Genomic DNA, 107,481 nt, shown 5'->3' with positions numbered 1-107,481 from the left:
CCCCCACTCGGGGGCACCGCCGCTTTCGCGTTCGCGGGATCGGCGGAGGGTGTGCGGCGGACGTGGCGCGTGCGCGCGATCAGGGTGCCGGGGGTCTTCGACGGGGGGCCGACAGCGGATCGGCCGCGGGTCGGCGGATCAGCTGACTCCGCCCGGCGCGTGCCGGCGGCGCTCGTGTTCGCGGACGATGGCGAGGGCGTGGCCGTGTCCGAGGTTGTGCTCGCCCTGGAGCCAGGAGACCCGGTCCTCGAACCGGGAGAAGGCCGGACCGGCCTCGATCTCCCGGAACCATTCGGGGAGTTCGCGGCCGGTGCAGGCGGGCACCCGGGCCACGAGGTTGCGGTGGGTCTCTTCGGAGAAGTGCAAGGACATAAGCGCCTCCGGTGAGCGTTCCGTTACCCGAGCGTGCATGACGGGCGAACGGTTGGCAAGCGGTCGAAGCCGGCCCACACGCGGTGCGCGCGCTGGGTACGCTCCGGTTATGTCGTCCCGCATCCCCATCCCGCCGGTCGGGAAACCGTCCGTTTCCCTCACGGTCGATCTGGGCCCGTTCGTCAAGGAGTCCGGCGCGGTCGCCGACCGGCTCCGCCACCTGTCCGAGGCCCGGCTCAAGGCCCCGCTGACCGCCCGTCAGGAGGGCGCGCCGAGCCGGGCGGGGGCGGCGCTCGCGCTGGCGCAGTGCCTGGCCGATCTGGCCGCCGCGGTGGAGGGCGAGCCCCGGCGCGAGGTGCCGGACCTGGGGGTGTTCGTGGTCGGTGACCAGATCGCGGTGACCTCGGGGGACCTGGCCGCGGCGCTGGAGCCGTTGACCGAGGAGCACCCGCTGGGCCTGGACGACGGCGAGCCGGCGACGGCGGGCGATGTGGTGCGCCGGGCCCGGGAGATGGTCCGGGAGTTGGCCGCGGCGATCTGAGGCCCGGCCGCGGCGCCGGCTATGCCGGTGGGCGGACGTACAGACGATCCGCGAGGGCGTAGGTGGTGTCCTCGTCCAGGCCGAAGGTCAACGTCCAGCCGCCGCCGATCTCCGAGGTGCCGAGCAGTCGGACCGGGCGGCCCAAGGACAGCGCGATCTCGATCAGCGTGGTGGCCTCCGGGTCGCCGGGCATCACCACCAGCGAGCTGCCGTCGGCGAAGTCGAGTACGTCCAGGCCGCCGGCGCCGGTGGGCGATCCGGTGCGCACGCGCGTGACCGGGGTGCCGCCGGCGACCAGGCCGGTGAGGTAGCCGGCGGTCAGGTGGGTGGGCAGCAGCGGGGTCAGGTTCTCCGAGGGGTGCGGGCGGCGGGCGCCGTCCTCGTCCGACTCGGGGCGGTCGTCCGGGAGATCGTCGCGTCCGTGCCCCGGCACGGTCAGCGGGGGTCGCTCCGGCTCGCGGCTGCGGAAGAGGTGGTCGACGAACGCCTGGTCCCATACCTCGGCGCCGGCCCGGGCCCGGTGGCGTCGGACCAACCGTCGCACGACGGTGGTCACCGCGACGGCGCACGCCGCGGTGAGCAGGACGGGGACGATGTAGACGTTCGGCATGATCCGCAACCCTCGGCCGACCCGGAGAACCCTTCCCCTCCAGGGTCGCGCCGTCGCCGCCTTGCCGCCAGGGCGCGCCGTCCCGACGGGATGGGACCTCGGACCCACGCGGGCGCGGCGTCCGGGTCACCCCGCGCGGCCCGCCCGGGGTGATCCGGACCGGCCGCGCGGCTCGTCGGTACGACCGACGTGGTGCGTCCGGGTCAGCTCATGCGCTCCAGCACCATGGCCATGCCCATGCCGCCGCCGACGCACATCGTCTCCAGGCCCCACTGCTTGTCGTGCCGGCGCAGCGAGTTGATCAGCGTGCTGGTGATCCGCGCGCCGGTCATGCCGAACGGGTGGCCGATCGCGATCGCGCCGCCGTTGACGTTCACCTTGTCCAGCTCGAAGCCCAGGTCCCGGTAGGAGGGGATGACCTGCGCGGCGAACGCCTCGTTGATCTCGACCAGATCGATGTCGGCGGAGGTCAGGCCGGCGCGGGCCATCGCGATCCGCGAGGCCTCGACCGGGCCGTAGCCCATGATCTCGGGCGACAGGCCGGACACGGCGGTGGAGACGATCCGGGCGAGCGGGGTCAGGCCCAGCTCGCGGGCCTTGGTGTCGGACATCACGATCACCGCGGCGGCGCCGTCGTTGAGCGGGCACGCGTTGCCGGCGGTGATCGTGCCGTCCGGGCGGAAGACCGGCTTGAGGCCGGAGACGCCTTCGAGCGTGGTGCCCGCGCGCGGGCCGTCGTCCTTGCTCACCACGGTGCCGTCGGCCAGGGTCACCGGAGTGATGTCCTCGGCCCAGAAGCCGTCGGCGATCGCCTTCTCGGTGAGGTTTTGCGAACGCACCGCGAACTCGTCCTGCTCGGCGCGCGAGATGCCCTTGTGCTGGGCCAGGTTCTCCGCGGTGAAGCCCATCCCGATGTAGACGTCGGGGAGCAGGCCGGCCTCGCGCGGGTCGGTCCAGGTCGAGCCCTCTTCGACGGCCGCGACGGTACGGGCCGCGGCGTCGGCGAAGAGCGGGTTCTTGGTGTCCGGGATCGAGTCGCTGCTGCCCTTGCCCCGCGTGCTGGTGACCATCTCGACGCCGGCGGAGATGTACGCGTCGCCCTCGCCCGCGCGGATCGCGTGCATCGCCATCCGGGTGGTCTGCAGCGAGGAGGAGCAGTAGCGGGTGATCGTGGTTCCGGGCAGGTGGTCGTAGCCGAGCAGGACCGCGACGTTGCGGCCCATGTTGAAGCCCTGCTCGCCGCCCGGCAGGCCGCAGCCCAGCATCAGGTCGTCGATGTCCTTCGGGTCGAGCGCCGGGACCTTGTCCAGGGCGGCGCGGACCATCAGGGCGGTCAGGTCGTCCGCCCGCAGGTCCTTCAGCGAACCCTTGAAGGCGCGGCCGATCGGGGAACGGGCGGTGGCGACGATGACTGCTTCGGGCATCGGGACTCCTATGTGGTCTTCGCGGCCGTCGGTACGAGGACCCCGCGAGGACTCTCGTCGGTACGGATGCGCAACTGACGCTTGAAGTTACTGCCTGGTAGCCGAAAGCGGGAGGGGTGGATCGTGCGACCTGCCCCACGCCCGAACTGACGGCCAGTCAGATTTCCTTCGCCACATTACCTCGGACGTCCTCGAATGGGTTCGATGGATTCGACCCGGGGTTCGATGGATTCGACCCACCGTCCGCCCGCGACCGCCCGCCGTCCGTCCCGGGCCCCTCGGCGGCCTCGGCGAGGCCCTCCGGGTCCACCGTGGCCGGCGTCGGGATCTGCTGCCGCCGACGGTGCCGAAGCAGCGCCCAGCGACCGCGCGGGCCACGTTCGCGACCGCCCACGTCGGTGCCGGCCACCTCGGTGCCGCCCTCGGCCGCCGCCTCGATCGCGGCCTGCGCGATGGGCAGCACACCCTCGCCGCGGAAGCTGTCCGGGCGCACCTCGTCCAGCGGCCACAGGTCGAGCGCGGCGCACAACGACGGCAGCGAGGCCATCGCGGCGGTGGCGTAGCCCTCGACCGAGGGATGGAAACGATCCGGGCCGAACATCGCCTTGGGGCGGGCCAGGAACTCCGGCCCGAGCAGCGCGCCGAGCGAGACGGTACGCCCACCCGCCTCGACCACCGCGATGGTCTGCGCGGCGGCCAGATTGCGGCTCCACTGCCGGGCCAGGTAGCGCAGCGGCTGCGCGATCGGCTCGATCGTGCCCAGGTCGGGGCAGGTGGCCACGACCACCTCGACGCCGGAGGCGATCAGCCGGCGGGCGGCCTGTTCGAGGTGGCGCACCGACTCGGCGGGGCGCATCCGGTGGGTGACGTCGTTGGCGCCGATCATGATCATCGCCACGTCGAGCTCGTGCCGCAGGGCGAGCGTGACCTGGCGCTCCAGGTCCGAGGACTGGGCGCCGGACAGCGCGACGTTGACCAGCCGCACCGGCTGTTCGGCGACCGCGGCCAGGCCGGAGGCGAGCAGCGCGCCGGGGGTCTGCATGGGGTCCTCGACGCCGAGGCCGGCGGCGGTGGAGTCGCCGATCATGGCGAACACGATCGGCTCGCCGGGCTGGTCGCCGTACTCGCCGTACACACCGTCCGCGGTCGGCGGTTCGCCGTCGGGCTCGCCCACCGTGCGGCGGGCCATCTTCGCCTCGGTGTACAACACCGCGAACATCGCCCCGGTCAGCACGCCCACACCGCCGCCGCCGAACGCGGCGGCGGCGGCGACCCGGCGGGCCATCCGGGTGCGCATCATCGCCGTGCTCCGCGGCCTGTCGTCGTGTCCAAGGCCTCGGTCTCCTCCCCGTCACGGACTCCACGCCGACCCTAACCGACCGTCAGGTTCGTCGGCGGGTACCGCGCGGCCGTGGGTCGCGGAACGGGAACGCGTGTTCGCGCGGGTCGGCCCGGCCATCCGCCCTGGAGATCGAAAGGGGCCACTAGGCTGGATGAAGTTCGCGCAATGTGAGGATTTCGGGCCATCCGGCCCCGGCTGATGCGCACTCATGGCGGAGGTTCCGTGCGGTACCACGAATCCATGCTCGACCTGATCGGGGACACCCCCCTCGTCAAGCTCAACTCCGTCACCGCGGGGTTGTCGGCAACGGTGCTGGCGAAGGTCGAATACTTCAACCCCGGCGGTTCGGTGAAGGACCGCATCGCCGTGCGGATGATCGACGCGGCCGAGCAGTCGGGCGCGCTGCGTCCCGGCGGCGTGATCGTCGAGCCCACCTCCGGCAACACCGGCGTCGGGCTCGCCATGGTCGCGCAGCAGCGCGGATACAAGTGTGTGTTCGTCTGCCCGGACAAGGTCAGCATGGACAAGATCAACGTGATGCGGGCGTACGGAGCCGAGGTGGTGGTCTGCCCGACCGCCGTCGACCCCGAGCACCCCGACTCGTACTACAACGTCTCGGACCGGCTGGTGCGCGAGACGCCCGGCGCGTGGAAGCCCGACCAGTACTCCAACCCGGAGAACCCGCAGTCGCACTACCTCTCCACCGGCCCCGAACTGTGGGAGCAGACCGACGGCCGGATCACCTGCTTCGTGGCGGGCGTCGGCACCGGCGGCACCATCTCCGGGACGGGGCGCTTCCTCAAGGAGGTCTCCAACGGCGGCGTGCGGGTGATCGGCGCCGACCCCGAGGGCTCGGTGTACTCCGGCGGCAGCGGCCGGCCGTACCTGGTCGAGGGTGTGGGCGAGGACTTCTGGCCGACCGCGTACGACAGCGCGGTGCCGGACGAGATCATCGCGGTGTCCGACCGGGACTCGTTCCTGATGACCCGTCGGCTCGCCCGCGAGGAGGGCCTGCTCGTCGGCGGCTCGTGCGGGATGGCCGTGGTCGCGGCGCTGCGCGCGGCCGAGCGGCTGGGTCCCGACGACGTGGTCGTGGTGCTGCTGCCGGACTCCGGGCGCGGCTACCTGAGCAAGATCTTCAACGACGAGTGGATGGCCGACTACGGCTTCCTGGACGCGGACCAGGGCGAGGCCACCGTGGCCGACATCCTCACCCGCAAGCAGGGCGACCTGCCGGCCCTTGTGCACGTGCACCCGGAGGAAACGGTCGGCGACTCGATCGCGGTCCTGCGCGAGTTCGGGGTCAGCCAGATGCCGGTGGTCAAGCCCGGCGCCGGGCACCCCGACGTGATGGCCGCCGAGGTGGTCGGCTCGATCGCCGAGCGCGACCTGCTGGACGCGCTGGTGGCCGGTCGGGCGTCGGCGGGCGACCCGTTGGAGAAGTTCATGTCGGCGCCGATGCCGGTGATCGGCTCCGGCGAGCCGATCGCGCGGCTCGCGCGGGTGCTCGAGCAGGCCGACGCGGCGCTGGTGCTGGTGCACGGCAAGCCGCAGGGTGTGGTCACCAGGCAGGACCTGCTCGGCCACCTGGCGGGCTGAGTCGCCCGCGTTTCGCCACCGGGGCACGACGTCATCGGATCGGTTCACCGAGGACACGTTCACGTAGTCGACGCGTAACACCGTCTCGACACCGTGGGGGTTCGACGGGACGGATCGTGAGGACCGCCCCGGTGGCGAGAGGCGGTGCGGTGATGGAGACGACGACCACGGCGATTCGGGGTCGGGCCAGGCTCACCATGGTGGGCGGGGGCGGCGTGGGCGAGTGGCCCGCGCGGGTACGGGTGCGCATGGCCCGGATCGAGGACGTCGCCGAGGTTCGCGCGATGCACGAGCGGTGCTCGCCGGAGGCCCGGCGATTGCGGTACTTCACCTCGACGCCGCGATTGCCGGACGGCGCCCTGGGCAAGCTGCTCGCGCCGGCCGACGGGCTGAGCCTGGTGGCGGTCGGCCCGGACGGGGCGATCGGCGCGCTGGCCACGCTGTTCCACCCCGAGGGGGAGCGGGTGGGAGAGGTGGCGCTCCTGGTCGAGGACGGGTGGCAGCGGCACGGTCTCGGCACGGCGCTGCTGCGCTCGCTGGCGGGGCACGCGGCGGCGCGCGGGGCGACCGGGCTGCGGGCGCACGTACTGCCGTGGAACCGGCGGATGCTCGCTCTGTTCGAGCGGGCCGGGCTGGTCGGCAGGTGCGGCTACGAGGACGGCGTGGTGCTGGTGGAGGCGGAGCTGCCGGCGGGAGCGCTCTCGACGGGGCGGTGCGCGTAGGCGGGGCGGCGTGCCGGGGGAGTGGCGCGCGAGGGGCGGTGGAGGGTGCCGGGGACCTGCTCATTTGCCTCTGAGGCAAGTTAATTGCCTCTCCGGTCCATGCCTGCCTAGTCTCGAAGCATGGTCGCTTCTCCAAGTTACGACATCGGCGATCCCGACCCGGAATCCGCCGGTGCGGAATCCGCCGAGGCGGTGCCGACCGGGCTCGGTGATCGACTGCGCGCGGCCCGGCTGGCGAACGGCTTCAAGCTCGACGAGGCCGCCCGGCTGACCAGGCTTTCCGTCGCCTACCTCTCCCGGCTCGAACACGAGCGCCGGCAACCCTCGTTGCCCGCGCTGCTCACCCTGGCCCGGGTGTACAACACCACCGTCTCCGAACTCCTCGGCGAGGACGCCGCGGCGACCGAGCCCGTGGTCCGCGCCCGTGCGGCCGAGCCGGTCGAGGCGCACGGCTGGACCTACTGGCGCGTGGGCAGCCCGCGACGCGGCATGCAGGCGCTGCGAGTGCGGGTGCCGGCGGGGCGGGCGGACGGGCCCGGCCGGGTGCATCCGGGCGAGGAGTGGCTGTACGTCCTGAGCGGGCAGTTGCGGCTGACCCTGGACGGGGCGACCCACCTGCTCGCGCCCGGCGACGTGGCGCACTTCGACTCGGGCCTCGCGCACCGCATGGAATCGGCCGACGCGTACCTGCCCGTCGAGTTCCTGATGGTTCACGCGGCGCCCGCGCTGGTCGCGTTCTCGCCGTGCCTTCCCGCCCACATATGAGGAGTTCGCCGTGATGGAGAGCGAGAAGAGCCGGGCGACCGGGATGTGGATCCGGATCGCGATCTACATCCTCGGATTCTCCGTGGTCTTCGGGGCGCTGATGGTCACCGCCGTGACGTACGGCCACCGCTGAGCGCACGGGGCGTCGTCGCGGCGCGGCGGCGCGGTGGTGCGCGGCGCGTCAGCACGCCGGGGGTCGCTCGTGGGCCCGTAGGCTCGCGCCCATGGAAAACCCGACTTCCTCCGAGTCCACGACCCGCTACATCCGGCTCAACCTCGAAATCGTGCTCGAGGTCACCGACGCGGACGCGCTGCGCGCCGCCGCGTTGGACAGTGTCAAGGCCGACGAAGAACTGTCGTCCGGCGACCGGGCCGACGCCATGGCCGCGATCGAGAGTGACCTGGCCGAGTCCGTCTCGTACCTGATCGACCCGTTCAGCCTGGTCGAGGAGATCGCCGGCACCGAACTGAGCGAGGCCGGCTGGCAGTCCGAGGGCGCCGAGTACCTGCCCGAGGACGACGACGAGGACGACGAGGACGCCTGACGCGTCCCGGGACGCCCTGTTCCGTCCCGGCCGCCTCGTCCCGGCCTCCGATTCCCACGCGCCCCGACCCGCGCACCGAGTCCTCCGTCCCCGCGCCCCGCAAAGCCCCGGCTTCGCGGGGCGCAGTCCGTTGCCGCTCGACCGTGTGGTGCGCCGATCCTCGCGCGTGCGCCCCTCGGGTCCGGTGGTGCGCCGGCGCCCGGCACCGGCGTACGGCGCAAGCGGCTGTCCCGTAGGGGTGAATCGGCGGCGAACCGGGCGGTGGGGCGTTGCCGATCGATGTGGGCTTCGTTGTCCCACGTGCCGCATCCGTTCGTGCGGCACTGTGACATGGAGGAAGAATGAACACGGTCAAGAAGGCGGCCTTCATCACCGTCGCCGCCGGTGGCATCCTCGCCGCGGGCATCGGTGGGGCCAGCGCCAGCTCCGAGGCGGACGGTGCCGCCGTCAACTCCCCGGGTGTCGCCTCGGGCAACAACATCCAGGTCCCGGTGCACATCCCGGTCAACCTGTGCGGCAACAGCATCAACGTCGTCGGCCTGGTGAACCCGGCGTTCGGCAACGTCTGCATCAACGCCGGCTGACGCTTCGCACCATCGCGGTGGGCGCTGTACGGGGCAAACCGGTCCCGGAACGGCGCCCTCTGTCGTTTTCGGGCCGGTCCCGGGTGCCGCGCGGGTCGCGTCGACCCGCGCGGCATCCGGGACCGAGGTCCCGCTCAGGCGTGGGTGCCGCCGTCGATGCGCAGCGACGTGCCGGTGACGAACTTGCCGTCGTCGGAGGCGAGCGCGGCGATCATGCCGGCGATCACGTCCGGGTGGGCCATGCCGTCGCCGATGATCGGCATCAGCTTGCCGAACAGCTCCCAGTCGGCGTCCTCCGGAACCTGGTTCGGGGTGTCGTCGACGATGCCGCTGGAGATGCTGCCGGGCGCGACGTTGACCGCGCGCAGCCCCTGACGGCTGTACTCCAGGGCGATCGCGTGGGTGAACGCGTCGATCGCGCCCTTGCTGGCCGCGTAGGCCGCCATGTAGGGGTGCGCGAAGCTCGCCGAGGTCGAGCTGAAGTTGATCACCACACCGTTGCCGGTCTCGAGGAGCGCGGGCAGCGCGGCGCGGGTCATCAGGAACGTGCCGGTCAGGTTGATCGTGATGATCTGGTTCCACTTGTCCAGCGGGAAGGTGTGGGTGTGTCCCGCCCGCAGGATGCCCGCGGCGTTGACCAGCACGTCCAGGCCGCCGAACCGCTCGACGGTCTCGGCCACGCCGGTGCCGACCGCGGCCTCGTCCGACACGTCCAGCACACCGGTGGTCAGCCGGGCGTCGAGGCCCTTCTCCGCCGCCATCGCGCGGGTCTTGTCCAGCCCGTCGGCGTTGACGTCGACCGCGTGTACGGAACCCGCCTCGCTCAGCAGCCGCAGCACCGTGGCCTGGCCGATGCCCGAGCCGCCGCCGGTGACGATGACGCGCCGATCCTGGAACCGCTCCACAGTGTTTCCTCCTTGGCCGGGATGCAGGGGTCCCATCACAGGCGGTTCCCGATGCGGGGGCAAGCCTCCTGAACGGTTGGCCGGGAGTGAAATGAAACATGTTCCTGTCGCTCGACAGGAACGGCGAACGGCCGATCGGATTAATTCGCCCGGATTGCGTGAGGAACCCACCGGGAAGGGGTCACACCTGTGTGAGGGGAGCCCCCACCTCTCACGAACGCGGCGAAAGACGAGGTTCCAGTCATGGCAGACGTACCCGCCCGCCCGGCGACCAAGAGCGGCACGAGCCCGGAGCGCGTCCAGCACCCGTCGACCGCGGCCTCCGGCGCCTCGCACATGACGGAGGTGACCGCGCTGGCGACCGATCGCGGCCGCACCTCGATCGCGGACGGCGTGGTGGCCAAGGTCGCCGGGCTCGCGGCGCGCGAGATCCCGGGTGTGTACGCGCTGGGCAGCGGGGTCTCCCGGGCCTTCGCCGCGATGCGCAAGGCGGTCCCGGGCGGTCGTCCCGACGTCGCGCGCGGGGTCAGCGTCGAGGTCGGCGAGAAGCAGTGCGCGGTCGACCTGAGCCTGGTCGTCGAATACGGCGCGCCGATCGCCGAGGTCGCCGCGGCGGTGCGCGACCACGTGATCGAGTCGATCGAGCGGATGACCGGTCTGGAGGTGGTCGAGGTGGACATCTCCGTGGACGACATCCACATCGAACAGGACGACGACGAGGGATCCACGCGCAACCTGGCCTGAGCCGGGAACGCCGCGAGGGCGGGCCGGGGATCGCCCCGGTCCCGCCCTCGCGGCATCGACGCGGCGCGGTCAGCGCCGCCGACCGCGCGTGCCCAGCCCGACGGCGCCGACCACGATCATCACGACCGAGGCCGCGAACACCGACCAGGACATCGTGTTCAGCGAGTCGGTGAACACGCCGTAGACGGCCTCGATGCCGTCCCGGTTCAGCGTGTTGCGGGCGGCCAGTTCGTCGGCGACCGGTCCGCTCGCGGCGTTGACCAGGATCAGCAGCAGGCCGCTGGTGACGAACAGCCCGACGCCGGTCATCACCAGCGCACGGAACCGGTTGACGGCGACCGCCAGGCCGATCACCAGGAGTACGAGGGTCAGGATCGGCAACCACCGACCCGCGTCGTCCACCGCCCGGAGCGCGTCCCGACCCTGCTTCGCGTCGGAGGCGTGCGGCAGTTGCGCGAGGTCGATCGCGATGGTGGTCGGCAGGCCCGCCTTGGAGACCGGGATCCCGGCCTTGCTCAACTGGCCCACGATCGCGTCCAGCGGGCTCTTGAGGTTGACCACGACGTCGTCGCCCTTGGTCTGGACGTTCTTGCTGTCACGGCCCAGGAGCGAGGACAACACCACGTCGTGCGCCGTGGAGACGCCGTCCTTCCAGACCGCCTTGAACGTCGGCTTGGCGATCTCCTCGGTCACCGCCGTCTGCACCACCTGGCGCGGCACCTGATTGCGGACTCCGGGCGGCAGTTGCCGCATCACCTCGTCGGTCATCAGCCGCGCGACCTCGCCGCGGATCGCCGACTCGTCGATCAGCTCGACCGCGTTGTCGGTGAACCCCTGGTCGGAGACCACCTCCCAGCGCAACCACAGCGCCGACAGGGCCGGGATCGACAACAGCACGGCCAGCACCAGGCTGATCCCGGCGACGGTGCCGCGCAGCGCGCCGAACGCGGGTCGGGCGGGTTGCGGTCGCGGCGGCGCGCCGTGACCGCCGCCGGGCGCGCCCGGGCCGCCGGGGCGGTACGCGCCACCCGGGTCGTACGGCGGTGGCGCCGGTGTGGCCGCGTAGGGCGGGGGCGGGGGCGGGTAGCCGCCACCCTGGCCCGGATACGAGCCCGGGGACGAGTGCATCGCGCTTCCTCCGTCGTAGTCGGCGGACCGCCGTGCGGTTCGGCCCGGTTCCGGAAGGGTCTCACCCGCTTCCCGCTGCCACTGCCGCATGTCCGCTCTTGTGCCTGTTCGGTGACACCGCGGGTACCGCCGGGTCGATACCGGTGATCCGCGGAGCCGGGCATAGCCTGCGGGGATGGACAGTGTGGACAACGCACCGCAAGCCGGCCGCCGGCGACCCCGGGTGGGCCATATCCAGTACCTGAACTGCCTGCCCATCTACTGGGGCCTGGCCCGCACGGGCACGCTGGTGGATCTGGAGCTCACCAAGGACACTCCGGACAAACTCAACGACGCCCTGGTGCGCGGCGACCTCGACATCGCGCCGATCAGCGTCGTCGAATACCTGCGGCACGCGGACGACCTCGTGGTGCTCCCGGACATCGCGGTGGCCGCCGACGGGCCCGTGATGTCGGTCATGCTGATCAGCCAGGTGCCGATCGAGGAACTGGACGGCTCCCGGGTCGCGCTGGGCTCGCAGAGCCGCACGGGGGTCCGGCTGGCCCGGCTGCTCCTCGAGGAGAGGTACGGCGTACGGCCGAAGTTCTTCACCTCGGCGCCCGACCTGGGCCTGATGATGCAGGAGGCGGACGCCGCCGTGGTGATCGGCGACGTCGCGTTGCGCGCGACGCTCTACGACGCGCCGCGCCTGGGCCTGAAGGTCTACGACCTGGCCGAGGAGTGGAAGCGGTGGACCGGGCTGCCGTTCGTATTCGCGGTGTGGGCCGCGCGCCGCGACTTCCTGGCCGCGCATCCCGCCGAGGTGCGCGAGGTGCACCGGGCCTTCCTGGAGTCGCGCGACCTGTGCATGCGCGAGGTGGACAAGGTCTGCGAGCACGTGGCCCGGTGGGAGGCGTTCGACGCGGCCACGCTGGAGCGCTACTACACCGAGGCGCTCGACTACTCGCTGGGCGCGCGCCACCTGGCCGGGCTCGCCGAGTTCGCCCGCCGTACCTCGCACGACACCGGGTATCCGGCGGACGTGCGGGTGCGGCTGCTCGACGCCCCGCAGGCTTCGTGAGCGCGCCGGATAGGCTCGTTCGCGAGTCGCAGTCGTTCCACTCGTATTCGTTCCATGCGGAGGCTTCCCCGTGATCAGCGATCTCCAGCCGGTCCTGGACCGGGCCGCCGACGGTGGGCGGATCACGCCCGAAGAGGCACTCGCGCTGTACGTCCACGCGCCGCTGCACGCGCTGGGGCGAGCCGCCGACGCCGCCCGCCGCAAGCGCTACGCGGACACCGTCGACATCGCGACGTACATCATCGAGCGCAACATCAACTACACGAACGTGTGCGTCACCGCGTGCAAGTTCTGTGCCTTCTACGCCCCGCCCAAGAGCGAGAAGGGCTGGGTCCGGGAGATCGACGACATCCTGCGCCGGTGCGCGGAGACGGTCGAACTCGGCGGCACCCAGATCATGTTCCAGGGCGGGCACCACCCCGACTTCGGCGTCGAGTACTACGAGCGCTCGTTCGCCGCGATCAAGGCCGAGTTCCCGCAGTTGGTGATCCACTCGCTCGGCGCGTCCGAGGTCGCGCACATGGCCAAGGTGTCCGGGGTGGGCATCGAGGAGGCCATCTCGCGGATCCACGCGGCGGGCCTGGACTCGTTCGCGGGCGCCGGCGCCGAACTGCTCCCGGAGCGCCCGCGCACCGCGATCGCCCCGCTCAAGGAGTCGGGCGAGCGCTGGCTGGAGATCATGGAGACCGCGCACGGCCTGGGTGTCGAGTCCACCTCGACGATGCTGATGGGCACCGGCGAGACCAACGCCGAGCGGATCGAGCACCTGCGGATGATCCGCGACGTGCAGGACCGCACCGGCGGCTTCCGGGCCTTCATCCCGTACACCTACCAGCCGGAGAACAACCACCTGAAGGGACGCACCCAGGCCACCCTGCTCGAATACCTGCGCCTGATCGCGGTCGCCCGGCTGTTCCTGCACAACGTCGCGCACATCCAGGGCTCGTGGCTGACCACGGGCAAGGAGGCCGGCCAGCTGACCCTGCACTACGGCGCGGACGACCTGGGCTCGGTCATGCTGGAGGAGAACGTGGTCTCCTCCGCCGGTGCCAAGCACCGCTCGAACCGGATGGAACTGCTGCACCTGATCCGCGCCGCCGGGCGCGTCCCCGCGCAGCGCGACACCACGTACAACCACCTGATCGTGCACGACGACCCGGCGAACGACCCGGTCGACGACAAGGTGATCTCCCACCTGTCCTCCATCGCCATCCCCGGCGGCACCGCCCGCCCCGAGCCGCCTCGCACACAGCTGAAGGTGGTCGACGCGCGCTGAACCCGGCTTGGCAGGATGGGCGCATGTCGTTGACGCTGCATGTTGCGCCCGTTGTCCTGTCGATGGTCGACGCGGAACCCATTCGCGACGGTGCCGTGCTCGTGGAGGACGAGCGCGTCGTCGCGGTGGGGCCGCGGGCCGAGTTGGTCGCGGAGGGGGCGCGGGAGCGGGTCTGGCGCGGAGTGCTCACGCCGGGGCTGGTGAACGCGCACGCGCACCTCCAGTACACCGACTTCGGCGATCTCGCGTTGTCCGGGCTGGCGTTCCCGGAGTGGATCCGGGTGCTGATCGAGCGGCGGGCCGACTTCTCCGAGGTGATGTGGCAGGAGAGCGCCCGCCGCGGGGTGCACCACATGTTGCGCTCGGGGACCACGGCGGCGGCGGACGTGGTCACCGACCCGTGCGTACTGGTGCCGGTGGGCCGGTCCGGCCTGCGCGGGATCAGCTACGTCGAGGTGATCGCGGACGACGCGATGTGGGCCGGCGGGCGCCGCGAGGCGTTCCTGGACACACTGCGCGGGGCGAGCGGCGGGCGCACGATGGGCGTGTCGCCGCACACCCCCTTCACGGTCGGGACGGCCGTGTTCGCGGAGTGCGTGAAGATCGCCCGCGAGCGCGGACTGCGGCTGCACCCGCACCTGGCGGAGACCTCGCACGAGGTGGAGTTCGTCCGGGACGGCACCGGCCGGTTCGCCGAGGCGAACCGCGCGACGGGGATGGCCCTGGAACTGCTCGACGGCGGCAGCGGCGGCAGCCCCGCGACCTACCTGGACGGCTTCGCCGGGCTCGGGCCGGACGTGCACGTCGCGCACGGCGTGCACCTGGGCGCGCAGGACCGGGCGCTGCTGCGCGGGCACGGTACGGCCGTGGCCCTGTGCGTGCGCTCCAACGCGATCCTGGCGGCGGGCGAGGCGCCCGTGGCGGACTACCTGACCGAGGGCTCGCCGCTGGCCCTGGGCACCGACTCGCTGGCCTCCTCGCCGTCCCTGGACATGTGGGAGGAGGCGGCGGCGGTCCGCGAGGTCGCGGTGCGCCAGGGATACCGCGCGGACGACCTGGACCGGCGCCTGGTCGAGGCGGTCACGGTCGGCGGCGCGGCGGCGATGGGCGGCCTGGATGGGGCGGGCACGCTGCGCCCGGGCGGCCTCGCCGACCTCGCGGTGTTCGACGTGCCGACCGAGGGCGACCCGTACGCGGCCCTGCTCGCCCACGGCACCGGCTCGTGCGTGGCCACCGTGCTCGGCGGCCGGCTCGTGCACCGCCGCTGACGGCGGCCCGAGGAGCGCCGGCGCGGATCGTTCGGGGCGCGATCAGGCATGGCCGGCCGAACCCGGGGCAGGCGCCCGGTCGACAAGACAGGGTTTCCCGACCACTTCCGACGCGGGCGCCGCCCGTGCGGAACGAGGAGGCACACCATGTCCGTTGGTACGCGAATCCGGTCCCTCGTCCATGCCGTGACCCCGCATCGCAGGCGCCGCCGTACCGGTCGTGGTCGCGGCGGCGGCGTCGGTGTCGGCGTGCGCATCGGCCGGCTCGGCGGCGGGGTCGGGGTCGGCCGGCGCCGCGCCGCAGGCCGTGCCGGGCGTCGCTGAGGGCCGGGCGCCGGGTACAAGGCCACCGGGCGGGTCGCACGCTCCACGCGACCCGCCCGGTGCGTTGCCCGCCCCCTGACCCGGGTACGGTCCCGGCCGCGAGATGATGGCCGGGTGACCCGAGCCTCCCTGGACAAACAACCGCGTGAAGTCGCGTCGATGTTCGACGCGGTCGCGGCGCGCTACGACCTGACCAACACCGTGCTGTCGATGGGCCAGGACCGGTCCTGGCGCAAAGCCGTCGCGCGGGCCGTGGACGCGCGCCCGGGTGAGCGCGTACTCGACCTGGCGGCCGGCACCGGCACCTCCTCGCTGCCCTTCCGGGACGCGGGCGCGGACGTGGTTCCGTGCGACTTCTCCGTGGGCATGCTGCGCGAGGGCAAGCGCCGGCACCCCGAACTCGCGTTCACCGCGGGCGACGCGACCCGGCTTCCGTTCCGGGACGCCACGTTCGACGCGGTGACCATCTCCTTCGGACTGCGCAACGTCAACGACACCGAGGGCGCGCTGCGCGAGATGTTGCGGGTGACCCGCCCGGGCGGACGCCTGGTGGTCTGCGAGTTCAGCCGGCCCACGTGGCCCGCGTTCGAGACGGTCTACGTGGAGTACCTGATGCGCGCGCTGCCGTCGGTGGCCACCGCCGTGAGCAGCAACCCGGACGCGTACGTCTATCTGGCGGAGTCCATCCGCGCCTGGCCCGACCAGGCCGGACTGGCCGCCATCGTGCGCCGGGCCGGCTGGGAGCGGGCGGCGTGGCGCAACCTCACCGGCGGCGTGGTCGCGCTGCACCGGGGCTTTCGACCCACCACCGGATGACCACGGGCCGGTCCCCGGCCCGCTGCTCATAGACTTGTCCGGCCGGAACCGTCCCGGTTTCGGCACTGCCGCAGAGACTTCCAGGGGAGTCGTCCGTGACCGACGCAGCGCCCGTCACAACCACCAAGCGCGCCGACTCGACGCATGAGGCCGACGTCATCGTGGTCGGGGCCGGTCCGGCCGGATCGACCACGGCGTATCACCTGGCCAAGTCCGGCGTGAGCGTGATCCTGCTGGAGAAGACCGCGTTCCCCCGCGAGAAGGTCTGCGGCGACGGGCTCACCCCGCGCGCGGTCAAGCAGTTGATCGCGATGGGCGTGGACACCTCTGTCGAGGCCGGATGGCTGCCCAACAAGGGGCTGCGCATCCTCGGCGGGGGCATGCGGCTCGAACTGGACTGGCCGGACCTGGCCAGCTTCCCGGCGCACGGACTGGTCCGCAAGCGGGCCGACTTCGACGAGATCCTGGCCCGCCAGGCGGCGGCCGCGGGCGCGAAGCTGTACGAGCGCGCCAACGTCACCGGCCCGATCCTGGACGAGCGCACCGGACGCATCGTCGGGGTCAACGCGCGGATGAACGGCTCGAAGGAGGAGACCGTCTTCCGTGCGCCGATCGTGGTCGCCGCCGACGGCAACTCGACCCGGCTCTCCCTCGCGATGGGCCTGCACCGGCGCGAGGACCGCCCGATGGGCGTCGCGGTCCGCACCTACTTCACCTCCCCGCGCAGCGACGACGACTACCTGGAGTCGTGGCTGGAGCTGTGGGACCGCCGCGACGGCCAGGAGAAGCTGCTGCCCGGCTACGGCTGGGTGTTCGGCATGGGCGACGGCACCTCGAACGTGGGCCTGGGCCTGCTCAACACCTCGGCGGCGTTCAAGGACATCGACTACCGCGACCTGCTCAAGGGCTGGGTCTCGGGCATGCCCGAGGACTGGGGCTACACCGACGAGAACCAGCAGGGCCCGATCCGCGGCGCGGCGCTGCCGATGGGCTTCAACCGCCAACCGCACTACACCAAGGGCCTGTTGCTGGTCGGCGACGCGGGCGGGATGGTCAACCCGTTCAACGGCGAGGGCATCGCGTACGCGATGGAGTCCGGCGAGATCGCGGCCCAGGTGATCACCCAAGCGGTGGCCCGCCTCACCCCCGAGGGCCGCGAGCGCGCGCTGCACGACTACCCGCGCATCCTCAAGCAGACCTACGGCGGCTACTACACGCTCGGCCGGGTCTTCGTGAAGCTGATCGGCGACCCGAGGGTGATGAACTTCGCCACCAAGCACGGTTTGCCGCACCCGATGCTGATGAAGTTCGTCCTGAAGATGCTGGCCAATCTGACCGACCCCAGGGGCGGCGACGCGATGGACCGCATCATCAACGGCATGGCCCGCATCGCCCCGGCCGCGTAGTCGTCGCCTTCGGTCGGCCGCAGCCGGAGCGGCCGACCGAAGGGCGACGGACGCGATCAGATGTTGCGGTAGACATCGCGGCGGTCCCCTACCTTGACGACCAGAATGACGAGCTCGCCGTCGAGGACCTGGTAGGCGATCCGATAGTTGCCCACCCGAAGTCGATAGAGCCCCGAGGGGCCGGTGAGCTTTTTGACGTCGGCGTCTTCGCGGTAGGGATCCTCGCCGAGCGCGGTCAGTGCGGTCAGGATCCGCATCGCTGCAAGGCGTTCGAGGGATCGCAACTGCCGCTGCGCCGCGGTGGTGAACCGGAAGGCGTATTTCACGCCGCGCCCTCACCGTGCTCGGTGAACAGGTCCGCCAGTAGCTCGGCCATTGTCACGGTCGGGCCGCCTTCGGCCAGGACCGCTTCTGCTTCGCGGGCCAGCAGGACGTCGGCAGCTTCCTCCAATGCCTCGAAGTCGGCAATCGGCACCACTGCGGCCACCGGCACACCATTGCGGGTGATCACTGTGGGTGTGCCGTGCTCGGCGCGACTGATGTGGTCCGCGAGATGAGCACGCGCTTCGCGTACGGTCACAGCGCTCTCGGTCATGAAGCCAGTGTACGCCTTGGTGTGTACACATGAGGGTCGAATGCCACACCTCACTCCCCACCGTGCGATTCGCTCCGGATGCGTAGGGTGAGGGCCTATCGCTCCGACCTCGGGCGGGCCGGGTTCACCGTTGCACTCAGACGCGCAACGAGGCGGTGAGCGCCGCCCACGAAGCCGCGCCGATCACGAGGTGGCCGACTGTGGGAGCCCTGCTGTCACGGACAGGGACGATGCCCGCGAAGTTGCCGCCTACCTCCACACATGCACCCCCATCGGAGTTGGTGTAGGTGGACTTGCGCCAGGCGGCGATCAGCCCTGACTTCGGCATTCCTCGCATCCCCTTCATCGTCGGATGGGTCGACCAGGCACTGCGTCGCCGTCAGGTGCGGAGCGCCGCCGTGAGGGCTGTCCACGAGGCCGCGCCGATTATCAGGTGACCAGCGCTCGGGTTCTTGGAGTCGCGTACGGGAACGATTCCCGGGAAATCGTCGACCACCTCGACACAGGCACCTTGAGCATCATTGGTGTAGCTCGACTTGCGCCAGGCAAAGGTGTCCAGATCGGGGGTCGTCATTCCTCGTACTCCTTGATCACCGCGCGAATCAGAATGGCCGACTCCCTGGGGGACAGGGCGTAGGCGCTCACCCGATCGTAGGCCCGGCGTCGCGCAAGTACGACGTCCGGATCCTCAAGGATTTGACCGCTGGCACTGCCTTCCACGTAGACGAGCGACGTACTGTCTCGAAGCTCGATGACGATCTGTGTCGCCTCGCTCAGGCTCTGTTCGCCGCGGTGGAAGGGCAACACCTGGAGGGTGCCGTGTTCGTGGTCCATCATCGGCAAGAGCGCGGTGAGTTGCGCCACCATGACCGTCGGTCCGCCGACCCATCGTCGTAGAACCGATTCGTCGAGGATGGCCGCGAAGTGGGGGTTCGGGGATTGGTCGAAGATTGTGCGTCTGCCGATCCGAGCATCCACTCGATCCTCGATTTCGTCCTCCGTCGCCCCTCGGTCGGCCTCACGGAAGACTGTTCGCGCGTAGTCCGGGGTTTGCAGGAGCCCAGGAATCCGGAAACCTGCCCATTCGCGCAACGCTTCGGCCTTGCGCTCCAGACTCATGTAGTCCAAGAACTGATCAGGGAACCGCACATTGCGCAACATCTCGAACAGCGCGGTGAACAGGCCATTCGTGCCGAACGCCGCGTCGAGCTTGGGGCACAACTCTTCAGGCACTCGGCTGTCGCCCGTCTCGAACCGCGACATCGACGACTTGCTGTAGCCCACGATGTCGGCCAGTTCGGTCACGGACAGCCCGGCGCGTGAGCGGTGCTCCCTGATTTGCGCCGCCATGCGCTGCCGTGGCGATCCCTCGGTCGGATTGCTTGGATGCTCCTGGAATCGCACGTACGTTCCCCCAATTTGTCCCAATTGAGTTCGCAACGGGAGGTCACTCCAAAGGTTAGGCACGCCGGCCGATGCTGTCAGGGAGTGGCCGAAAAACGACTGACGGCAACGAAAGGCAAGAGGCGTGCCCATGACCGTGACGAGACAACAACCGCTCACCGAAGCCGAGTTGCGGCTTCGGATGGCGGGCGGCGAGGTGCGCGTGCGGGATGCCCGGAGTCGGTATGTGGGGACGCTTTACCGCGTGGCCGGCGGCTACGTCGTGGCGCTCACCGCCAACTCCCAGGCGACCTACACCATTCCGCTCGCGCACCTCGAAGTGGTGGACGACGAGGCCGGCTCGCCCATGGCGACCAAGCCCGAACCGGCGAAGCCGGAGGCGGCCCGGCCCGGCCGAATCGTGGCGGCCCAACCCCTCGTGGACGAGCCGTGTCGAACCAAGGCGCAACACCTGTTCCGCGACGGGTCGATCACGTGGCGCATGCCGCCCGACGACGCGCGTCCCAGCCGACCGCCCACCCCCTGATCGGCCGCACCGCCCCCACTGGCCTGGTCGGCGGTGCGGCCCCGCCGCCCCGACGCCTCCCGAGGCGTCCGGGCGAAGCCGACCGGCGCGGAGCGCTCCCCGCGCCGGTCGGCCACGAAGCGACGCGTTCCCCATCCCCCCGCCCACGAAAGGCACACCCCGCCATGCCCGAACCCGCCGAGATCGGCCAAAAGGTCAAGCACCGGGACGCCCGTCTGCGACCGACCCACCCGCCCGGCGTGATCGAGCACATCGACACGGCCACCGCCCGGGTGCGCGTCCAGCCCTTCGACCCGGCCCGCCCCGCGTGGACCGCCGACATCGCCGCCGTGGAGCCGGACGACGCCATCTGGTACCCGACCGACGGGGCACCACCCGCCAAATCCGTCCCGTTCCCGATCCCTCCCGGCGCCCGAGCCCCACGCGTCTACGGCTGCTACCGCCGCTGACCCCGGGCCATGTGAGCCCCGATCCCCTCGTGTGTCGCGAGTCCAGGGCCGCCTCGGGTGATCGCCTCCACGCGGTCGTGCTCGCGCTCGGTGGCCTCGTCGATTTCCGGTCGCGTTCGGCGCGACCAGCGGTTCATGGTCAGGAGCTTGTCCCGCGCGGGCGTGTCCTCGACCACCCTGGTGAACTCGTCGCGCTGATCGGCCGGAAGGGCTTCGCGGATGCTCGCGATCGTGGCCGGCGTCTCGATCCGTTCGCCGTCGACCACGGTCCAAAAGGTGCGTCCGTCGGGCTCCGGCCCGTCTTCGGGTTGCTCGTCCATGGACTTCCTTCGGTGTGTCATGACTTGACTACTTACAGTGTGCGTCCGGTCGGGCCGTTCCGTGAAGAGGTGGGTGGAATCGGCCATGCGGGAGAGCGGCAGTCGGGTTCCGGCGACGCGGCCGGTCGGGTGCGGGGTCCGGCGCGCCCGGGGGCATACGGTTGGCGTTTGTCGGGCGAGTGGGTGTTCGAGTCGGAGGGTCGGTTCATGCGTGACATGCGGGACTTCATCGGCGGGCTGCCGAAGTGCGAGTTGCATCTGCACATCGAGGGGACGTTGGAGCCCGAGTTGAAGTTCGCGCTCGCCGAGCGCAACGGGATCGAATTGCCGTACGCCTCGGTCGAGGAGATGCGGGCGACGTACCGGTTCGACAGTCTCGCCTCCTTCCTGACCGTCTACTACGACGGCATGCGGGTCCTGCTGCACGAGCCGGACTTCTACGACCTGGCGATGGCCTACCTGCGCAAGGCCGCCTCGCAGAACGTGCGTTACGTCGAGATGTTCTTCGACCCCCAGGCGCACACCGGCCGGGGTGTGCCGTTCGACGTGGTGGTGCGCGGGCTCACCCGGGCGATCGGGGACGCGCGGCGCGAACTGGGCATTCGGGCCCAGCTGATCATGTGCTTCCTGCGCGACTTCCAGGCCGAGTACGCGATGGCCACGCTCGTGCAGTCGCTGGCGTACCGCGAGTGGATCGTGGGGATCGGGCTGGATTCGGACGAGCGCGGCAACCCGCCGGCCAAGTTCGCCGCCGTCTACGCGCGCGCACGGGCCGAGGGCTACCGGTTGACGATGCACTGCGACGTCGACCAGGAGAACAGCGTCGAGCACATCCGGCAGGCCATCGAGGACATCGGCGTGGACCGCATCGACCACGGGTCGAACGCGCTGGAGGACCCCAAGCTGGTCGCCGCGATCAAGGAGCGCAGCCTCGGACTGACGGTGTGTCCGGTGTCGAACTCCTTCGTGGTGGACGGGATCAAGGGCGCGGAGATCCGGCGGATGCTGGACGAGGGCATCCTGGTCACGATCAACTCCGACGACCCCGCCTACATGGACGCGTACGTCCAGGAGAACCTGGAGCGCACTCAGGCGGACCTCGGCCTGACCGAGGCGGAGGTGGCCCGGTTCGAATACAACGCGTTCGCCATCGCGTGGTTGCCGGAGGACGTCAAGGACGCGTACATCGCCGAGCTGGACGCCTGGGTGGCGGCAGCCGGCTGAAACCGGGCATACGCCGAACTCCCGTGGCAATCAAGGGAGTTCGGCGTAATGGCGGGTTGGTGGTCAGGACAGCGGGGCGACCCACGTGTCCGGCGCGGCGCAGGTGGTGAAACTCGCCGTCTCGAACATCTTCCGCAATACCGGATAGGGCACGAGGTTGTTGTCCTGGACGGTGATCAGCGTCTCGCATTCGTTCACCTTGGCGACGAGGATCGCGCCTCCCTTCGGCGGGCTCAGGCCCGCGCCCGGCTTGGTGAAGTACCAGGTGTCGTATCCCGCGAGCACCGTCGGCGGGCCGGTCTCGGAGACGATGTCCAGCCGGCCGCTGTCCGACGCCGAGAGTTGGACGCGCAGCGCGCCCACCTCGGTCAGGCCGAGCAGGTCGCTCCGCTTCAACACGGGATTCGCGGCGGCGCCGAAGACGAGGACGGAGTTGGACTCGCTCGGCGTGTAGGTCGACGAGCCGCCGTAGTCGAGCCGGAGCGTGTCCGGCACGTAGTTGAGGCGGTAGGGGGTGGTGACGCCGGTGGGCCGGAGCCGGACCGCGTCGGCCACCCGCAGCAGCTCGGTGCGTTTGTTCGTGCCGGAGACGATCACCCAGGACCCGGAGGCATCGCGCCACGCGACCACCGGCGCTCGCGTGTCCTTCGGCGGCAGGAACCCGATCTTCCCGTTCTCGTCGGGGCCGCCCGGTTTGGGCGCGGTGATGTTCTCCGGGCCCTGATGGTAGGAGGCCGGATCGATCAGGTAGTTCTCGACATAGCGGGCCGGGTGTCCCTGCACGGTGACCGCCTCGCCCGCCTCGATCGCCGCCGTGTCGACGTCCGCCGGTGCGTAGACGCCGACATCGCCGCCGGCGCCGGTGCGGGTGACGTTGTTCGTGCGGATGGTGGCCAGCGCGGTGGTCCCGGAGAAGCCCTGCTCCAGGGGGAAGAAGCCGTCGCTCCGGTCGACGTCGATGGTCACGGCCGGCGGCTTGACCACGGGGGCGACCGGCGGCCTGGTCGCCGCGGGGGCGGCCACCCGGCCCGGCCCGTCGTCGTCGAGGCGGTCGAGGATCCCGGGGCCGACCGCGCCGAGCGCGATCACCGTGACCACGGCCAGCCCGCTCGCGGTCAGCCGTCGTCGACGCACGCGTCGGGCGCCGAGGTATGCCCCCTCGATCAGGCCGTCGGGCGGTGGGGCCAGGTGTTCGTGCCGGGTCAGCGCCGCCTTGAGGTCTCGGATGTCGGTCATGCCGGTTCTCCCTGCGGAATCGACGGGATGCGGGTCGTTTCGACGGCCATCTCCACGCGCAGCGTGGCCAGGGCTCGGGACGCGTAGCCCCGGACGGTGCCGGCCCGGCAGTCCAGGGTCTCGGCGATCTCGTCGTCGGTGAGGCCCTCGTAGTAGCGCAGGACCAGGACGGCGCGCTGTCGACGGGGCAGTCGGCCCAGCCGGCGCCACAGGTCCTCGCCGGTGTCCACGTCGCCGGCGTGGTCGGGCACGCCGCTCGCCTCGAAGTGGTCGAGCGCGTCCTGGGTCAGCGCCACCGTGCGCACCGCCCGTCGTCGGCGCAGGGACAGGAACTCGTTGGTGACGATGGTGCGGACGTAGGCGTCGGGCCGATCCAGGCCGCCGATGCGTTTCCACCGCACGAACGCCTTGGTCAGCGCCTCCTGGACGAGGTCGCGGGCCAACTCCCGGTCCCCGCACAACAACGCGGCATAGCGCAGCAGGGCCGGCAGCCGCGCCGCCGCGAACTCCTCGAACCGCATCGTGCACGTCTCCTCGATCGGGTCCCGCCGAAGGCCTCTGCCTCTACAAACGCGAAGTCGAGCCGATCTGTTGTGCGGCGGGCGCGATCGGCCTCGGCCACTACTGTGCATTGCGTGGTACCGTGCAACGCATAAGAGCTGGAGGCGTCATGGATCCGAGTCAATTGCTCAAGGGAGTGCTGGACCTCGCGGTGCTCGCCGTGCTGCGCGAGGAGGACGGCTACGGCTACGACGTGCTGCGCCGGCTGCGCAAGGCCGGTCTCGACGACGTCGGCGACGCGTCGGTCTACGGCACGCTGCGGCGGCTGTACAACGCCGGACTTCTCACGTCCTACGTGGTGGCGAGCGACGAAGGCCCGAACCGCAAGTACTACGCCCTGAACGAGCCCGGCCGGCAGCGGTTCCGGGAGTCCACCGACACGTGGAACTCGTTCGCCCGGACGATGTCGGAACTGGTGGGGGAGACCCGATGAAGGACACCGCACTGCACCCCGTCGCGGCTGACTACCGCGTCGAGGTGGCCCGCATTCTGGCCGATCTGCCCGCCGTCGAGGCGGAGGAGATCCTGGACGACGTCGAGGTCAATCTGAGCGAGGTGGTCGCCGAACTCGACGGCGCGGTGACCTCCGACGCGCTCCGCGCCCGGCTCGGCACCCCGCACGAGTACGCCGCCGAACTGCGCGCGGCGGCCGGGTATCCGCCGCTGACGCCTGCCGGCGGCGACGGTCGGCTGCGCGGCGTCGGCAAGGTCGAACTCCTGATGCTGGGACTGCTTGTGGCGCTCGGCGCGGCGTTCGTGACCGGCGTCGCACTGGGCTCGCAGCAGGACTCGCGGGAGCGCTGGTGGATCTTTCCGTGCGTGCTCGCACTGGTTGTGGAGGCGGTGAACGCGCTGTGGCTGCGCGGGCGCGAGCGCGGCCTGCCGGAAGTCGCCGCACTGTCGGTCACGCGCCGCGCGAGGGCCCTCGGGGAGTCCTTGCGCACCGGGCGGTTCGCCGAGCCGGTGCGATTTCTGACGAGCCTACAGTCCGCCTGGTGGGTGGTGCGGGCGCTGGTCGCGTCCCTGCTCGCCTGGGTGATCGTGGGCGGGGTGTGGTGGCCGGTGGCGGTCGGACTCCTGGCTCTGGTCGCGTCGTTGTGGCTGGGATCGCGCTCGGGACACGACCGCCGACTGGTCTGGCTGGCGGTGCCGCTCAACGCGATGGTGGTCGGGCTCGGGATCGGCATGGTGAGCGGGGGACAGTTCGATTTCGGCGAGACCGTGCGGATGGAGTACACCGGGTCGAACCACCCCATGTACTACGGCAGTGCCGACGGCCAGCCGTTGGACAGCGGCACTCTGATGGGCACGTTGGACGGCAGGCCGCTGCAGAACATCTACCCGTTCGACGCACAGGGACGGCCGCTCAAGGACGTCCTGCTGTTCGACCAGAACGGCAGGCAACTCGGTTTGTACAGCGGCTTCCCGGACTACGGATGCACGGCCGACGGCCGGCCGATGGTGCCCAACCGGGAGAGCCTGCCCTTCCCGCAGCCTCGGGTCGAGCCGAACCGGGGCGCGCCGGGGTGCCGGATCGTGGAGGGCACGGCCCCGTTCACGATCGCGATCCCGGTCCGGCCGGGGCAGGCGCCGCAGTCGACCACGCCGCCGTCGGCGGGGGTGCCGGGCAACCCGCCCGCGACGGTGCCGAGTACGCCGCCGGGCACCGCACCGGGTGCGGCTCCCGGTGCGGCTCCCGGTACCACGCAGCAGCAACCCCCGCCCGCGTCCCCGGGCGCACCCTCGACGCGCCCCGAAGGTGAGCCACAGACCTCGGGCAACCCGCCTGGTGGGTCCGGGAGTTGATGAGCCGGGGCAGTCGGTCCAAGCCCGTTCGTCGGCCGCCGGGACCACCCGGCGGCCGACGAACGGCGGGGCGTCGGCGGCGGGGCGACATGCGCCCGGCATGCCGCCGGCATGTCGCCGACATGAGCCCGGAAAGCGTGTTCACCGGGCGTCGAGTCGGTGTTGATCCGGGTGTGGGACAACAGCCGGATGACTTCAGCCCCGGCCGCCGCTCGGCTGCTCGTGACGCATCAGTAAGGTCTCTTAACCATGCTGACGTTTCGTGTTCTGGGAGCGCTCGAAGCGTGGGACGGTGACCGGCGGGCCGACCTGCGGGGCCCACGCCATCGGGCCGTTCTCGCTCGGCTCGTCCTGGCGCGCGGGCACGTCGTACCGGTCGACCGGCTGATCGAGGACCTGTGGCACGGCGAGTCGCCGCACCGCGCGCTCGGGTCCGTGCAGACCTTCGTATCGCACCTGCGCCGTGCGCTCGAACCCGACCGCGCACCGCGCACCCCGTCGACGGTGCTGGTCACCGCGCCGCCGGGATACGCGTTCCGGGTCGGTACGGACGAGGTCGACGCGTGGCGGTTCGAGGCCCTGGTGCACCGCGCCGGCGGCCTCCTCGCGGCGGGGGCGGCGCAGGACGCGCTACGCGAGTTGTCCGCGGCGCTCGACCTGTGGCGCGGGCCCGCGTACGCGCAGTTCGCCGACGAGCCGTGGGCCCGGCCCGAGGCGGCCCGGCTGGAGGAGTTGCGCCTGGTCGCGGTGGAGCGTCGGGCCGAGGCCGGTCTCGCCATCGGGCAGGCGTCCGGGATCGTGCCCGGTCTGGAGGCACACGCGGCGGCGCACCCGCTGCGGGAGGAGAGTTGGCGGTTGTTGGCGCTGGCGCTGTACCGGTGTGCCCGCCAGGGCGACGCGCTCGCGGTGTTGCGCCGGGTACGGGCGGCGCTGCGCGCGGAGTTGGGGGTCGAGCCCGGGGCGCGGTTGCAGCGCCTGGAGGCGGACATCCTGGCCCACTCCGCCGAGTTGGACGCGCCGGCGGCGGTGCCGACGCCGGTCGCCATACCCGAGGCGCCCGCCGCGCATCGGGAAGTCGCGGAGCCGGTACGGGTTTTCGACGAGCCGGGGGAGGACGGGTTCGTGGCGCGCACGACCACGCTGATCGGTAGGGCCGACGAGACGACCGACCTGCTGAACGCGGCGAAGCGCGCCGACGGGCGGCTCGCGGTGGCGCTGGTCAGCGGTGATCCGGGCGAGGGCAAGACCGCGTTGACCGAGCATGTCCGCGAGTTGCTGGCCGCCGAGGGCTGGCGGGCGGCGTGGGGGCGCTGCCCCGAATCGGGCGGCGCGCCCGCCGGGTGGCCGTGGACCCAGATGTTGCGCACCCTGGCCGCGGTGAGCCCCCCGGACGAGGACACCGCGCGCGTGTTGGCGCCGCTGCTCGCCGACTCGTACAGCCCGGTGGGCGATCAGGCCGCTGCCAAGCTGATGTTGCACCAGGCGGTGGTGCGCTATCTGGCCCGGGCCACCGCGGAGACCCCGTGGCTGCTGGTCCTGGACGACGTGCACCGCGCCGACGAGGAGACGCTGGCGCTGCTGTGCCACCTGGCCACCGACCGGGACGCGACCGGTCGGGTGCTGCTCGTGGTCACCTATCGGCACAACGAGGTGGGCGACCTGCTCGCCGACGCGCTGGCCCGGCTGGCGCGCTGCGGTCCCGAACGGGTCGAACTCACCGGCCTGGCCCCGGAGGCGGTGGGCGACCTGGTCCGCGGCGCGGTCTCGGCGGCGATCGACGAGGACACCGTACGGGCCATCGTGGACCGCACCGCGGGCAACCCGTTCTACGTCCTGGAGACGGCCCGCGTGCTGGCCGCGGAGGGCGCGCACGCGGCGGTGTCCGAGGTGCCGGTCGGGGTGCGGGACGTGATCCGCCGGCATGTGGCCGGCTTGCCCAAGGCCGCGCAGGAGGTGCTCAAGCAGGCGTGTGTGCTCGGCCGGGACATCGACGTCGACATCCTGCTCGCGCAGAGCGGCACGGACGAGGACACGGTGCTCGACGCGGTCGAGTCGGCGCTGCTGACCGGACTGCTCGTGGAGCCCGACGCGGGTCAACTGCGGTTCACCCACGCGCTGGTGCGGGACACCCTCTACGAGGACCTGTCCCAGCTGCGCCGGGCCCGGATGCACGCGCGCACGGCCGAGGCGATCGAGGCGGTACGGCCCCGGGACGTCTCCGCGCTGGCGCACCACTACCTGGCCTCCGCCTCGCGCGCGACGGCGGCGAAGGCCGCCCACTACGCCCGCTTGGCCGCCCTGGACGCGGAGATCCACTTCGCCTACCGGGAGGCCGCCGAGTTGTGGCGCGGCGCGCTGGCGGCCTTCGACCGCTCCGGCGCCGCCGACGAGGCGGCCCGTACCGAGTTGGAGGCCGGCGTGACCCGCTCCCTCGCCCAGTCCGGCGACCACGGCCACGACTGACCGTCGGGAGCGGCCCCCGGCCCCCGGCGCCGGAGGGGCCTCGATCAGGTGCGCGGCCACGCGGGGTGTGCGCGTCCAGGTCGGCGGGGTGCGCCTTGGCCGGGCCCCCGTCGCGCTTGCGCACGGAGTTCGGATGGCGTCGACGAGGTACGCCTCGTTGCTCGTGGCAGCCGCCTTTCGACCATGTGAGTTGGGGATGGCAACCTTGTGGGCGTGGTCGTCAACGCTGATTCCTCCGGCTCCTCGGGCTCCTTCGGCTCCTCCGGCTCGTCGAACGCCTCGAACGCCTCCTCGGCCGATTCCGGTCGGGTGCCCGAGGGGGCTGCGGCGGGTGCTCCCGCGCCGTCCCGCGCCGGTCGGGCGCCGGTCGGCCGGCCCTGCTCGGTCGCTTCGGCGCTCGGCGTGGTCGGTGAGAAGTGGGCGCTGTTGGCCATCCGCGAAATGGGCTTCGGCAACCACCGCTTCGACGCGATCGTGCGCAACACGGGGGCACCCCGGGACATCCTGACCGCCAGGCTGCGTGCCCTGGAGGCGGCCGGGGTCCTGGAGCGGCGGCGCTACCAGGACCGGCCGCCGCGCTTCGAGTACCACCTGACCGCCCGGGGCCGCGACCTCGCGCCGGTGCTGCAGACCCTCGCGGCCTGGGGCGACCGGTGGCTGACCGACGAGCCGCCGGTGGACTTCCGGCACGGGGACCACCCGCTCGACCCCGCGCTGATGTGTCGCGGCTGCGGCGAGGAGGTGGCTCCGGGCAGCCTGCACATCCACGTGCGGGCACCGGGATGGGACCTGGCGGGGCCGGTGGAGTGAGGGCGCGGGCCGGTGGGGTGGGGCCGCGGGCCCGCCGGCTTGACCCTGACACCGTGTGAGGCCGTGCACTGGGAGGCGTCATGTTCACCATTGGAGACTTCGCCCGACACGGCAACGTGTCCGTCCGCATGTTGCGGCACTACGACGCCATCGGCCTGCTGCGCCCCGACCGGGTCGACCCGGTCAGCGGCTACCGCTTCTATCGCGCCGAGCAGCTCGCCCGGCTCAACCGGGTGATCGCGCTGAAGGACCTCGGCTTCACCCTCCAGCAGGTCCGGAGCATCCTGGACGAGCAGGTGAGCGCCGGCGAGCTGCGCGGCATGTTGCGGCTGCGCCGGGCCGAGCTCGCCGCGGCGGTGGCGGCGGACGGCCGGCGGCTGGCCCAGGTCGAGGCGAGGCTCCGCACCATCGAGGCGGAGGGCCGGATGGCCGACGACGACGTCGTGCTCAAGCGCATTCCCGGGGTCCGGGTGGCCGTACTGACCGCGACCACCCCGGTCGACGCCGACGGGCCGCGCGACATCGGGCCGATCATCGGGCCGTTGTACGACGAACTGTGCCGCCGGATGGCCGCCGCCGGGGTGGCGGCGACCGGGCCGGGCATCGCCTACTACGAGGTCTCGCCCGACCGGGACGACACGATCGTCATCAACGCCGGCATCACGGTCGCGGCCGACCCGCGCCCCGAACACGACTTCGCGATCGTGGACCTGCCGCCGATCGAGCAGGCCGCCACCTTCGTGCATCGGGGCTCGATGGACGACGTGATGACCGGCGTACAGGCCCTGGCCCGCTGGATCGACGCCAACGGCCACCGCTCCCTCGGCTACCCGCGCGAGGTCAACCTGGAGTGCCCACCGGACCCGAGGCAGTGGGTGACCGAACTCCAGGAGCCGATCGCGCGGGCCTGAGCGCGGGCCGCCGCTCACGTCACCGCCCGGACCGATACCGCCCCGGGCGCGGTCGGCCGCCGCGGACACCGCCGTCGTTCGCGCGTGCTGCCCGCTCGACCGCCCGCCACAGCGAGGCCCACTGACCCGCCGTCACGTCCTTGGGCAGCGCGAGGGGGGAGATCCGGGCCGCGACGAGCCGGTCGCGCACCTCGGCACCGGGCAACCGGCCCGTGCGATCCAGGATTTCGCGCAGCCCGCGCCCCGGCCCGGTGAACACGTGGCGGACGAACTCCTGGTACGGCTCCCGCGCCCCGACGACCAGCGGCGTACTCCGGCGCGTCATCGACAACAGCCCGCCGTCCACCGAGGGCATCGGCCGAAACGCCCGAGCCGGGACGCGCGCGTGCACCTCGAAGTCGAACCACGGCCACCAGGCCGCCGTCAGCATCGAGGCCCCGCCCACACCCGCCCGGCGCCGGGCCACCTCCCACTGCACCAGCAGCACCGCGGATCGCCAGTGTCCGGTGTCGAGCAGCCGCCGCAGCACCGCAGTCGTCAGGTGGAAGGGCAGGTTGCCCACCACGGTGAAGGGCCGATCGGGAAACCGGTACCGCAACACATCGCCCGCCACGATCCGGACGTGCCCGGGCACCCGGCGGGCCAGCCGCCGGGCGCGCCGCGGATCGAGCTCGACCGCGGTGAGCGGCCGACCGGTGCGGCTCAGCGGGAGGGTGAGGGCACCGTCACCGGGCCCGATCTCCACGACCGGTCCGGACGTACGCCCGACCAGGTCCGTGAAGAGGTCGATCACCGCGGGATCGACGAGGAAGTTCTGACCAAGCTCATGGCGTCCGCCATGAGTGGGGTAGGGCACGAGAAGGCTCCGCAAGGCAGTTCGGAGCCGGGCAGCCCGAAACGGCCGCACCGGCAGGGACCCGAAGTGCGGCGGAACCGGAAGAGAAAAAGCCTCGGCCCGCCGCTAGTGGCGGCGAGTCCTCGTGAATGCGGCGGCGAACATGTCGACCACCCTAGCCCGGGTGGGTCGACCGGCTCATCCCGATTTTCGGCGCGGTCGATCGCCGGCGGCGGCGGGCCGGGTCACCCGTGTCGCAGCGCGGCCAGGAACTCGGGCCAGGCGTGGTGGGGCAGGCGCAGCCGGGCCTGCGCCGGGCGCTTGCTGTCTCGGATCGTGAGGTGGGCGGTGCGCGGGGCCACTTCCACGCAGTCGCCCTGATGTCCCGAGTGGGTGGACTTGCGCCAGGCGACGGGGACGACGGGGGCTTTCGGGGTGTCGTTCACAGGGATCGCATCCTTGCCGAGATGAGGGTTCTGGACTCGTCGGTGGAGAGGGCGTTGGCGAACAGGTAGTCGAGGTGGCGGCGATAGCGGCGCAGGTCGCGATCCTCCTCCTTGATCAGCATGCCGCCGTGGTATTCGACGAACAGCACGCCGGGCGCGTGTGGGCCGGAGAAATCGAACATGGTCAGGCCGCCGTTGTAGGCGTTCGCGGTGGAACTCGTCGGTATCACGTGGATGTCGATGTTGGGCAATTCACCGAGTTCGAGGAGATGGGCGAGTTGGCGGGTGAGTACGCCGCGACCGCCGATCTCGCATTGCAGGGCCCCGTCGGCGAGCACGGAGCGGAACCTGGCCGGATTCTGCCCGGTGAGCACACGCTGACGCCGCATCCGGATCTCCACGAGCGCGTCGGCCCGTTCGGGGTCGGGGATCATCGGCCCGGAGCCGATCACCGCCGCCGCGTAGTCGCGGGTCTGGAGCAGGCCGAGGATCATCCCGGCGTTGGCGGCCCGGATCTCCGTGGCCTGGGACTCCAGCGCGATCAGTTCCTCGTAGGCGGCGTCGAGCACGTCCGAGTAGGCGACCCACCAGCGCGGCCCGCGCGTCTCGATCAGGAGTGCTTCGAGGCGTTCGACGTCGGTCGCACACACCCCGTATATGCCGCAGAGGCGACGCAGATCGTGCCGGGACACCGCGACCTTCGCGGTCTCGATGCGGCTGATCTTGGATTGATCCCAGCCACACGAATCGGCCACCTCCTCGCCGGACAGACCCGACGCCGTGCGGAGCAGCCGCAGTTCCGTACCCAATCGGCGTCTGGCATAGCTGCGCATCTGGGTCCTCCCGGGGTGGCTTCGTCCGGGATTGTGCTCCGGGTCTGAATGGAACGCGACCGGATTTGGTCGGCGTCACCCGAAAGAGTTATTTATGTCGAAGTACTTGGTTGCATTTATGCGGCGCGGCGATGCTCGGTGTGGGCCGCTTTCTTCTTTCTTCCCGGTGAGAACGGGTGTCCCAGCTGCGGTCCACATCGGATTGGGGAGAAGACATGCCTGCCACCCGGATTCACGCGCCGGCCGATCGGGCCGGTCATCACATGTTGGCCCCCGTCGCCGAACTCCGCTGTGTCGGTACGGCCGAACTGGTGCGACACGTGCGCAACTTCGTCCACGAGTGCGCGATCGGGGCGGGCGCCTCGGCCGACACGGCGCAGACCACGAAGCTGCTGGCGAGCGAGCTGGTGTCCAACGCGGTCCGGCACACGCCGGATGGCACCGTGGTCCGGGTCGAACTGCTGCACGACGTGCCCTGCGGGCAGTTGGTGGTCGGCGTCGAGGACGGCGGGGCGGCCATCCCGGCGGCCCCGCGCCGACACCGCCCGTCCTGGGACGCGGAGTCGGGGCGGGGCATCCCGCTGATGACGAGCCTGGCCAACGAATGCGGCGTGACGCCGCTCCCCGACGGCAAGCGGGTGTGGTTCGCGTTGGCGATGAGTTGACGCGGGGTGTGCGTCGGGTGAGCACGTCGCGGCTCGGGGAGTGGCCTGGATCGACCCCGAGGACGGCGATCGGCTCGCCGGGTGTCAGCGGCGGGTTTCGATCCTCAGGTCGCCGGTGGTCACGGTGCGGATGTGGTCGCCGGCGAGTATGTCGTGCGGGAAGCCGAGTGCGATCGTGCTCACCTCGTCGAGGCGGGCCAGATGGGCGGCGGTGAAGTCGACGTCCAGGGCGCCCAGGTTGTCCGCCAGTTGGGCGGCGGTGCGGGCGCCGATGATCGGTGCGGTCACGTGTGGGTGGCGCAGGGTCCAGGCCAGGGCGACCTGGGCGGGAGTGCGGTCCAGTTCCGCGGCGACCTCCTTCACGACGTCGGCGATGACGAGGTCGCGTTCGGTGAGCGTGCCCAGGGCGAGGTTCCGGCGGGTGCCGTCGCCGACCGCGGTTCGCGTCGCGGTCAGGTCGTCGCGACCGTACTTGCCGGTGAGCACTCCGCCGGCCAGTGGTGAATACGGGACCACCCCCAGCCCCAACTCGCGTGCCATGGGGATCAGGTCACGTTCCCCCGTGCGCTCGATCAGGTTGAACTCGATCTGCAACGCGACGAGCGGCGACCAGCCGCGCAGGTCGGCGATCGCCTGCATGCGCGACACCTGCCAGGCCGGGGTGTTGGAGATGCCCACATAGAGGACCTTGCCCTGGCGGACCAGATCGTCCAGGCCGCGCAGGATCTCGTCGACCGGCGTACGGAAATCCCATACGTGCAGGTAGAGCAGATCGATGTAGTCGGTGTTCAGCTGCCGCAGGCCGGCCTCCACCGACGCGAACAGGTTCTTCCGGTGCGCGCCGCCGGCGTTCGGGTCGCCGGGACGGCGCAGCGTCGAGTACTTCGTCGCCAGAACCAGGCTCTCCCGCCGGTCGCGGATGAACTCGCCCAGCAGGCGGTGGGAACTGCCGTCGGTGTAGGTGTCGGCGGTGTCGATGAAGTTGCCGCCGCGCTCGACGTAGGTGTCGAACAGCCGGCGTGCCTCGTCCCGCTCGGATCCCCAGCCCCAATCGGTGCCGAAGGTCGCCGCGCCCAGCGCCAGGGGTGAGACCCGCAGCCCGGAGCGGCCCATCAGCCGGTAGGTGTCGAGGGTGAGTGTCCTTGTCATCGTGTCCTCCTGTGGGCGTGATCCGATGCCGGGTACCAGCGTGTGACCGCCGCGAACAGGGAGTAAGGGAGAGGACATCCTGGGAACGCCGATCCCACCCTTGGCTGTTGGCACGGACATGACGACTGGCACGGACATGACGACCACCCACGCCGTGGACACGACACAGGAGTTGGCCGCGTTCCTGCGCGCCAGGCGGGAGCGGTTGGACCCGCACGACCTCGGCCTGCCGGTGCGTCGGCGGCCCCGACGCACTCCCGGGCTGCGCCGCGAGGAGGTCGCCGAACTGGCCGGGGTCAGCGTGGACTACGTCGTACGGCTGGAGCAGGGTCGCGGGACGCGGCCCTCGGCCGACGTGGTGGAGGCACTGGCCAGGGCATTGCGGCTGGCCCCGGCCGAACGGGCCTACCTCTTCGACCTGGCCCGCCGACGCCCCGACACGGCCGACGAGCCGGCGACGGGCGCCGCGCCGCTGTTGGCCGGATTGGTGGCCGACCTGTCGCCGCTGCCGGCCATGCTGATGAACCACCGCTACGACGTGCTGGCCTGGAATCGGGAGGCGACGAGGCTGCTGATCGACTTCGCCGCTCTCCCGCCGGCGCGGCGCAACGCGATGTGGTTGTGTCTGATGCACCCGGTTCTGCGCGAGCTATACGTCGATCGGGACCGTGTGGTGCGCGAGGGGGTCGCCCACCTGCGCGCGGCGTGGGCCGCACATCCGGAGGATCGCGCGCTGACCGCCCTCATCGCGGAACTGCACGCGGGGGAGCCGGAGTTCGCGCGGTTGTGGGCCGAGCGCGACATCGGGATCCACGGCCGCGGGCACAAGGTGCTGCGCCACCCGGAGGCGGGCACGCTCACGATGCACTTCGAGGTGCTGGTGCCGTTGCAGGACCCGAGCCGGCGCCTGCTGGTCTTCCGGGCTGCGGACGAGGAGAGCAGGACGGCGCTGGACGACTTGTGCGCGTGAGCCTGATCAACGTCGGGTCCGGTCTCGTCACGGTGCAGCCCGTCGACGGGGCGGCGAAATGGACCCGACCGCTACGAGGTTCGGCACACTCCCGACTCGCCGCCGTGGATTCCCGAACGCATCCGATGAACAGCGAAAGCGGCCGGGTGGCTCGATTCCAGGCAAGTACCCGGCCGCTGTCTCCATCGATCCACTGTGAGGCAGTGATGGAGATTCAAGAATATCCGGAAGACGCGGGGCGGTTGGCGCGTCGATCGTGTCGGGCGGGTGGTGAAGGCGGTGCCGTTGGCCGGGTCGGCGGTGCGGGAGTTCGGGCCGTGTGGTGGACCGACCTGGTCGACACCCCGATCGCCCGCCGGCGGCGTGGGCGACGTCATCGGGTGATGGGCGGGGCGCCGGTCGCGGCGATGGAGAGGTCCCAGAGGCGCGCGGCCTCGTCGGGGTCGATGGCGTACGCGCGCACGCCGCCGTCGTCCATCGGCTCGTCGGGGGCGGAGACGCGGGCGACGTCGCAGTCTTCGAGGTAGAGCCCGCCCCGTCCGTCGAGCAGCGCGGACGTCGCGGCCCACACTCCGGTGGCGGCGCCCTGGGAGGCGGTCTTGAAGCCGGCCCCGATCACATTGCCGTGTTCGTCCACCCAGCCGCGATCGATCTGCTCCTGCAACGCCATCTCGCGCTGCAGACCGGTGATGATCTTGCCCGGATGCAGCGCGAACGCCCGGACGCCGTCGCCGCGCCCGAGCGCGTCGAGGTGCACGGCGAACAGGGCGTTGGCGGTCTTGGACTGACCGTAGGCCAACCACTTGTCGTAGCCGGTGCGGAAGTGCGGATCGTGCCGGCGGATGCCGGTCAGGGTGTGTCCGGCGGAGCTGTTGACCACGACACGAGCGCCGTCGGCGGCGACCAGGAGGGGATACAGCTCGCACGCGAGGGCGAGGTGCCCGAGGTGGTTGGCCGCGAACTGCCTTTCCCAGCCGGGTCCGACGCGTCGTTCCGGGGTGGCCATGACTCCGGCGGTGGCCATCAGCAGGTCGAGCCGGTCGACGGATTCGCCGATCCACGCGGCGGCGGACCGCACGCTGTCCAGGTCGGTCAGGTCCATGGCGACGACCTCGCAGCCCGGTATCCCCTGAAGCGCGGCCCGGGCCACATCGGGACGACGGGCCGGAACGATGACCCTGGCCCGCGCTGTGGCCAGCGTCCGGGCGGTCTCCAGGCCGAGGCCGGAGTAGCCCCCGGTCACCACGGCGGTCATGCCGGACAGGTCGCGGTCGGCCACGACGTCCGAGGCGTGGGTGGCGGCGGAGAAGGGTGAGCCGAGGGGTTGCTGAGCGGTGATCGTCATGTCGCCGACGCTACGATCTAGAGCGAGGTCTAGATCAAGTCCGAGAGCGAGGCACGGTATGACCACCGAGCCGACCACGCGGTCGTTCGGCATCGGTGAGGTGGCCGAACGCACCGGCCTGAGCGTGCACGCCCTGCGCTTCTACGAGCGCGAGGGCCTGCTGGTCGGCCCGGTCCTGCGCACCCCGGGCGGCAGGCGGCGCTACACCTCGTTCGACATCGACTGGCTCCTGATCTGCGTCAAGCTCCGCGAATCCGGCATGCCACTGGCCGAGCTCGAACGCTTCGCCGAACTGGTCCGCCAGGGCCCGGGCAACGAAGCGGATCGCCTACACCTGCTCGACACCCACCGCCGGCGCGTGGACGCCCAGATTCGCGCGCTGGAGGAATGCCGCTCCGTGATCACCTGGAAGGTCGGCATCTACGCCGACCACTTGGCACGGGGCGAAGCGAGCGGGCTTTGGGACCCAAGGTCCTGAGGGCGGGGTGAGGGCTGGGCGGAGTGCGCTTTGCCGGTGCCGGTGCCGGTGCCGGTGCCGGTGCCGGTGGCGGTGGCGGACGGACGGGCGGTCGGCCGGCTCCGAGCCGGGGCGGGGTCGGCTCGGCCCGGTCGGCCCGGTTCGGGCCGCAGCGCCCACACACAGGTAGCGCGGTCATACCCGGCCGATGCGCCCGCGCTCCACCTTCGGTAGCTGACACGGCAGTTGCCACACCACCCTGGCACGTCGGCGACGACACCGGGGGATGGTCTGGTCGAGGTCCGGTTCGCCGGGTGGCTTTGCGAGATGGCCGGGAGTTCGCGGCGTGCGTTGCGCTTGGGGTTGCGGGGGGCCGGTGCGGGGTTGGTGCGGGTCGTGGGGTGGGCCGGCGGCGGTGTGGGCTTCGGGGTGTGGGCTTGCGTCGGGGCGGGGGGCCCGGGTCGGGGTGAAAAGCGACCTGCGGCGGGTGGCGGGGTGGGGGGTCGGGTTGGGTTCCGCCGGGCGTGCGTTCCCGAGTGGGTCGGGTTTGGTTCGGCGAGCCTCGGGCTTGGGGTTGCGGGGGCCGGTGCGGGGGCGGTGTGGGTCGTGGGGTTGGCCGGCGCCGGTGTGGGCTTCGGGTGTGGGCTTGCGTCGGGGCGGGGGGCCTGGGTCGGGGTGAAAAGCGACCTGCGGCGGGTGGCAGAGAGGGGGGTCGGGTTGAGTTCCGCCGGGCGCGCGTTCCCGAGTGGGTCGGGTTTGGTTCGGCAAGCCTCGGGCTTGGGGGCGCGGCCGGCGGGGTGGAGGCTCGGGTTGGGTTCGCCGGGCGTGCGTTTCCGAGTGGGTAGGGGTGATTCTGGGATGTTTGCGGTGAGGTTGGGGTTCGAAACCGGATTGCGATCGGTGGTTGCGGGCTTCGAGCTTCGGTGACCTGCGGTTTCGTGGTGGCGGGGAGGAGGGGCAGGCGTCGGGTGCCGGTTGCGTGCGCTCCGACCCCCTCGACGCCCCCGCAGAGACTGAAACCGCCCGATGGCAGTCGACTTCGGGTGCTGAGACCTCGCGGAGGCCGTCCGGGAGACCGAGAGTGCCCGGTGAGGGGTCGAACCGGATCCCGAGACACCTCGAACGCTCTTGCTTCGCACTGACCTGCGGTTTTCTCGCACACCGAGGCCACGACACCCCACGCCGTCCGGTTCCGTGAACTCCCGCCCCCCCACACACACCCACCGCACCTCGAAACGCCCTACCCGACCCACCCAGGAACGCACACCCGGCGGAACCCAACCCGAGCCTCCACCTCGCCGGCCGCGACCCCAAGCGCAACGCTCGCCGAACCAAACCCGACCCACTCGGGAACGCGCGCCCGGCGGAACCCAACCCAACCCCCCACCCCGCCACCCGCCGCAGGTCGCTTTTCACCCCGACCCGGGCCCCCGCCCCGACGCAAGCCCACACCCCGACGCCCACACCGCCGCCGGCCAACCCCACGACCCGCACCGCCCCCGCACCAGCCCCCGCAACCCCAAGCCCCAGGCCCGCCGAACCAAACCCGACCCACCCGGGAACGCTCGCCCGGCGGAACCCAACCCGGCCCCCCACCCCGCCACCCGCCGCAGGTCGCTTTTCACCCCGACCCAGGCCCCCCGCCCCGACGCAAGCCCACACCCCGAAACCCACACCGGCGCCGGCCCACCCCACGACCCGGACCAGCCCCGCACCGGCGCTCCGCAGCTGAAGCGCGAGGCTCGCCGAACCAAACCCGACCCACTCGGGGAGTTCCCCGGCGAACTCAACCCGACCGGACCGGACCCGACCCAGCCCACCCCCACCCGCCCGGACCTCCGCCCCCCGCCCCCGTCAAGACCCCCGTCCCGACCGCAGCGAGCCTGTGTCCGTTGGTTCACGAACCCGCCGTGACGGCGTTCGGTGTCGTTTCTGCGCCTCCTCCTCCGGTTGCGCTCGGTGACCGTGGGGCGCCAACTGGGCGGATCGATTATCACAACCGATCATCATCAGCCAAATTTGATGAGCTTGTGAACGGGTGGTATAGGCGATTCCCATGATCAACATCGTCCGTGAGTGGCGAACCGTTTAGGCTCCCCTATTTCTCACCCTGTGTGATTTTTGGCTGCACGCAACCGTTTCTGATCGATCATCAGGTGGTGAAGATCACACCATGATCATTCTCTACCCGTGTCGCAGATCACATCGCAAGGGGCCTAGGATGGGCGCCGTTCCGGCAGCTTGTGAACCCGGTCACATGCGTGGCTTCGGGGGACTGAGAAGGGAGATGGGAGCGCGGTGAACCTGTACGCGCCGATCCTCGTGCTCGGGGGCATTGCCCTGGCCTTCGGACTGGTCTCCCTCGTGATGGGGGCGCTCACCGGGCCCAAGCGCTACAACCGGGCCAAGCTCGAGGCCTACGAATGTGGCATCGAGCCGACCCCGCAGCCGATCGGCGGCGGGCGATTCCCGGTCAAGTACTACCTGACGGCGATGCTCTTCATCGTCTTCGACATCGAGATCGTCTTCCTCTACCCGTGGGCCGTCTACTTCGACTCGCTGGGGATCTTCGGTCTCGTCGAGATGGTCATGTTCGTGGCCGCGGTCTTCGTCGCCTACGCCTACCTCTGGCGTCGCGGCGGCCTGGAGTGGGACTGAGCGACGACATGGCACATGCACGTACACACACCGTGGGCCCGATCAGCCAAGCCCAGGCTTCCCCCAACGACTGACGGAGAGAGGGCATCCGCGTGGGTATCGAGGAGAAGCTGCCCAGCGGCTTCCTGTTGAGCACCGTGGAAGGGCTGGCCGGCTACTTCCGCAAGGGATCGTTCTGGCCGGCCACGTTCGGACTCGCGTGCTGCGCGATCGAGATGATGGCGACCGGCGCCGGCCGCTACGACCTGGCCCGCTTCGGCATGGAGGTCTTCCGGGCCTCGCCGCGCCAGGCCGACCTGATGATCGTCGCCGGACGGGTCAGCCAGAAGATGGCGCCGGTCCTGCGGCAGATCTACGACCAGATGCCCAACCCCAAGTGGGTGTTGTCGATGGGCGTCTGTGCCTCGTCGGGCGGCATGTTCAACAACTACGCGATCGTCCAGGGCGTCGACCACGTGGTGCCGGTGGACATCTACCTCCCCGGCTGTCCGCCCCGGCCCGAGATGCTGATGGACGCGATCATCAAGCTCCGCGAGGAGATCCAGGCGATGCCGCTGGGCGTCAACCGCGAGAAGGCCGCCCGCGCCGCCGAACAGGCCGCCATGAAGGCGCTGCCCACCATCGAGATGCTTCCCGCGAGCGCCCGCCGAGGCGCCCACGAACTCGATCCCGGCATCCCGGTCGGCCACGCGTCCGCGCAGCACGCGCACGCGGGCCACCCCCACACCGGCCACACCAACGACGGGGGCGCCCGATGACCGTCCCCGGCAGCACCCCCGAGGAAAAGGCCCAGCTCCCGGTTCCCGCCGACGCCGACGCCGAGCCCATCGCCGTGCGTCGTGGCATGTTCGGCGCGCGCGACTCCGGCGACACCTCCGGCTACGGCAAGCTCGTCCGTACCGTCGCCTTCCCCGGCCCCGCCTCCCGCCCCTACGGCGGCCCGCGCGGAACCGCGGACGGCGAGGGCGAGTTCGACCTCGTCGCCGACGAACTCTCCGGCGCCCTCGCGGAGGCCGGCATCGAGTTCGACCAGGCGATCGAGAAGGTCGTGGTCGACCGCGGCGAGATCACCTTCCACGTGCGCCGCGAGTCGCTGCCCCGGGTCGCGCTGACCCTGCGCAACGACCCGGCGCTGCGCTTCGAGCTGTGCACCGGCGTGTCCGGTACCCACTACCCCCAGGAGGCCGGCCGCGAGCTGCACGCGGTCTACCACCTGCGCTCGATCACCCACAATCGGGCGCTGCGGCTCGAGGTCTCGGCCCCCGACGCGGACCCGCACGTACCGTCCCTGGTGAGCGTGTATCCCGCGCTCGACTGGCACGAGCGCGAGACCTACGACTTCTTCGGCCTGATCTTCGACGGCCACCCCGCGCTCACGCGCATCCTCATGCCGGACGACTGGCCCGGCCACCCGCAGCGGAAGGACTACCCGCTCGGCGGCGTGCCCGTCGAGTACAAGGGCGCCCAGATCCCGCCGCCCGACCAGCGGAGGTCGTACAACTGATGTCCGATCAGACAACGACACCCCCATCCGCCGCGTACGCGCGGGAGACCACCGAGGGCCGGGTCTACACGGTCACCGGCTCCGACTGGGACGAAGTGGTCCAGGCCGCGGCGGACGCCGAAGAGCGCATCGTCGTCAACATGGGCCCGCAACACCCGTCCACACACGGCGTGTTGCGGCTGATCCTGGAGATCGACGGGGAAAGCGTCACCGAGGCCCGCTGCGGGATCGGCTACCTGCACACCGGGATCGAGAAGAACCTGGAGTTCCGCACCTGGACCCAGGGCGTCACCTTCGTGACGCGCATGGACTACCTGATGCCGCTGTACAACGAGACCGCCTACTGCCTCGCGGTGGAGAAGCTGCTCGGCATCACCGACCAGGTGCCCGAACGCGCGCAGGTGATCCGGGTCCTGCTGATGGAGCTCAACCGCATCTCCTCGCACATGGTCTGCCTGGCCACCGGCGGCATGGAGATCGGCGCGCTCACCGTGATGACCTTCGGGTTCCGCGACCGCGAACTGATCCTCGACGTCTTCGAGATGATCACCGGGCTCCGGATGAACCACGCCTACATCCGCCCCGGCGGCCTGGCCCAGGACCTGCCGCCCGGCGCCGTGGACAAGATCCGCGAACTGGTCAACATCCTCCCCGGCCGGATCCACGAGTACGAACTGCTGCTCAACGACAACGCCATCTTCAAGGGCCGCACCCAGGGCATCGGCTACCTCGACCTGGCCGGCTGCATGGCCCTCGGGTTGACCGGCCCGGTGCTGCGCTCCACCGGCCTGCCGCACGACCTGCGCAAGACGCAGCCGTACTGCGGCTACGAGAACTACGAGTTCGACGTCGCCACCGCCGACTCCTGCGACTCCTGGGGGCGGTACCTGATCCGCATCGAGGAGATGAAGCAGTCGCTGCGGATCGTCGAGCAGTGCCTGGACCGGCTGGCCCCGGGGCCCGTCATGGTGGCCGACAAGAAGATCGCCTGGCCCGCGCAACTGGCCCTGGGCACCGACGGGTTGGGCAACTCGCCGGCGCACATCAAGAACATCATGGGCACCTCGATGGAATCCCTCATCCACCACTTCAAGCTGGTGACCGAGGGCTTTCGGGTGCCGCCCGGCCAGGTCTACAGCGCGATCGAATCACCCCGGGGCGAACTGGGGGTCCACGCGGTCAGCGACGGCGGCACCCGCCCCTACCGCGTGCACTTCCGCGACCCCTCCTTCAACAACCTGCAGGCCATGGCCGCGATGTGCGAGGGCGGCCAGGTGGCGGACGTGATCGTGGCAGTGGCGGGGATCGACCCCGTCATGGGAGGTGTCGACCGATGAGTACGGACCTGGGCATGCCGATGCCCCCGGCGAAGCCGGCTCCGCCGTACCCGCCCGAGGTACGCGCGCGTCTGGAGGTGGACGCGAAGGAGGTGATCGGCCGTTACCCGCAGTCCCGTTCGGCGCTGCTGCCGCTGCTGCACCTGGTGCAGGCCGAAGAGGGCTACGTCACCGGCACCGGCATCGAGTTCTGCGCCGACATCCTCGGTCTGACCACCGCCGAGGTCTCCGCCGTCGCCACCTTCTACACGATGTACCGGCGGCGCCAGGGCGGCGACTTCCACGTCGGCGTGTGTACCAACACGCTGTGCGCGGTGATGGGCGGCGACGAGATCTTCGCGAGCCTGAAGGAGCACCTCGGCATCGGCAACAAGGAGACCACCGCCGACGGCGTGGTCACCCTGGAGCACATCGAGTGCAACGCGGCCTGCGACTACGCGCCCGTGGTGATGGTCAACTGGGAGTTCTTCGACGACGCGACCCCGCAGTCGGCCAGGGAACTCGTCGACGACCTGCGCGCCGGCAAGGACGCGGTACCCACCCGCGGCGCCCGACTGTGCACCTTCCGCGACACCTCGCGGATCCTGGCCGGCTTCCCCGACGAGCGCCCCGGCGCGGTGGACGAGGGCGGCGCCGGCGGCGCGGCCAGCCTGGTCGGCCTGCGGATCGCCAACGGCACGCACACCGACGACGCGCCCCGATCCACGACCGCGACCGTGCCCGGCTCCCGCAGCGCGACCCAGGGCGGCGCGAACGAGACACCGCCCGCCCCGAGTTCGCACGACGCCCCGGCGCGCACCGCCGAGTCCGACCCGGCCCACCCCGCGCCTCCCGCCGGGAACGCGCCCGACCAGGACGGGGACCAGGCGCCGTGACCGAGACCTCCCTCCTCACCCCCGTGCTCTCCGCCAACTGGGACGAGCACCGGCCGTGGACGCTGGACACCTACCGGCGCGACGGCGGCTACGAGGGCCTGCGCAAGGCGCTGGCCATGCACCCCGACGAGGTGATCCAGACCGTCAAGGACTCCGGTCTGCGCGGTCGCGGCGGCGCGGGCTTCCCCACCGGCATGAAGTGGGGCTTCATCCCGCAAAACGACGGCAAGCCGCACTACCTCGTGGTCAACGCGGACGAATCCGAGCCGGGAACCTGCAAGGACATCCCGCTCATGTACGCCAACCCGCACGTGCTGATCGAGGGCGTGATCATCGCGTCCTACGCGATCCGCTCCGGGCACGCCTTCATCTACGTCCGCGGCGAGGTCGTCCCGGTGCTTCGCCGGCTGCACGCCGCGGTCCGCGAGGCATACGCGGCCGGCTACCTCGGCAAGAACGTGCTCGGCTCGGGCTTCGACCTCGAACTCACCGTGCACGCGGGCGCCGGCGCGTACATCTGCGGCGAGGAGACCGCGCTGCTCGACTCGCTGGAGGGCCGCCGGGGCCAACCCCGACTGCGCCCGCCGTTCCCCGCCGTGGCCGGCCTGTACGCGTCGCCCACCTGCGTGAACAACGTCGAGTCGATCGCCTCGGTGCCGCCGATCCTGAACAAGGGCGTCGAGTGGTTCCGCTCGATGGGCTCGGAGAAGTCGCCCGGGTTCACCCTGTACTCGCTGTCCGGACACGTCACCCGGCCCGGCCAGTACGAGGCCCCGCTGGGTGTGACGCTGCGCCAACTCCTCGACCTTGCGGGCGGGGTACGAGCCGGGCACCGGATCAAGTTCTGGACGCCCGGCGGCTCGTCCACACCGATGTTCACCGACGAGCACCTGGACGTGCCGCTCGACTACGAGGGCGTCGGCGCGGCCGGCTCCATGCTCGGCACCAAGGCGCTGCAGATCTTCGACGAGACCGTGTGCGTGGTGCGCGCGGTGCTGCGCTGGACCGAGTTCTACGAGCACGAGTCCTGCGGCAAGTGCACCCCGTGCCGCGAAGGCACCTACTGGCTCACCCAGTTGCTCACCCGCCTGGAGCACGGCGAGGGCACCGAGGAGGACCTGGAGACGTTGCTCGACGTCGCCGACAACATTCTCGGCAAGTCCTTCTGCGCCCTCGGCGACGGCGCGGCGAGCCCGATCCAGTCCTCGCTCAAGTACTTCCGCGACGAATACCTCGCGCACTTCGAGCACGGCGGCTGTCCGTTCGACACCGCGGCATCCACCGCGTGGGCGACGACGGCCCCCGCTTCCACCGGGGCAGGAGCGCACAGCTGACATGACAGTCACGACCAACACCCCCGCGGGTGGGCCGCCGGCCCCCAAGCCGGAGGACCTCGTCACCATCTCGGTGGACGGGATCGACGTCTCGGTGCCCAAGGGCACCCTGGTGATCCGGGCCGCCGAGCTGATCGGCATCCAGATCCCCAGGTTCTGCGACCACCCGCTGCTCGACCCGGTCGGCGCCTGCCGGCAGTGCCTGGTCGACGTCGAGGGCCAGCGCAAGCCGCTCGCGTCCTGCACCACCACCGTCACCGACGGCATGGTCGTCCGCACCCAGCTCACCTCCCCGGTCGCGAAGAAGTCGCAGGACGGGGTGATGGAACTGCTGCTGATCAACCACCCCCTGGACTGCCCCGTCTGCGACAAGGGCGGCGAATGCCCGCTCCAGAACCAGGCGATGGGCGCCGGCCGGGCGACCTCCCGCTTCACCGAGGTCAAGCGCACCTTCCCCAAACCCCTGCGGATCTCCTCCGAGGTGCTGCTCGACCGCGAGCGCTGCGTGCTCTGCGCCCGCTGCACCCGCTTCTCCGAGCAGGTCGCGGGCGACCCGTTCATCGCGCTGATCGAACGCGGCGCGCTCCAGCAGGTCGGCATCTACGAGAAGCAGCCCTTCGAGTCCTACTTCTCCGGCAACACCATCCAGATCTGCCCGGTCGGCGCCCTCACCTCGGCCGCGTACCGCTTCCGCGCCCGGCCGTTCGACCTGGTGTCCTCCCCGACCACGTGCGAGCACTGCGCGTCCGGGTGCTCGCTGCGCGCCGATCACCGTCGGGGCAAGGTGCTGCGCCGACTCGCGGGCGACGAGCCCGAGGTCAACGAGGAATGGAACTGCGACAAGGGCCGCTTCGCGTTCCGCTACGCCACCCGTCAAGACCGGCTCACCTCCCCACTGATCCGGGACGAGGAGAGCGGCGAACTGGTTCCCGCGTCCTGGTCCGAGGCACTGGGCGTGGCCGCGCGCGGGCTGGCCGCCGCGCGGGGCAGCGCCGGGGTCCTGGTCGGAGGTCGGGCGACCCTCGAAGACGCCTACGCCTACGGCAAGTTCGCCCGGGTCGCGCTCGACGTCAACGACATCGACTTCCGCGCCCGTGAACACTCCGCCGAGGAGGCCGAGTTCCTGGCCCATCGGGTGGCCGGCACCGGTCTCGGGGTCACCTACGCCGACCTGGAGAAGGCCCCCGGCGTGCTCCTGGCCGGCTTCGAACCCGAGGACGAGTCGCCGATCGTCTTCCTGCGGCTGCGCAAGGCCTCCCGCAAGGGCCTGAAGGTGTACGGCGTCGCGCCGTTCGCCTCCTCCGGACTGACCCGGATGGGCGGCACGCTGCTGCGGGCCGCCCCCGGCACCGAGACCGAATGGCTCTCCGCTCTCGCCGACCCGGAGGTCGCCGGCGAACTCGCGCGCGGCGCGGCCGAAATGTTGCGCAAGCCGGGCGCGGTGGTGCTGCTCGGCGAACGCCTCGCCGGCGTGCCGGGCGCCCTCGCCGCGGCGAGCGCGCTGGCCGGGCGCACCGGCGCCCGGCTCGCCTGGGTGCCCCGGCGCGCGGGCGAGCGCGGCGCGGCGGACGCGGGCGCGCTGTACAACCTGCTGCCGGGCGGCCGGCCGGTCGACCACCCCGAGGCGCGCGCCGAGGTGGCCGCCGCCTGGGGGGTCGCCGCCCTGCCCGCCGGCTACGGCCTGGACACCACCGCGATCCTGACCGCCGTCCGCGAACAGCGCCTGGCCGCACTCGTGGTCGGAGGCGTCGAGGTGGACGACCTGCCCGACCCGACCGCCGCGCTGGCCGCCCTGGACGCGGCCCGCTTCGTGGTCAGCCTCGAACTGCGGCACAGCGCGGTCACCGAACGCGCCGACGTGGTCTTCCCCGTCGCCGCCGCCGCCGAGAAGCCCGGCACCTTCGTCGACTGGGAGGGCCGCGAACGCCCGTTCGCCACCGTCCTGAAGAAGGACCAGCTCGGCGGCGACCTGGCCGCGGTCATGTCCGACCTGCGGGTGCTGGACGCGATCGCCGAGGCGATGGCCGAACAGCACGAGGGCACCCCGATCGAGCTGCCCTCGCTCACCGCCGCCCGGCGCGAACTGCGCCGACTCGGCCGGTGGACCGGCGACCGCGGACCGGCCCCCGAGGGCCGCTCCCGCGAACTCCCGCGCCCCGGCGCGGGCGAGGCCGTACTCGCCTCCTGGCGCCTGCTCCTGGACGAGGGGCGCGGCCAGGACGGCGAACCCCATCTGGCGGGCACCCGGCGCGCGCCGGTGGTCCGGCTCTGCGCGTCCACGGCCGCCGAGATCGGCGCCGAGGACGGCGGCGGCGTCACCGTGACCTCGTCGCACGGGGAGGTCACGTTGCCGCTGCGCATCACCGACATGACCGAGCGCGTGGTGTTCCTGCCCGCGAACTCGCCCGGCTCCCCGGTGCGTCGCGCGCTGCGGGTCGCCCCCGGCGAGGTGGTCCGGATCCGCCCGGCGGTGCTCGACCTCGCGCACGCGCAGGGCCCGCCCGACAACACCGGCCTCAACGGTCGGACCGCACACGTTCATGAGGAGGAGCGGTGACGGACAGCGGCATGCAGCTCGCCGCGGTCGGGTTCGGTACCGACGTCTGGTGGCTGATCCTGCTCAAGGCGGTGCTCATCTTCGCGTTCTGCGTCGTCATGACGCTGTTCGCGATCTGGTGGGAACGCAAGGTCGTGGCCTGGATGCAGATGCGCATCGGGCCCAAGTACACCGGCCCGCAGGGCCTGCTCCAGTCCCTCGCGGACGGCGTGAAGCTCGCGCTCAAGGAGGACATCACCGTCAAGGGCGCCGACAAGGCCGTCTACATCATCGCGCCGATCGTGGCGATGGTCCCGGCGTTCATGGCGTTCGCGGTGATCCCCTTCGGCCCCGAGGTCTCCATCTTCGGGCACCGCACGCACCTGCAGCTGACCGACCTGCCGGTCGCGGTCCTCTACATCCTCGCGGTCGCGTCCGTGGGCATCTACGGCATCGTGCTCGCGGGCTGGTCCTCCGGCTCGACCTACCCGCTGCTCGGCGGGCTGCGCAGCTCGGCCCAGATGATCTCCTACGAGATCGCGATGGGCCTGTCCTTCGCGGCGGTGTTCCTCTACTCCGGCTCGATGTCCACCTCGGAGATCGTCGCCGCGCAGCAGGACACCTGGTACGCGGTCCTGCTGCCGGTCTCGTTCATCATCTACGTGGTCGCGATGATCGGCGAGACCAACCGGGCGCCGTTCGACCTGCCCGAGGCCGAGGGCGAGCTGGTCGGCGGCTTCCACACCGAATACTCGTCGCTGAAGTTCGCGCTGTTCTTCCTCGCCGAGTACGTGAACATGGTCGTGGTCAGCTCGCTGGCGACCACCCTGTTCCTCGGCGGCTACCTGGCCCCCTGGCCGATCACCGCGGTGTGGGACGGCGCCAACTCCGGCTGGTGGCCGTTCCTGTGGTACTTCCTCAAGGTCCAGGCGTTCATCTTCGTCTTCATCTGGCTGCGCGGCACGCTGCCCCGGTTCCGCTACGACCAGTTCATGAAGATCGGCTGGAAGGTGCTGATCCCGCTCTCGCTGGTGTGGCTGATGCTGGTCGCCACCGTGCGCGCGCTCAAGAACGAGGGCTACGAGCAGTCCCGGATTGTGTTGTGGGTCGCGGGCGGCGTGGTCGCGCTGCTCCTGCTGTCGATCCTGTGGGACGCGGTCACCCCGAACAAGGACGCGGAGGCCGAGGAGGCCGCCGCGAAGGCCGCCGGACCCGAAACGTTCGACCCGATGGCGGGCGGGTTCCCCGTACCGCCCATGCCGGGCCAGCAACTCCCGCCGGTGCCGCGCCGCAACGTGCGCAGACCGGAGCCGGTCGGCGCGCCGGCGGCGGAGCTCCCGGCCGACCGCACTGAAGGAGAGGCATAGACCCGTGCCCAAGTTCCTCGGACCGGTCGCGGGGTTCGGTGTCACCTTCGCGACGATGTTCAAGAAGGCGAACACCGAGTACTACCCGTACGAGAAGAAGGTCACCGCACCGCGATTCCACGGCCGGCACCAGCTCAACCGGTACGCCGACGGCCTGGAGAAGTGCATCGGCTGCGAACTGTGCGCGTGGGCGTGTCCCGCCGACGCGATCTTCGTGGAGGGTGCCGACAACACCGACGAGGAACGTTTCTCGCCCGGTGAGCGGTACGGCCGCAACTACCAGATCAACTACCTGCGCTGCATCTTCTGCGGTCTGTGCATCGAGGCCTGCCCGACCCGGGCGCTCACCATGACCAACGAGTTCGAGCTGGCCGACACCAGCCGGGCGAGCCTGATCTTCACCAAGGAACAGCTGCTCGCGCCGCTGTACGAGGGCATGGTTCCCGCGCCGCACGAGATGTACCCGGGCACCACCGACACCGACTACTACCTGGGCAAGATCACCGGAGCCGCACCCGGCACGGTGACCCAGGGGCGGTCCGGTGAGCCGGCCGAGGCGGGCGCGCAGGGGACGGAGGCGGGCCGATGAGCCCCGGAATGGACTTCGCGGCCGAGGTCACCAAGACCTCCACCGGCGAGGCGCTGCAGTTCTGGGTGCTCGCGGCCGTCGCGCTGATCGGCGCCCTGGCGACCGTCTTCATGAAGAAGGCGGTGCACAGCGCGCTCGCGCTGGTCACCACGATGATGTGCCTGGCGATCTTCTACCTGGCCCAGGGCGCGGTGTTCCTGGGCATCGTGCAGATCGTGGTCTACACCGGCGCGATCATGATGTTGTTCCTGTTCGTGCTGATGCTGGTCGGCGTCTCCTCGGTGGACTCGCTCAAGGAGACCCTCAAGGGTCAGCGGATCGCCGCCGCCGGGCTCGGCCTGGGCTTCGGCATCCTGCTGACGTCGGCCATCGCCAACGCCTCGATCACCCACTTCACCGCGCTGGCGACCAAGTCGGCGGGCAGCCGCCCCGTCTACCCGGCGGAGACCGACGACGAGGCGCTGCGCGCGGTCTCCCAGGGCAACGTGCAGGGCCTGGCGCACCAGATCTTCACCAAGTACATCTGGGCCTTCGAGATGACCAGCGCGCTGCTGATCACCGCGGCGGTCGGCGCGATGGTGCTCGCGCACCGCGAGCGCCTGGTGCCGCGCAAGACCCAGCGCGAGTTGTCCGAGGAGCGGGTGCGGGACAACAAGCAGGTCGCCCCGCTGCCCACGCCCGGGGTGTACGCCCGGCACAACGCGGTGGACGTACCCGCGCTGCTCCCCGACGGCAGCGTTTCGGAGTTGTCGATCAACGGCACGCTGCGAGCACGCGGTCAGATCCGCGACGTCAGCGCCGAGGCGGTGCACAGCGTGGCCGCGTTGGAGAGCGCGGGCGCCGACGACGACGACGAGGCGTGGCCGGACGAGTCGGACGCGCCCGCGTCCGTGCCCACCGCCCGCCACGAGCACGAGGACCCCGACCCGGGCTCGGGCGACGAGGTCGGCGCCGGCGCCGGTTCGAAGGAGGGGCGCTCGTGAACCCGGTGAACTACCTGTATCTGTCCGCGCTGTTGTTCACCATCGGTGCGGCCGGGGTGCTGCTCCGGCGCAACGCGATCGTCGTGTTCATGTGCGTCGAACTGATGCTGAACGCCTGCAACCTCGCGTTCGTGACGTTCGGCCGCATGCACGACAACCTCGACGGCCAGATCATCGCGTTCTTCACGATGGTCGTCGCCGCCTGCGAGGTCGTGGTCGGACTGTCCATCATCATCGCCATCTTCCGCAGCCGCCGTTCGGCCTCGGTCGACGACGCCAGCCTCATGAAGTGGTAGGTCGGAACCGGTGATCGAAACCTCCTCCCTGGCCTCCGGCGCCCTGCTCGCCAACGAGGGCGGCGGCGGGCTGCACTCCACGGCCGCCTCCGGTGCCTTCTCGGCGCTGTGGCTGGTCGTCGGACTGCCTTTGCTCGGCGCGGTGTTGCTGCTGGTCGGCGGCAAGCGGACCAACCCCTTCGGACACATCCTCGCCACCGCGCTCGCCCTCGGGTCGTTCGTGGTCGGCGTGCTGATGTTCGTGACCATGCTCGACAAGTCCGGCACCGGCCGCTCGGTGGACCAGCACCTGTGGACCTGGGCGCCGGTCAACGAGTTCCAGGCCGACATCGGTCTGCACCTGGACCAGTTGTCCATGGTGTTCGTGCTGCTGATCACCGGTGTGGGCTCGCTGATCCACATCTACTCGATCGGCTACATGGCGCACGACGAGAACCGTCGGCGCTTCTTCGCCTACCTGAACCTGTTCGTCGCGGCGATGCTGCTGCTGGTGCTGGCGAACAACTACCTTCTTCTCTACGTCGGTTGGGAGGGCGTCGGGCTTGCCTCCTACCTGCTGATCGGGTTCTGGCAGCACAAGCCGAGCGCCGCGACCGCCGCCAAGAAGGCGTTCATCATGAACCGCGTCGGCGACTTCGGTCTGGCCATCGCGATCTTCCTGATGTTCACCACGTTCGGCACCTTCTCCTTCGCGGGCGTACTCGGCGGCAGTGCGACCGCGAGCGACGGCACGATGACCGCGATCGGCCTGATGTTGCTGCTCGCCGCCTGCGGCAAGTCGGCGCAATTCCCGCTCCAGGCCTGGCTCGGCGACGCGATGGAGGGTCCCACCCCGGTCTCCGCGCTGATCCACGCGGCGACCATGGTCACCGCCGGCGTGTACCTGATCACCCGCTCGGCGGAGATCTTCAACGCCTCGCCCGACGCCCAGCTCGCGGTCACCATCGTCGGCGCGATCACCGTGCTGTTCGGGGCGATCGTGGGTTGCGCCAAGGACGACATCAAGAAGGCGCTGGCCGCCTCCACGATGAGCCAGATCGGCTACATGATCCTGGCCGCCGGCCTGGGTCCGATCGGCTACGCGTTCGCGATCATGCACCTGGTCACGCACGGCTTCTTCAAGGCCGGGCTGTTCCTCGGCGCGGGCTCGGTCATGCACGGCATGAACGACGAGGTGGACATGCGCCGCTACGGCGGCCTGCGCAAGTACATGCCGATCACCTTCGTCACCTTCGGCCTGGGCTATCTGGCGATCATCGGATTCCCGCTGCTGTCCGGGTTCTTCTCCAAGGACAAGATCATCGAGGCGGCGTTCGCCAAGGGCGGCACCTCCGGCTGGATCCTGGGCGCGGTCACCCTGCTCGCGGCCGGGCTCACCGCGTACTACATGACGCGCGTGATGCTGATGACCTTCTTCGGCAAGGAACGCTGGAAGGAGGCGCCCGCGGGCGCGCCGGCCGACTGGCACGAGCCGCACCCGCACGAGTCGCCGGTCTCGATGACCGGTCCGATGATCCTGCTCGCCTTCGGATCGGTGTTCGCCGGCGGCCTGTTCGTGCTGAACGACTCGTTCGTGAAGTGGCTGACCCCCGTCACCGGGTTCTCGCACGGCGACCTGCCGATGAGCGAGTGGGCGGTGACCGGCATGGCGATCGCGATGGTCGCCCTGGGCACGGTGGTCGCCTACTTCCAATACGCCCGCCGCGAGGTGCCTTCGGTGGCGCCGGCGGCGAGCCCGGTCACCGTGGCGGCCCGCCGCGACCTGTACCAGGACGCGATCAACGAGGGTCTGGTCATGCGGCCCGGGCAGTATCTGACCCGCCTGCTCGTGTGGTTCGACAACAAGGGCGTGGACGGATTCGTCGGCGGCCTCGCGGCCTTCGTCGGCGGCACCTCGGCGCGGGTGCGCCGGGTACAGACCGGGTTCGTCCGCACGTACGCGCTGTCCATGTTCGGCGGCACGCTGCTGGTCGTGGCCTGCACGCTGATGGCTCGGATGGCGTGATGACGACGATGCCGACCCGAATTCGGATCGCCCACACGGTAGGCGTCCAGGCGGAGGGACTTCGATGAACGGCCACTTTCCCTGGCTGACGACGCTCGCGGCGCTGCCGTTCGTCGGCGGCCTGTGCGTCGCCGCCGTACCGGCCGGCAAACGCAGGCTCGCCAAGAACGTGGCGCTGTTGTTCAGCCTGCTCACGCTGGCCGTCGCCGTGGTGGTGGCGACCAAGTTCGACAACGACGGCGGACGTTTCCAGATCACCGAGAGCTACAGCTGGATCTCCTCGTTCGGGGTGAGCTGGTCGCTGGGCGTGGACGGGATCGGCCTGGTGCTGATCCTGCTCACCGCGGTGCTGATGCCGCTGCTGATCCTGGCCTCGTGGCACGACGCGGACGAGGCGCCGGTGGGCGCCGACGGCTCGGCGGGCACGGGCCGGTCCGCGCCGCGCGGCACGCACGCGTTCTTCGCGTTGATGCTGCTGGTCGAGGCGATGGTCGTGGTGTCCTTCGCGGCCACCGACGTGTTCATGTTCTACGTCTTCTTCGAAGCCATGCTGATCCCGATGTACTTCCTGATCGGCGGCTTCGGCGGAGCGCAACGCTCCTACGCGGCGGTCAAGTTCCTGCTGTACAACCTGCTCGGCGGCCTGGTCATGCTGGCCGCGGTGGTGGGCCTGTACGTGGCCACCGCCAACCAGGGCATCGGCGTCGACGGGAACGGCACCTTCGACTTCGTGAAGATCTCGCAGGCGGTCGCCACCGGTCAGCTGGACATCGACCCGACCGCGGAGAAGGCGCTGTTCCTGGGCTTCATGTTCGCGTTCGCGATCAAGGCCCCGCTGTGGCCGTTCCACACCTGGCTGCCGGACACCATGACCGAGGCCACCCCCGGTGTCGCGGTCCTGGTCACCGCGATGGTGGACAAGGTCGGCACGTTCGCGATGCTCCGGTTCTGCCTGGAGATCTTCCCCGACGCGTCGAAGTACTTCGCCCCGGTGGTGATCACCCTCGCGGTGATCGGGATCATCTACGGCGCGCTGCTCGCGGTCGGCCAGACCGACATCAAGCGGCTGATCGCGTACACGTCCATCTCGCACTTCGGCTTCATCATCCTGGGCATCTTCGTGATGACCAGCCAGGGTCAGTCGGGCGCGACGCTGTACATGGTCAACCACGGCTTCTCCACCGCGGCCCTGCTGCTGATCGCGGGCTTCCTGATCTCGCGCCGCGGCAGCAAGACGATCGCCGACTTCGGCGGCGTGCAAAAGGTCGCCCCCATCCTCGCGGGTACGTTCCTGGTGGCCGGACTCGCGACCCTTTCCATGCCGGGACTCGCCCCGTTCGTCAGCGAGTTCCTGGTGTTGGTGGGCGCGTTCACGAAGTACAAGGTGGCCGCGATCTTCGCCACCACCGGCATCGTGCTCGCCGCCCTGTACGTGCTCGTCCTGTACCAACGCACGATGACCGGTCCGGTCCGGCCCGGGAACGAGAAGCTTCGCGACCTGGTGCCGCGCGAACTGGCGGTCGTGGTACCGCTGATCGCGTTCCTGCTCGTGCTCGGCGTCTACCCGAAGCCGGTGCTCGACGCGGTGAATCCGGCCGTGGACCACACGCTCAGCCGGGTGGAGCAGAAGGACCCGGCGCCCACCAAGCCCATCGAACAGGCCGCGGGCACCGAGGCGCACACCACTGGAGGCTCCAAGTGAGCATGAGCACCGCCGCAACGGCAACGCTCGCCGTGACGAAGGTGGACGCGCCCACCATCGAGTACGGCAAGCTCTCGCCGGTCCTGATCATCGCGGGCGTGGCCGTGGTCGGCGTGCTGATCGAGGCGTTCCTGCCCCGACCGGCCCGCTACCGCGCCCAGCTCACCGTGGCCCTGGTCGGCATGATCGCCGCGTTCGGCGCGATCGTGTGGCTGGCCCGGGACCTGCCCGACGACCACCGGGGCAGCATCACCGCGATGGGCGCGATCGCCGTCGACGGCCCCTCGCTGTTCCTCCAGGGCACGCTGCTCCTGATCGGCATCGCCTCGGTGTTGCTGATCGGCGAGCGCAAACTGGAACCGGCCGGCGGCGACGCGTTCGCCCCGCAGGCCGCGGCCGCGCCCGGCTCGCAGCAGGAGAAGGACGCCGCGGCGGCCGGGTGGACGCAGACCGAGGTCTACCCGCTGGCCATGTTCTCGCTGGTGGGCATGCTGCTCTTCCCGGCGGCGAACGACCTGCTGATGATGTTCGTCGCGCTGGAGATCCTGTCCCTGCCGCTCTACCTGCTGTGCGGGCTGGCCCGGCGCAACCGGCTGCTCTCCCAGGAGGCCGCGCTCAAGTACTTCCTGCTCGGCGCCTTCTCCTCGGCGTTCTTCCTGTTCGGCGTGGCCATGCTCTACGGCTACTCGGGCAGCGTCTCGCTGGACAAGATCGGGGTGGCCTCGGCCGGCGCGATGGACAACGACGCGCTGTTGCTGATCGGGCTCGCGATGGTGGCGGTGGGCCTGCTGTTCAAGGTCGGCGCGGTGCCGTTCCACTCCTGGACGCCGGATGTGTACCAGGGTGCGCCGACCCCGATCACCGGGTTCATGGCCGCGGCCACCAAGGTGGCCGCGTTCGGCGCGATGATGCGCTTCTTCTACGTCGCGCTGCCGGGCATGCGCTGGGACTGGCGGCCGGTGATGATCGGCGTCGCGATCGCGACCATGGTCGCGGGCGCGGTCATCGCGATCACCCAGACCGACGTGAAGCGGCTGCTCGCCTACTCGTCGATCGCCCACGCGGGTTTCATTCTGACCGGAATGATCGCGATGAACGACGCGGGCGTGTCGTCCACGATGTTCTACCTTGTGGCCTACGGATTCGTCACTCTGGGTGCGTTCGCGGTGGTCACTTTGGTACGGGACGCCCGCGGCGAGGCGACGCATCTGTCGCACTGGGCGGGTCTGGGCAGGCGTTCCCCGCTGGTCGCAGGAGTGTTCGCACTGTTCCTGCTCGCCTTTGCCGGCATCCCGCTGACCAGCGGTTTCGCCGGAAAGTTCGCGGTCTTCCAGGCGGCGGCGCGCGGCGGCGCGGGCAGCCTCGTGGTGGTCGGTGTGCTGTGCAGCGCGATCGCCGCGTTCTTCTACGTGCGGGTCATCGTGCTGATGTTCTTCTCGGAGCCCAAGGCGGACGGTCCGACGGTCGTCGTACCGAGCGTGATGACCACCGCTGCCATCGCGCTCGGGGTAGCCGTTACCGTGGTCCTTGGCATCCTCCCGCAGCCGGTACTGGACCTCGCGGACAAGGCAGCCTTGTTCGTCCATTGAGCACGACGCAGAGACTCTGCGTGATCGACAGGAGAGAACCGTCATGGCGATCGTGGGGCCCTTCGGGCTGAGCGTCACGGACGAAACTCTCGACGCCGACATCAGGGCGGGGATGGCCGCCGTGGAGCAGGAGCTCCTGGCGGCCACCAAGAGCGAGTTCCCCTACCTGACGCAGACCTCGCGACACCTCGTCGAGGCGGGCGGCAAGCGGTTCCGGCCCCTGCTGGTGCTGCTCGCCGCCCAATTCGGCGACTGGCAGGCCCCGGGCGTGGTGCCGGCGGCGGTGGTGTGCGAACTGACGCACCTGGCCACGCTGTACCACGACGACGTGATGGACGAGGCCCCGCTGCGGCGCGGGGCGCCCAGCGCGAACTCCCGGTGGGACAACTCGGTGGCGATCCTGACCGGCGACTTCCTGTTCGCCCGGGCCTCGGAGATCGTCGCCGACCTGGGCAACGAGGCGGTGCGGATCCAGGCCCGCGCGTTCGCCCGACTGGTGACCGGCCAGATCCGCGAGACGGTCGGCCCGGCGACGGGCGACGACCCGGTCGAGCACTACCTGTCGGTGATGGCGGACAAGACCGGCTCGCTGATCGCCGCCTCGGGGCAGTTCGGCGCGATGTTCGCGGGCGCCGACGAGCACGTGGTGGACATCCTGACCCGCTACGGCGAGCGGTTCGGCGTAGCCTTCCAACTGGCCGACGACGTGCTCGACATCGCCAGCGAGGCGACCGAGTCGGGCAAGACCCCGGGCACCGATCTGCGCGAAGGGGTGCCGACGCTGCCGGTGTTGCACCTGCGTGCGGGGGTGGCCGGCCCGTCCCCGGCGGCCGACCGGCACCTGCTCGAACTGCTCGACGGTCCGATCACGGACGACGACGACCACGCGGAGGCACTGGCGCTGCTGCGCGGGCACCCGGCGCTCGCGAAGGCCCGTGAGGACACTCGGCGTTATGCCGAGGCGGCTCGGGAGGTCTTGGCGCCACTGCCGGATTGCAGCGCGAAGCGGGCCTTGTCGTCGCTGTGCGAGCTTGTCGTGGAGCGCAGCGCCTAGTTCGGTCTCTCCGCCTGTCATGTTCGGTGTACGGCTGCGGATTACTCCCCGACTGCTCCCCCGGGAGTAGTGCGGGTTCTCGTGGGTCAGCTTGAAGTCCCAGGCTTTCGGGCGCGGGGCGCCCCGAGGGTGACGTTTTCCGGTGACGTACGGGCGACGCCGGGTGGGTGACTTCGATGGTCCTCTTGATGTGTCGCACTGGACACTCGCATCAGGGGGCACCTGTCATGACCAGCACCACCCGCCGATCCGTGCCGTGGCGCTTCGCCGTGCCGGCCGCGATCGCGGCCGCCGCCGTCGGCGCGGTCACCATCGGACCGGCCGCGTTCGCCGACGACGGGCGACCGGGACTGCCCGACGTCACGGCCGAACAACTCGTCGCCAAGGTCGCCGCGGCGCGGGCCGACGCGCTGACCGGCACCGTGCGCATCGACACCGACCTGGGCCTGCCGGCCCTCCCGGGCAAGGGCGGCGGCGGCCCGCAGGCGCTGCTCTCGGGCACCAACAAGCTCCAGGTGGCCCTGGACGGCCCGGACCGGCAGCGGATCGGCATCATGGCCGATCTGTCCGAGTACAACGTCGTGCACAACGGCCGCGACGTGTGGACCTACGACAGCCGCGCGCACGCCGTGACGCACGCCACGATCGACGCGACGCGCCCCGACGTGGCGTCGTTGGTGCCGACCACCCCGCAGGACGCGGCCCGCCAACTGCTCGACCTGGTCGGCCCGAGCACCGACGTCCGAGTCGACGGCACCGCCCGGGTCGCCGGGCACGACGTGTACAAGCTGCGCTTCGCACCCAAGGCGCAGGGCAGCCTGATCGCCGCCGCGACGGTGTTCGTGGACGCGAAGACCGGGGTGCCGCTGCGGGTCACCGTGGACACCGTCAAGGGCGGCAAGCCGGCCGTCGACATCGGCTTCGAGGAGATCTCCTACGGCAAGCCGGCCGCCGGCACGTTCGACTTCAAGCCGCCGGCCGGCGCCCGGGTCACCGAGGCCCCGACGCACGAGGCGGCGCCCGGGAAGCCCACCGCACCGCCGGCGCCGAACGGTGAGCGGCCCGCCCCGGGTCTGCTGGGCGAGGGGTGGACCACCGTGGTCGAACTGCCCGCCGGGACCAAGGGCAAGGACGGCAAGGACGGCAAGGACGGCAAGGACGGCAAGGAGGGCAAGGACGTCACCGGGCTGCTCGGCAAGCTGGGCAAGCCGGTGCCGGGTGGGACGCTGATCAACACCCGGTTGCTGAACGTGTTGACCACCGACTCGGGCCGGGTCTTCGCCGGCGCGGTCGACGCGGACACGCTCCAGCGGATCGCGGCACAGCGATGACCGCGTCCACGGCGGTCGGAACCGCGGCGATCCGTACCGAGGGGCTGTCCAAGCGCTACGGCCGGGACCGGCTCGCCGTGGACGGCCTCGACCTGACCGTTCCCGCCGGCTCCGTCTTCGGGTTCCTCGGGCCCAACGGATCCGGCAAGACCACCACCATCCGGATGTTGCTCGGGCTGATCCGGCCCACCGGCGGCACCGTCACCCTGCTCGACGGCCCCATGCCGGCGGCCGTCGGGCAGGTCCTGCCCCGGGTCGGCGCACTGATCGAGGGCCCGGCCCACTACGGCTTCCTGACCGGTCGGCAGAACCTGGACCGGCTGGACGCCGCCGACCCCACGTCCGACCCCCGGACCCGCGACGCGCGGGTGGACGCGGCGTTGGCGAAGGTCGGCCTGACCGCAGTGGCCGGCCGCAAGGCGCGGGCGTACTCGCTCGGCATGAAGCAGCGGCTCGGCATCGCCTCCGCGCTGCTGCGCCCGCGCGACCTGCTGGTCCTGGACGAGCCGACCAACGGCCTGGACCCGCAGGGCATGCGCGAGATCCGCGCGCTGATCCGCGGGCTGGCCGCGGACGGCACCACGGTGTTCCTGTCCTCGCACCTGCTGGACGAGATCGAGCAGGTGTGCACGGACGTCGCGGTGATGAGCCACGGGCGGCTGATCACCCAGGGCACCGTCGAATCGTTGCGCGCCGGCACCCGGGCCCGCCTGCTCGTCACGACTCCCGACGCGGAGGCGGCGGTCGTGGTGCTGCGAAGGCTCGGCGCGACCGACGTGGTCACCACCGACGACGGGGTGGACGCCGACCCGCCCGCGCTGGAGCCGGACGAGATCTGCGCGGCGCTGGTGCGCGCCGACATCCGGGTCCGATCGTTCACCCTCGCGCGGCCGTCCCTGGAGGACGCGTTCGTGGCCCTGACCGGGGAAGGCTTCGATGTCACCGACTGACGCACTGCCCAAGACGGGTGTCCTGTCGCCCGCGTTCGGCCACTCGACGGCGGATACCGGGTCGTTCGGCGCCGAACGGCTGCCGCGGCTGCGCGGACTGATGCGCAGCGAACTGCGGTTGGTGTTCCTGCGGCCGCGGACGGCCGCGATGCTGGGCTTCCTGGCGCTGGTGCCGGTGCTGCTCGGGGTCGCGCTGCGCTACTTCCACGACGGGGGTTCCTCGCGCGGCGGCGGCGACGGCGGGACGATGGACTTCGTGAACCAGGTCACCGGCAACGGGCTGTTCCTGGTCTTCGCGTCGCTGGCCGCCGCGTTGCCGTTCTTCCTGCCGATGACCGTCGGCGTGGTCGCGGGCGACTCGATCGCGGGGGAGGCGCACGGCGGGACGCTGCGCTACCTGCTGGTCGCGCCGGCCGGGCGGACCAGGCTGCTGCTTGTGAAGTTCGCCGGCGTGCTGACGTTCTGTCTGGCCGCGACACTCACCATCGCGCTGTCCGCGCTGGCGGTCGGCGCGGCGCTGTTCCCGATGGGCGATGTGCCGCTGCTGACCGGGGATTCGATCTCGATGGTCGAGGCGTCGTGGCGGGCGGTGTTGATCGCGCTGTGCGTGGCCGCCTCGCTGGTCGGCCTGGCCGCGATCGGGCTGTTCGTGTCCACGCTGACCACGGTTCCGGTGGCGGCGATGGCGGCCACCGTCGGCGTGGTGATCGTGACCGCGATCCTGACCGGGATCCCGCAGCTGTCGGGTCTGCACCCGTGGTTGTTCACCGACGCGTGGATGAGCTTCGGGGACCTGCTGCGCGATCCGATCCCGACCGGCGAGATCCTGCGCAACCTCGGGATGCAGGCGGCGTACGCGGCGGTCTTCGGCGCGGCGGCGTGGGCTCGACTGAACGAGCGCGACATCACCACGTGAGACGGGGTGCCGCGCCGGCGGGTGGGCAACTCGTCCGGGTGAATGCCGGGTTGGTTCGGGCGGTACCTGTGCATGTGGGCCGTCATGAGGATGCGTGTGGCGATCGCGATGGTGTCGGCGGCCGGCGTCGTGCTGCTCGGGACGCTGCCCACGCGGGCGGTGTCGGCGGCGCCGAGGAGGTCGGTCGAGGCGCCCGCGCGGACCTACTCCTACCTGGTGCTCACCCGTGAGCCGGGGCCGGCCGGGACGGTGCTCGTGGAGTCGGCGGTGCGGCGGGCGGGCGGCACGGTGGTGGGGGCGTACGGGCGGATCGGGGTGGTCGTGGCGCACGGCGGGCCGGGCTTCGCGGCGGCGGTGCGGGGGCGGCCGGGCGTGGCGCGGGTGGGGGCCACCCGGACGGCGCCGATCGCGGCGCACGATGGGCCGGCCGCGCGTGGTGGCGGCGCGGTCGAGGATCCGGCGGAGGCCGCGCAGTGGAACCTGGCCATGGTGCACGCGTACGAGGCGCGGCGGATCACCGAGGGCAGCCCCGAGGTGGCGGTCGCGGTGGTCGACTCCGGGGTGGACGACCGGCATCCCGACCTGGCGCCGAACTTCGACGCGGAGTTGTCGGTGGACTGTTCGACGGGCCGGCCGATCCGGGAGGGTGCGGCGTGGCGGGCGCCGCGCTCCGACCACGGGACGCACGTGGCGGGCACGATCGCGGCGGCGCGCAACGGCACCGGCGTGGTCGGGGTGGCGCCGAGGGTGCGGATCGCGGCGGTGCGGGTCGGCGACGCGGACACGATGTTCCACGCCGAGGCGAGCGTATGCGGGTTCGTGTGGCTGGCCGAGCACGCCGCGCGGGGGCTGCGGATCGCCAACCACAGCTACTACAACGACCCGTGGTGGCTGATGTGTCCGGACGACGAGGACCAGGCGGTGGCGTACGAGGGCATCCGTCGGGCGGCGGCGTACGCGGCCGAGCGCGGCGTGTTGTCGATCGCCGCGGCGGGCAACGACGACTACGACCTCGCGCACAAGACGGTGGACCCGTACAGCCCGAACGACGCGGCGAGCCGGCCGGTCCCGCCGCGCCCGGTGACCGACGCGTGTCGGATGGCGCCCGCCGAACTCCCGGGTGTGGTCACGGTCGCGGCGGTCGGCGCGGACGGTCGACGGGCCGGCTACTCGAACACCGGCCTGGGCGTGGTGGATCTGGCCGGGCCCGGCGGGAACGGCTCGGCCGGCGGCGAGGGCGTGTTGTCCACCGCGCGCGACGGCGGGTGGGCCCGGAAGGACGGCACCTCGATGGCGGCGCCCGCGGTGAGCGGGGTGGCCGCGCTGATCGTGTCCGAGCACCCGGAGTGGGGCCCGGACACGATCGCGGCCCGGCTGGCCGCCACCGCGACTCGGCTGCCGTGTGCGGGGTCGTGTAACGCGTCGGGGGAGGTCGACTCGTTCCACGGACACGGACTGGTCGACGCGCTGCGGGCGGTACGGCCGGGGTCCTGAGGCGGCTCGCCGCGGCCCCGATCAGGGGGTGCGCGGGTGGCGGGCGCGGGGTGCGGTGATGTGGGTGTCGCGGGAGACCGGGCCACCGAAGCGGAGGCGGTCGTAGGCGGTGAAGTCCGGCTCCAGGGCGTCCAGGTCGTCGATCGACCGGTGGAGTGCGGCGCGCCAGGCCGGATCGTCCGGCGCGGGAGCGGCCAGGGCGGCGTCGATCGCGGCCACCAGTTCGCTCTTGCGCCGGATCGTGGTGGGGGAGACGGAGCGCAGGCAGACGTACTGCCCGCTGAGGTAGCCGGCCCACTCCTGCTCGCCCTCGACCGGATCGGCCCAGTGCCCGACGAACCAGGCCCGGAGCCGGTCCGGGCCGCCGGCCGCGTCGGCGAGCGCGAACAGGTCGGCCGGCACCATCTCGGCCCCGTCCGAGCGCAGGTAGGAGGGCAGCGGCAGGCACCGGTCCAGGACGAGTCGGCGCACCCGTTCCGGATCCCGCCCGGTCGCCGCGCACAACGCGGTCAGCTCGACGAACCGCCGGTTCACGTACGCGTCGTCGGCCGGCGTCATCGGGTGCTCCCCGTTGACCTCCCGAAACCGCGCGGCCACGTCCCGCGCACCCTTCGGAGCCACGTGAACCCGCGTGCCGCCACCCATCCCACGCCACCTCCGCTTACGACCGGCGACCCTCGGCCCACGAACCGGACCGGGCCCGCCGGCGAACGACCCGAGACCCGGCACACTAGCCGCGCCACGCTTCGGCGCCGGCCGAAACACCCCCGTGGTAGACCGGCATTCGAGCCCCGAAGCCGGCCGCCGGCACCGGCTGACAGCCGCCGACAGAGGCGGTCAGCGGATTGTGCGAGGGCTGCCGGCGGTGCGGCGGATGCTCTTCGACATGGACACCACGAGCAGCACCGCCGCCCCCACCCGGACCCCCGGAGTGATCGCCTCCTTCGTCCGCTTCGTCGTCTTCGGCGGCGGGGTCGGCCTCGCGAGCAGCGCGACGCTGGTCCTGCTCTGCGGCCACATGCCGTTCGCCGCCGCCAACGCGCTGGTGACGGTGGGCTCCACCCTGATCGCCACCGAGTTGCACAGCCGCTTCACCTTCGGGCAGGACAAGCCGGGAAAGAGCGACCACGTCAAGGCGGCGCTGACCGTGCTCGTCTGCTACCTGTTCACCACCGCCGCGATGCTGGTGCTGCACACGATCCGGCCGCACGCCGGGGTGCCGGTCGAGCAGGCGGTGTACCTGTCCGCCTCCGGCCTGGCGGGCATCGGCCGATTCGCCTTCATGCGCCTGGTGATCTTCGCGCGCAGGGGCGGCCCGAAGCCGGACGAGCGGGTACTGGCCCGCGAGGCCGTGGTGACCGCCGCCTGAGCGGATCCGATCCCGATCCGCGACGGATCGGCTCACCCGGAGCGGCGACCGTGTCCCGCCGCCTCCCGGTCCGAGCCGATCCGTCGCCTGTCACGTGCGCCGCCCCACCTCAGTCGACGAAGCAGAACTCGTTGCCCTCGGGATCGCGCATGACCCGGAACGACCCCTGCTCGTCGGTGACCGTCTCGCCCACGGGTGTGGCCCCGAGCGAGACCGCGAGCGCCACGGCCGCGTCGATGTCGGCCACCGCCAGGTCCAGATGCAGCCGGTTCTTCCCGGCCCTGTCCTCCGGCACCGGCTGGAACGCCATCCGCGCCGAGCCGGCCGGCTCGACATGCGACCAGCCCCGCTCCCGATCGACCGGTTCCCCACCGAGCAACCCGGCCCAGAACCGGACCAAAACCCGCGGCTCCCGGGCGTCCACGACGATCTGACGCAGCTGTACACGCATACCGCGACCCTAGACGAGAGCACATCTGCCCGAACGGGTGAATGGCCCGAGAAGGTCTACTGTGCCCCCGACCCCGAAACTAGGCTGAAGGAGTTGCCTCGGGGAGAGGAGGGCTGGGTGTGATGACCGTTGGATCGGTGTATCCCCATCATGTGGAAACCGATGAGGAACCGACACCGCTTCTGGCCGAGTTCTTCGCGCTGTCCGAGCGGCTGAAGAACGATCGTGTGGAGTTCATCGACGGGAATATCAACGTGGCGCCACCACCGGACGGAGACCACGAGACGATCGTGGATCAGCTCCGCGTGCAGATGTTGCGGTCCGCCATCCGGTTGAACGCGTCGGGCAACAAGGGCTTGGCCCTGCCGAGCGGCGACTTCGTCGTTCCCGACGCGACCTACGTGCGGCACGGTGGGTTGCGGCACGCGCCGTCGTGGATGCCACCGGACGATGTGCTGCTCGTGGTGGAGGTGACCTCCTCCGATCCGAGTCGAGATCGCACGAAGAAGTATCGGGCCTACGCGCTCGCGGGCATCCCGTTCTACCTGCTCGTCGATCGGCAGAACGGCAAGATGATCCTGTTTTCCGACCCCGAGCGCGATGCGTACACCGGGCGCAACGAGGTCGCCTTCGGTAAGGAGTTGGTGCTGCCGGCGCCGTTCTCGTTGACCATCGACACCGCCGATCTGATCGACTGAGCACCCGGGGGGGTGACGCCGTGACCGACGATCCCGAGCGCACCGACGATGGACTCAGCCCGCTTGCCCGTCGGGTGCTCGCGTGCATGTTGGCCGTGCCGGAGGGGATCAAGTTCACCGGCAAGGACGTGGCCGACGTGATGCCCGAGGGGCCGTATCGGGTGCAGAAGGCGCTGCGTGAGTTGGGCGCCGCCGGACACCGCACCGTGCGGCGGCTGAAGAGGCCCAACGGGCAGTTCTATGTCGAAGTCGAGTACCACGCCGTTCCGGTCCGGTCCGACGATTCGCCGGTGGACTGAGGCGACATCCGGTGCCGGCCCTAGGATCTCGATCATGCGAACAACGGTCGAGACGATCCGGAGCCGTTTCGACGAGGCCGCCCGGGCGCGCGGATACATCCTCGATCCGGCGCAGCGGCAGGCCGCCGACCGCCTGGCCGAACTCGGCCTCGCGCTGGGCCGGGGCCGGGCGCACGGGCTGTTCCATCGCCGGACGCCGCCGGGGTTGTACCTGTGGGGGCCGGTCGGGCGGGGCAAGACCTGGCTGCTCGACACCTTCTTCGCCGCCGTCGCCGGCCCCGCCGACCGGCGGACCCGGGTGCACTTCCACGCCTTCTTCCGGCAGTTGCACGAGGCGGTCCGGCGGCACCGGGACAACCACGGCCACGAGCACAGCGCGGTGGACGCGGCGGTGTCCGAACTCGTGGGCGATGTCGACCTGGTCTGCTTCGACGAGTTCCACGTGCACGACCCGGGCGACGCGATGCTGGTCACCCGGTTGCTGCGGGAACTGCACACGCGGGGGGTGGTCCTGGTCTGCACCTCCAACTACCCGCCGTCCGGACTGCTGCCCAACCCGCTCTACCACCACCTGTTCGAGCCGACGATCCGGGAGATCGAGACCCGGATGAGCGTGGTCACCGTCGCCGGCCCGCAGGACTATCGGGCGCTGCCCCGGGCCGAGTCCGGCGCCGGCGCGTTCGCGCGGGGCGCGGTGTTGTGGCCGGGCGATCCCGGGCAACTGCGCGCACAGGGCCTGGTGCCGCCCACGCCGGCGGAGGCGGCGACGCTGACCGTGAACAACCGCGCGCTGCTGGTCGAGGCGGCGCGGCCGGACGAGTTGTGGGCCGGGTTCGGGGCGCTGTGCGAGGGGCGGACCTCGCCGCTCGACTACCTCGTGCTGGCCGAGACGTACCCCACGTGGGTGATCCGCGACCTGCCGCCGCTGAAGACCGCGAGTGCCGAGGCCCGGCAACGTTTCGTGAACCTGATCGACGTGTGCTGCGACGCCGACGTCCGGCTCTTCCTGGGCAGCGACCGCCCGCTGTCGGAACTGCTCGCCGGCGACGACCTGCCGACCGACATCGTGCGCACCGCGAGCCGGCTGGGCCTGCTGCGCCGGGTCGGCTGACCCGGTCGGCCGCGACGCCCGGAGCGGCCCGTGTCCCCCGGCTACTCCTCCTCGTCCTCCGGCAGCAGTTCGTACGTCGGATCGGACATCGCCAGATGGCCCTCCGCCTCGCCGACCACCCCGCGCACGCGCAGTCGGCGGCCCGGTTCCACGCCCGCGAGTCGGCGCCGGCCGTGGAAGAGCAGCCGGATGCCGCCCGTGTCGTCGTACAGCTGGACCTCCAGGGCCGGTCGCGCGGTCTCCGGCGAGGGCGACACCGCCCGGATCCGGCCGACCACGTCCGCGTGTTGTCGCCACTTCAGCGCGGCCACCGAGACCGTCGCGACCGGTCCGCCGGCCGGCTCCGGCTCCGCGTCCACGATCGGCAGCAACCGGGGAACACACTTCGCGGCGGCTTCGCGATCCGGCTCCGGCCGATGGGCCATCGCCGCGCCGACGTCGAACGGCACGATGGTGGCGACCGCGTGCGGTACCCGGGTCAGCGCGGACGCGATCGACTCGGTGGTCCGCCCGTGCAGCAGCCGACCGATCAGCGGCGGATACGTGCGACGGGGCAGCAGCAGCATGATTCCCGAAGCGCCGTCCGCCACCTCCCGCGCGGCCAGTTCGACGACCGCGCGGGCCAGCCGCCGGTCCGGGCACTCGATCAACTCCAGTGGGATGTCGGCCGCGCGACTGGCGTCCCAGCGGGTGCTCAGCTTGCGGGCATGCCGGTTGTCCAGCACGAAGTGCGCCGCGTGCAGGTCGTCGGCGCGCAACGAGCGGGCGTAGCGCAGCGCCTGGAGCACCGCGACGTCGAGCGAATCGACCAGTACCACCACCACCGACCGGTCGCGGAGTCCGAAGTCGGCGGTGGCCGGCGCCGCCTCCAGGGCCGCCGCCTCCTCGCGATAGCGCCGGTTGACCCCGATCAACGCCCACACGCCGAGCGGGAAGAGCACGACCACCAGCCACGCGCCCTCGGTGAACTTGGTGATCGCGAAGATCAGTACGACCGTGCCGGACACCACGGCCGCGAGCGCGTTCACCACACATCCGACCCGCCACTGGCCGGTGCGATGCGTCCAGTGGTGTTTGGTCAGCCCCGCGCCCGCCATCATGAACCCCGTGAACACGCCGATCGCGTACAGCGCGACCAGCGAGTCCACGCTCGCCCGGGTGGCCAGGAGCAGGGCCACGGCCGGCACCGCGAGCAGGATGATGCCGTTGGAGAAGGCCAACCGGTGTCCGCGCTTGCGCAACATCTTCGGCAGGAAGGCGTCCTCGGCGACGAAGTCGGCCAGGAACGGGAAGCCGTTGAACGGCGTGTTCGCACCGGTGTACAGGATCAGCGCGGTGGCGAGCTGTACGAAGACCAGCCCGGCCCGGCCGAGCACCCCGCCGCCGAGCACCAGGTGCGCCTCCTGCGCGATCACCGTGGGATCGCCGTCCACGTAGGGGATCGCGTGCGTGGCGTGCGCGAGCAGCGAGACGCCGAGCACGAGCGTGGCCAGCACCAGCGACATCGCCACCAGCGTCTTGCGCGCGTTGCGGCCCTGCGGTTCGCGGAAGGTGGAGACGCTGTTGGACAGCGCCTCCAGGCCGGTCAGCGAGGACCCGCCGTTGGCGAACGCCCGGAGCACCACGAACAGCGAGGCGCCGTAGAGCAGCCCGTTGCCCGAGGTGCCCAGCGGGACCGCGCCCGCGGCGTGTACGTCGGCCTGGGGCAGCGACCCTTGCGTCGTCCAGCGGATCAGCGCCACCGCGAAGACGATCGCCAGCGCGCCGATGAACAGGTACGCGGGCAGCGCGAACGCCCGCCCGGCCTCCCGGACTCCGCGCAGGTTGCCGTAGAACAGCACGCCGACCACCGCGACGCACACCTCCGGCTTCCACCGGCTGATGTCGGTGCCCCACATCAGGTGCAGCAGCGAGGCGATCGCGTCGGTGCCGGCCGCGGTCTGCACCGCGACGGTGACCACGTAGTCGATCAGCAGCGCGACCGAGGCGACCTGTGCGACACGCGGCCCGAAGTTGTCCCGGGCCACGATGTAGGACCCGCCGGCCTTCGTGTACAGGCTCACCACGTCCCAGTAGGACAGGGTGAGCAGGAGCAGCACCGCGAGGATCGCGTAGGTGACCGGCAGCAGCAGGGTGAAGGCGGCGACGCCGACATAGGGCACCAGGGCGCGCAACATCTGCTCGGTGCCGTACGCGGACGAGGAGATGCAGTCCGAGGCCAGCACGCCCAGCGCGGTCGGGTTGGACAATCTCTCGGCGCGCAGCCGCGAACTCACCAGGGGCGGGCCGAGCAGTCGTTTCTTGAGCCGATACCCGATCGTCTCGGGGATGTGGACGTCCACGCTGAGCGGGGCGGGCGGGCCGCCGACCGCCGGCACCCCGGCCCGGCCGCCCGGTCCCGGGGGCGACTGCATACCCGCACGGTTGCCCCGGCCCCGGGCCGTGCATGCGGGTGCTCGCCCGAACAGGGGGCTCGACCCGAACCCGAGCGGGCCCGGCACACGCTCGTGCCGGGCCCGCTCGGGTCTCGCGTCGTTCGCTAGGCGATCGTCCAGGTGTCGTTGCCGCGGATCAGCGAGGCCAGGTCGCCCGGGCCCTGCTTCGTCGCCGCCTCGGCCATCTGGGCCGACATCAGCCGGTCGTAGACCGGACGCGCGATGTCGCGGAACACCCCGATCGGGGTGTGCGTGTTGCTCGTCAGATCGCCGAGCCGGGTCAGCGCGAAGGCCAGCTCCGGATTGTCCGCGTGCGCGTCGTGCACGAGAACCGCGTCCTCGCCGACCTTGGCCACCTCGGCCACGTCCAGCGCACCGTGCGCGCCGCGGATGACGCCGTACTGGCCCTGCGCGCCGAACCGGATCGGCTGCCCGTGTTCGAGCCGGATGGTCACGTCGTCGCGCTGCGCGGGGTCCTTGAGCTGCTCGAACGCGCCGTCGTTGAAGATGTTGCAGTTCTGGTAGATCTCCACGAGGGCCGTGCCCTCGTGGGCCGCCGCCGCGCGCAGCACCGAGGTCAGGTGTTTGCGGTCGGAGTCGATCGACCGGGCCACGAACGACGCCTCGGCGCCGATGGCCACCGACAGCGGATTGAACGGGTGGTCGAGCGAGCCCATGGGGGTGGACTTGGTGATCTTGCCGGTCTCCGAGGTGGGCGAGTACTGACCCTTGGTCAGACCGTAGATCCGGTTGTTGAACAGCAGGATCTTCAGGTTGACGTTGCGGCGCAGCGCGTGGATCAGGTGGTTGCCACCGATGGACAGCGCGTCGCCGTCACCGGTGACCACCCACACCGACAGGTCCTCGCGCGAGGTGGCCAGACCCGTCGCGATGGCCGGCGCGCGCCCGTGGATCGAGTGCATGCCGTAGGTGTTGAGGTAGTACGGGAAACGGCTGGAGCAGCCGATGCCCGAGATCCACACCACGTTCTCCTTGCGGAGCCCGAGTTCGGGCAGGAAGCCCTGCACGGCGGCCAGGATGGCGTAGTCGCCGCAGCCCGGGCACCAGCGCACCTCCTGGTCCGACTTGAAGTCCTTCATGGACTGCTTGGCATCGGCCTTCGGGATCAGCGCCAGCGAGGGGAAACCGCCGGCGCCGTTCGCGGACTCAGACACTCTCGATCACTTCCCGGATCACGTGGGCCAGTTCCTCGGACTTGAACGGCAGCCCGCGAACCTGGTTGTACGACATGGCGTCCACGAGGAACCTGCCGCGCAGGAGCAGGGCGAGCTGACCCAGGTTCATTTCCGGGACGATCACCTTGTCGTACGACCGCAGCACCTCGGCCGTGTTGGCCGGGAACGGGTTGAGGTGGCGCAGGTGGGCCTGCGCGACCTTGCCGCCCGCGGCCCGCACCCGGCGCACCGCCGCGGCGATCGGGCCGTAGGTTGAGCCCCAGCCGATCACCAGGACCTCGGCGTCGCCGGTCGCGTCGTCGACCCACAGCGGGTCGATGTCCTTCGCGATGCCGTCCACCTTGGCCTGGCGGGTGCGCACCATCAGGTCGTGGTTGGCCGGGTCGTAGGAGATCGACCCGATGCCGTCGGCCTTCTCGATGCCGCCGATGCGGTGTTCCAGACCCGGGGTGCCGGGCACCGCCCACGGGCGGGCCAGCGTCTCGGGGTCGCGCTTGTACGGCCAGAACTCCTTGGTTCCGTCCGCGTTCTCCTGGTTCGGCTCGGTGGCGAACGCGACCCGCAGGTCCGGCAGTTCCGACGTCTCGGGCAGGCGCCACGGCTCGGAGCCGTTGGCCAGGTAGCCGTCGGAGAGCAGGAAGACCGGGGTGCGGTACTTCAGCGCGATCCGGGCCGCCTCGACGGCGGCGGCGAAGCAGTCGGACGGGGTCTGCGGGGCCACGATCGGCACCGGCGCCTCGCCGTTGCGGCCGAACATGGCCTGGAGCAGGTCGGACTGCTCGGTCTTGGTGGGCAGCCCGGTGGAGGGCCCGCCGCGCTGTACGTCGACGATCAGCAGCGGCAGCTCCAGCGAGACCGCGAGGCCGATCGTCTCGGACTTGAGCGCGACGCCGGGACCGGAGGTGGTGGTCACCCCGAGCGCGCCGCCGAACGACGCGCCGAGCGCGGCGCCGATGCCCGCGATCTCGTCCTCGGCCTGGAAGGTGCGCACGCCGAAGTTCTTGTGCTTGGCCAGCTCGTGCAGGATGTCCGAGGCCGGGGTGATCGGGTACGAACCCAGGTAGACCGGCAGCTCGGCCAGTTGTCCGGCGGCCACCAGGCCGTAGGACAGCGCGAGGTTGCCGGTGATGTTGCGATACGTGCCCGAGGGCAGCTTCGCCGGTGCCACCTCGTAGGAGACCGCGAAGTCGTCCGTGGTCTCGCCGAAGTTCCAACCCGCCTTGAACGCCGCCACGTTCGCCTCGGCGATCACCGGCAGCTTGGCGAACTTGCGCCGCAGGAAGTCGATGGTCGCCTCGGTCGGGCGGTGGTACAGCCAGGACAGCAGCCCGAGCGCGAACATGTTCTTCGCCCGCTCGGCGTCCTTCTTGGAGATCTCGAACTCGGCGAGCGCGCCGACCGTCAGCGTGGTCAGCGGGATCGCGTGCACGTTGTAGGCGTCGAGCGACCCGTCCTCCAGCGGACTGGTCGGGTAGCCGACCTTGGCCATCGCGCGCTTGGAGAACTCGTCGGTGTTGACGATGATCTCGGCCCCGCGCGGCAGGTCGCGGATGTTGGCCTTGAGCGCGGCCGGGTTCATCGCGACCAGGACGGTCGGCGCGTCGCCCGGGGTCAGGATGTCGTGGTCGGCGAAGTGGAGTTGGAAGCTCGACACGCCCGGCAGGGTGCCCGCGGGCGCCCGGATCTCGGCGGGGAAGTTGGGAAGGGTCGACAGATCGTTTCCGAACGTCGCCGTCTCGGACGTGAAACGGTCGCCCGTCAGCTGCATTCCGTCACCGGAATCGCCGGCGAACCGGATCACTACCCGGTCGAGCTGCTTGACCTGCTTGGTCACGGGGAAGGACCTCCTCGGCGCTGCGGCGGTTGGTCCGCGCACCGCGCGGATGTCGCAGTTTTCATCGTACGGCGGCACGGAGGGACACCGTGGTGCCCCCCGCGAACGGGCGGGGATCCGCCCTGGCGCGCGACGTGAGCGGCGTCACGCCCCGGACATGGCCCGCAAACGGTACAAATCCGGCTGAATCCGAGCAAACCACAGCTGGATCCAGGTGAAGCGCTGCGGTTTTCCGAGCAAAACGCTGGGGTTTCCGAGCAGAACAAAGGCTCGTCCCCGGCTGGGACGGCGCCTGCGATCGACCGGATGATTGCATGGGTCCAGTAATTCGATCCCTACGATGTCAGGATCCGAGATAGGCGAGTACCGCGAGCACGCGTCTGTGATCGGTGTCACTGGGCGCCAGGCCGAGCTTGCCGAAGATGTTGCTGACGTGCTTCTCCACCGCTCCGTCCGACACCACCAAAGCCTGCGCCACGGCCGCGTTGGTACGCCCCTCGGCCATCAGACCGAGTACTTCGCGCTCGCGCGGTGTGAGCTTTTCCACCACATCCCGTTTGCGCGAGCGGCCGAGCAGTTGCGAGACCACCTCGGGGTCGAGGGCGGTACCGCCGCCGGCCACCCGCTCCACCGCGGCGACGAACTCGCCGACGTCGGCGACCCGGTCCTTGAGCAGATAGCCGACGCCGCTGGTGTTGCCCGCGAGCAGTTCCGTCGCGTACTGCTCCTCGACGTACTGTGACAGGACAAGCACCCCGACCTCGGGCAGCGTCGCGCGCATCTCGACCGCCGCGCGGATGCCCTCGTCGGTGTGCGTCGGCGGCATGCGCACATCCACCACGCAGACATCCGGACGCAGCTCGGTCGCGACCGCGACCAGTTGTTCGGCGTCGCCGACCGCTCCCACGATCTCGTGGCCACGAGCGGTCAACAATCGGGACAAACCATCCCGAAGTAGTACGGAATCCTCAGCGATGACGACGCGCACTGCGTTCACATCCCCCAAATCCGGTAGGCCGCACCCGGACGGCGGGTGCGGCCTACAGTCTTCCGGATTCGAACGGATGCGGCGTACCCCGGCGGAAACCGCGCCCGGCGGTCCCGATCGGGAGGGCGGGGGTCACCTCCGACAAAACCTCACAGCGGCAACCACACGGTGACCCGGGTCGGCCCGCCCTCGGGGCTGTCCACGTGCAGCGTGCCGTCCACACCGCGTACCCGCTCGGTGAGGCCGGCCAGACCGGAACCCTTGCCGGTGGCGGCGCCACCCGCGCCGTCGTCGGCGACGATCAGGTACATCCGGCCGTCCTCGTGGCCCACCGTCACCCACGCGTGCGTGGCGCGGGCGTGCTTGGAGACGTTGGTCAGCAACTCCGACGCGCAGAAGTAGGCGACCGACTCGATCGGCGCGGGCGGGCGCTCCGGCAGATCCACCTCGACCCGGACCGGAACGGTGCAGCGGGCCGCGATCGAGGACAGCGCCGCGTCCAGACCGCGGTCGGTGAGCACCGCAGGGTGGATGCCCCGGGCGAGGTCGCGCAGTTCCTGGAGGGCGAGCTTGACCTCGTCGTGCGCGGAGGACACCATCCGCGCGGTCTCGGTGTCCTGACTCGCGTTCAGGTTCTCCTTCGCCATGCCCAGGTCCATCGCCAGCGCCACGAGCCGTGCCTGGGCGCCGTCGTGCAGGTCGCGCTCGATCCGCCGCAGGTCCGAGGCGGCGGTGTCGACCGCCGCGCCGCGCGAGACGGTCAGGTCGCGCACCTGCTCGGACAGGAACGCCGGGCCGAGCAGCCCGCGCACCATCACCCGGTCCACGTTGGCCATCCCGCGCACCAGCCACGGGGTGGCGAAGAACAGCACCACCCCGGCCACCACGGTCAGCGACACCGGGCCCGGTCCGGCGAGGTAGTGGTCCACGCCCGGCTCGTTCGGCCCGTCGCCGGAGATCATCGCGCCCGGCATGTCGGCCCGGCGGTACAGCGGCTGGGTGAGCGGATAGGTGATCGCGCTCAGCGAGGTCGCCCACAACACGGTGGTGGCCACGAAGGTGAAGACGCCCCAGGGCAGTTGCAGGAACAGGTAGAGACAGGCCCGCCACCCCGTTCGGTCGGTCAATCCTCCCTTGATCCAGCCCGTCCACCCCGGCGGGCGCCGCACCGGCGCCGGGGCGCGGACGTGCTCGTCGAGCAGCGCGCTCGCCCGGGCCCGCTCCATCCGCCCGAACGCGCGAGCGCCGAGCAGGGTCAGCGCGAGCAGCGGCAACCCGAGCAGGAACAGCGGGGTCAGCCCGATGCCGAGCGCGATGAACACCACCGCGTAGGTGAAGCCGACGATGCCGACGGGCAGATTCAGCACCAGGTGGATGGTGTCGGTCCACGTGCGCACGGTGAACGGCGCGCGCAGGATGCCCGGCCGGGTTCGAGCCGGGGCATCACCTGTGGACCCGTCGTAGGCAGTCACGGGTGAGGGCATGGACATGGAGTTGCCTCGCTGGGAGAGAAGCCGATCCGTTGGGTCAACTCTGCCTGGAGGCCCGGACGGGTCCCATGGCGCGGGTCGGTGTCTTGGGGGTGGGGTTGTCCCTACCACCTGGGGCCGGGGCGGATGTCACCGGTCCGGCGGGGTCCACCGGACCGGACACCGGGGACAGGTCCGGCGCAACCCCCCTAGACTCCCGTGCCACAAAGATACGCAACGTCCACGCAACGTCGAGGCAATGTCGATCGGGAGGCAGGCGCCGGGTGGAGGGCTACTACGGAACGTACGCGCTCGTGGGTCTGGTGCTGCTGGTCGCGTCCGCCTTCGTCGCGGTGGCGTTCGTCGGCGGGCGACTGCTGCGACCGAGCGTACCCACACACGAGAAGCTGACCACGTACGAGTGCGGTGTCGACCCCGTGGGGGTGGGCTGGGCGCAGGTGCACATCCGCTACTACCTCTACGCCTATCTCTACGTCATCTTCGCGGTCGACGCGATCTACCTGTTCCCCTGGGCGACGGTCTTCGACGCGCCCGGCTTCGGCGCCACGACCCTGGTGGAGATGTTCGTGTTCGTCGGCTTCCTGGCCACCGGACTGCTGTACGCGTGGCGGAAGGGCGTGCTCGCATGGACGTGACACCCGCTCCCGCGGATCGACCGCCGGTCGATCTGCCGACACCCCGGCTCGGGGTGCTCTCCCGGCTGGCGCCCGACCCGGTGCGGTTGGTGCTCAACTGGGGGCGGCGCTACTCGCTCTGGGTGTTCAACTTCGGCCTGGCCTGCTGCGCGATCGAGTTCATCGCGTCGTCGATGGCCAGGCACGACTTCATCCGCCTCGGCGTGATCCCGTTCGCGCCCGGACCGCGCCAGGCCGACCTGATGGTCGTGTCGGGCACGGTCAGCGACAAGATGGCGCCCGCGATCAAGCGGCTGTACGAGCAGATGCCCGAGCCCAAGTACGTCATCTCGTTCGGGTCGTGCGCCAACTGCGGCGGGCCGTATTGGGATTCGTACTGCGTCACCAAGGGCGTGGACCAGATCGTGCCGGTCGACGTGTACGTGCCGGGCTGCCCGCCGCGGCCGGAGGCGCTGCTCCAGGGCATCCTCAAGCTCCAGGAGCGGATCGCGGTGGAGAACCCGGCCGCGCGGTACGGGCGTAAGCTGCCCGCCGCCGCGCTGAGTCGGCCGCCGGTCGCGCCGCCCACGCCGCCCACGCCGCCGGCCGGGGGTGCCGGATGACCCCCGAGGAGATCCGCGCCGGGGTGGGCGAGGAGTTGGTGCTCGCCGTGTCGGACGCCTACGGGCTCGTCACGCTCGACGTCGCGCCCGAGCACTGGGTCGACGCGCTGACCGCGGCGCGCGATCGGCTCGGTTGCACGTTCTTCGACTGGCTCACCGGGGTGGACGAACTCGCGGACGGGTTCGGTGTGGTGGCGCACGTGTGCGCGATCCCGCGCGGGCCCCGGCTGCTGCTGCGTACCCGGGTGCCGCGCGAGGGCGCGGTGCTGGCGAGCGCGACCGGGGTGTACGCGGGGGCCCGGTGGCACGAGCGGGAGACGCACGAGATGTTCGGGATCGACTTCACCGGGCACCCCGGCCTGGATCCGCTGTTGTTGCCGGACGGGTTCGAGGGGCATCCGCTGCGCAAGGAGTTCGTCCTGGCCGCTCGGGTGGCCAAGCCCTGGCCGGGGGCCAAGGAGCCGGGCGAGTCCGACCACGGCGGCGGGCCCGGGCGCTCGCCGGGCCGGCGGCGCACGCTGCCGCCGGGTGTGCCGGACCCGGCTACGTGGGGTCCGCACAAGGAGGAGGCGGCGGCCGAGGCCGCGGCCGCCGCCGAGGAGCGCCCACGCCGCGCCCGCAGCGCGTCGGCGGGGTCGGCGAGCCAGGCCGGGACGGGGACGACGGAGGGCGCGGGCGCGCCGCCGCGCCGGACCCGCAGTGCCTCGGCGGGGTCGGCGAGCCAGGCGGCGGAGGGCGCGCCCCCGGCGCGGCGCACCCGCAGCGCGTCCCAGGGGTCGGCGAGCCAGACGCCGCCGGCCACGCGGCCGCCCGCCGCCGAGCCGACCGAGCCGACCAAGCCCGCCGAGCCGACCAAGCCCGCCGAGCCGACCAAGCCCGCCGAGCCGACCAAGCCCACCAAGCCGACCAAGCCCACCAAGCCGACCAAGCCCACCAAGCCGACCGAGTCGACCGAGCCCGCCGAAGGGGACACCCCGTGAGTCTCCTCGACGTGTGCCTCCGGCTCGTTCTCGTGCTCGGGGCCTTCCTCGTGCTGCCCCTGGTGATCGGTCAGACCGAGCACAAGGTGATGGCGCACATGCAGGCCCGGGTCGGCCCGATCTACGCCGGCGCCTTCCACGGCTGGGCACAACTGGTCGCCGACGGCGTCAAGTTCGCCCAGAAGGAGGACATCGTCCCGGCCGGCGCCGACCGCCGGGTCTTCAAACTCGCGCCGGCCGTCGCGCTGATCCCCTACTTCGTGGTGCTGATCGCCATCCCGATCGGCCCGAACGGGTTCGTCGGCCGCACCATCGACGCCGGCATCGTGTTCGTGCTCGCGGTGATGGGCGTCGGCGTGCTCGGCTCGCTGATGGGTGGCTGGGCCTCGGCCAACAAGTACTCGCTGCTCGGCGGCATCCGCGCGGCGGCCCAGCTGATGGCGTACGAGCTGCCCATGCTGCTCGCCGCCGCCTCGGTCGCGATGGCCGCCGGCACCGTGTCGCTGCCCGGGATCGTCGAGGGCTTCGAGTGGTGGTGGTTGCCCTGGCAGGCGATCGGCGGCGTGGTGTTCTTCACCGCCGGCCTCGCCGAGATCCAGCGCCCGCCGTTCGACATGCCGGTCGCCGACTCGGAGATCATCTTCGGCGCCTACACCGAGTACACCGGCCTGCGCTTCGCGTTCTTCCTGCTCTCCGAGTACGCCGGGATCCTGGTCGTCTGCGCGCTGACCACCGTGCTCTTCCTCGGCGGCTGGCACGGGCCGTGGTCGGACTCGGTCGGCTGGTTGTGGACCCTGCTCAAGATCGGCGTGCTCGCGTTCGTGGTGATCTGGCTGCGGGTCAGCTACCCGCGACTGCGCGAGGACCAGCTGCAGAAACTGGCCTGGACGACGCTCGTCCCGCTCGCGCTCGGCCAACTCGTCCTGACCGGGGTGGTAAAGGTGGCGACCTGATGAAGGGCCTGGCCAAGGGCCTCGCGGTGACCCTCAAGACGCTCACCCGGCGCAGCACGACCCAGTCCTATCCGGAGGTGCTCCCCGAACTGCCGCCCCGCTCGCGCGGGGTGATCGCGCTGTTCGAGGAGAACTGCACGGTCTGCATGTTGTGCGCGCGCGAATGCCCGGACTGGTGCATCTACATCGACTCGCACAAGGAGGTCGTGCCCGCCCGCGAACCCGGCGCGCGCGACCGCACCCGCAACGTGCTCGACCGCTTCGCGATCGACTTCGCGCTGTGCATGTACTGCGGGATCTGCGTCGAGGTGTGCCCGTTCGACGCGCTGTTCTGGTCGCCCGAGTTCGAGTACGCGACGGGCGACATCCACGAACTCACGCACGAGAAGGACCGGCTGCGCGAGTGGATGTGGACGGTCCCGCCGCCGCCCGCCCTCGACGAGCGCGCCGAGGACCCCAAGGAGCTGACCCAGGCCCGCAAGGCCGTGGAGAAGGCGGAGAAGGCCGCGGCGGCCCGCGCCGCCGCGTCGGACGCGGAGGAGACACCGTGAATCTCGCCGCCACCGAGCACGGGTTCCTCTCGCCCACCGGCGCGGAGATCGCGTTCGTGCTGATCGGCCTGGTGGTGCTCGGCTCCGCGCTGCTCGTGGTGACCACCCGTCAGGTCGTGCACGCCGCGCTGTGGCTGGTGGTCACCCTCGGCGGTCTGGCCGCCGAGTACCTGCTGCTCACCGCCGAGTTCATCGCCTGGGTTCAGGTGCTGATCTACGTCGGCGCGGTCGTGGTGCTGCTGCTGTTCGGGCTGATGCTCACCAAGGCGCCGATCGGCTACTCGGAACCGGTGGACCGCACCGCCCGGATCCCGGCCGCCGCGGTCGCGCTCGGCGCCGCCGCGACCCTGGTCGCCGTGATCGTGGACGCGTTCCGGACCGCCTACCTCCACCTGGGCGACGACACCGTGGGCACCACGAAGGTCACCGGGGAGAGCCTGTTCAAGGTGTGGGTACTGCCGTTCGAGGTGTTGTCCGTGCTGCTCCTGGCCGCGTTGATCGGCGCCGTCGTGCTCTCCCGCTCCCGGGCCCGCGCGCGCTCGGATCGGAAGGACTGACCCGATGCATCTGGTCTATCCGCTCGTCCTGGCCGTCCTGCTGTTCGGCATCGGGCTGTACGGGGTGCTCGCGCGCCGCAACGCGATCCTCGTGCTGATGTCGATCGAGCTGATGCTCAACGCGGTCAACGTCAACCTGGTCGCGTTCGACATGTACCTGCGCGACACGCTGCACGCCGGACAGGCGCTGACCCTGTTCGTGATCACCATCGCCGCCGCCGAGATCGGCCTGGGCCTGGCGATCGTGCTGATGGTGTTCCGCAACCGGGCCACCGCCGACATCCCCGACCTGCGCGAGCTGGCCGAGCACAAGGAGGGATCGGTATGACGGTCGCCGCCGCGACGGCCACCGCGCTGCCCGCGCTCGCGGCCCTGTTCGGGCTGCTGCTCGGGCGCCGGGTGCGCCCGGTCCTGATCGCCGTACCCGCCGGCCTGGCCGCGACCGTGCTCACGATCGTGGTAGCCGCCGGCATCGGCGACGACGTGCGCGAGTCGGCGGTGCGGTTGACCCCCACCGGCGCCCTCGACATCACCCTCGGGCTGCGCGTGGACGGCCTCGCCGCGCTGTCCGCGGTGCTCGTCACGGTGGTCGCGCTGCTCGTACAGGTCTACTCGGCGGCCTATCTGCGCGAGGACCCGCGCTACTCCTCCTACGCCGCGCTGGTCTCGCTGTTCACCGCGGCGATGTTGCTCGTGGTCTACACCGGCGACCTGATCGTGCTGCTCGTCGGCTGGGAGGTGATGGGCGTCTGCTCCTACTTCCTGATCGGCCACCACTGGGAGACCGAGGCGGCCCGCTCGGCCTCGATCAAGGCGTTCGTGGTCACCAAGCTGGGCGACGTGCCGTTCCTGATCGGCATCCTGGTCCTGGCCGCGGGCGCCGACTCGTTCCGGATCCGCGACGTGCTCGCGGCGGTGCCCGAGGGCGGCGCCGGCTGGGTCACCGCGGGCACCCTGCTGATGCTGGGCGGCGTCGCGGGCAAGTCGGCCCAGGTGCCGCTGCAGACCTGGCTGCCCGACGCGATGGCCGGCCCCACCCCGGTGTCCGCGCTGATCCACGCCGCCACCATGGTCGCCGCGGGCGCCTACCTGGTGGCCCGGCTCTACCCGGCGTTCCTGGCCGCGCACCCGACGCTGATCGTGCTCGCCGTCATGGCCGCGGTGACGATGGTCGGCTCGGCGCTCGCCGCGCTCGCCCAGGAGGACCTGAAGCGGGTGCTCGCGTGGTCCACGGTCGGCCAACTCGCCTACATGACCGGCGGCCTGGCGGTCGGCGGGCGCGACGCGGCGGTGTTCCACCTGCTCTCGCACGGCGCGTTCAAGGCGCTGCTCTTCCTCGGCGCCGGTGTGCTGATCCATGTGGCCGGGACCGGTGCGCTGGCCGGCATGGGCGGCCTGCGCCGGCGCGCGCCGATCACGTTCTGGACCATGACGGCGGGTCTGGCCGCACTCGCCGGCGTGCCGCCGTTCTCCGGCTTCTTCAGCAAGGAGGCGGTGCTCGGCGCGGCCGAGCACACCGCCGCCGGGCACGACTCGGTGCCCGCCGTCACCGGTTGGCTGGTGCTGGTGGCGGGGCTGTTGACGGCCGTGTTGACGGCGGCCTACGCGACCCGGGTCTGGCTGCGGGTGTTCTTCGGGCCGACGCGCGAGGCGGCGCCCGGTGCGGAGGTGCCGGCGCACGCGGACGCGGCGGACTACGGCGAACCCGGGCGGGGCCGGCACGGCGAGGCCCCGAGCGCGATGGTGTGGCCGCTGGTGGTCCTCGCCGTGCCCACCGTGCTGTTCGGCTTCCTGGCCTTCCCGGGGCTGCCCTCACTGGGCGGTGAACTCGGCTACGACGAGCTGACGCCGCATCCGCTGACCACGGGATTGGCGCTGCTCGCGCTGCTCCTGGGCGCGGGTACGGTCGCCGCGGCGTGGCGGCGCGATCCGGCCGCCGACCCGGCCCGGGTGCTCGGTCCGGTGCGCGGCCCGGCGCTGCGCGGGTTCGACGTGGACGGGCTGTACGCGGCGCTGGTGCTCACCCCCGTCCGAGCGGGCGCCAAGGCCGCCCGGTTCACCGACGGGGCCGTGATCGACACCTACGTCAAGGGCGCGGCGCAGAGCGCGTGGCTGCTCGGCGGCGGGATCCGCCGCGGCCAGAACGGCAACACCCGGCTGTATCTGACCGGCCTGTTCGCCGGTGTGGTCGTGCTCGCCCTCGCGGTGGCGGTGGGCTCGTGATCCGCCCCCGGTCGTTTCCCCCGACGCCCCTTCACGCCCAGGAGACCCCGCGGTGAGCGTCGTGCTGATCCTCGTCGTGGCCGCGCCGCTGCTCGGTGCCGCCCTGCTCCTGCTGCCCGGGGTCGGTGATCGGGCGGCCCGGCTGATCGGCGTCGGCGCCACCGCGGCCACCCTGGCCGGCGCCGTCGCACTGGCCTGCGCGTTCCGGCGCGGGCGGGGGATGCGGTTCGAGACGGACGTGTCCTGGGCGCCCTCGCTCGGGCTGCGGTTCCACCTCGGCATCGACGGCATCTCGCTGCCGCTGCTCGTGCTCACCGCGCTGTTGACCCTGCTCGTCGCCGTCCACAGCCTGTGGAACATTCCGCCGGGCGGCTCCTCGCGGGCCTTCGTCGCGCTGTTCCTGCTGCTCGAGACCGGCACGCTCGGTACCTTCGCGGCCCTCGACCTGATCCTGTTCTTCCTGTTCTTCGAGGTCGTACTGGTGCCGATGTACTTCCTGATCAACCGGTGGGGGAGTCCGGGCGAGCGCGGCCCCGCGTCGTACAAATTCATCCTGTACACGCTGCTCGGCTCGGCCGTGATGTTGCTCGGCTTCCTGCTGGTCCAGGCGAAGACCGGCACCTTCGACATGGTCGAACTCGCCGACCGGCACGGCGAGGGCATGTCGCACGGCGTGCAGGTGCTCGCGTTCCTGGCGATCGGCCTGGGCCTGGCGGTCAAGGTGCCGATGTGGCCGCTGCACACCTGGCTGCCCGACGCGCACACCGCCGCGCCGACGGCGGGCTCGGTGCTGCTGGCGGGCGTCCTGCTCAAGATGGGCACGTACGGCCTGATCCGGATCGCGGTGCCGGTGCTGCCGGAGGGCGCCGAGACGTTCGCGCCGTATCTGGCCGCGTTCGGCGTGGTCGGCATCGTGTACGGGTCGCTGGTGTGCCTGGCGCTGCTGCGCGACCCGGACGGGGACCTGAAGCGCATCATCGCCTACTCGTCGGTGGGCCACATGGGCTTCGCGCTGCTCGGCATCGCCACGCTCACCGCGCAGGGCGTCAACGGCGCGCTGTTCGTCAACATCGGCCACGGGCTGGTCACCGGCCTGCTGTTTTTTCTGGCGGGCGCGGTCAAGGACCGGCACGGCACGGCGCTGCTCGGCCGGCTGGGCGGCGGGATGTACGGGCGTACGCCCCGACTGGGCGCGCTGGTCGCGTTCGGCGCGGTGGCCGGGCTCGGGCTGCCGGGGCTGGCGGGCTTTTGGGGCGAGCTGTTGGCGATGTACGGCGCGTACGAGCCGGGTGCGGGGTTGTCCGTCGGCGGCTACCGGACCTTCCTGGTGATCGCCGGCCTGGGCACCGTACTGACCGCGGCCTATCTGCTCGGCCTGGTCCGGCGGCTCTGCATGGGCCCGGCGGGCGGCGAACCGGCCGCCGGGGTGGACGTGACCGGTCCGGAACTCGTGGTGTGGACCCCGCTCGTCGCGCTGACCCTGGTCGCCGGGCTGTGGCCGGCCACCCTGCTCGCGATCACCGACCCGGCCGTGCGTGCCCTCATGGGAGGCAGCTGACATGCCGTTCGACGTCCAGTCGATCGACTGGCTCGCGATCTCGCCGGTCCTCGCGGTCGCGGTCGCCGCGCTGGTGGTGCTGCTCGCGGACCTGTTCCTGGAGGGTGCGCGCAAGGCGGTGCTGCCCTGGCTGACGCTGGCCGGGCTCGGCGCGGGCCTGGTGCTGTTGTTGCCGCTGCGGGCGGACGGGGACGACGCGCGCGGCACGTTCTGCTCGCCGTCGGGCTGCTCGTACGTGGTCACCGATCTGACGCTGGTGCTACAGCTGGTCCTGCTCGGCTCGGCGGTCGTGGTGGTGCTGTTGTCGATGCCGATGGTGCGGGCGGACGGTGCCGAGGGGGCGGGCGACTCGTCGGAGGTGCCGGGCGGGGAGTACCACTTTCTGCTGCTGTCCTCGGTGACCGGGGCGGTGGCACTGGCCGGCGCCCGCGACCTGCTCACCCTGGTGGTCGCGCTGGAGACGTTGTCGCTGCCCGCGTTCGCGCTGGTCGGGTTGCGCCGGGACGGTCGGGGCGGCGAGGCGGCGCTGAAGTTCTTCCTGCTCTCGGCCGGCGCCACCGCGGTGCTGCTGTTCGGGGTGAGCCTGGTGTACGGGAGCACCGGCGGTGTGCATCTGGCCCGGATCGCGGGCGAGCTGGACCGGCTCGATCCGAAGCTGACCCACGTGGCCGCGACCGGCGCGGTGCTGACCATGATCGGGTTCGCCTTCAAGGTCGCGGCGGTGCCGTTCCACGCCTGGGCGCCCGACACCTATCGCGGTGCGCCGGTCCCGGTCGCCGCGTACCTGTCGGTGGTCTCGAAGACCGCGGGCTTCGCCGGACTGCTGCTCGTCGCCGGCATCGCGTTTCGCCCGTACGCGCACCTGTGGGGGCCCGCGCTCGCGGTGCTCGCCGCGGTGACGATGACCGCGGGCAACGTGGCCGCGCTGCGGCAGACCGACGCGGTACGGCTGCTCGCGTGGTCCTCGATCGCCCAGTCGGGCTATGTACTGGTGCCGTTCGGCACGGCCGCGGGGCACGGCGAGGACCTGGCCGACACGCTGCCCGCGGCGGTGGCGTACCTGGCGGTGTACGCGGTGATGAACCTGGGCGCGTTCGCCGTGGTGACGCTGGTCGCGCGCGAGCGGGGCGGGCTGGTCGCCGACCATCGCGGCCTGTTCCGCGCGCATCCGGTCGCGGCGCTCGCGATGGCGTTCTTCCTGCTGTGCCTGGCCGGTATCCCGCCGGGTCTGGCCGGGCTGTTCGCGAAGGTGACGGTGTTCCAGGCGGTGATCGGGGCCGGCACCGGATGGCTGGCGGTGGTGATGGCGGTCAACGTGGTGATCGGCCTGTACTACTACCTGGCCTGGACGGCGCAGCTGTTCGCGGTCGAGGCGCCGGGGATGCCGCCGGTCGCGGGTTCCGAGGGGGCGGCCGGGGTGCGTACCGGGACGGCCCCGATGCCGCTTCCGCTGGTCGCCGCGCTCGCGCTCACGGGGGTGCTCGGGGTGCTGCTCTCGGTCGCGCCGCAGCTGGTCCTGCGGGTGCTCACCATGCCGGGACTGCTCGGCTGACCTGCGATTCCGTCCCGAGGCGGGGGGGTTACACCGGCCTCGGAAGGGAACTCTGCGTGGCGTTGTCCCGTTGCGAAAGAAGAGACAACGGGCAGAGGGCGACAAGCCGGCGGATACCCCGCACGGGCCCGCATTGTCACCCCTGGACGCTGACGCTTCGAGAGGACTCTGCCGTGCACGGCCAGCACAACGGACTGAAGACCGCCGTACTGCTCGGTGGGATGTCGGCGCTCATCCTGGTCGTCGGCAGCTTCTTCGGCCGCACCGGGTTGATCATCGCCCTGTTCGTGGCGCTCGCGACGAACGGCTACGCCTACTTCAACAGCGACAAGATCGCGCTGCGCTCGATGCGGGCGCGTCCGGTCAGCGAGGCGGAGAACCCCGAGCTGTACCGGATCGTGCGCGAACTCTCCAACGACGCGCGCCAGCCGATGCCGCGCCTGTACATCTCGCCCACCGAGGCGCCGAACGCGTTCGCCACCGGCCGCAACCCGCGCAACGCGGCGGTGTGTTGCACGACCGGCATCCTGCGCATCCTGGACGCGCGGGAGCTGCGCGGGGTGATCGGGCACGAGCTGTCGCACGTGTACAACCGGGACATCCTGATCTCGTCCGTGGCCGGTGCGCTGGCCAGCGTGATCATGTTCCTGGTCAACTTCGCCTGGCTGATCCCGTTCGGCCGCAGCGACGACGACGAGGGTCCCGGCCTGTTCGGCATGCTGGCCATCATGATCCTGGGGCCGCTGGCGGCCAGTGTCATCCAGTTGGCCGTCAGTCGATCGCGTGAATACCAGGCGGACGCCTCCGGGGCCCGGCTCACCGGCGACCCGCTGGCGCTGGCGAGCGCGCTGCGCAAGCTGGACGCGGGCACCCAGGCGCTGCCGCTGCCGCCGGAGCCGAAGTTGCAGACCACCAGCTCGCTGATGATCGCCAACCCGTTCCGGCGGGGCGCGGGCGGGATGAGCAAGCTGTTCTCGACCCACCCGCCGATGGCGGACCGGATCGCGCGGCTGGAGCAGATGGCGGGGCGGTGAGGGGTTCGCGCGTGGTGCGCGGCCGCGTGATTCGCCGAGGTCAGTCCTATGGGTGACGGCATGTCGGCCCGGGCCGGGGTAGAACAACCCTCGTGAAAACTGTCCTGAACGTCATTTGGCTCGTCTTCGCCGGCTTCTGGCTCGCGATCGGCTACGCGGTCGCCGGCCTCGTCTGCTTCCTGCTCTTCTTCCTCGTGGTGACCATCCCGCTCGGCATCGCGGCCTGGCGGATCGCGGCGTACGCGCTGTGGCCGTTCGGGCGGCGGGTGGAGTGGCGTCGGGACGCCGGGGCCGGGTCGATGCTCGGCAACATCCTGTGGATCGTGCTGTTCGGCTGGTGGCTGGCGCTGGGGCACCTGGTCACCGGCGTGCTCCTGTGCATCACGATCATCGGCATTCCGCTGGGTCTGGCCAACTTCAAGCTGATCCCGGTCTCGCTCACCCCGCTGGGCCGCGAGATCGTCTCGACGAGCGACCCGATGCACGTCGGCGTCTGAGCCCGGACAGGCCAATCGGGAGGTCTCGTACGAGGGAGACGGGCACCCGATCGCTGTAGTCGCGCATCCGGTGTGTCGATATGGGTCGAGACACCGGTGTGGCGATATCCACCGGTAAGCCCTGTTGATCCCATCCGGGAAGCGCGGAGGTTGCCGTGGCGGCTACGGTCAGTGTCATCGTTCCCACCCGGGATCGCACGGCCCAACTGGCCGACGCCCTGCGCAGCGTGGCCCTCCAGGGCATCCGCGGCATCGAGGTGGTGGTGATCAACGACGGCGGCGCGGACGTGGCGGGCGTGCTGCCGCTCGGGGTGCGTGGGATGACCGTGCGGCTGTTGTCGTTCCCGCGCTCGCGGGGGCCGGCCGCGGCGCGCAACGCGGGTCTGGAGATCGCCACCGGCCGCTTCGTCGCCTTCCTCGACGACGACGACCTGTACCTGCCGGGCCACCTCGACCGGGCCCTGGCCGCGCTGGAGCACTCCGGGACGGACGCGGTGTACGCGGACTGCGTGCTCAGCGGGGCGCGGGCGGTGCCGGGCGAGATCCCGGCGGGCAGCCCGTACCGCTACGACTTCCCGTACGACCCGGACATGCTCTCGGTGGCCAACTTCGTCCCGACCACGGCCGTGGTCGCCCGCAACCCCGCGCACACCGCGCCCGCGTCGTGGTTCCGCTTCGATCCGGAGTTGCCGATCCTGGTCGACTGGTCGTTGTGGCTGCGCCTGGTGCACGACCGGGGCTGGTCGTTCACCCGGTTGTCCGAGCCGGGGGTGGTCTACCACCGGGAACGGGCCGACGCGAGCCTGGCGGGCGGTATGGCGGCCCGGGTCGCGTGGCTGAGCCAGTACGAGGACACGTACCGCACGGTGATCGCCCGCTGGCCGGTGCCGCCGACGGGCCGCGTCGCGAGGTTCCGCCGCCACGCGCTGACGATGTTCGCGATCGCCCAGGAACACCTGGCCACGGGCTCGGACCTGGCCCCCTTCGCATACGAGGAGGCCCTCAGAGTCCTCCACGCGGGCTTCACGGGCCGCCTCGAAGAAGACAGGGTCCCCACCCACCTGACCGAGGTCCTGACCACCCCGACCACGACCGAGCCCAAGGCGGCGGCACCCCGCTGACGGCGCGGGCGCACCGCCGCCGACACGCACGAAGGGCACGGCGAGAACCGCGGGCGGGGCCGCCGCCAGGCGACCCCTCCCCGGACCTTCGTCGTGCCCTTCGTCCCGGTCGACGCCGGGCCGTCGAGCCCACGTCGTCGCGCGGCGACGACCGCGACTAGCGGTAGTTCACGAACTGGAGCGCGAACTCCAAGTCCTTGCCCTTGAGCAGCGCGATGACCTCCTGGAGGTCGTCCCGGTTCTTCGAGGACACACGCAGCTCGTCGCCCTGGATCTGCGCCTTGACGCCCTTGGGGCCCTCGTCGCGGATGATCTTGGAGACCTTCTTCGCGTTCTCCTGGGAGATGCCCTCCTGGATCGACGCGAAGATCTTGTACTCCTTGCCGGACGCCTTCGGCTCACCGGCGTCGAGCGACTTGAGCGAGATGCTGCGCTTGATCAGCTTGCCCTGGAACACGTCGAGGATCGCGTTCACACGCTCCTCGGAGTTGGCGCGCATCTCGATCTGCTCGCCGGTCCAGCCGATGTGCGCGCCGACGTTCTTGAAGTCGAACCGCTGCGCGATCTCCTTCGAGGTCTGGTTCAGCGCGTTGTCGACCTCCTGACGGTCGACCTTGGACACGATGTCGAAAGAGGAGTCAGCCAAGGCTCGGAATCGCTTTCTGTGGGATCTGACAGGGAGGGAAGGCAACCCCTCCAGCCTAGAGCGTCCCCCACAACCCAGACCCCGACCGCACCCGCCCCCACCCGAACCGATACCGAGTGGCGAAGCACCCGGGGTGGTCCGCTATTGTTGTCCCCGTCGCGCCGAAAGACGCACAAGGCGGGTTGCCCGAGTGGCCAAAGGGAGCAGACTGTAAATCTGCCGGTGTACGCCTACGTTGGTTCGAACCCAACACCCGCCACACCACCAAGAAGGCCCCTGATCAGCGGAAACGCTGGCCAGGGGTCTTCTTCGTTCCTGCCGGGGGTCGGTGCCGGGGGGTATGGCACCGCCGTCCACGCCTCGGTGGTCACCGAGGAGGCGAATGGCTTCAGCGGCTCCGGGCGGCGGTACGGGGGTTTCGCGGCTGATCCCGTCGAGGGCGGCGTCGGTCCGGGGCGGGTCGCCGGTCGTGTAGGTGGTTCGGACGTACATGGGCTGCTGTATCTGTCGTGGGGCCCGGAAGGTTGCGATCCTTGCGCCCGACTGCCCGGTGCGGGCGAGGCTTCCGCGAGGATGGGCGGCGAGCATGGCGCCCGGTACGACGACGGATGTGACGGGGGAGCGGATGAGCGTGGATGGCATCGACGAGCCGGTATCCCGGGAGCTGATCGACTACTGCGCCGGCCTGCCGGGCGTGGTCGTGGGCGCCTCGATGGTGCTGCGCGATCGGCGCGGTCGGCTCGTGGTGGTCGACCCCGGGTACAAGCCCGGCCTGGACCTGCCCGGCGGAATGGCCGAGGCCGGGGAGTCCCCGCACGAGGCGGCCGGGCGCGAGGTGCGGGAGGAGTTGGGCCTCGACCTCGCGGTCGGGCGGTTGCTCGCGGTGTGCACCACGTCCGCCGCGACGTTCGGACGGGTCGTGCTCGACTTCGTCTTCGCCGGGCCGACGCTCACCGACGAGCAGGTCGCCGTACTCGCTCCGGCCGACCCCGAGTTGCGCGCGGTGTACGTGCTCACGCCCGACGAGGCGCTGCCGCGTTTTCCGGGACGCACCCGGCGGCGGGTCTCGGTCGCGTTGGAGGCGGAGGCGTCGGGGTCCTGTCTGTACGTGGTCGACGGGCGCGAGCATCGGCCGCCGAAGGAGCGGGTCTGGCACGAGGACGAGCCGATCCCGGCCGGTACGCCCGTGGGCCGCGCGGCGGGGTGGCTGTTCGATCCGGACGGGCGGGTGCTGCTGGTGGGCGACCCCGACGGCGGGTACGCCCTGCCCGGCGGCGGCGCCGAGCCGGAGGACGCGGACGCGCTCGCGACCCTGGCCCGCGAGGTGGCCGAGGAGGCCAACGCGGTGCTGGGCAAAGTCACCCACGTGGGCTACCTGTCCGACCCGGACGGCGGCGACGTGCGCTCCCGCAGCGCCGCCCGGCTCGCCGCGCTCGGCCCGCTCGCCCCCGACCCGGCCACGGGCTGGTCGTGGAGCCGGGTCCTGGTCACCCCGCGCCGCGCCGCCGCCCTCCTCGGCGACGGCTACGTCGCCCGACTGCCGCAGGCCCTCGCCGCCCAGCGCATCGCGCACGAGCGCCTGGGCGTCCCGATCCTGGACGACGACAGCCGCGTCGACGTCCCCCCAGAGGGCGTCACCTTCGCCTGACCGCCTGACCGCCTGACCGCCCGACCGCCCGACCGCCCGCGTCCCTACAGCGGGTGTTTCAGGTGTCGGCTCAGGTCGCCCACGTAGTCCGTGATCATGTGGCGGCGGGTGAAGCGCCACGCCCCGTCGAGGCGGGCGAAGGTGTCGTGGTAACGACCGGTGAAGACGGGCTGGAGGGGGAAGTCGGGCAGTGCCTGGAACACCGTGACGTAGCTGCGGCACGTGCCCGTCCCCGCGTCGTCGTCGACGTCCACGATCAGGTTCGTGGTGACGTGCCGCGTGTGGGGCGTGCCGTTGTCGGGATACCGGCGCGTCCACGCCTCGTACATCTCCCGCGCCCCGGCCGCGCCGCGCACCTCCAGGTCCTGGCCCTCGGAGGTGATCACGGCGTGCGCGAACAGCTCGCCCACGCCCGCGAAATCGCCCGCGTCGATGCGCTCGGCGTACAGCCCGATCAGGTTCGGGATCGCGTGGTATCCGGATGGCATGACGGCACCGACCGACCTCTCGTGGGGGAGGGGTGAGGAGGCCGAGACCACTCGGACCCCATCCGGGCGACCATAACTGACGCAGCGTCAGATGTCAGTGCCACCCGCGCGGCCCGGCCCGGCCCCGCCGCGGCGCCGCCTCACCCCACCGTCCCGCCCCTGATGTTCTCCGTCAGCTCCAGCAACTCCGCCTCCCGCTCCGCCCGCGACTTCGGGAACCCCGGCGCGTCCGGCCGGGTCTGCCACGGGTGCGGCCCGTCGAGCGGGCGGTACTCCACGCCCAACGCGTCCAGCCGCGCCAGGTGCGCCGACGTCAACCGCTCGGTGAATTCCGCGAAGTCGCCCGGCTCCGACCACACCGCCTCGGCGAACGCGCACATCCTCGGGAAGGCCATGTAGTCGATCCGCCGCACCGAATCCATGTGCTCGGTCCAGATCTGCGCCTGCCCGCCCAGGATCCGCGCGCCCTCCTCGGCGGTGAGCACCGACGGCACCGGCCGGAACGCGTACACGTCCGCCAACGTCAACAACGGCCCCACCGGAATCGGCTCGTCCGCCGCCTCGCCCTGGCGGTAGTCGAAGTACACCGACATGTCGGGGCACGCCACCACGTCGAACCCGGCCCGCGCCGCCACGATCGTCCCGTGCTCGGCGCGCCACCCCCCGATCAACGCGTCCGACGGCACCGCGTCGCCGCCCGCCAGCACCTCGTCCCAGCCGAACACCACCCGCCCGTGCGCGGCCAACATCTTCGCCAACTCGGCCACGAACCAGCCGCCCAGCGAGCCGGGGTCGGGGTGCCCCATCCGCTCCCACGGCCCGGTCGGCACCTCGTCGCCGCCGACGCACACATACCGCGAGGGGAAGATCGCGCACACCTCGGCCAACACGTCGCGGCAGAAGCCCAGCGCCTCCTCGGTCGGCGCCAGCACCCCGTCGGACAGCCCGCCCCAGCGGGTGCGCACCCCGTCCACCGGCACCGCGCCCAGCGACGGATAGGCCGCCACCGCCGCCTGGACATGCGCCGGCAGGTCGATCTCGGGCACCACGGTGATGTGCCGATCGGCCGCGTACGCGACGATCTCGCGCAGATCGTCGCCCGTGTAGAAACCGCCGTGCGGCTTCTCGTCGAAGCGCTCGTGCTGCCGGGCCCCGCGCATGCTCGCGGTGCGCCACGCGCCCACCGAGGTCAACCGGGGCCACCCCGGCACCTCGATCCGCCAGCCCTGGTCGTCGGTCAGATGCAGGTGCAGCACGTTCAGTCGATGCGCGGCCAGCAGGTCGACGAAGCGCAGCACGTCCTGCTTGGGCACGAAGTGCCGGGCCACGTCCAGCATCACCCCGCGCCACCCGAACGCCGGCGCGTCCTCGATCAGGCACGCCGGCATCGACCACGCGCCGTCCCGCACCCGTCCGCGCCGGAACACGTCCGCCGGCAACAACTGCCGCAGCGTCTGCAGGCCCGCGAACACCCCCGCCGGCGTACCGCCGCACAGGTCCACCCCGGCGGCGGTGACCTCCAGCCGGTATCCCTCCGCCGGCAGCGCCTCCGGGTCGAGCCGCAACTCGATCCCCGGCCCCGGCGGCAGCAGGCACCCGGTCGCCGGGCCGAGCGCGCCGCGCAACCACGCCGCCTCGCCCGCCAGTTCCGGCGGATGACTCAACCCGGTCGCGGGCGTCAACACGAACCCGCCCACACCGGGCGTCATGCGCGCCGGTCGGGGAACCACGAACGGCCCGGATGCCACAGGCGCCACGGACGAGGAAGACGAAGACGATGACACGGAATCAGCCCTTCACCAACGAGGAGGTCACCACGGATATCAACGACGAGTCGAACGCCGGCACACCCCGAACCCTCAGTCCTTCACCGCCCCGCCCAACCCCGACACCAGATGCCGCTGCACCAGCACGAAGAAGATCAGCACCGGAATGGTCATCAGCGTCGAAGCCGCCATGATCCCGCCCCAGTCGTTCTCGTCCGGCTTGAAGAACACCATCAGCGCCGCCGGCAACGTCTGGTGATCGGTGTCCAGGATGAACGTCTTCGCGAACACGAAGTCGTTCCACGCGGTGATGAACGAGAACACCGACGTCGCCGCGAGCCCGGGCGCCACCAGCGGGAACAGGATCCGCCACAGGATGGTGAACCGGTTCGCCCCGTCGATCCGCGCCGCCTCCTCCAGCGACTCCGGGATCGCCTTGACGAAACCGCGCAACATCCAGATGGCGAACGGCAGCGAGAAGGCCAGGTTCACCAGCATCAGCGAGCCGAGCGTGCTCAGCCCGAACTGCGGCGCCACCGAACCGATGTCGCGGACCAGGAAGAACAGCGGGATGGTCAGCGCCTCGACCGGCACCATCTGGGCGACCAGGAACATCACCAGGATCGTGGTGCGGAACTTGAAGTCGAACCGGGTCAGCGCCACCGCCGCCAGGAACGCCACGAGCCCGGACAGCACCACCACCACGCTCGCCACGATCAGGCTGTTCAGGAAGTAGCCGCCGAAGCCGCTGACCCCGAACGCGTCCCGGAAGTTGGACAACGTCGGATGCCACGTCCACGGGCGCGGGTCGACCGAGTTGATCTCGCCGTCCGGCTTGAACGCGGAGAGCACCATCCAGTACAGCGGGAAGACGGTGAGCAGCGCGACCACGATCGCCGTGGTGTTGGCGATCCTTCGGGACACCGTGCGACCGCCCTTCGAGCGACGGGGGCCGGCCGGCCGGACGGCGGCGGCGGAGGTACGGTTCACAGCTCCTCCCCGGAGCGACGCAGCGCGCGGATGTAGAAGATGGTGACCGCGAGCAGGATCAGCGTCATCAGCACGCCGATCGCCGCGCCCAGGCTGTAGTCCGAGGACGCGAAGGCCTTCTGGTACGCGTACACGTTGAGCACCAGGTTCTGGCCGGCGATGCCGCCACCTCCGGTCATCACGTAGATCTGGGTGAAGACCTTGAAGTCCCAGATGATCGACTGGATCACCACGATGGTCAGGATCGGCCGCAACATCGGCAGCATCACGTGTCGAAAGACGGTCCAGGTGGACGCGCCGTCCAGGCGGGCCGCCTCCAGCACCGAGACCGGGATCGACTCGATGCCCGCGTACAGCGAGATCATCACGAACGGGAACGAGTGCCACACCACCACGACGCCGACCAGCGCGAACGCGGACCACTTGTCGTAGAACCAGTTGTGGCCCTGCATCCCCAGGACCTCGTTGACCAGGCCCAGGTTGGTGTCGAACAGGAACATCCACACCGTCGAGCCGGTCATCGCCGGCGCCGCCCAGGCGCCGAGCGCGGCGAACAGCAGCAACAGCCGGGGCCACTTGCCGACCCGGGTCAGCAGCACCGCCAGCGCCGCGCCCACCGCCAGGGTCGCCACCACGCACGCCGCGGCGAACACCACGGTCTGGAACAGCACGTCCCAGAACTGATCGTCGCCCAGCAGGGTCGAGTAGTTGTCGAACCCGACGAACTCCGCGACCTCGCCCGCCGACGCCTGCGGCTGGCCGAACTTCAGGAAGGAGAGCAGGCCGAGCTGATAGAGCGGGTAGCCGAACAGCGGGATCAGGATGACCGCCGACGGCAGCAGCAGCCAGAGCGGCGTCCACGAGCGGCGCCGTCCGGTCTTCGTCTTGCCCGCGCCGCCGCGCGGGCGGACCGAGGCCGGGGTCGGCCGGTCCGCCCGCGCGGGCGTGGTGGTCGTGGTCACCGGCTTACTTCCCGGCGAACGCGTTGTCGATGACGGTCTTGGCCTCGCCGGTGGCGCCGGAGACGTCCGACTTGCCGGTGATCACCTTCTGGAACATGGTCGGCACCACGGACTGCGAGTCGATCTTGGCCCACGCGGCATCCTTGGGCACGAACTTGGTGCCCGCGTTCAGGGTGTCGATGAACGGCTTGAGCCACGGGTCCCTGGCCACCACGTCGCCGCGCGCCGAGGCGAGCGTGGGCAGGTTGCCCATCGCGTCGAACATCTGGAGCTGGTACTTCTTGCCGCCCAGGATCTTCATGAAGTCGACCGCGAGCGAGCGGTGCTGCGAGGACTTCATCACGCCGAGGTCGTTGCCGCCGGAGAAGGCCGGCGCGATCGAGCCCGGGGCGGTGCCCGGCAGCGGCACGACCGCGTACTTGCCCTTGGCCGTGCCCGCCTCGACCGCGCTGCGCGAGGAGTTGGGCAGGATCGCCATGCCGGCGGTGCCGGCCGCGAACGCCTCGACCGTCTTGCCGCCGGTCAGGTCGGCGCACTGCTGGGGCGGACAGATGTCCTTGGCGAACAGGTCGGTGTAGGCCTTGACGCCCGCCTGCGACTGCGGCGAGTCGATCGCGGCCGCGTACTTGCCGCCCTGCTGGGTGGCGATCTCGCCGCCGTTGGCCCACAGGAAGGGCAGGCCGCCGAAGGTGTACTTGCCGCCGACCGCGATGCCGAGCATGTCCGGCTTGGCCTGGCGCACCTTCTTCGCCGCCTCGACCAGCTCGGTGTACGAGGTGGGGGGCTTCAGGCCCAGCTCGGTGAACACGTCGGTGCGGTAGTACAGCGAGCGCAGGCCCAGCCACCACGGCAGGCCGTAGGTCTTGCCGTCGACCAGCGTGGTGTCCTTGAGGTCCTTGGGCAGGTCGCCCGCCTCCGACCAGTTGGCCAGGTCGCCGGAGATGTCCGCGAGGCCGCCGGCCTGGACGTAGCCGAACAGGTCGGTGTTGCCGAACTCGACCACGTCCGGCGCGCTGTTCGGGTCGTTGAACGCGCCCTTCATCTTCTCCGCGCGCGGGCCCGCGTCGGTGGGGATGTAGCCCACCTCGACGGTCACCTTGGGGTGCGCCGCCTTGAAGTCGGCGACGGCCGCGCCCACGACCTTCTCCTTGGGCGCCCGGTTGGCCTCGTCGTACAGCCACACCTTGAGTGTGCCGGTCTGTTCGTCGGCGGACTTCGTCTTGGACGCCGTGCCGGGCGCGCACGCCGCCAGCGCGATGCCGGCCACTGCGACGGCGGCCAAACTCCGGATCTTCACGACAATTCCTCCTGCGGCGAGGCAGGCCGAAGCGACCGCGGGGGGTGCCGCGACCCGAGGGTCGGCCTGTACGTCTGGACGTCGCGTCAATCGACACGAACGGGGCCGCAAGGGGGAAACAATCCGGTGCGGCGTGAGCGGGACGTTAGAAAGCGGCGCGTCGTTCCGACAAGGCGTCCCGCCGAACGTTGTGCACTGCAAAACTGTGTGCTGCGAAAGTGGTATCGGACGCTTACGGACACGTAACGTCCGTGCTCGGTCGACCCGTCGGTCATCCGCCGGACACCGTGCGTTCCGGAGCGCGGGCGGGCGGACACACGGGGTCACGCGAGGTGTGCGGACGAGGCAAGAGCACGCGGGAAGCGACGCCGCACGGCGCGCGGCGAGGAACGCGTGAAAGGGCAGGGAGGGCTCGCATGTACGACGTACCGCCGCGCGGCGGACGGGTGCCCGGCGGCGGCGATGTGCCGGTGGCGGGTGTCCCCGTACTCTCGTTCGAAGCCCCGACGGGCAACCCGCCCGCGCACCCGGTCAGGTCGTCCTGAGGACATGCGAGTGAGCACTCCCGAGCACGGCCCCGAACCGGTCGACGGCGGCGCGTCGACCCGCGTCGACCAGCCGACGCGCCCGGTCGAATCGACCCACGCGCTCGGACCGGCGCACGCGGGCGCGTCGACCCGCGCGGTCGGGGCGGCCCACCCGGCCGCCCCCGCTCCCGCTCCCGCGGTCGCGCCGACCCGCTCCGACGAGCCGGAGGCCGCCCGCGCCGGCCGCCCCCCGGCCCCGCCGCGCAACCAGTCCGCGTCCCTGCGCCGCGCCCTCGCCGTGCTGGAGCAGGTCCGCGACCACGCCGCCGCCGAGGGACTGAGCCTGACGGAGCTGGCCGACACGCTCGGCCTGTCCAAGAGCACGGTGCTGCGCCTGGCCCAGCCGCTCCTGGACACCGGCCTGCTCGCCCGCGATCGCCGGCACGGACACTTCCGGCTCGGCCCCGGCGCGCTCGCCCTCGGCCAGGCGTACCTGGCCGGCATCGACCTGCGCACCGCCGCCGCCGAGGAGGCGCACCGCCTGATGCGCGAGGCCGGCGGCACCGTGCACCTGTGCGTGCCCGACGCGCCGCACATCGTCTACATCGACAAGGTCGAGAACGAGACCGCGGTACGGATGGCCTCGCGCATCGGCAGCCGCGCGCCGATGTACTGCACGGCGGTCGGCAAGGCGATGCTCGCCTGGCTGCCCGAGGACGTGTTCGCCCAGGTGGTCGACGCGGGCCTGCCCACGGTCACCACCCGCACCCTGACCGACCCCGGCCTGCTGCGCACCGAACTGGCCCGGATCCGCAACCGCGGCTACTCGGTGGACGATCGCGAGAACGAGCCCGAGGTGCGCTGCGTGGCGGCGCCTATCTTCGATCACAACGACGTCGTGGTCGGGGCCCTGTCGGTCTCCGGTCTCACGTCGCGCGTCACCGCGGCGCGAGTTCGCGAACTGGGACCCGCGGTCGCGGCGGCGGCACTCCGTGTATCGCGCACCCTGGGAGCGACCCGATGACACTCGACTCGTACACCAAGGGCACCTGGCTGCCCTACGAGGAACTCACCGACGACGAGTTCGGCGCCGCCGGACACAGCCTTTTCGACGGGCCGCTCACGTGGCCGGTGATGGTCGCGCGCAAATCCGCGCTGCTCGCGAACGTGGCCACGATGGCCGCGTACACCGAGCGGCACGGCGTGTTGTTCGCCCCGCACGGCAAGACCACGATGTCGCCCGAGCTGTTCGCCGAGCAACTGGGCGCGGGCGCCTGGGGGATCACCGTCGCCACCGCGAACCAGGCGCTCGCCGCGCACCGGTTCGGCGTACCGCGGATCCTGGTCGCCAACGAGATCCTGGACGAGAAGGTGCTGCGCTGGGCCGCCACCCGGCCGGACCTGCTGTTCTACGTCGACTCCCGGGCGGGCGTCGAGATCGCGGCGGCGGCGCTCGCCGCGGTGCCCGGGGGGAGGTTGTCGGTGCTGGTCGAACTGGGCCGCGCCGGCGAGCGGACCGGGTGCCGGAGTGTCGCCGAGGCGGCCGAGCTGGCCCGGGTCGCGGCGGCGGTTCCGGGGCTGACCGTGGCGGGCGTGGCGGGCTACGAAGGCGGCCTGCCCGACGCCGCGGCGGTGTCCGCGTGGATGGGCGAACTCGCCTCCCTGGCCGACGAGATCGCCGACCTGGTGCCCGGTTCGCCGATCGTCTCGGCGGGCGGCAGTGCCTGGTTCGACGCGGTCGTGGACACGCTCGCACCGGACGGCAAGCCGCTCCCCGACCGGACGATCATCCTGCGCAGCGGCGCCTACGTCTCACACGACGACGGCTTCTACGCGGTCCGCACCCCGTTCGTCCGGCACCCCGAGGAGGGCTCGCTCGCGAGCGCCCTGGAGGTCTGGGCGCAGGTGCTCTCCGCGCCCGAGCCGGGCCTGGCCCTGCTCGGCGCGGGCCGCCGCGACGTGCCCTTCGACCAGGACCTGCCGGTGCCGCTGCGCATCCGTGCGCTGGACGGGACGCTGCGCGAGCCGGGCGCCGCGCGGGTGACCAGGCTCGACGACCAGCACGCCTACCTCGACCTGGGCGATACCGAGGTGGCCCCGGGCGAACTGGTCTGCCTGGGCATCTCGCACCCCTGTACGGCCTTCGACAAGTGGCGCGTGGTGCCGGTGGTGGACGACGACCACCGCGTCGTGGACGTGCTCAACACGCACTTCTGACCGGGGGAGCCGCGCCGGGCCCGGCCCCGAGCCGGTCCCGGCGCACCGGTACACCCCGCCCGAACCACCGGAACAACCGCAACCACCCAAAGCACCGGCCCCACCCGAACCACCGGCCCCACCCGAACCGATCCCGCATCCGATGCCGTCGACGACGCGACCCCCGCGAGAGGACATCATGACCGCCGAACCCCGGGAAACCCCGGACGTGGTCACGCTCGGCGAGACCATGGTGCTGCTCCGCGCGCCGCACATCGGCCCGCTGCGGCACGCCCGCACGCTCGACGTCGCCATCGGCGGCGCCGAGAGCAACCTGGCGATCGGGATCACCCGGCTCGGCGGAAGGGCCGCGTGGATCGGCCGGGTCGGCGACGACGAGTTCGGCCGACTGGTGCTGACCGTGCTCGGCGGCGAGGGACTGGACACACGCGCCGCGGTGGTCGACCCGGAGGCGCCCACCGGGCTGATGGTCAAGGCCCGACGTACCAGCGCGGCCACCGACGTGCGCTACTACCGCGCGGGCAGCGCCGGCTCGCGCCTGTGCCCGGACGACGTGGATCCCGCCCTGGTGCGCTCCGCCCGGATCCTGCACGTCACCGGCATCACCCCCGCGCTGTCCCCGACCGCGCGCGCCGCGGTGCGCGCGGCCGTCGCCGAGGCGAACGCGGCCGGCGTCCCGGTCTCGCTCGACCTGAACTACCGGCGGGCGTTGTGGTCGGCCGAGGACGCCGCCGGCGAACTGCGCGCCCTGGCCGGCCACGCCGACATCCTGTTCGCCACCGAGGACGAGGCCCGCCTGGTGCTCAAGGCGCCGGACCACACCCCGTTCGTGGACCTGGCCCGCGAGTTGACCGCGCTCGGCCCCGCCCAGGTACTGCTCAAGCGCGGCGCGCTGGGCGCGGTCGCGATCGTCGACGGCCGGCCGCACGAGGTGCCGCCGCACCGGGTGCACGCGGTCGACCCGGTCGGCGCGGGCGACGCGTTCGCCGCCGGCTACCTGGCCGAACTGGTCGGGGGCGGCCCGGTCGCGACCCGACTGGCCACCGCCGCCGCGGCCGGGGCGTTCGCGGTGACCGTGCCCGGCGACTGGGAGGGCCTGCCCCGCCGGGACGAGTTGCGGCTGCTCGCCCAGGACGACGCGGTCACCCGCTGAATCCCGGCCGCACATAGCATTCCCACGCATCCGCACACGCGATCGGGAAGGCGAACCACCATGGCCCACAAGGAAATCCGCACCGACGCCGCGCCGAAGCCCGGCGGCACCTACTCGCAGGGCATCGACACCGGCGACTTCGTCTACACCGCGGGCATGGGCCCGATCGACCCGGCCACCGGCGCGATCGTCGGCGACGACGTGGCGACCCAGACCCGCCAGGTGCTGGACAACCTCAAGGCCGTACTGGCCGAGGCCGGGCTCGACTTCGGCCACGTGGTGAAGGTGACCACGCACCTGGAGCACCTGCGGCGCGACTTCGCCGGCTACGACGAGGTCTACCGCGAGTACTTCACCGCGCCGTACCCGGTGCGCACCACCGTCGGCTCGGACCTGATGAACATCCTGGTCGAGATCGACGTGGTGGCCCGCCGCCCGTGACCGAAGGCGGCGCGGGCGGTCACAGCGGCTGGAGGAATTCGAGCCGGTTGCCCACCGCGTCGTGCGCGTGGCACCGGCGGTGGCCGGGGAACTCGCCGTCGGGCGTGACCTCGGTGCCGTGCGCCGCGAGCCGGGCCATCACATCGTCCAGGTCGTCGACCAGGATGCCGGGATGGGCCTTGCGCGCGGGCCGGAAGTCGGCCTCGACGCCGAGGTGTATCTCCAGCGTGCCGGCGCGCACCCACAGTCCGCCGCGTGCCGCGAGCACCGGCGGCTTGGCCACCTCGGTCATGCCGAGCACGCCGAGATAGAACGCACGACACGCGTCCTCGCTGCCGGCGGGAATCGCGAGCTGTACGTGGTGCAGGGCGAAGGACGTCATGCGCGCATTCCTACCCTCCCGGCGCCGCGGAGCGGAACCACGCCCCGCGCGAGCACACCCACCGTCCGGGTCCCTCGGCGGGCGCCGCGGCCCACGATCCCCCCGATCGCGGGCACACGGGAACGGCCCCGCCCGGCGCGTCGAAACGCGCGCCGGGCGGGGCCGAGGCGTCGGCTCAGCCGCCGTTGACGCAGACGTTGCCGAACGTCGGGTTGAGCGCCGCGATGACGTTGATGGTGTTGCCGCACACGTTGACCGGGATGTGCACCGGGATCTGGATGTTGTTGCCGGAGAGCACGCCGGGCGAACCGACCGCCGCGCCGTCGGCCTCGGAGCCTGCCATGGCGGGGCCGGCGGCGCCGGCGAGGGCGGCACCCACGGTGGCGGTCAGGACAGCGGCCTTGGCGATACGCGACATGGTGAGTCGGTCCTTTCGGTGCGTACAGGTCCCACCCTCGGCGGGTGGGTCCTGAACAACGCGTCAAGGCGCCGGGAGATACGGCGACACCTCCGAACGTGCGGCGCGGGCCCGTGGGATTAGGCCGTTCGGGCGGCGGCCCGCAGTCGACCGGCCAGTTCGTGGGCCACCTGGGCCAACTCCGCCGGGGCGCTCGCGGCCAGCGCGCACAACACGTCCGCCGACGCCTCGGCGACCGCGCGCGGTACCGGCACCGGCGCGAGTCCGTCCAGCATCGAGCGGGTCCTGGCCGCGATCGGCGGCGACCCGGGCGGGGGCCCGGCGGCCTCGGCGGGGCCGGTCGCGGGTCGCCCCGCGTCGTCCGGAATCCCCTCCGGGCCGGGGCCGGGAATCAGGCTGCGCAGTCCACGGGGCACGGCGGGCACGGTCATTCCCCGCAAGTTAGCCGACCCGCCCCCGCGAATTTCCCTGCGGGGCGTACTTTTCGGCCATCGAATGTCGATTCGCGCGATGTTTCATCCTGACGGGTGACGGCGCTGTCGGAATCGACGGCTAACGTTCCCGCCAACCTGATCACGGGCGCCGAGCGCCTTGTGCCGCTGGGCAGTTGACGGGTTGTCACCGACATTCGCACACATGCGTGGAGGGGAACGATCGTGGGATGGATCCGGGCGGGCGACTATGAGGTCGCCTTGGAAGACGGCAAGGTGGTGTGCCGCAACGCCAAGGGGCGGCAACTGAAGTCGGTGCCCGGAAAACTCGCCGACGATCCGGCCGTGGTGGGCCTGCGTCAGCTCGTCGAGTGGCTGGATCGGCACGATCGGGCCTGCCTGGACGCGGTGGAGCGCTGGATGATCGGCTCGCTCCCGGTCCCGATCGCGGTGTTGGCCCGGGTGTGGCCGGATCCCGCCTGGCAGCAGGTGCTGCGCGACCTGGTGGTCACCACCGACGAGGACGGCGCGGTGGCCGGATTCCTGCGCGGCGCGGACCCCGAACGCGGCGTGGGCATCGTCGACCCCGACGGCGACACCGTCTACCTCGACGTGCAAACCATCCGCATCCCGCACCCCGTGCTCCTCGACGACCTCGAGGACCTGCGCGAATTCGCCGTCGAACTCGGCGTCGAGCAGCGCGTCCAGCAGCTCTACCGCGAGGTGTGGCACCGCCCCGCCGACGTGGACGCCGCCCGCACCGGCGTCGAGGAGTTCGCCGGCGGACGCTACGACCAGCTGCGCTTCTTGATCGGCCGGGCCACCCAGCTGGGCTACCAGGTGCGCGGCGGCCAGGCCGTGTGCGCCGTGCTCGACGGCGGACGCGAGATCGAGGCGCGGATGTGGCTGGGCGACTACGACGGCTACGAGTCGACCGAGACCGGCTCGGTCGCCTGGACCGAGGACGGCGCCACGCTGACCCTCGACCGGGTGCCGCCGGTGGCCTGGTCGGAGGGCATGCGGATGGGCGCCGCGCTGTACGCGGGCCGCACGATCGAAACCACGGAGGACGCGGCATGAGCACCACCGGCACCACCCCCGACCCGTCGCGCGTCCTGCTGGACGCCGGCGCCGTCCTGCCCGTCGGCACCCTCGCCGGTGACGACATCGACACGCTCACCGTGCGCACCTACCTGCACCCCGTGTTCGGCGACCGCCCGATCGTCCGGCTGGTCCCGGGCACCCTGGGCGAGGCCGAGGACCTGGCGCTCGGCTTCCTGGGGCTGACCCGCGAGGCGGACGCCCCCGAGGTCGGCCAGGTCCGCCGCGAAGCGCTCGGCTTCCCCGCCTGGGCACTGGTCAACGACCCGGCGAACGGACACCACGCACTGGCCCTGGTCCGCGACATCGAACGCCTGGACCGGCAGGCCAAGACCAAGCCCGGCGCGGCCAAGGACGGCTTCGACCAGCTCGCGATCCGCCTCGGCCGGGCCGTACCGCACTTCCTGCCCACCTTCCACGAGCAGGCCGCGCGGATCTTCCTCAAGCACGACAACAAGACCTACGCGTCCGCGTTCTTCGGCAAGGCCCGCGAGGCCGAGCGGGTGCACAACCTGGCGATCGAGGAGGAGCGGCTGCGCGCGGTCTTCCTGGAGTTCGCCTTCGCCGGCGCGCTGACCGCCAAGGCGCTCAAGGAGCACGCCAAGTCGCTCGCCGCCCGCCTCGGACCCGCCGAGGCGTGGGTACAGTTCCGCCAACTGGCGGTCGAGCGCTGCACCGCGGGCATGCCGCCGTACGCCGGCCTGGCCGAGGACGCCCGCGCGCTGATCCGCGCGGCAGGCGGCGACCACACCGCCGAGGAGCGCGCGCTGCTGCGCGAACTGCTCGCCACCCCCGCGATCGCCCGCGCGCCGCTGTCCTTCTGGAAGGTCAACCGCGCCCCGATCGCGGCACTGGCCGGCGCCGAGCCCGAGTCGCGGGCCCGCCTCCTCGACATCCTGCCCACCCCCGGCGGTTCGACGTCCGACGCCGAGGTCGACGACTTCTGGCTCGACCTGCTCGACGACGCTGGCGTCCTGGACCTGCTCGTCGGCGGCGACCTCGAACCCGGCGCCCGGGCCCAGTGGGTCACCCGCTGGACCGCGCACCGTCAGCGCGGCTGGGGCTACACCGGACGCAGCGCGCGCACCGCCGCGCTGGTCGCCCGGATGGCCGACACGCTGCGCGCCGAGGCGGTACCGATCACCCTGTTCAGCGGCAGCCGCTACCGCACCGGCGTCGACCTGGACCTGCTGGACCTTGCCCTGGCCGAGCGCATACCCGTGACCGACCCCGACCCGCAGCACACCTTCCTCCTGGGCGAGTGGTGGGACGACGACGCCGAGGGCCGGCGCGAGCTGACCGCGGTCGCCGCCGACGAACGTTTCCTGGCCCTGCTCCTGACCGCCGTCGGCGGCCTGAACGCCAAGCACCAGCCGGCCACCGCCGCCCACCCCGTGCTGCGCCCCGTGCTCGCCCGCCGGCTCACCGAGCTGGGCGAACGGCTCACCTCCGCGGCCGGCCTGCCCGACGCCGAGCGCGAGCTCACGGTGCTCGACGGCTTCCGCGGCGTGGTCGAGGACGTGACCCCCGACCTGGTGGCCCGCGTCCGCGCGTTCGACGCCGTCGCGCTGCTCGCGACCACGCTGCGCGCCGGCGTCTACGACGAACTCGGCTGGCCCGCGCTCGACGAGGCCGTCGAACTGCTCGGCCGCAAGGGCGACATCCGGCTCGACGAGTCCTGGCCCGCGCTCGTGCTCTCCACCGAGAAGCGCGCGCTCGTGGTCGGCCCCGAAGGCATCCTGCTCGACCACGAACCGCGCGTGCCCAAGGACCGCACCAGCTGGCAGCGCACCCAGTACCGCTACGTCGACGGACAACTCCTGGTCGCCTGGTACAACACCGACTACGACTGGGAGGGCTACTGGTCCGCGCGCCCGACCGAGACGTTCCTGCTCGGCGGACCGCCGAACAACGGCTCCGACGGCACCATGCTCTCCCTCGCGCTGCCCGGCGGCGGGGTGACCACCGGCGGCCGGCCGCTGTACGCCGGCGACACCAAGCTGCCCACACGCCGGGGAGTGCTCACCGACGGCACCACACACTGGTCGCTCGACTACGAGCGCTCGGACCGCAAGTGGACCGAGTTCGACCCGGCCACCGGCACCCACGGCCGCGCCTCGCTGCCCGCCCCCTTCGCCGCCGCGGTCGCCGACGGCGGCTCGCTGGTGCCCGACGAGTGCGAGTTGTTGCCGCTGCTGCCCGGCCTGGAGCAGACGCCGTTCGGCACCGACGGCACGCTCGTGGGCCGCTGGGTCAGGATCGACGGCGACACCCTCACCACCGGCTCGGTCGACGGCCGCACCGTGACCGCGCCCGTGCGCGGCCGGCGGCACTGGGACCAGCGGCCGCTGGAGATTCCGATCGGCGCGCTGCGCCTGCCCGGCGGCGCGGCCCCGACCGCGGTCGCCCCGCACAACGGCGCCGCGACGCTGTGGCACGACGGCGTGCTGCTCGGCCACTGCGGGGCCGGCTCCGGACTGGCCGCCGGCACCCGGGTGGTGCCGGCGCCCGCGTTCTGGCACGCGCTGCGACCGCGCGACGAGGCCGGCTCGCTGGCGCTGCGCGCGATCACCCACGAGCAGGCCGTCGTACTGGTCGAGGAGGTGCGCGCGGACCGCGAGCGCGCCCGGGCCGAGTACGAGGCCGCCAAGGGGTCGGCGAACAAGCCCGCCAAGCCGGACTCGATCCGGACCGAACCGGTGCGCCGCCTGCTGTCCGCGATCACCCACGCCGGCCTGGTCCGCGGCGTCGCCTCGCTGGTCGGGGAGACCGCCCGACTCGCCGAGCGGCTGCGCGACTTCGGCAAGGTGAACCGCAAGGAGCACAAGCCCCGCGCGGTGCCCACCGGCCCCGAGCACGGCCGGGACAACGAGCTGTGCCCGGCGGTGGCCGGTATCGCGGGCGTCGGCTGCCGCTACTACGGCGATCAGGGCCGGGGCACCTGGACCACGTTCGAACACATCACCGCGGTGGCCGCGATGCTCGCGCGCACCGACGGCCCGGCCGAGTGGACCACCGAACCCGAGGGGCTCAAGGAACCCCACGTGGCCGCCTGGCACGACCTGCTCGACCACCGCGCCGCGATGGTCGCCCGGGCCCTGTCGCCGCTCACATCCGACACACAGCGCGCCTCGCTGCTGCTGCTCCTGGAGGCGCTTTCCGCCGGCCCGCTGGGCACCCCCGCCGGGACGCTGCGCCGGGTCGTGTTGTGCGAGCCCAGCGGCAAGAAGAAGGAGCGCAAGCGCAAGGGGCGGATCCTGCGCCGCGCCGACCGCACCGTGTTCATCCTGGACAGCCAGTACACCTACGGCAACGACACGCAGCACTGGCTCGCGCTCGACCACGACCCGTCGGGCCGGTTCGAGGCGGTCGACGGCTTCACCACGCACGAGGAACACCGCTACCGCGAGCCGATGTCCCCCGAGCGGGTCGCCGCCGTCGTCGAGGGCATTCGTGCCCACGGCCCGGTCCCGTGGCGACCGGAGGCGGTGTCGGCCCTGACCGAGGGCACCGGATTGGGCCGCGCCGAGGCGAGCGTGCTGCTCGCCGGGCTGGTCGCGGGCGACATGGACAAGGACCGACGGGCGGTGCTCGGCCTCAGGGCGGCCGAGGCGACCAGCGCCCGGGAGCAACTGGACCGGCTCGACCGCGTGGCGCGCGCCGGCGTCCAGGGCGCGCTGGTGCCCGAGCGGCCCGAGGACGTCGCCGCCCTGTGGACGAGCGGCTGGGACATCGCGGCCGGCAGCCGCGCCTGGGAGGCCGCCTTCGGGCGGGTGTTGCGGCTGCCCGAGGAGGTCGCGGCGGACGTCCGGGGCATCGCCGCCGCCGCGTTCGAGTACGTCCTCACCCCCGAATCCCAGCGGTGGATCACCGGCACCTCCACCCACAGCGTCGACAAGGACGGCAACCTCGTCGCCTCCGACCCCGCGGCCGTGCCCGCAGGCCACACGCTCGGCCAGACCGTGACCGCGCTCGCCTGGCTGGCCTACCGGCTGCCCTACGGCGATCCGCTGCGTCCGCACCTGCCGCGCGTGCTCGACCTGCTGCGCAAGCGGGTGGCCGACCCGGGCCTGGTGGTCGACCTGGACGTCGAGTACGCCGAACGCGGTTCCACCTCCACCCTGTTGCGCGAGGCGGCCGGACTGCCCGCCACCGGCGGCGCCGACCCCGACGGCGTGCTCCGGATCGAGGACCGCTTCTGGCTGCGTCCCTGGTACGGCGACAACGAGTTCACCCTGGTGCGCACCGCCGGGTTCACCGGGGCCGACGACCCGTGGTTCGACCGGCTGATCGCGCTGCGCGGCGAGGCGAGGTCCGCCGCCTTCGCCGCCTTCCGCCGCATCCTCGACCCCGCCTTCGAGACGCTCCTGCGCGCCGACGGCCCGCCCGGCGTCCCGCAGGATCCGAGCCGCTCGGTGCCCGAACTGGTCGCCGAGGTCGCCAAGACGCACGGCATCGGCGAGGACGCCGCCGTGCTGTACCTCCAGTTGCTCGCCCTGCCGGACCCGACGGATCGTCAGGTCGCCCGCTGGACCGGCTGGAAGCCCGCCCGGCTGAAGAAGGCCCGGACCGAACTCGCCGGCACCGACCTGGTCCTGGAGGCCAAGCGGGCCCGAGCCGGCCGCACCCTCTTCCTGCCCGGCGGCTGGAACGCGCTGAAGAGCCCCGCACTGCCCCTGGAGGTCTGGAAGGAAGGGCTCTACCCGAAGCCCGGGCAGGGCATGATCGTGCCCGACCTGCCCGTCCCCGAACTGTTCCACCGGGCCTGGCGGCGCGTGCAGGACGGCGATGCGCCAGGCTTCGAGGAACTCGTCACCCGCACCACCCGGAAGGGCCGCCGCTGATGGCAACCGCAACCGAACCCGCCGCCGGCGCACGCCAGATACACCCGCCGGAGGACCTGTACGCCCGGGAACTGGCGTTCCTGGCCGCCTACGACCGGGGCCCGCGCCCGCCGGCCTGGCGGCTGACCCCGCGCGCCGTGGTCACCTTCGTGATGGGCAGCGGCGACGAACTCAAGCTGCCCGAACCGGTCGAGGGCCTGCCCCGCGCCCTGACCATCGGCGCCAAGTTCGTCGGGGAACGTGCCCTCGTCGAGCGCTGCGTGGTCACCCTCGCCGGCGAACGCGGCCTGCTCCTGGTGGGCGAGCCCGGCACCGCCAAGTCGATGTTGTCCGAACTGCTCGCCGCCGCCGTCTGCGGCACCAGCGGGCTCACCGTGCAGGGCACCGCGGGCACCACCGAGGACCAGCTCAAGTACGGCTGGAACTACGCGCTGCTGCTCGCCCAGGGCCCCAGCCGCGGCGCCCTGGTGCCCTCGCCGGTGCTCACCGCGATGACCACGGGCGCGGTGGCCCGGATCGAGGAGGTCACCCGCTGCCTGCCCGAGGTGCAGGACGCGCTGGTGTCGCTGCTCTCGGAGCGGCGGATCGCGGTCCCCGAACTCGCGGGCGGCCCCGACGCACAGGTACACGCCGCGCCCGGCTTCACCCTGATCGCCACCGCGAACCTGCGCGACCGGGGCGTCTCGGAGATGTCCGCCGCGCTCAAGCGCCGGTTCAACTTCGAGACGGTCGGCCCGATCGGCGACCACGACGCGGAGACCGCGCTGGTGCGCCGCCAGGCCAAGGCCGCGGTGGAGCGGACCGGGACGGCGTACGCCGTCGACGACACGGTCCTGGAGGTGCTGGTCACCGCGTTCCGCGACCTGCGCACCGGCCGCTCCGCCGAGGGCTGGGAGATCGAACGCCCGTCCACCGTGCTGAGCACCGCCGAGGCGGTCTCGGTCGCCTCCTCGCTCGCGCTGGCCGCGGCCTACTTCCCGGGTGACCGGGACGTGCTGAGCCTGCTGCCGGGGCACCTGCTCGGCGTCGCGAAGAAGGACGACCCGGCCGACGCGGCCCGGCTGCTCTCCTACTGGGACGCGGCGGTGCGCCGACGGGCCGAACACGGCTCGGCCACCTGGCGCACCCTGTGGGACCTGCGCGGAGTCCTGGAGGGCTGACGAGGTGTCGACCATACGTACGGACGGGCCCAACGACGAGGCCCGTCCGGCCGCCGCGCGCCTTGCCGCGTCCCGGCGGCCCCACCTGATCGGCGTGCGCCACCACGCGCCCTCGCTCGCCGCCGCGGTGCCCGCGCTGCTCGACGAGGCCCGGCCCGACGTGCTGCTCGTCGAACTGCCGCACGAGGCCGCGCCCTGGTTGGAGTGGCTCGCGCACGAGGACACCCGGGCGCCGATCGCGCTGGCCGGGACCGGACCGCACGGGCTCGGCTTCTACCCCTTCGCCGACTTCTCGCCGGAACTGGCCGCGCTGCGCTGGGCCGCGCGCAACGGCGTGCCGGCGATCCCGTGCGACCTCCCGCTGGGCCACCCCGGGTGGGACCGGGCGGCCGGCCCGGGGGCGGACGCGGGGGACACCGGCGCGCGGGGCGGCGGCCTGCACGCGGCGCTGCGCGACCGGCTCACCGGCCGGGCCGGGGACGACCTGTGGGACCGGCTGGTCGAGGCCACCGCGCCCGGCTCGTCCGCCGAGGCGATCCGCCGCGCCGCGCTCACCGTCGGCTGGGCGCTGCGCCGCGACACGGGCGGCGTCGACCCGGTCGACCTGCGCCGCGAGGCGTGGATGCGGTCCACGCTGCGCGCGGCCGAGGAAGCCGGGGCGACGCGGATCACGGTGGTGCTCGGCGCGTTCCACGCACCGGCCCTGCTCGACGGCGACGCGGAACCGCCCGCCGGCGACATCGCCGATGTGACGATGTCGTTGATCCCGTACACCTACCCGCTCCTGGACTCCCGTTCCGGCTACCCCGCCGGCATCCGCGACCCCGAGTGGCAGCAGTCCGTCCTGGAATCGGCCGGCGACCCCGCGGCGCTGCACGAGGCGCTGATCGGCGCGGCGGTACGGATCTGCACCGATCTGCGCGGCCAGGGACACCCCAGTGGTCCGGTCGACGCGCGCGAGATCGTCCGGATCGCCGGCGACCTCGCGAACCTGCGCGGCCTGCCGGCGGCGGGGCGCGGCGAACTGCTCGAAGCCACGCAGACCGTGCTCACCCACGGCGAGCCGCTGGGCCGGGGCCGCTCGGTCGCCCGCGCTCTGGAACGGGTGCTGGTCGGCACGCGGGCCGGGCGCCCGTCACCGGCCGCGCCGCGCAGCGGCCTGGGGCCCGAGGTGGAGCGCCGGATCGCCGAACTGGGCCTGCCCGGACCGACCGACCCGGCGGAGCGCGACCTGCGCCTGGACCCGTTGCGCAGCGACCGCGACCGGCGCCGGGAACTGCTTTTGCAACAGCTGGCGACCTGCCGCATCCCCTACGCCGAGCCGACCGCGGTGGTCGGCACCGGCGGCGCGGACGCGGTCACCACCCGCTGGCGGGTGCGCTGGACGCCGTCGGTGGCGGCCCTGCTCGACGCGGCCGGCACCCGGGGCGTCACCCCGGAACAGGCCGCCGAGGGCACCCTCCGCGCCCAACACCACCAGGAACTTGCCGAAGGCGGCCCCACGGCCGCCCAGATCCTCACCGGCCTCGAACGCGCCGCGGCCTGCGGTCTGCCGGACCTCACCGCGACCCGCCTCGCCGAAACCGCCGAATCCCTCCCCACGATCGCCGGCCTCCCCGACCTCCTCGCGGCCCTGACCCTCACCGACCGCATCCACAAGGGCCATCTGGGCCTCCCCGCCCCCGATCCCACCGTGGCCGACGAGTACGCGGAGCCCGGCGACCCGAAGGCCCCCACGACCACGGTTTCGGGGTCGGGGTCGGGGTCGGGCGAGGAGATCACCCGCATCCTCCTCACCGCCGCCGTCCGCCACCTCGACGGCCTGACCGGATCCGACGACCCGGCCGACGCCCGCGCGCTGGCCGACCTCGCCGGACGCGCCGACGTGTTCGGCGGAGTCCGGCTGACCGCCGGGCTGGC

General features: G+C 71.6%; 104 protein-coding genes, 1 tRNA gene and 1 pseudogene (1 of these 106 only partly in view). 71 read left to right on the top strand and 35 right to left on the bottom strand.

Features of this window, described 5'->3' with window-relative positions; all coding sequences use genetic code 11:
- Nucleotides 1-138 precede the first annotated feature (138 nt).
- Nucleotides 139-372: a DUF4287 domain-containing protein gene (locus ACFRCG_RS16300; protein WP_078975854.1), complete on the bottom strand. Its 234-nt coding sequence runs from the start codon at nucleotides 370-372 to the stop codon at nucleotides 139-141.
- Nucleotides 373-481: 109 nt separating this feature from the next.
- On the opposite strand from ACFRCG_RS16300, the gene ACFRCG_RS16295 reads away from it, so the two are divergent.
- On the top strand, nucleotides 482-913 hold the full coding sequence (locus ACFRCG_RS16295) for a hypothetical protein (protein WP_380014160.1): 432 nt from the start codon (nucleotides 482-484) through the stop codon (nucleotides 911-913).
- Nucleotides 914-932: 19 nt separating this feature from the next.
- Here the strand turns inward: ACFRCG_RS16295 and ACFRCG_RS16290 are convergent, their stop codons facing one another.
- The 3 genes from ACFRCG_RS16290 to ACFRCG_RS16280 all read right to left on the bottom strand — a co-directional run bounded on the left by ACFRCG_RS16290 (nucleotide 933) and on the right by ACFRCG_RS16280 (nucleotide 4,247).
- Entirely contained in the window at nucleotides 933-1,523 is a 591-nt protein-coding gene (locus tag ACFRCG_RS16290; protein ID WP_380031982.1) for a hypothetical protein, read from the bottom strand.
- 203 nt (nucleotides 1,524-1,726) lie between these two features.
- Nucleotides 1,727-2,947 carry an acetyl-CoA C-acetyltransferase gene (locus ACFRCG_RS16285; protein WP_380031980.1) on the bottom strand — a complete coding sequence of 407 codons (1,221 nt, stop codon included), beginning with the start codon at nucleotides 2,945-2,947 and terminating at the stop codon, nucleotides 1,727-1,729.
- Between the two features lie 157 nt (nucleotides 2,948-3,104).
- Complete coding sequence (locus tag ACFRCG_RS16280; protein ID WP_380031978.1) at nucleotides 3,105-4,247, bottom strand: SGNH/GDSL hydrolase family protein; 1,143 nt, start codon at nucleotides 4,245-4,247, stop codon at nucleotides 3,105-3,107.
- Nucleotides 4,248-4,511: 264 nt separating this feature from the next.
- Between ACFRCG_RS16280 and ACFRCG_RS16275 the strand changes: the two genes are divergently transcribed.
- From ACFRCG_RS16275 to ACFRCG_RS16250, 6 genes are all read left to right on the top strand, one after another.
- A complete protein-coding gene (locus ACFRCG_RS16275) occupies nucleotides 4,512-5,888 on the top strand; it encodes a cystathionine beta-synthase (protein ID WP_380031976.1) in 1,377 nt (458 codons plus the stop codon).
- 131 nt (nucleotides 5,889-6,019) lie between these two features.
- Entirely contained in the window at nucleotides 6,020-6,610 is a 591-nt protein-coding gene (locus ACFRCG_RS16270; RefSeq protein ID WP_380031974.1) for a GNAT family N-acetyltransferase, read from the top strand.
- A gap of 120 nt (nucleotides 6,611-6,730) precedes the next feature.
- Nucleotides 6,731-7,375 carry a helix-turn-helix domain-containing protein gene (locus tag ACFRCG_RS16265; protein ID WP_380031972.1) on the top strand — a complete coding sequence of 215 codons (645 nt, stop codon included), beginning with the start codon at nucleotides 6,731-6,733 and terminating at the stop codon, nucleotides 7,373-7,375.
- 10 nt (nucleotides 7,376-7,385) lie between these two features.
- Nucleotides 7,386-7,508 (top strand): hypothetical protein, encoded by a 123-nt coding sequence (locus ACFRCG_RS16260; RefSeq protein WP_380014181.1) that lies wholly within the window; start codon nucleotides 7,386-7,388, stop codon nucleotides 7,506-7,508.
- Nucleotides 7,509-7,599: 91 nt separating this feature from the next.
- Entirely contained in the window at nucleotides 7,600-7,920 is a 321-nt protein-coding gene (locus tag ACFRCG_RS16255) for a hypothetical protein (protein ID WP_078975846.1), read from the top strand.
- Between the two features lie 341 nt (nucleotides 7,921-8,261).
- Nucleotides 8,262-8,504 (top strand): chaplin, encoded by a 243-nt coding sequence (locus ACFRCG_RS16250; protein ID WP_380031970.1) that lies wholly within the window; start codon nucleotides 8,262-8,264, stop codon nucleotides 8,502-8,504.
- Nucleotides 8,505-8,638: 134 nt separating this feature from the next.
- On the opposite strand, the gene ACFRCG_RS16245 is transcribed toward ACFRCG_RS16250, so the two are convergent.
- Nucleotides 8,639-9,409 (bottom strand): SDR family NAD(P)-dependent oxidoreductase, encoded by a 771-nt coding sequence (locus tag ACFRCG_RS16245; RefSeq protein WP_380031968.1) that lies wholly within the window; start codon nucleotides 9,407-9,409, stop codon nucleotides 8,639-8,641.
- A gap of 243 nt (nucleotides 9,410-9,652) precedes the next feature.
- Here ACFRCG_RS16245 and ACFRCG_RS16240 point away from each other — a divergent pair, with 243 nt between their 5' ends.
- The gene (locus ACFRCG_RS16240; RefSeq protein WP_380031966.1) at nucleotides 9,653-10,153 is read left to right on the top strand and encodes an Asp23/Gls24 family envelope stress response protein; all 501 of its coding nucleotides are present in this window, start codon (nucleotides 9,653-9,655) and stop codon (nucleotides 10,151-10,153) included.
- A gap of 69 nt (nucleotides 10,154-10,222) precedes the next feature.
- Here the strand turns inward: ACFRCG_RS16240 and ACFRCG_RS16235 are convergent, their stop codons facing one another.
- Nucleotides 10,223-11,281, bottom strand: a complete 1,059-nt coding sequence (locus ACFRCG_RS16235; RefSeq protein ID WP_380031964.1) for a hypothetical protein — start codon at nucleotides 11,279-11,281, stop codon at nucleotides 10,223-10,225.
- Between the two features lie 175 nt (nucleotides 11,282-11,456).
- On the opposite strand from ACFRCG_RS16235, the gene ACFRCG_RS16230 reads away from it, so the two are divergent.
- The 5 genes from ACFRCG_RS16230 to ACFRCG_RS16210 all read left to right on the top strand — a co-directional run bounded on the left by ACFRCG_RS16230 (nucleotide 11,457) and on the right by ACFRCG_RS16210 (nucleotide 17,431).
- Entirely contained in the window at nucleotides 11,457-12,341 is an 885-nt protein-coding gene (locus ACFRCG_RS16230; RefSeq protein ID WP_380031962.1) for a menaquinone biosynthetic enzyme MqnA/MqnD family protein, read from the top strand.
- A 70-nt stretch (nucleotides 12,342-12,411) separates the two neighbouring features.
- Complete coding sequence (gene mqnC, locus ACFRCG_RS16225; RefSeq protein ID WP_380031960.1) at nucleotides 12,412-13,617, top strand: cyclic dehypoxanthinyl futalosine synthase; 1,206 nt, start codon at nucleotides 12,412-12,414, stop codon at nucleotides 13,615-13,617.
- Nucleotides 13,618-13,640: 23 nt separating this feature from the next.
- Nucleotides 13,641-14,885 (top strand): amidohydrolase family protein, encoded by a 1,245-nt coding sequence (locus tag ACFRCG_RS16220; RefSeq protein WP_380031958.1) that lies wholly within the window; start codon nucleotides 13,641-13,643, stop codon nucleotides 14,883-14,885.
- A 438-nt stretch (nucleotides 14,886-15,323) separates the two neighbouring features.
- Entirely contained in the window at nucleotides 15,324-16,025 is a 702-nt protein-coding gene (locus ACFRCG_RS16215) for a demethylmenaquinone methyltransferase (protein ID WP_380031955.1), read from the top strand.
- Nucleotides 16,026-16,120: 95 nt separating this feature from the next.
- A complete protein-coding gene (locus ACFRCG_RS16210; RefSeq protein ID WP_380014205.1) occupies nucleotides 16,121-17,431 on the top strand; it encodes a geranylgeranyl reductase family protein in 1,311 nt (436 codons plus the stop codon).
- A gap of 56 nt (nucleotides 17,432-17,487) precedes the next feature.
- Here the strand turns inward: ACFRCG_RS16210 and ACFRCG_RS16205 are convergent, their stop codons facing one another.
- The 5 genes from ACFRCG_RS16205 to ACFRCG_RS16185 all read right to left on the bottom strand — a co-directional run bounded on the left by ACFRCG_RS16205 (nucleotide 17,488) and on the right by ACFRCG_RS16185 (nucleotide 19,430).
- Entirely contained in the window at nucleotides 17,488-17,757 is a 270-nt protein-coding gene (locus ACFRCG_RS16205) for a type II toxin-antitoxin system RelE/ParE family toxin (protein ID WP_380014208.1), read from the bottom strand.
- On the bottom strand, nucleotides 17,754-18,026 hold the full coding sequence (locus ACFRCG_RS16200; protein ID WP_380031953.1) for a type II toxin-antitoxin system Phd/YefM family antitoxin: 273 nt from the start codon (nucleotides 18,024-18,026) through the stop codon (nucleotides 17,754-17,756). Before ACFRCG_RS16200 ends, ACFRCG_RS16205 begins: the two co-directional genes overlap by 4 nt.
- Before the next feature lie 136 nt (nucleotides 18,027-18,162).
- The gene (locus ACFRCG_RS16195; protein ID WP_380031952.1) at nucleotides 18,163-18,354 is read right to left on the bottom strand and encodes a DUF397 domain-containing protein; all 192 of its coding nucleotides are present in this window, start codon (nucleotides 18,352-18,354) and stop codon (nucleotides 18,163-18,165) included.
- Nucleotides 18,355-18,405: 51 nt separating this feature from the next.
- A complete protein-coding gene (locus ACFRCG_RS16190) occupies nucleotides 18,406-18,600 on the bottom strand; it encodes a DUF397 domain-containing protein (protein ID WP_380031950.1) in 195 nt (64 codons plus the stop codon).
- Entirely contained in the window at nucleotides 18,597-19,430 is an 834-nt protein-coding gene (locus ACFRCG_RS16185) for a helix-turn-helix domain-containing protein (RefSeq protein ID WP_380031948.1), read from the bottom strand. Before ACFRCG_RS16185 ends, ACFRCG_RS16190 begins: the two co-directional genes overlap by 4 nt.
- A gap of 130 nt (nucleotides 19,431-19,560) precedes the next feature.
- Here ACFRCG_RS16185 and ACFRCG_RS16180 point away from each other — a divergent pair, with 130 nt between their 5' ends.
- Both ACFRCG_RS16180 and ACFRCG_RS16175 read left to right on the top strand, forming a co-directional pair.
- Entirely contained in the window at nucleotides 19,561-19,956 is a 396-nt protein-coding gene (locus ACFRCG_RS16180) for a hypothetical protein (protein ID WP_380031946.1), read from the top strand.
- Nucleotides 19,957-20,120: 164 nt separating this feature from the next.
- Nucleotides 20,121-20,405, top strand: a complete 285-nt coding sequence (locus ACFRCG_RS16175; protein WP_380031944.1) for a hypothetical protein — start codon at nucleotides 20,121-20,123, stop codon at nucleotides 20,403-20,405.
- Here ACFRCG_RS16175 and ACFRCG_RS16170 read toward each other — a convergent pair.
- Entirely contained in the window at nucleotides 20,393-20,725 is a 333-nt protein-coding gene (locus ACFRCG_RS16170) for a hypothetical protein (protein WP_380031941.1), read from the bottom strand. The two genes, ACFRCG_RS16175 and ACFRCG_RS16170, sit on opposite strands and share 13 nt — an antisense overlap.
- Before the next feature lie 207 nt (nucleotides 20,726-20,932).
- Between ACFRCG_RS16170 and add the strand changes: the two genes are divergently transcribed.
- Entirely contained in the window at nucleotides 20,933-21,949 is a 1,017-nt protein-coding gene (add, locus tag ACFRCG_RS16165) for an adenosine deaminase (RefSeq protein WP_380031939.1), read from the top strand.
- A 63-nt stretch (nucleotides 21,950-22,012) separates the two neighbouring features.
- Here add and ACFRCG_RS16160 read toward each other — a convergent pair whose 3' ends face one another.
- Together ACFRCG_RS16160 and ACFRCG_RS16155 are read right to left on the bottom strand one after the other, a co-directional pair.
- Entirely contained in the window at nucleotides 22,013-23,185 is a 1,173-nt protein-coding gene (locus ACFRCG_RS16160) for a hypothetical protein (RefSeq protein ID WP_380031937.1), read from the bottom strand.
- Nucleotides 23,182-23,706, bottom strand: coding sequence for a SigE family RNA polymerase sigma factor (locus ACFRCG_RS16155; protein ID WP_380031935.1), 525 nt, complete (start codon nucleotides 23,704-23,706; stop codon nucleotides 23,182-23,184). Before ACFRCG_RS16155 ends, ACFRCG_RS16160 begins: the two co-directional genes overlap by 4 nt.
- Nucleotides 23,707-23,855: 149 nt before the next feature.
- Here ACFRCG_RS16155 and ACFRCG_RS16150 point away from each other — a divergent pair, with 149 nt between their 5' ends.
- The 5 genes from ACFRCG_RS16150 (at nucleotide 23,856) to ACFRCG_RS16130 (ending at nucleotide 29,736) form a co-directional block, all read left to right on the top strand.
- Complete coding sequence (locus ACFRCG_RS16150) at nucleotides 23,856-24,179, top strand: PadR family transcriptional regulator (protein ID WP_078975830.1); 324 nt, start codon at nucleotides 23,856-23,858, stop codon at nucleotides 24,177-24,179.
- Nucleotides 24,176-25,552, top strand: a complete 1,377-nt coding sequence (locus tag ACFRCG_RS16145; protein ID WP_380031933.1) for an HAAS signaling domain-containing protein — start codon at nucleotides 24,176-24,178, stop codon at nucleotides 25,550-25,552. Before ACFRCG_RS16150 ends, ACFRCG_RS16145 begins: the two co-directional genes overlap by 4 nt.
- A 249-nt stretch (nucleotides 25,553-25,801) precedes the next feature.
- The gene (locus ACFRCG_RS16140) at nucleotides 25,802-28,015 is read left to right on the top strand and encodes a BTAD domain-containing putative transcriptional regulator (RefSeq protein ID WP_380031931.1); all 2,214 of its coding nucleotides are present in this window, start codon (nucleotides 25,802-25,804) and stop codon (nucleotides 28,013-28,015) included.
- A 213-nt stretch (nucleotides 28,016-28,228) separates the two neighbouring features.
- On the top strand, nucleotides 28,229-28,825 hold the full coding sequence (locus ACFRCG_RS16135) for a winged helix-turn-helix transcriptional regulator (protein WP_380031928.1): 597 nt from the start codon (nucleotides 28,229-28,231) through the stop codon (nucleotides 28,823-28,825).
- A gap of 80 nt (nucleotides 28,826-28,905) precedes the next feature.
- Complete coding sequence (locus ACFRCG_RS16130) at nucleotides 28,906-29,736, top strand: MerR family transcriptional regulator (protein WP_380031926.1); 831 nt, start codon at nucleotides 28,906-28,908, stop codon at nucleotides 29,734-29,736.
- A 19-nt stretch (nucleotides 29,737-29,755) separates the two neighbouring features.
- Here the strand turns inward: ACFRCG_RS16130 and erm are convergent, their stop codons facing one another.
- The 3 genes from erm to ACFRCG_RS16115 form a co-directional block, all read right to left on the bottom strand.
- Nucleotides 29,756-30,592: a 23S ribosomal RNA methyltransferase Erm gene (gene erm / locus ACFRCG_RS16125; protein WP_380031923.1), complete on the bottom strand. Its 837-nt coding sequence runs from the start codon at nucleotides 30,590-30,592 to the stop codon at nucleotides 29,756-29,758.
- Nucleotides 30,593-30,816: 224 nt separating this feature from the next.
- The gene (locus ACFRCG_RS16120; protein WP_380031921.1) at nucleotides 30,817-31,017 is read right to left on the bottom strand and encodes a DUF397 domain-containing protein; all 201 of its coding nucleotides are present in this window, start codon (nucleotides 31,015-31,017) and stop codon (nucleotides 30,817-30,819) included.
- Nucleotides 31,014-31,850 (bottom strand): helix-turn-helix domain-containing protein, encoded by an 837-nt coding sequence (locus ACFRCG_RS16115; protein ID WP_380031918.1) that lies wholly within the window; start codon nucleotides 31,848-31,850, stop codon nucleotides 31,014-31,016. The genes ACFRCG_RS16120 and ACFRCG_RS16115 overlap by 4 nt, the downstream gene beginning before the upstream one ends.
- Nucleotides 31,851-32,065: 215 nt before the next feature.
- Here ACFRCG_RS16115 and ACFRCG_RS16110 point away from each other — a divergent pair, with 215 nt between their 5' ends.
- Nucleotides 32,066-32,515, top strand: coding sequence for an ATP-binding protein (locus tag ACFRCG_RS16110; RefSeq protein ID WP_380031916.1), 450 nt, complete (start codon nucleotides 32,066-32,068; stop codon nucleotides 32,513-32,515).
- A gap of 84 nt (nucleotides 32,516-32,599) precedes the next feature.
- Here the strand turns inward: ACFRCG_RS16110 and ACFRCG_RS16105 are convergent, their stop codons facing one another.
- Nucleotides 32,600-33,664 (bottom strand): aldo/keto reductase, encoded by a 1,065-nt coding sequence (locus ACFRCG_RS16105; RefSeq protein ID WP_380031913.1) that lies wholly within the window; start codon nucleotides 33,662-33,664, stop codon nucleotides 32,600-32,602.
- A gap of 118 nt (nucleotides 33,665-33,782) precedes the next feature.
- On the opposite strand from ACFRCG_RS16105, the gene ACFRCG_RS16100 reads away from it, so the two are divergent.
- The gene (locus ACFRCG_RS16100; RefSeq protein ID WP_380031912.1) at nucleotides 33,783-34,634 is read left to right on the top strand and encodes a helix-turn-helix transcriptional regulator; all 852 of its coding nucleotides are present in this window, start codon (nucleotides 33,783-33,785) and stop codon (nucleotides 34,632-34,634) included.
- Between the two features lie 373 nt (nucleotides 34,635-35,007).
- On the opposite strand, the gene ACFRCG_RS16095 is transcribed toward ACFRCG_RS16100, so the two are convergent.
- Entirely contained in the window at nucleotides 35,008-35,979 is a 972-nt protein-coding gene (locus tag ACFRCG_RS16095) for an SDR family NAD(P)-dependent oxidoreductase (RefSeq protein ID WP_380031910.1), read from the bottom strand.
- Between the two features lie 58 nt (nucleotides 35,980-36,037).
- Here ACFRCG_RS16095 and ACFRCG_RS16090 point away from each other — a divergent pair, with 58 nt between their 5' ends.
- From ACFRCG_RS16090 to ACFRCG_RS15995, 20 genes are all read left to right on the top strand, one after another.
- Entirely contained in the window at nucleotides 36,038-36,457 is a 420-nt protein-coding gene (locus ACFRCG_RS16090) for a MerR family transcriptional regulator (protein WP_380031908.1), read from the top strand.
- A 2,277-nt stretch (nucleotides 36,458-38,734) separates the two neighbouring features.
- Nucleotides 38,735-39,094, top strand: coding sequence for an NADH-quinone oxidoreductase subunit A (locus ACFRCG_RS16085; protein ID WP_380031906.1), 360 nt, complete (start codon nucleotides 38,735-38,737; stop codon nucleotides 39,092-39,094).
- A 92-nt stretch (nucleotides 39,095-39,186) separates the two neighbouring features.
- Nucleotides 39,187-39,852, top strand: coding sequence for a NuoB/complex I 20 kDa subunit family protein (locus tag ACFRCG_RS16080; RefSeq protein ID WP_380031904.1), 666 nt, complete (start codon nucleotides 39,187-39,189; stop codon nucleotides 39,850-39,852).
- The gene (locus ACFRCG_RS16075) at nucleotides 39,849-40,598 is read left to right on the top strand and encodes an NADH-quinone oxidoreductase subunit C (protein ID WP_380031901.1); all 750 of its coding nucleotides are present in this window, start codon (nucleotides 39,849-39,851) and stop codon (nucleotides 40,596-40,598) included. The genes ACFRCG_RS16080 and ACFRCG_RS16075 overlap by 4 nt, the downstream gene beginning before the upstream one ends.
- The gene (locus ACFRCG_RS16070) at nucleotides 40,598-41,935 is read left to right on the top strand and encodes an NADH-quinone oxidoreductase subunit D (protein ID WP_380031899.1); all 1,338 of its coding nucleotides are present in this window, start codon (nucleotides 40,598-40,600) and stop codon (nucleotides 41,933-41,935) included. The genes ACFRCG_RS16075 and ACFRCG_RS16070 overlap by 1 nt, the downstream gene beginning before the upstream one ends.
- A complete protein-coding gene (gene nuoE / locus ACFRCG_RS16065) occupies nucleotides 41,932-42,810 on the top strand; it encodes an NADH-quinone oxidoreductase subunit NuoE (protein WP_380031897.1) in 879 nt (292 codons plus the stop codon). The genes ACFRCG_RS16070 and nuoE overlap by 4 nt, the downstream gene beginning before the upstream one ends.
- Nucleotides 42,807-44,144: an NADH-quinone oxidoreductase subunit NuoF gene (gene nuoF / locus ACFRCG_RS16060; protein ID WP_380031895.1), complete on the top strand. Its 1,338-nt coding sequence runs from the start codon at nucleotides 42,807-42,809 to the stop codon at nucleotides 44,142-44,144. Before nuoE ends, nuoF begins: the two co-directional genes overlap by 4 nt.
- Nucleotide 44,145: 1 nt before the next feature.
- Nucleotides 44,146-46,701, top strand: coding sequence for an NADH-quinone oxidoreductase subunit G (locus tag ACFRCG_RS16055; protein ID WP_380031893.1), 2,556 nt, complete (start codon nucleotides 44,146-44,148; stop codon nucleotides 46,699-46,701).
- 11 nt (nucleotides 46,702-46,712) lie between these two features.
- Complete coding sequence (gene nuoH / locus ACFRCG_RS16050) at nucleotides 46,713-48,047, top strand: NADH-quinone oxidoreductase subunit NuoH (protein ID WP_380031998.1); 1,335 nt, start codon at nucleotides 46,713-46,715, stop codon at nucleotides 48,045-48,047.
- Nucleotides 48,048-48,051: 4 nt separating this feature from the next.
- Nucleotides 48,052-48,636, top strand: a complete 585-nt coding sequence (gene nuoI / locus ACFRCG_RS16045) for an NADH-quinone oxidoreductase subunit NuoI (RefSeq protein ID WP_380031891.1) — start codon at nucleotides 48,052-48,054, stop codon at nucleotides 48,634-48,636.
- Complete coding sequence (locus ACFRCG_RS16040) at nucleotides 48,633-49,619, top strand: NADH-quinone oxidoreductase subunit J (protein ID WP_380031889.1); 987 nt, start codon at nucleotides 48,633-48,635, stop codon at nucleotides 49,617-49,619. Before nuoI ends, ACFRCG_RS16040 begins: the two co-directional genes overlap by 4 nt.
- Nucleotides 49,616-49,915, top strand: coding sequence for an NADH-quinone oxidoreductase subunit NuoK (gene nuoK, locus ACFRCG_RS16035; RefSeq protein WP_020549317.1), 300 nt, complete (start codon nucleotides 49,616-49,618; stop codon nucleotides 49,913-49,915). Before ACFRCG_RS16040 ends, nuoK (ACFRCG_RS16035) begins: the two co-directional genes overlap by 4 nt.
- A 106-nt stretch (nucleotides 49,916-50,021) precedes the next feature.
- Nucleotides 50,022-51,920: an NADH-quinone oxidoreductase subunit L gene (gene nuoL, locus ACFRCG_RS16030; protein ID WP_380031995.1), complete on the top strand. Its 1,899-nt coding sequence runs from the start codon at nucleotides 50,022-50,024 to the stop codon at nucleotides 51,918-51,920.
- Between the two features lie 64 nt (nucleotides 51,921-51,984).
- Complete coding sequence (locus ACFRCG_RS16025; protein WP_380031886.1) at nucleotides 51,985-53,622, top strand: NADH-quinone oxidoreductase subunit M; 1,638 nt, start codon at nucleotides 51,985-51,987, stop codon at nucleotides 53,620-53,622.
- A gap of 2 nt (nucleotides 53,623-53,624) precedes the next feature.
- The gene (nuoN, locus tag ACFRCG_RS16020; protein WP_078975801.1) at nucleotides 53,625-55,211 is read left to right on the top strand and encodes an NADH-quinone oxidoreductase subunit NuoN; all 1,587 of its coding nucleotides are present in this window, start codon (nucleotides 53,625-53,627) and stop codon (nucleotides 55,209-55,211) included.
- Nucleotides 55,212-55,254: 43 nt separating this feature from the next.
- Complete coding sequence (locus tag ACFRCG_RS16015) at nucleotides 55,255-56,265, top strand: polyprenyl synthetase family protein (RefSeq protein ID WP_380031885.1); 1,011 nt, start codon at nucleotides 55,255-55,257, stop codon at nucleotides 56,263-56,265.
- Nucleotides 56,266-56,492: 227 nt separating this feature from the next.
- Complete coding sequence (locus tag ACFRCG_RS16010) at nucleotides 56,493-57,596, top strand: outer membrane lipoprotein carrier protein LolA (RefSeq protein ID WP_380031883.1); 1,104 nt, start codon at nucleotides 56,493-56,495, stop codon at nucleotides 57,594-57,596.
- Complete coding sequence (locus ACFRCG_RS16005) at nucleotides 57,593-58,546, top strand: ATP-binding cassette domain-containing protein (RefSeq protein ID WP_380031881.1); 954 nt, start codon at nucleotides 57,593-57,595, stop codon at nucleotides 58,544-58,546. Before ACFRCG_RS16010 ends, ACFRCG_RS16005 begins: the two co-directional genes overlap by 4 nt.
- Nucleotides 58,533-59,462, top strand: a complete 930-nt coding sequence (locus tag ACFRCG_RS16000) for an ABC transporter permease (RefSeq protein WP_380031879.1) — start codon at nucleotides 58,533-58,535, stop codon at nucleotides 59,460-59,462. The genes ACFRCG_RS16005 and ACFRCG_RS16000 overlap by 14 nt, the downstream gene beginning before the upstream one ends.
- 84 nt (nucleotides 59,463-59,546) lie before the next feature.
- Nucleotides 59,547-60,956: a S8 family serine peptidase gene (locus ACFRCG_RS15995; RefSeq protein ID WP_380031877.1), complete on the top strand. Its 1,410-nt coding sequence runs from the start codon at nucleotides 59,547-59,549 to the stop codon at nucleotides 60,954-60,956.
- Nucleotides 60,957-60,977: 21 nt separating this feature from the next.
- Here the strand turns inward: ACFRCG_RS15995 and ACFRCG_RS15990 are convergent, their stop codons facing one another.
- Nucleotides 60,978-61,514, bottom strand: coding sequence for a DUF6058 family natural product biosynthesis protein (locus ACFRCG_RS15990; RefSeq protein WP_380031875.1), 537 nt, complete (start codon nucleotides 61,512-61,514; stop codon nucleotides 60,978-60,980).
- A 328-nt stretch (nucleotides 61,515-61,842) separates the two neighbouring features.
- On the opposite strand from ACFRCG_RS15990, the gene ACFRCG_RS15985 reads away from it, so the two are divergent.
- Complete coding sequence (locus ACFRCG_RS15985; protein ID WP_380031873.1) at nucleotides 61,843-62,325, top strand: GtrA family protein; 483 nt, start codon at nucleotides 61,843-61,845, stop codon at nucleotides 62,323-62,325.
- A gap of 109 nt (nucleotides 62,326-62,434) precedes the next feature.
- Here the strand turns inward: ACFRCG_RS15985 and ACFRCG_RS15980 are convergent, their stop codons facing one another.
- Nucleotides 62,435-62,776 carry a VOC family protein gene (locus ACFRCG_RS15980; protein WP_380031871.1) on the bottom strand — a complete coding sequence of 114 codons (342 nt, stop codon included), beginning with the start codon at nucleotides 62,774-62,776 and terminating at the stop codon, nucleotides 62,435-62,437.
- Nucleotides 62,777-62,928: 152 nt separating this feature from the next.
- Between ACFRCG_RS15980 and ACFRCG_RS15975 the strand changes: the two genes are divergently transcribed.
- Genes ACFRCG_RS15975 through zapE form a run of 3 tightly spaced genes read left to right on the top strand, consistent with a single transcriptional unit; the run spans nucleotide 62,929 to nucleotide 64,884 of the window.
- Nucleotides 62,929-63,474, top strand: coding sequence for a Uma2 family endonuclease (locus ACFRCG_RS15975; RefSeq protein ID WP_380031869.1), 546 nt, complete (start codon nucleotides 62,929-62,931; stop codon nucleotides 63,472-63,474).
- 20 nt (nucleotides 63,475-63,494) lie between these two features.
- The gene (locus ACFRCG_RS15970) at nucleotides 63,495-63,773 is read left to right on the top strand and encodes a hypothetical protein (RefSeq protein ID WP_380031867.1); all 279 of its coding nucleotides are present in this window, start codon (nucleotides 63,495-63,497) and stop codon (nucleotides 63,771-63,773) included.
- A 34-nt stretch (nucleotides 63,774-63,807) separates the two neighbouring features.
- The gene (gene zapE / locus ACFRCG_RS15965) at nucleotides 63,808-64,884 is read left to right on the top strand and encodes a cell division protein ZapE (protein ID WP_380031865.1); all 1,077 of its coding nucleotides are present in this window, start codon (nucleotides 63,808-63,810) and stop codon (nucleotides 64,882-64,884) included.
- 401 nt (nucleotides 64,885-65,285) lie between these two features.
- Here zapE and ACFRCG_RS15960 read toward each other — a convergent pair.
- The 5 genes and pseudogenes from ACFRCG_RS15960 to ACFRCG_RS15940 form a co-directional block, all read right to left on the bottom strand.
- Nucleotides 65,286-67,298, bottom strand: a pseudogene (locus ACFRCG_RS15960) (APC family permease); the annotation flags it as partial.
- A 125-nt stretch (nucleotides 67,299-67,423) separates the two neighbouring features.
- Nucleotides 67,424-68,419, bottom strand: a complete 996-nt coding sequence (locus ACFRCG_RS15955; RefSeq protein WP_380005598.1) for a 2-oxoacid:ferredoxin oxidoreductase subunit beta — start codon at nucleotides 68,417-68,419, stop codon at nucleotides 67,424-67,426.
- Nucleotides 68,420-68,486: 67 nt separating this feature from the next.
- Nucleotides 68,487-70,349, bottom strand: coding sequence for a 2-oxoacid:acceptor oxidoreductase subunit alpha (locus ACFRCG_RS15950; protein ID WP_380031863.1), 1,863 nt, complete (start codon nucleotides 70,347-70,349; stop codon nucleotides 68,487-68,489).
- Nucleotides 70,350-70,692: 343 nt separating this feature from the next.
- Complete coding sequence (locus tag ACFRCG_RS15945; RefSeq protein ID WP_380031861.1) at nucleotides 70,693-71,337, bottom strand: response regulator; 645 nt, start codon at nucleotides 71,335-71,337, stop codon at nucleotides 70,693-70,695.
- 149 nt (nucleotides 71,338-71,486) lie between these two features.
- Entirely contained in the window at nucleotides 71,487-72,821 is a 1,335-nt protein-coding gene (locus tag ACFRCG_RS15940; RefSeq protein WP_380031992.1) for a sensor histidine kinase, read from the bottom strand.
- 269 nt (nucleotides 72,822-73,090) lie between these two features.
- Here ACFRCG_RS15940 and ACFRCG_RS15935 point away from each other — a divergent pair, with 269 nt between their 5' ends.
- The 13 genes from ACFRCG_RS15935 (at nucleotide 73,091) to ACFRCG_RS15875 (ending at nucleotide 85,090) form a co-directional block, all read left to right on the top strand.
- Nucleotides 73,091-73,462 carry an NADH-quinone oxidoreductase subunit A gene (locus ACFRCG_RS15935; protein WP_078975789.1) on the top strand — a complete coding sequence of 124 codons (372 nt, stop codon included), beginning with the start codon at nucleotides 73,091-73,093 and terminating at the stop codon, nucleotides 73,460-73,462.
- On the top strand, nucleotides 73,453-74,064 hold the full coding sequence (locus ACFRCG_RS15930) for an NADH-quinone oxidoreductase subunit B (protein ID WP_380031859.1): 612 nt from the start codon (nucleotides 73,453-73,455) through the stop codon (nucleotides 74,062-74,064). Before ACFRCG_RS15935 ends, ACFRCG_RS15930 begins: the two co-directional genes overlap by 10 nt.
- The gene (locus ACFRCG_RS15925) at nucleotides 74,061-75,044 is read left to right on the top strand and encodes an NADH-quinone oxidoreductase subunit C (protein ID WP_380031857.1); all 984 of its coding nucleotides are present in this window, start codon (nucleotides 74,061-74,063) and stop codon (nucleotides 75,042-75,044) included. The genes ACFRCG_RS15930 and ACFRCG_RS15925 overlap by 4 nt, the downstream gene beginning before the upstream one ends.
- A complete protein-coding gene (locus ACFRCG_RS15920) occupies nucleotides 75,041-75,997 on the top strand; it encodes an NADH-quinone oxidoreductase subunit H (protein WP_380005527.1) in 957 nt (318 codons plus the stop codon). The genes ACFRCG_RS15925 and ACFRCG_RS15920 overlap by 4 nt, the downstream gene beginning before the upstream one ends.
- Nucleotides 75,997-76,548, top strand: a complete 552-nt coding sequence (locus ACFRCG_RS15915; protein WP_380031855.1) for a NuoI/complex I 23 kDa subunit family protein — start codon at nucleotides 75,997-75,999, stop codon at nucleotides 76,546-76,548. Before ACFRCG_RS15920 ends, ACFRCG_RS15915 begins: the two co-directional genes overlap by 1 nt.
- Nucleotides 76,545-77,105 carry an NADH-quinone oxidoreductase subunit J gene (locus ACFRCG_RS15910; RefSeq protein WP_380031853.1) on the top strand — a complete coding sequence of 187 codons (561 nt, stop codon included), beginning with the start codon at nucleotides 76,545-76,547 and terminating at the stop codon, nucleotides 77,103-77,105. Before ACFRCG_RS15915 ends, ACFRCG_RS15910 begins: the two co-directional genes overlap by 4 nt.
- 4 nt (nucleotides 77,106-77,109) lie before the next feature.
- Nucleotides 77,110-77,433, top strand: coding sequence for an NADH-quinone oxidoreductase subunit NuoK (gene nuoK / locus ACFRCG_RS15905; RefSeq protein ID WP_078975783.1), 324 nt, complete (start codon nucleotides 77,110-77,112; stop codon nucleotides 77,431-77,433).
- Complete coding sequence (locus ACFRCG_RS15900) at nucleotides 77,430-79,328, top strand: NADH-quinone oxidoreductase subunit L (protein WP_380031851.1); 1,899 nt, start codon at nucleotides 77,430-77,432, stop codon at nucleotides 79,326-79,328. The genes nuoK (ACFRCG_RS15905) and ACFRCG_RS15900 overlap by 4 nt, the downstream gene beginning before the upstream one ends.
- Nucleotides 79,329-79,380: 52 nt before the next feature.
- Nucleotides 79,381-80,886, top strand: coding sequence for a NuoM family protein (locus ACFRCG_RS15895; protein WP_380031849.1), 1,506 nt, complete (start codon nucleotides 79,381-79,383; stop codon nucleotides 80,884-80,886).
- Nucleotide 80,887: 1 nt separating this feature from the next.
- A complete protein-coding gene (locus ACFRCG_RS15890) occupies nucleotides 80,888-82,438 on the top strand; it encodes an NADH-quinone oxidoreductase subunit N (protein ID WP_380031848.1) in 1,551 nt (516 codons plus the stop codon).
- 173 nt (nucleotides 82,439-82,611) lie between these two features.
- Complete coding sequence (htpX, locus tag ACFRCG_RS15885; protein WP_380031846.1) at nucleotides 82,612-83,472, top strand: zinc metalloprotease HtpX; 861 nt, start codon at nucleotides 82,612-82,614, stop codon at nucleotides 83,470-83,472.
- Nucleotides 83,473-83,564: 92 nt separating this feature from the next.
- Nucleotides 83,565-83,969, top strand: a complete 405-nt coding sequence (locus ACFRCG_RS15880; protein WP_380005515.1) for a YccF domain-containing protein — start codon at nucleotides 83,565-83,567, stop codon at nucleotides 83,967-83,969.
- Between the two features lie 155 nt (nucleotides 83,970-84,124).
- Nucleotides 84,125-85,090: a glycosyltransferase family 2 protein gene (locus ACFRCG_RS15875; RefSeq protein ID WP_380031844.1), complete on the top strand. Its 966-nt coding sequence runs from the start codon at nucleotides 84,125-84,127 to the stop codon at nucleotides 85,088-85,090.
- A 157-nt stretch (nucleotides 85,091-85,247) separates the two neighbouring features.
- Here ACFRCG_RS15875 and ACFRCG_RS15870 read toward each other — a convergent pair whose 3' ends face one another.
- Complete coding sequence (locus ACFRCG_RS15870) at nucleotides 85,248-85,736, bottom strand: YajQ family cyclic di-GMP-binding protein (RefSeq protein ID WP_078975776.1); 489 nt, start codon at nucleotides 85,734-85,736, stop codon at nucleotides 85,248-85,250.
- A 176-nt stretch (nucleotides 85,737-85,912) separates the two neighbouring features.
- Here ACFRCG_RS15870 and ACFRCG_RS15865 point away from each other — a divergent pair.
- Nucleotides 85,913-85,995 (top strand) — tRNA-Tyr (locus tag ACFRCG_RS15865).
- Nucleotides 85,996-86,322: 327 nt separating this feature from the next.
- On the top strand, nucleotides 86,323-87,384 hold the full coding sequence (locus ACFRCG_RS15860) for an NUDIX domain-containing protein (RefSeq protein WP_380031842.1): 1,062 nt from the start codon (nucleotides 86,323-86,325) through the stop codon (nucleotides 87,382-87,384).
- Nucleotides 87,385-87,428: 44 nt separating this feature from the next.
- Here ACFRCG_RS15860 and ACFRCG_RS15855 read toward each other — a convergent pair whose 3' ends face one another.
- From ACFRCG_RS15855 to ACFRCG_RS15835, 5 genes are all read right to left on the bottom strand, one after another.
- A complete protein-coding gene (locus tag ACFRCG_RS15855) occupies nucleotides 87,429-87,872 on the bottom strand; it encodes a nuclear transport factor 2 family protein (protein WP_380031840.1) in 444 nt (147 codons plus the stop codon).
- Nucleotides 87,873-88,012: 140 nt separating this feature from the next.
- Nucleotides 88,013-89,602, bottom strand: coding sequence for a beta-N-acetylhexosaminidase (locus tag ACFRCG_RS15850; protein ID WP_380031989.1), 1,590 nt, complete (start codon nucleotides 89,600-89,602; stop codon nucleotides 88,013-88,015).
- A 129-nt stretch (nucleotides 89,603-89,731) separates the two neighbouring features.
- Nucleotides 89,732-90,562, bottom strand: coding sequence for a carbohydrate ABC transporter permease (locus ACFRCG_RS15845; RefSeq protein ID WP_380031987.1), 831 nt, complete (start codon nucleotides 90,560-90,562; stop codon nucleotides 89,732-89,734).
- Nucleotides 90,563-90,624: 62 nt separating this feature from the next.
- Nucleotides 90,625-91,590 (bottom strand): carbohydrate ABC transporter permease, encoded by a 966-nt coding sequence (locus tag ACFRCG_RS15840; RefSeq protein WP_380031839.1) that lies wholly within the window; start codon nucleotides 91,588-91,590, stop codon nucleotides 90,625-90,627.
- 4 nt (nucleotides 91,591-91,594) lie between these two features.
- Nucleotides 91,595-92,887 (bottom strand): extracellular solute-binding protein, encoded by a 1,293-nt coding sequence (locus ACFRCG_RS15835; protein ID WP_380031837.1) that lies wholly within the window; start codon nucleotides 92,885-92,887, stop codon nucleotides 91,595-91,597.
- Nucleotides 92,888-93,303: 416 nt separating this feature from the next.
- Between ACFRCG_RS15835 and ACFRCG_RS15830 the strand changes: the two genes are divergently transcribed.
- The 5 genes from ACFRCG_RS15830 to ACFRCG_RS15810 all read left to right on the top strand — a co-directional run bounded on the left by ACFRCG_RS15830 (nucleotide 93,304) and on the right by ACFRCG_RS15810 (nucleotide 97,225).
- Complete coding sequence (locus ACFRCG_RS15830; RefSeq protein ID WP_380031835.1) at nucleotides 93,304-93,432, top strand: hypothetical protein; 129 nt, start codon at nucleotides 93,304-93,306, stop codon at nucleotides 93,430-93,432.
- A gap of 10 nt (nucleotides 93,433-93,442) precedes the next feature.
- Complete coding sequence (locus ACFRCG_RS15825; RefSeq protein WP_380031833.1) at nucleotides 93,443-94,438, top strand: IclR family transcriptional regulator; 996 nt, start codon at nucleotides 93,443-93,445, stop codon at nucleotides 94,436-94,438.
- Nucleotides 94,435-95,631 (top strand): alanine racemase, encoded by a 1,197-nt coding sequence (locus ACFRCG_RS15820; RefSeq protein ID WP_380031831.1) that lies wholly within the window; start codon nucleotides 94,435-94,437, stop codon nucleotides 95,629-95,631. Before ACFRCG_RS15825 ends, ACFRCG_RS15820 begins: the two co-directional genes overlap by 4 nt.
- A gap of 178 nt (nucleotides 95,632-95,809) precedes the next feature.
- Complete coding sequence (locus ACFRCG_RS15815) at nucleotides 95,810-96,784, top strand: sugar kinase (RefSeq protein WP_380031829.1); 975 nt, start codon at nucleotides 95,810-95,812, stop codon at nucleotides 96,782-96,784.
- A 60-nt stretch (nucleotides 96,785-96,844) separates the two neighbouring features.
- Nucleotides 96,845-97,225 (top strand): RidA family protein, encoded by a 381-nt coding sequence (locus tag ACFRCG_RS15810; protein ID WP_380031827.1) that lies wholly within the window; start codon nucleotides 96,845-96,847, stop codon nucleotides 97,223-97,225.
- A 19-nt stretch (nucleotides 97,226-97,244) separates the two neighbouring features.
- On the opposite strand, the gene ACFRCG_RS15805 is transcribed toward ACFRCG_RS15810, so the two are convergent.
- The 3 genes from ACFRCG_RS15805 to ACFRCG_RS15795 form a co-directional block, all read right to left on the bottom strand.
- Nucleotides 97,245-97,607: a VOC family protein gene (locus ACFRCG_RS15805; protein WP_380031825.1), complete on the bottom strand. Its 363-nt coding sequence runs from the start codon at nucleotides 97,605-97,607 to the stop codon at nucleotides 97,245-97,247.
- Nucleotides 97,608-97,782: 175 nt separating this feature from the next.
- Nucleotides 97,783-98,025: a chaplin gene (locus ACFRCG_RS15800; protein ID WP_380031823.1), complete on the bottom strand. Its 243-nt coding sequence runs from the start codon at nucleotides 98,023-98,025 to the stop codon at nucleotides 97,783-97,785.
- Nucleotides 98,026-98,144: 119 nt separating this feature from the next.
- The gene (locus tag ACFRCG_RS15795) at nucleotides 98,145-98,456 is read right to left on the bottom strand and encodes a hypothetical protein (RefSeq protein WP_380031821.1); all 312 of its coding nucleotides are present in this window, start codon (nucleotides 98,454-98,456) and stop codon (nucleotides 98,145-98,147) included.
- A gap of 225 nt (nucleotides 98,457-98,681) precedes the next feature.
- Here ACFRCG_RS15795 and ACFRCG_RS15790 point away from each other — a divergent pair, with 225 nt between their 5' ends.
- The 4 genes in view from ACFRCG_RS15790 to ACFRCG_RS15775 are tightly spaced (at most 4 nt apart) and all read left to right on the top strand, a layout consistent with a single transcriptional unit that may run on beyond the window.
- Entirely contained in the window at nucleotides 98,682-99,536 is an 855-nt protein-coding gene (locus tag ACFRCG_RS15790) for a DUF4132 domain-containing protein (RefSeq protein ID WP_380031819.1), read from the top strand.
- A complete protein-coding gene (locus ACFRCG_RS15785) occupies nucleotides 99,533-104,401 on the top strand; it encodes a hypothetical protein (protein WP_380031817.1) in 4,869 nt (1,622 codons plus the stop codon). Before ACFRCG_RS15790 ends, ACFRCG_RS15785 begins: the two co-directional genes overlap by 4 nt.
- The gene (locus ACFRCG_RS15780) at nucleotides 104,401-105,561 is read left to right on the top strand and encodes an AAA family ATPase (RefSeq protein ID WP_380005446.1); all 1,161 of its coding nucleotides are present in this window, start codon (nucleotides 104,401-104,403) and stop codon (nucleotides 105,559-105,561) included. The genes ACFRCG_RS15785 and ACFRCG_RS15780 overlap by 1 nt, the downstream gene beginning before the upstream one ends.
- A gap of 4 nt (nucleotides 105,562-105,565) precedes the next feature.
- A protein-coding gene (locus tag ACFRCG_RS15775) for a DUF5682 family protein (protein WP_380031815.1) crosses the window boundary here: on the top strand, nucleotides 105,566-107,481 show its start. Its footprint extends 2,404 nt past the window's final position; only the first 1,916 of its 4,320 coding nucleotides appear in the window; it begins with the start codon at nucleotides 105,566-105,568; the stop codon falls past the right edge of the window.

Origin of the sequence: Embleya sp. NPDC056575 (assembly GCF_042793325.1) — a bacterium.
Classification (GTDB): domain Bacteria; phylum Actinomycetota; class Actinomycetes; order Streptomycetales; family Streptomycetaceae; genus Embleya.
This window is presented reverse-complemented; position numbering and strand designations above follow the sequence as displayed.

Bases quoted from the DNA above. Each gene is read 5' to 3' on its own strand.
- ACFRCG_RS16300 (WP_078975854.1), bottom strand. From the start codon at position 372: ATGTCCTTGCACTTCTCCGAAGAGACCCACCGCAACCTCGTGGCCCGG.
- ACFRCG_RS16295 (WP_380014160.1), top strand. From the start codon at position 482: ATGTCGTCCCGCATCCCCATCCCGCCGGTCGGGAAACCGTCCGTTTCC.
- ACFRCG_RS16290 (WP_380031982.1), bottom strand. From the start codon at position 1,523: ATGCCGAACGTCTACATCGTCCCCGTCCTGCTCACCGCGGCGTGCGCC.
- ACFRCG_RS16285 (WP_380031980.1), bottom strand. From the start codon at position 2,947: ATGCCCGAAGCAGTCATCGTCGCCACCGCCCGTTCCCCGATCGGCCGC.
- ACFRCG_RS16280 (WP_380031978.1), bottom strand. From the start codon at position 4,247: ATGATGCGCACCCGGATGGCCCGCCGGGTCGCCGCCGCCGCCGCGTTC.
- ACFRCG_RS16265 (WP_380031972.1), top strand. From the start codon at position 6,731: ATGGTCGCTTCTCCAAGTTACGACATCGGCGATCCCGACCCGGAATCC.
- ACFRCG_RS16255 (WP_078975846.1), top strand. From the start codon at position 7,600: ATGGAAAACCCGACTTCCTCCGAGTCCACGACCCGCTACATCCGGCTC.
- ACFRCG_RS16250 (WP_380031970.1), top strand. From the start codon at position 8,262: ATGAACACGGTCAAGAAGGCGGCCTTCATCACCGTCGCCGCCGGTGGC.
- ACFRCG_RS16240 (WP_380031966.1), top strand. From the start codon at position 9,653: ATGGCAGACGTACCCGCCCGCCCGGCGACCAAGAGCGGCACGAGCCCG.
- ACFRCG_RS16235 (WP_380031964.1), bottom strand. From the start codon at position 11,281: ATGCACTCGTCCCCGGGCTCGTATCCGGGCCAGGGTGGCGGCTACCCG.
- ACFRCG_RS16230 (WP_380031962.1), top strand. From the start codon at position 11,457: ATGGACAGTGTGGACAACGCACCGCAAGCCGGCCGCCGGCGACCCCGG.
- ACFRCG_RS16220 (WP_380031958.1), top strand. From the start codon at position 13,641: ATGTCGTTGACGCTGCATGTTGCGCCCGTTGTCCTGTCGATGGTCGAC.
- ACFRCG_RS16200 (WP_380031953.1), bottom strand. From the start codon at position 18,026: ATGACCGAGAGCGCTGTGACCGTACGCGAAGCGCGTGCTCATCTCGCG.
- ACFRCG_RS16195 (WP_380031952.1), bottom strand. From the start codon at position 18,354: ATGCCGAAGTCAGGGCTGATCGCCGCCTGGCGCAAGTCCACCTACACC.
- ACFRCG_RS16190 (WP_380031950.1), bottom strand. From the start codon at position 18,600: ATGACGACCCCCGATCTGGACACCTTTGCCTGGCGCAAGTCGAGCTAC.
- ACFRCG_RS16180 (WP_380031946.1), top strand. From the start codon at position 19,561: ATGACCGTGACGAGACAACAACCGCTCACCGAAGCCGAGTTGCGGCTT.
- ACFRCG_RS16175 (WP_380031944.1), top strand. From the start codon at position 20,121: ATGCCCGAACCCGCCGAGATCGGCCAAAAGGTCAAGCACCGGGACGCC.
- ACFRCG_RS16170 (WP_380031941.1), bottom strand. From the start codon at position 20,725: ATGGACGAGCAACCCGAAGACGGGCCGGAGCCCGACGGACGCACCTTT.
- add (WP_380031939.1), top strand. From the start codon at position 20,933: ATGCGTGACATGCGGGACTTCATCGGCGGGCTGCCGAAGTGCGAGTTG.
- ACFRCG_RS16160 (WP_380031937.1), bottom strand. From the start codon at position 23,185: ATGACCGACATCCGAGACCTCAAGGCGGCGCTGACCCGGCACGAACAC.
- ACFRCG_RS16155 (WP_380031935.1), bottom strand. From the start codon at position 23,706: ATGCGGTTCGAGGAGTTCGCGGCGGCGCGGCTGCCGGCCCTGCTGCGC.
- ACFRCG_RS16150 (WP_078975830.1), top strand. From the start codon at position 23,856: ATGGATCCGAGTCAATTGCTCAAGGGAGTGCTGGACCTCGCGGTGCTC.
- ACFRCG_RS16145 (WP_380031933.1), top strand. From the start codon at position 24,176: ATGAAGGACACCGCACTGCACCCCGTCGCGGCTGACTACCGCGTCGAG.
- ACFRCG_RS16140 (WP_380031931.1), top strand. From the start codon at position 25,802: ATGCTGACGTTTCGTGTTCTGGGAGCGCTCGAAGCGTGGGACGGTGAC.
- ACFRCG_RS16130 (WP_380031926.1), top strand. From the start codon at position 28,906: ATGTTCACCATTGGAGACTTCGCCCGACACGGCAACGTGTCCGTCCGC.
- ACFRCG_RS16115 (WP_380031918.1), bottom strand. From the start codon at position 31,850: ATGCGCAGCTATGCCAGACGCCGATTGGGTACGGAACTGCGGCTGCTC.
- ACFRCG_RS16110 (WP_380031916.1), top strand. From the start codon at position 32,066: ATGCCTGCCACCCGGATTCACGCGCCGGCCGATCGGGCCGGTCATCAC.
- ACFRCG_RS16105 (WP_380031913.1), bottom strand. From the start codon at position 33,664: ATGACAAGGACACTCACCCTCGACACCTACCGGCTGATGGGCCGCTCC.
- ACFRCG_RS16100 (WP_380031912.1), top strand. From the start codon at position 33,783: ATGACGACTGGCACGGACATGACGACCACCCACGCCGTGGACACGACA.
- ACFRCG_RS16095 (WP_380031910.1), bottom strand. From the start codon at position 35,979: ATGACGATCACCGCTCAGCAACCCCTCGGCTCACCCTTCTCCGCCGCC.
- ACFRCG_RS16090 (WP_380031908.1), top strand. From the start codon at position 36,038: ATGACCACCGAGCCGACCACGCGGTCGTTCGGCATCGGTGAGGTGGCC.
- ACFRCG_RS16075 (WP_380031901.1), top strand. From the start codon at position 39,849: ATGACCGTCCCCGGCAGCACCCCCGAGGAAAAGGCCCAGCTCCCGGTT.
- ACFRCG_RS16070 (WP_380031899.1), top strand. From the start codon at position 40,598: ATGTCCGATCAGACAACGACACCCCCATCCGCCGCGTACGCGCGGGAG.
- nuoE (WP_380031897.1), top strand. From the start codon at position 41,932: ATGAGTACGGACCTGGGCATGCCGATGCCCCCGGCGAAGCCGGCTCCG.
- ACFRCG_RS16055 (WP_380031893.1), top strand. From the start codon at position 44,146: ATGACAGTCACGACCAACACCCCCGCGGGTGGGCCGCCGGCCCCCAAG.
- nuoH (WP_380031998.1), top strand. From the start codon at position 46,713: ATGCAGCTCGCCGCGGTCGGGTTCGGTACCGACGTCTGGTGGCTGATC.
- ACFRCG_RS16040 (WP_380031889.1), top strand. From the start codon at position 48,633: ATGAGCCCCGGAATGGACTTCGCGGCCGAGGTCACCAAGACCTCCACC.
- ACFRCG_RS16025 (WP_380031886.1), top strand. From the start codon at position 51,985: ATGAACGGCCACTTTCCCTGGCTGACGACGCTCGCGGCGCTGCCGTTC.
- nuoN (WP_078975801.1), top strand. From the start codon at position 53,625: ATGAGCACCGCCGCAACGGCAACGCTCGCCGTGACGAAGGTGGACGCG.
- ACFRCG_RS16015 (WP_380031885.1), top strand. From the start codon at position 55,255: ATGGCGATCGTGGGGCCCTTCGGGCTGAGCGTCACGGACGAAACTCTC.
- ACFRCG_RS16010 (WP_380031883.1), top strand. From the start codon at position 56,493: ATGACCAGCACCACCCGCCGATCCGTGCCGTGGCGCTTCGCCGTGCCG.
- ACFRCG_RS16005 (WP_380031881.1), top strand. From the start codon at position 57,593: ATGACCGCGTCCACGGCGGTCGGAACCGCGGCGATCCGTACCGAGGGG.
- ACFRCG_RS16000 (WP_380031879.1), top strand. From the start codon at position 58,533: ATGTCACCGACTGACGCACTGCCCAAGACGGGTGTCCTGTCGCCCGCG.
- ACFRCG_RS15995 (WP_380031877.1), top strand. From the start codon at position 59,547: ATGAGGATGCGTGTGGCGATCGCGATGGTGTCGGCGGCCGGCGTCGTG.
- ACFRCG_RS15990 (WP_380031875.1), bottom strand. From the start codon at position 61,514: ATGACGCCGGCCGACGACGCGTACGTGAACCGGCGGTTCGTCGAGCTG.
- ACFRCG_RS15985 (WP_380031873.1), top strand. From the start codon at position 61,843: ATGGACACCACGAGCAGCACCGCCGCCCCCACCCGGACCCCCGGAGTG.
- ACFRCG_RS15980 (WP_380031871.1), bottom strand. From the start codon at position 62,776: ATGCGTGTACAGCTGCGTCAGATCGTCGTGGACGCCCGGGAGCCGCGG.
- zapE (WP_380031865.1), top strand. From the start codon at position 63,808: ATGCGAACAACGGTCGAGACGATCCGGAGCCGTTTCGACGAGGCCGCC.
- ACFRCG_RS15955 (WP_380005598.1), bottom strand. From the start codon at position 68,419: ATGAAGGACTTCAAGTCGGACCAGGAGGTGCGCTGGTGCCCGGGCTGC.
- ACFRCG_RS15940 (WP_380031992.1), bottom strand. From the start codon at position 72,821: ATGCCCTCACCCGTGACTGCCTACGACGGGTCCACAGGTGATGCCCCG.
- ACFRCG_RS15930 (WP_380031859.1), top strand. From the start codon at position 73,453: ATGGACGTGACACCCGCTCCCGCGGATCGACCGCCGGTCGATCTGCCG.
- ACFRCG_RS15925 (WP_380031857.1), top strand. From the start codon at position 74,061: ATGACCCCCGAGGAGATCCGCGCCGGGGTGGGCGAGGAGTTGGTGCTC.
- ACFRCG_RS15915 (WP_380031855.1), top strand. From the start codon at position 75,997: ATGAAGGGCCTGGCCAAGGGCCTCGCGGTGACCCTCAAGACGCTCACC.
- nuoK (WP_078975783.1), top strand. From the start codon at position 77,110: ATGCATCTGGTCTATCCGCTCGTCCTGGCCGTCCTGCTGTTCGGCATC.
- ACFRCG_RS15900 (WP_380031851.1), top strand. From the start codon at position 77,430: ATGACGGTCGCCGCCGCGACGGCCACCGCGCTGCCCGCGCTCGCGGCC.
- ACFRCG_RS15890 (WP_380031848.1), top strand. From the start codon at position 80,888: ATGCCGTTCGACGTCCAGTCGATCGACTGGCTCGCGATCTCGCCGGTC.
- ACFRCG_RS15860 (WP_380031842.1), top strand. From the start codon at position 86,323: ATGGCGCCCGGTACGACGACGGATGTGACGGGGGAGCGGATGAGCGTG.
- ACFRCG_RS15855 (WP_380031840.1), bottom strand. From the start codon at position 87,872: ATGCCATCCGGATACCACGCGATCCCGAACCTGATCGGGCTGTACGCC.
- ACFRCG_RS15830 (WP_380031835.1), top strand. From the start codon at position 93,304: ATGTACGACGTACCGCCGCGCGGCGGACGGGTGCCCGGCGGCGGCGAT.
- ACFRCG_RS15820 (WP_380031831.1), top strand. From the start codon at position 94,435: ATGACACTCGACTCGTACACCAAGGGCACCTGGCTGCCCTACGAGGAA.
- ACFRCG_RS15815 (WP_380031829.1), top strand. From the start codon at position 95,810: ATGACCGCCGAACCCCGGGAAACCCCGGACGTGGTCACGCTCGGCGAG.
- ACFRCG_RS15810 (WP_380031827.1), top strand. From the start codon at position 96,845: ATGGCCCACAAGGAAATCCGCACCGACGCCGCGCCGAAGCCCGGCGGC.
- ACFRCG_RS15805 (WP_380031825.1), bottom strand. From the start codon at position 97,607: ATGACGTCCTTCGCCCTGCACCACGTACAGCTCGCGATTCCCGCCGGC.
- ACFRCG_RS15800 (WP_380031823.1), bottom strand. From the start codon at position 98,025: ATGTCGCGTATCGCCAAGGCCGCTGTCCTGACCGCCACCGTGGGTGCC.
- ACFRCG_RS15795 (WP_380031821.1), bottom strand. From the start codon at position 98,456: ATGACCGTGCCCGCCGTGCCCCGTGGACTGCGCAGCCTGATTCCCGGC.
- ACFRCG_RS15785 (WP_380031817.1), top strand. From the start codon at position 99,533: ATGAGCACCACCGGCACCACCCCCGACCCGTCGCGCGTCCTGCTGGAC.
- ACFRCG_RS15780 (WP_380005446.1), top strand. From the start codon at position 104,401: ATGGCAACCGCAACCGAACCCGCCGCCGGCGCACGCCAGATACACCCG.